Origin of the sequence: Vibrio sp. 10N.286.52.C3 (assembly GCF_041468865.1) — a bacterium.
In the GTDB taxonomy this organism is placed as follows: Bacteria; Pseudomonadota; Gammaproteobacteria; order Enterobacterales; family Vibrionaceae; genus Vibrio; species Vibrio crassostreae_C.
The window spans coordinates 1-115,343 of the sequence record NZ_JBFRJM010000008.1 but is presented as its reverse complement, the minus strand read 5'-3'; the positions used below and the strand labels follow the sequence as shown (position 1 = coordinate 115,343).

The window sequence follows — 115,343 nt, the reverse complement described above, 5'->3', positions numbered from 1 at the left end:
ATGTAGTGAAGAATAATGGGTTCAAAATAGTGGCTATCTGCATGTTACGCCAAATGTTCGAGTAACTGGTGGCGTTCGTTATACCAACCTTGAAGGTGATATAGAGAATAGCCCAATACTTGAAAGTGGTATCAACATGGCCGCGAACGTTGGTGTTGCTTACGTTTTCTAGTTGCTTTGGTTTTTCTCTTTGTGTGCGAACATTAAAAAAAGGGTTACTCATGATGAGTAACCCTTTTTTTTGAAACTTTTTAAAAGTTATCGCTGATCTATTAACGAATTAAGCGCTAAAGATTTGAGATAGCTCTGTCGCACATAGGTGGTACTGACGAGGGCAGTTGCGCCATGTTGTTAGCATGCGACGGTACTTCTCTAGCATTGGCATCTGGCTATTGAAGTGGTGATCGGCTTTGTCGAATTGAGGGTAAAGACCTTCAGAATCAACAAGGAAACGCACGTAGTGTACGATCTGCGCTTCAGAAGCGATATCAAAACCTAAGAACTGCAGGCGACGTTGGTCTACTTCAGCACGCTCTTGTTCTGCAAGCATTTTGTTCGACTCTTGCATTGCATGGTACATCTCCATGATGTCGATAATTTCGCGACATTCTGCTTCAGTCAAACAACCAAACTCTTTGTTAAGTTCACGCATTTGGAGTTCGTAACCACGTTCTACAATCGTTTGTAGACGCTGGTATTTCGCCGAGTTCTCAGGGTTCATTTGAGACATTAGGTAGTATTGATTTGATAGAATTAGACGCTGAGCATTGGTCATTTCCATGGGATGAGCCTCACTAAAAAACTAAATGTTATATTCTTTTGTTGCAGTAAGAGTAACAGCATTCCTACGCGTGGAAACATGATCTCAACACGGATTTAATATGATTTTTTTAATTGATAAACAAAAGTTGTAAAGAAAAGTGAAAGGATAGTTAGCGCTAGAAAAGAAAACGCCCCAATCGAAATTGAGGCGCTTGAAATCACTATGAACGTCAGTCTAGATTAGTATTTTACGTTTGAATGGTACTGGCTAAGAACAGCAACAATCTCGTCCATTTTCTCTTTGCTTGGCGGGTTTGTACCTTCAAGAGGGTAGTCAAAACCAAGTGCTTCCCACTTATGTGCACCAAGCTTATGGTATGGAAGCAGTTCTACTTTCTCGATGTTATCCATGTCTTTGATGAATTCGCCTAGCAGATGAGCATCTTCAGGTGTGTCCGTGTAGCCAGGGACAATCACATAACGAATCCACGTCTTCTTACCGATTTTGTGTAAGTAGCGTGCGAAATCCAGAGTACGTCTGTTTGATACACCAATGAAATCGTGGTGAATCTCATCTCGCATGTGCTTAAGATCCAACATAACTAGATCAGAGGCTTCTAGGACTTCATCAACCACTTCAGTGTGCTTACGAATGTAGCCATTAGTATCAAGACAAGTGTGGATGCCTTCAGCTTGAGCTGCGCGGAAAAAGTCACGAACAAACTCAGGTTGTAGCATCGCTTCACCACCAGAACAGGTGATACCACCGCCCGATGCTTTCATGAAATGACGGTATGATTTTGCTTCGTTGATGATCTCTTCGACCGTTACTTCCTTTCCGTCATGAAGATCCCATGTATCACGGTTATGACAGTACATACAACGCATTAAGCAGCCTTGAAGAAACACAATAAAGCGGATACCAGGGCCATCGACAGTACCACAAGATTCGAATGAGTGAATGCGACCAGTTGTAGACATGAGCTATTCTCGTAGAGGAATTTATACCGTTTATTTTATTACAAAAACGGTACATAAAATAGGGTCAAATGGTAACGAGACCTTTAAAAATAAAGGCAACCACCTGTGAAGATGATTGCCTTTATTAAACTTGAAAAGTAAAGGACGAAAGCCCTTACTGGTGGCTAGAAGAAAGCAAACATTGTGATACCGCCAGTGGTGTACACTGACTCTTTCGCTTCTTCGTAATCCGGTGTTTTTGCGGTTAGCGCTAAAGAGGCACCAACGTATCGGTTATACCAAGCGACACCCAATACAGCAGTTGCTTGAATGTTCTCTAAAGTCACATCGTAGATCGCTGGATCTTCGTTGTTTTTATTAGCGTACTCATCAACACCTGAGCGATCGCCTTCGATAGTCAGGTCGTTGAATCGGTAGCGACCTTCGAGGCCTGCATAGGTAAACCAACCAGCGTTTGATGCGCCGATCATGCCCGGTTTGAATGGGTTTTCTGTGGTGATGTTAGCTGCACCAAAGTTACCGCCTAAGTCTGTACCCCAACGAAACATGAAGCCCGTTGAAATGTCACTTCTAAAGTTACCGACGTTGATTTCAGAAACGTTAGAGATTTCGTAGTCAGTATTCGCAAGAGCTTGATTACGCATTAGGTTGAAATGGCTTAGGTAACCAACGCTTCCCGCCCATTCATCATCGACTTGGTATTCCCAACCCATCGGCTCATCCGACTTAGTGATTGAGTGAACCAGCTTTTGAGCATCTTCAGACAGTGCACGTTCGCCCGTAGTACCAAACGTGATATTAAAACGCTGGGCTTGCTGTGGGTTTAAGCTGATGTAATTGAATTCAGTGTGAAGGTAACCTGCGTATGGGCGATCATTAGGCGATGGCGTTTCTAACTCAATGTCAGAAGGCGTATACATCTTGTGGCCAATGGTGATTTCCCACTTGTCTAGAGAGCTTGCGCCCCAGTAGGAAAGACTCAATGGTTTTACCCAGTTATATGGCGTAATACTTGATGATGTGTAACCCAGAAATAAGCCGTTGGTATAGTCTTGGTCGACACCAAAAATACCATCATTATCTAAAGCAAAAGTTAACGTAGAACGCTCAGAGGCTAAAGATGAGAAAGAGAGAAGAATCAGGGGTAAACAACGCAGGTATTTCATGGAGCAGTTACTCTTAAATTATGAACCGCGATATTACCGTAATTTGACAGAATTTGTGGAAAAAAAGTGAATGGCAGGGTGCTTTTTTGCTCAACCTAACATTTCGCGGGATAGGTGAGTGTAGTGCGATTTATTTCAGATATAAAAAAGCCCCGCACATTGGCGAGGCTAATATTATTTACTGTCTATTGAGCGTGAGCTTATAGAGACTCAGTAAATGTACGTGCGATTACGTCAGCTTGTTGCTCTGCAGTTAGAGAGTTAAAGCGAACAGCGTAACCAGATACACGGATTGTTAGCTGAGGGTATTTCTCAGGGTGCTTAACTGCGTCTTCAAGAGTTTCGCGGTTAAGAACGTTAACGTTAAGGTGTTGACCACCTTCAATGCCAGCTTCGTGGTGGAAGTAACCATCCATTAGGCCTGCAAGGTTAGCACGTTGGCTGTCTTGTTCTTTACCTAGTGCGTTTGGCACGATAGAGAACGTGTAAGAGATACCATCTTGTGCGTCAGCAAACGGTAGTTTACCTACAGACGTTAGTGAAGCTACAGCGCCTTTCTCATCACGACCGTGCATTGGGTTTGCACCAGGAGCGAAAGGAGCGCCAGCACGACGACCGTCTGGAGTGTTACCTGTTTTCTTACCGTAAACCACGTTAGACGTGATAGTAAGAACTGACTGTGTAGGGATAGAGTTACGGTAAGTCTTAAGCTTACGGATCTTGTTCATGAACGTAGAAACTAGTTCACAAGCAATATCATCTACACGAGAGTCGTTATTACCGTATTTAGGGTAATCGCCTTCAATTTCGAAGTCAGTTGCAATGCCATCTTCGTCGCGGATTGGTTTAACAGTCGCGAACTTGATTGCAGACAGTGAGTCAGCTGCAACAGATAGACCAGCAATACCACAAGCCATTGTACGACGAACGTCACGGTCATGAAGAGCCATTAGAGACGCTTCGTAGCTGTACTTGTCGTGCATGTAGTGAATGCTGTTTAGTGCAGTCACGTATTGCTTAGCTAGCCAGTCCATGAAGTGATCTAGACGGTCCATTACTTTATCGTAATCAAGAACAGCGTCAGTCATTGGAGCTTCTTTAGGACCAACTTGCATCTTAAGTTTTTCGTCCACACCGCCGTTGATTGCGTAAAGCATTGTTTTCGCAAGGTTAGCACGAGCACCGAAGAACTGCATTTGCTTACCAACGATCATTGGAGATACACAACAAGCGATAGCGTAATCATCAGACTCAAGGTCAGGACGCATTAGGTCATCATTTTCGTACTGGATAGAAGAAGTATCGATAGATACCTTCGCACAGAAACGTTTGAAGCCGTCAGGTAGTTGCTCAGACCAAAGAACAGTGATGTTTGGCTCTGGAGAAGGACCCATAGTGTATAGAGAGTTTAGGAAACGGAAGTTCGAACGCGTTACTAGCGTACGACCGTCGATACCCATACCACCCATAGACTCTGTTGCCCAGATTGGGTCGCCAGAGAATAGCTCATCGTACTCAGGAGTACGTAGGAAACGAACCATACGCAGCTTCATTACGAAGTGGTCGATCATTTCTTGTGCTTGGTCTTCTGTGATTTTGCCAGCAGCGATATCACGCTCGATGTAGATGTCTAGGAAAGTCGAAGTACGACCTAGAGACATTGCAGCACCGTTTTGAGATTTAACAGCAGCTAGGTAGCCGAAGTAAGTCCACTGGATAGCTTCTTGAGCAGTTTGAGCTGGCTCAGAGATATCGAAACCGTATTTCTCAGCCATTTGCTTGATTTGACCTAGAGCACGATGTTGCTCAGAGATCTCTTCACGCAGTTGCATTGTTTCTGCTAGGTTTTCACCGTTTTCGAATTGCTCTTGAAGAGAAGCAAATTGAGCTTGCTTGTCTTTCATTAGGAAATCAATACCGTAAAGTGCAACACGACGGTAGTCACCAATGATACGACCACGGCCGTAAGCATCAGGAAGACCAGTCAGAACACCAGACTTACGACATTTTAGGATATCAGGAGTGTAGATATCGAAAACGCCAGCATTGTGTGTTTTGCGGTATTCTGAGTAGATTTTTGAAACCATTGGGTCAAGAGTTTCACCGTATGCTTTACAAGAACCTTCAACCATACGCACACCACCGTTAGGGATGATTGCACGTTTTAGTGGCTTCTCAGTTTGTAGACCAACGATAGTCTCAAGATCTTTCTCAATGTAACCTGCATCGTGAGCAGTAATGGTAGAGATAACAGAAGTATCGAAATCTACAGGTGCTTTAGTTGCGTTTTCCTGTTTGATACCTTCCATTACCGAAGACCAAAGCTTGTTAGTTGCTTCAGTACCCTCAGAAACTAGGAAAGACTCGTCGCCTTCATACGGCGTGTAGTTCTTTTGAATGAAATCACGAACGTTTACTTCGCTTTGCCACTCACCTGCAGCAAAATCTTCCCAAGCTTTAGCAAATTGCTCTGCCATGACATACCTACCTTTTTAGTAGAAAAAATACGTACATTAACACTGTTGAGCCAGCGCCCCTCGTAAGGGTAGTACACTCTTATTAATAACAATATATATGAGCATATAAGCATCATATGGTTATATATATTGTCACTACCTTTTATATGTTGTCTTTACTCTATGTATTCAAGACTACGCTAAAAAATTTCTGCAAACCTTAAACTAAATCAATAAATGCCAAAAAAAGTTGAAAAAATTTGAGTGGCAGGGGTTGCCACCCAAACTTTTTTTTAATCCTAATACTACTTTTGTGTAGTAAGGACTATTATAGCCAAGCTTTTAGACCATACTGACCTTCTAGCATACCAACTGCAAGCATTGCCACTAGACAGATAACTAAAACGCCAACAGGGATAACAATCTTATCTACAAATGATAGACGCTTTGCACGCTCTTTATCACCAATTAGACCATTATTATCAAGAAGCATAGTTAGTGCCCATGCTAATACTGGGTTAACAACCGCTGAACCAAAGATACAGATACCAGCCGCTTGAGAATCTTTTGAATCCTTAACCATTTGCATACCTGCTTCAAGTAGAGGTAGAGATACACCTACAAGTAGCGCAACACGCATCACTGGTGGCCATACTGCTACGTCCATCGGGAAACCAAGAATCGCAACAATAATACATAGAGAACCAAGCAAGATTGCGCCGCCAGGGATTGGACGTTTCGCGATTGCTGCTGGGATCATGTAAGTACCCCAAGAAGATGTGATGTTACCACCACCTACTGCAGTACCGACCATTTGACGAACAGAACACATCGTCATTGTGTCATCTACGTCCATCAGAACTTTTTCAGAACGTTTAGGGTAGTTCAGCTCTTGGAAGATACGGTGACCTAGGAAGTCTGGTGACCACATTGCTACTGCAAGAATAGCGAACGGTAGCGAAGCGATGAAGTGCTCAACATTTGGCAAGCCAAGCATCCAACCTTCAGAAGTCGAACCCCACCAGTAAACTGGGTTTAGGTTTGGAATGCCCATTTCAGTTTCGAACACGATATCGAAACCAGCGCCTAATGCTAATGCAATAGCAAGGCCTGTAAACGCACAAACTGGAATAGCTAACCAACGCTTGTTCACTTTTGCTAAGAAAGCGTAGATAGCAATAGTAATAGCAAGAACGATAAGACCCACGTAACCCATGCTACCCGCTTCAACAGTAGAAGATTGAAGACCAACCGCCCATGCTTGAATTGAGTTGATTTGGCTCATGGTACCGGTTAAGCCTAAGAATATGAGCAAGCCACCTGCTGTACCTTCAGAAGTTAGGTTAACAAGTTTAGATCCGCCTTTTAGGAAACTTAGGATGAGACCGAACACACCGATCAGGATGGCCAATGCAAGAGGGTGAGCACCAGCGAGAGCGATGGTACCGATAAGAGGGATCATTGGGCCGTGGTTGCCGGCAAGGTTTGCTTTAGGGTTAAAGAAACCAGAAGCAAGGATACAAAACAGTAGTGCAGGAATAAGCATTTCTACACGAGCGACTTCAATTGCGAAGTCTTTACCTAGGTTTACGTGATCCCAAGCTTGAGTTAGGCCATCAGCCCACGACATCATTACTGCAGAGTACATCGCAATGATACCAATAGTACCAGCAAGTGCAGGAACAAGATCTTCAAGTTCAAAGCGGAAGTCACGACCTGGAAGGTTTAAACCGAAGCGGCGAGGCTTCATGATTTGAAGTTCGTGATCTAGATAATCTGAGCGGCTCTCAAATTCAGAAGCAGGACGGTGTAGCTCTTTATAGCTTTTCTCTTCTACTTCAGAGTTCGCATTATTGACAACGTCTGACATAGATTCCTCATATTTTTTGTTAGTAATTCTAAAATTGAATTCTATAAGTTCGCGTAATTGCGTAATTGCGTTATTTCTTAGTTATAACTCATTAACATTATGTTGCACGGTTTTGCTGTGCTTTATGCAGCTAAGTTAAAAGAAATGTTTGGCATTTTTAATGCCTTATTCTTTGCTGAGGAGTCTAACAAGCTTACCCTTTAGGGTGATTGATCTTGATCACTTTATGAGTATATGTGAAAGAAAGCTACAAAACGCAGCGATTCATTAACTTCCCATTGATGAATCGTGTAATTAGTTTTCACAAATTGACGTTTACCTATCTTCTTCGAGCCTTTGTCGTCATGGCTCGAGTTCAATACTCAATTCTTACTGAGTTATTTCACTATTACTTGCTTCCCAACTGTTCCGAGTGAAATGCTTACAATGTAATAACCTTAAAATAATTGTGCCTTACGGTGTGTATGTAGTGTTGAGCGTGCAGATTATATTTTGCAGATCTCGGCGTATCTAAGTTCACAAAATTTGTTTTTCTTGTGAGACATCAAGCTACGTGAATCTCATTTTGATTAACTTTATTTAAACAATGTAAGGGGTGTAATTGCAGCTTATTGATAGAACTCATTCATTAAATTGAGGCGAAAACGCTACCTTTTGCATAATAAGTCAGAGTGAATCGCTATTTATTCCAATTTATCAGGTTAATAATTTGTTGCATGTTGTTTCGTGTGGTGCTAGTTTGTATCGCATGAAAAGGTCGGAGTACCTTGCATTTTCACAAACTTGGGAGAGAAAGCGCATGAAAGATGTACCAGCGCTGGACATAAAGGATCTACACAAAACGTTTGGTCAAAATGAAGTTTTAAAGGGAATTTCACTTTCTGCGCATAAAGGCGATGTTGTATCGATTATCGGATCTTCAGGGTCGGGTAAAAGTACTTTCCTTAGATGTATCAACCTTTTAGAGACACCAACTGCAGGCGAGATTTGGGTTAATGGCGAATTAATTCAAATGAAAAACAACCGCCAAGGCGTATCTGTTCCTGCCAACGAAAAACAAGTACAGCGTATCCGTTCACGCTTAGCGATGGTTTTTCAAGGCTTCAATCTTTGGTCTCACCTGACCGTTCTCGAAAATGTTATCGAAGCACCCGTTCACGTATTAGGTGTACCTAAAGCTCAAGCGATTGAAAATGCAGAACTACTACTTAAAAAAGTAGGCTTGTATGAGCGCAAAGATTACTACCCAGGTCATTTATCCGGTGGACAACAACAACGAGCGGCAATTGCTCGAGCGTTAGCGGTTGATCCGGAAGTGATGCTGTTTGATGAGCCAACATCAGCACTTGACCCTGAGTTAGTAGGGGAAGTACTCGGTGTAATGCGAGATCTAGCAGAAGAAGGAAGAACCATGCTTGTGGTAACACATGAAATGGCTTTTGCTCGTGACGTATCAAACCATGTGATGTTCCTGCACCAAGGTCTAGTGGAAGAACAGGGCGATCCAGCTAAACTGTTTACGGAACCTGAATCTGAACGTTTACAACAATTTATCTCATCGATTTACTAATCAGAATTGAAACGCCGTTGCCAACGGTAAACAGCGACGGTGTGAACAATAAAACACAACAAGTAAGTTAATAAGCAACAACAAACACAATATTAAAACTAGCAAAACATAAAAACCTAAATCACAGGAGTAGGGATATGAAAAAGTGGTTATTAGTCGCGGCACTTGCTGCAACTGCTGCAACGGGCGTAGCTCAAGCAAAAGAATGGAAAACAGTACGCTTTGGTATTGAAGGTGCTTACCCTCCATTTAGCTGGACAGAAGCTGACGGGTCACTGAAAGGCTTCGATGTCGATATGGCTAACGCACTTTGTACTGAAATGCAGGTGCAGTGTAAGATCGTTGCACAAGACTGGGATGGTATCATTCCTTCTCTACTTGCTCGTAAATATGATGCGATCATCGCGGCAATGTCTATCACGGAAGAGCGTAAGAAAAAAATCGACTTCACTGGTAAATACGCACTTATCCCAAACAAGTTCATCGCTAAGAAAGGTGCAGGCCTTAACTTTGATGATCTAAGCGGTCAAAAGATTGCAGTTCAACGTGCAACAACTCACGATAAATACCTAACAGACAACTACGGCGATACAGTAGAGATCGTTCGTTACGGTTCATTCGACGAAGCTTACCTTGATCTAGCAAACGGTCGTGTTGCTGCTGTACTAGGTGATGCATCTGCTCTAGAAGAAGGCGTGCTGAACAAAGCTGGTGGTGAAGACTACGAGTTTGTTGGCCCCTCTCTAACGGATCCTAAGTGGTTCGGTGAAGGTATGGGTATTGCTGTTCGTAAGCAAGACAAAGATCTGACTAAGCAATTAGATGCGGCAATCCTTTCACTACGTGAAAAAGGCATCTACCAAGATATCGCGGCTAAATACTTCAACTACGACGTATACGGTCAGTAATCTTTAGCGTCAATTCTTAAGGGAGAGGTTCTCCTCTCCCTGTCTTACCAACTTTTTCGCAGTTCTGTTGGAATCCATTATGTTTGATTTACAAGGATATGAAGCGTCGATCCTGAAAGGGGCGGTGCTCACAATCGAAGTTGCCTTGCTGTCGCTAATTTTAGCTATGGTTCTTGGTATGCTAGGTGCCTTAGCAAAACTCGCGCCTTATCGCTGGGCTCGTGCTATTGCAACCCTCTACACAACCGTCATTCGAGGCATTCCAGATCTCGTACTGATGATGCTGATTTTCTTTGGTGGACAAATCCTTTTAAACAACAGTTTGTATTCCATCAACGAGTGGCTCAACGAGTGGTTTGCATCCAGTGATCCTAACCACGAATGGACCGCTTACTTACCTGATTATATTGATGTCAGCCCATTTGTTGCTGGTGTCTTAACCATAGGCTTTATTTTCGGTGCCTATATGACAGAAACGTTCCGTGGTGCCATCATGGCTGTCGACAGCGGTGAAATGGAAGCGGCAAAAGCTTATGGTATGAGCCCTGTAAAGGCGTTTCACCGCATACTGCTACCGCAGATGATTCGTCACGCATTACCGGGTTTTGGGAATAACTGGCTGGTATTACTTAAAACCACTGCGCTGGTTTCGATTATTGGCCTAGAAGACATGGTACGTGTTAGTGCACTGGCGGCGGGTTCAACCAAAATGCCATTCACTTTCTACATGACTGTGGCGATTATCTTCTTATTCTTCACCAGTGTTTCAACGGGCTTACTTAAGCTGGTTGAACGTAAATTCAGTATCCACGCGAGGTAGTTATGGACTTTTCATTGATAATTGAAAGCCTGCCGATTTACCTTGGTGGTTTATGGACAACGGCTTGGATGGTTTGCGTTGCTTTGATCATTGGCTTATTCGTCGCCATACCACTAGCTATCGCTCGTAACAGTCCAAATATGCTGATTAATGCTCCGGCTTGGTCATTCATCTATTTCTTCCGTGGTACGCCATTACTGGTTCAGCTGTACCTGATTTACTACGGTATGGACCAATTCTTCCCAGTGAAAGACACATTATGGGAAAACGCGTGGTTCTGTGCTTTGGTGGCATTCATCCTTAACACGTCAGCTTATACTGCTGAGATCATTCGCGGTGCGATTAATGGCTTACCGAAAGGTGAAGTGGAAGCAGCAAAAGCTTACGGCATGAGCACACCTAAGACTTACCGTCGTATCATCTTACCAAGTGCTCTACGTCGTGCATTACCGGCTTACAGTAACGAAGTTATCTTCATGCTTCACGGCTCTGCGGTAGCTGGTATCGTAACCATTATGGATCTAACCGGTGCAGCTCGTTTGGTTAACTCTCGTTACTATGCCCCATTCGAGTCTTTCCTAACGGCAGGTCTGTTCTACATGGCACTAACGTTCATCATCATTGCGATTTTCAAATTCGCAGAGAAGCGTTTCCTTGCTTATCTAAGACCCCTTAGCTAATTGCACGGTATTCACACAGTTAACAAAACGGCGCTCATTGAGCGCCGTTCTTATTTAGGGTTTGTATAGGAATTAGTTGAGTAGCTCTTTGAAGCAAAAAGGACTTATTACACAAGCAATAAGTCCTTTAACTTTGTTTCTGATTTACTAGTTCAAAAAGCAATTAAACTTCATTAACGCCAATGAAATCACCATCAAAGGATGCATCAGTGTAGATGATGACTTCTTTGCCTCCTTTGGTGAAGCTATAAGCGGTAATCGTTTCAGTTCCATCGAGTCCAAGTTTATCTTGCATATCTTGGTCTAGCGTCACTGATGTTGCGGTTTGGTATTGGAATCCTTGAAGATGACTTGCGTCGATATCTTCAATTCCTAAAGCAAAGAATTCAGCAACTTGGTCGTCGTTCTTTGCTCTATTACCATCAAGGTCATGGTTTTGATTGAAGGTTTTACCTAGAGAAATAGTCAGTTTGTCATTAGCTGAGTCTCCCCCTATGACTGCTTCAAACCCATTGATGTTTGACCCCTTCGACATGTCGATATCGACACCACCAGGGTCATTGGCGACCAGTACATCGAACCCTTTACCACCATGAATTAGAGTATCCTCTGCATCAAAGGCTACTGTATCGTTGCCTTTACCAGCACGGATTTCGTCTGCACCACCACCACCAATGATGATGTCATCGCCTTTACCGCCTTTGATATGGTCGATTCCGTCTCCGCCATCAAGCCAATCATCGCCTTTACCACCAAACAATTGCTCTGGTTGGTCGTCGATTTCAACGGTGGTTACCACATCATCGAAGTCACCATCACCGCCAGGGTTGTCATTCCAGAACTGATTTCCGAGTTCTGTACCCGGATTGAAGTTGTTAATGCCGCTAACATCTAAGGTAAGGTTGCCGTTACTACCGACTAAATCTTGTACGCCCAGCAAGAAGGGGTGGTCACTATTGTTAGAGCTGGTCGCTTGTTGAGTGTTTAAGTCAATTGCGATACTTTCGCCTGAGACGAAACCGTCATTCCCGCCATCTGGGATAATGAAGAACCCGAGCGTATCAACGCAATCATCACAGTGCCCCAAATCGAGACTAAAGCTGTTGCCAGCTTCAGAGTTTGGAAGGTGATCTTTCACATTCCCCCAAATGACTTCAGCGTTTACATTGCCTTCACTGTCTTTTGTGAAGTAACCAAACGAATTTTCGAAGCCCGCTTCGGTGCCTTCCATAGTGACGTCAATAGTCCCTCTGAAGCTACTTACATCGTAGTAACCCGTCTCAGGATCGAGTTCAGGTATGCCACCTTTGGCGTTGTCACCACCAAGAATGACATCGTCCCCACGACCACCGCGCAATATATCGGTTCCGTCACCCGTTAGGCCATCGGTGGTAACAGAAGTGACGTAGTAGTCACTTGAATCGGCATTAGCGTCTCCGTTTTTGTCAAATGCAGGACCAACGGCAGTAAACTGAAGTTCATCAAAGGCTTTAAAGCCAGTGTCATCAGGACCGATGTTTAGATAACCGCTGTTGTTATTGCCATCCGCTAAATCGCTCGCAATGAAATCGCCCTCAGCGACCAGAATACCTTCCCGATATGCTGCCCAATGGCCTGCCTCATCTACGCCATTGTCGCCTTCATTTAAGTAGAGGTTGGAAATGCCGACTTTAGCAATCATTGTATGTTCGTCTAAGCTGACGGAAAACATCTCTGATGCACCTTCACCGGTAACGCCGTCGTAGCTGAAGCCAATTTGAGCAAGCACGCCAGCCTCTGCTGCGCCATCTACCCCATAACCTGTACCGCCAGAGCTTGCATTACCTGTATCAACGGTGCCGACAGAACCATCAGCGTTGTAGGCGGTTGAATTTGCTGATAGGTCGACGGATGTCGTTGGCTCCGCTAATTCAAACTCGCCGGTTCCTTCGTTAAACGACAGCGCTTCAAAGTTATCGCCGATAATTACGTCATTCCCTTTACCGCCTCGAATCAAGTCGTTCCCAGCGGCGCCTTCATTTGCAGCGTCTGGCCCGTTATCACCAATGAGCACATCGTTATGCAGTACCTGCTTCAATGACACATTATCAATCAGAGCCCCAAAGGTGTCTTCTGCGCCGTCGGCAATAAAATTGAGTGAGTAATTTCCTGAAGAGAGATCGACATCTTCGCTAAACAGATCCCAATCATCATCGACGCCGTCAATGTCTTGGAAAGACTTCTCGAATACAACGTCGGTGCCCGCCATTATTTGGACTGTGAAAGGAGCGGTGGTGCTATCGCCTCCTTTATTACGGAAAGCGTAGGAAAAATCGAGTTGATATATACCGTCGTCATCGACCGTAAATGTTTGGGAGACGGTTGAATTTGAATTCGCGCCATGCGAGTCTAATTCTAGGAAGTGACCACTGGCGATATCAGTCCCGTAACCATCAGCTGGGACACCGCCATGCAGTTGTTCTTGAATCTCGATACTGCCAACCTCGGCGTTCCATGCACCGGCGCTTGGCGCTGTTCCCCATGTATTGCCAAGGTCAAAAGCTTCAAAATCACCATCGCTGATTAGGTTTTCGCCAAATTCTGCACCAGCGCCTCTGTCACCATAAATAATGTCATTGTTCGCACCGCCTTCAACATAATCATCACCGGCACCTGCAACCACAATGTCGTCAACACACTCTTCTCCTAGCGCTTCTAAATCTTTATCGCGTGCCGCGCTTAAATCGCGGTTAACGCCGGCTTCATCACCAGCATTGAGCGAATGATTCCAAGCTTCAACCACATCGTTTCCGGCACCTGCTTTAATTGTGTCCGATCCACGTCCAGCAGCGATAAAGTCATCGCCGCTGCCGGCATGCACAATGTCGTCGCCTTTACCGGCTCGTACTTCGAGGTTATCGCCGCTGAGGTTAGAAAGGTCATTGTTGACATCTCTAGATTCTGGGGTGGGGAGGTTAGGACCATCTACTAGTATATTGGTATCATTGCTACCATTACTTTTCAGTCCTGCTGCTGTATTGGTTACTTCTGCCATCGTTTTTTCCTCACATATCATTCGATACATAGAGGCAGCCCAGCCATCTCGGCTTCATCCCTGAGATCTGGAGCTTTCCGTCCTCACCTCACGATGAGTTTGGCTTTATCTTCTTTGTGCGCTTGGTTAAATTTCTCTCATTGCCTTATAGGCGCTCACAGAGAGTGGGTTGAGTAGATACTCGAGCGGTGTTTGTTGCTCAAGTAATATCATCACTTCTGCGGGCATGCCCGGATACAATGAGATGTTTTCTAATGCTTCTAGCTCAGACTTATCTAACGATACTCTCGCTAAGTAAGCAGAAGATCCTGTAGCTTGATCGCTAATGCGGTCAGCCGAAATATGGACTAATTTTCCACGAATCGGTGGTGTTTTACGGAAACTGTATGCAGTCAGTCTTACTTGGGTATCCAAGCCAATTCGTAAGGCTTCGATGTCTTCTGGCTTCACTAACGCTTCTACAATCAACTCGTCATTTTGCGGAACCAATTCCATCAAGGTTTCACCGGGTGGAACGATGGCATTTTCGGAGACCACATTAAGTCCAACCACCACACCACTTTGAGGTGCTCTTATTTCAACCCGGGTAAGAATATCTTGAGCATTGACCATCGCCTCTCTGGTTTCATTCAGCTTTCTTTCTAAATCTTGTATCTCTTCGCCGAGCGTTTTGGCGTAAGTATAATCGGCGTTAATCAGCTCTAATTTCGCTTCGGCGATGGTGCGTTTGGCGTGGCCAATCCTAGCTTTGAGGTCAGCAACGTTACCTTGTAATTGAGAGCGTTCTCGCTGTAAATCCAATAACCGAGATTTGGATGTGTTACCGGAAACAAGCAAATCTTGGTGCATTTGTACCTGTTCTTCTAAATACTTCAGGCTTCGGTTTCCGGCTAAGAATCGTTGTTGGAAGCCTTGCAGATCAAGTTTTGATTGCTCGACTTTTTGCTGTAACACATCGGATTCACCGGATTTTAACGATTGTCTTTTGCTGAAAAGCTTACTCTGCGTATCAAGTAAGCTTGATACGTTTGGGTCGCTCATGAGGGAGAGTAATCTCATATCAAATTGAATTTCTTGATGACTCGCTAACTCTGATTGTAAGCGGTTCAGCCGCGCTAAATCACTTTGCCACTGAGCTCTTAGCCTTAGAAGCGATGCTTGAGCTTGTGTGTGACTTAACGTGATGAGCAGTTCGTCTTTTTGAACATGGTCGCCGTCAGAAACATGGACGATTTCTACAATCCCGCCTTCTAAGTGCTGAATGGGTTTTCGCTTTGATTCTACGATAATCACGCCTGGCGCAATGGCAGCAGAAGAAAGCGGGGCTAGGTATGCCCAAGCAGCAAAGCCACCAAGAGTAGTCACAAGAACTAACCAGATGAACACCTGTATTTTGAATGTAGAAAAGATCAGTTTTCTACCATCGTCGAAGTGAATACCTTTATCGTCATGATGAATACTAGCCATTCGACACCTCCGAGGAAGCGACATTGAAGAGCGACCGGACAACTTTACTCGCTTCGCCTGCTTGCGTTATCTGGCCGTTTTTCAATTCAACAACCCAATCGACATGTCTGAGTAAGCTTGGGTTATGCGTTACCATCACGACAGAAATGGATTTCTCTTTCGCCAATTGTAATAGCGAAACAAGAAACTCTTCGCCTTCTTTGTCGAGATGGGAATCAGGCTCATCAAGCACGAGTAGCTTAGGTGAGAAAACTAATGCTCTTGCGATGGCAAGTTTCTGGGCTTGTCCACCAGATAACTGATGACCAAAAGAACCGATAATCGTTTCATATCCATTCGGTAAGGCGACAACAGCATCATGCACACCGGCTTGAATAGCGGATCTGACGATTTGGCTATCCGTAACGTTGGAATCAAATCGGGCGATATTTTGTTTGACAGTGCCATGTAAAAAGTCGATGTGCTGAGGAACATAACCGACGGTGTGTTTGAACTGATTCAGATTCCACAACTCAACATTGAGTCCATCGATAGAAATGCCACCTTTTGAGGGCGATATGCCGTTAGTGATCATTTTGCAGATGGAAGACTTACCTGACCCGCTAGGGCCTATCAATGCGACTCGATTTCCTGATTCCAGTCTTAGCTTCAAACCATTAAGAGTCGGCTTGTTAAGTTTTTCAGACGCGAACCATGTGACGTTGTCGATGACCAGATCACCTTTAATTGTTTCCAACTCGGTTCGCTCGGTATGTTTAGTATGAGAAGCAAATTCCTTAGCTAAGCGTTTGTTTGCATCCAAACCAGTTTTCCATGCTTGAATACCACTAGAGAGCATCTCAATTGGCTGGAGTGCTCTCGCCATTAGGATTGAACCCGCAATCATTCCACCAGCAGACATGGCATTTTGAATGACTAGACTTGCTCCGACAGCCATGATGATGAGTTGAAGGACCATACGTATGTAACGAGAAAATGCACTCAGTGAACAGGCGGCTTGATCTAAATGGCTTCGAGACCAGCTCTTCTCCGCCAATATTTCTTGGTAGGTCTGACTTAAACCTTGTTGTTGATGTTGGCTAAAGATCGTGGCGTGTTTTTGAAAGCACTCGTCGTTTTTTCTTTGTGTTGCGAGCTGGCTTAAGTAAGTGGTTTTAAAGTGCTTAGATTTAACCCAATGAGAAAGCAATGTTGTCATGAGAATAAAAACAACGGCACCCACACCGACTATTCCTATATATGGATGAATCGCAAACATAATAATAAGAAAAAGGGGAGTGAATGGCAGATCAAACATGACAAAGTAGGCTGGAGAAGAGAGTAGGCTCTTTACCTCACTTATATCGTTGAACAGATGTTTTTCTTTTGATTTCGATGAGAAGGAGGTTTGTTCAAATAGCTGCTGAGACGCGATAAATTCAAATTTGATCGCTTTCTTTTGTGCATACTTGGCTCTAGACGCGTCAAGGAACGCTTGGGCTGTAAGTAGGAACACAGCAATGAAAGCCAAGAATAGAAGCGTATCTAAACTTTGACTTGAGAGGACTCGATCAAACACTTGAAGGCTGAATAAGGGAACGACTAACATCAATACGCTGATCGCTCCGCTGACCACCATCATCGGAAGTAAACTACGCAGATTAATTGGATTTATACCGGCCCAAGGCTTTGCGTCCATACAAAACTCTCTCCATTGGTTGTCCAAATAGTATAGATGGGCAGTGACGAGAATGTGAACTATCTCAAGCTTTTTGAGTGGATTTGAGCTAAGTAAAAAAAATGCACAAGCTAAACAAAAGCTTGTGCATTTTTGATTTGAAATTTAATTTGGATTTTATTTAAACGTCGACCAAATCGGAGCGTGATCTGACGGTTTTTCAATGCCGCGTAGCTCGTAATCGATGCCAGCTTCAGTACACTTATCGGCAAGCTTTTGAGTCGCTAGGACTACATCAATACGCAGGCCGCGGTTGTCTACGAAGCCTTTTGAGCGGTAATCAAACCACGAGTATTGATCATTCACTTCAGGGTGCAGCAAGCGGAAGCTGTCTACAAAGCCCCAGTCCATCAATGTTTTCAACCATTCTCGCTCTTCTGGTTGGAAAGAGCATTTACCTGTTTTTAACCAACGTTTCGCATTAGGTTCACCAATGCCGATGTCTGCGTCGATAGGGCTGATATTAATGTCGCCCATCACAATCACTTGCTCATCTTTGTTGTGATAATCGTTTAAGTAAGTCATTAAGTCTTTATAGAACTGGCGTTTGTACGGGTATTTTGTTTCATGCTTGATGTTATCCCCTTGAGGGAAGTAGCCATTTAGCACGGTAACCTTTTCACCATCTTCATCTTCAAACGTCGCCATGATCATGCGTTTTTGATGGTCTTCATTATCTGTTGGGAAACCCTTCTGCACAGAAATAGGCTCTTGCTTACACAACATTGCCACACCGTAGTGGGCTTTTTGACCGTGGAAGTAAACCTTATAGCCCATTGCTTCAACATCAGCAATTGGGAAGGCTTCATCGTGCACTTTTATCTCTTGCAGACCAATCACGTCGGGTTGGTGTTTGTCGATAATAGCTTGCAGTTGGTGAAGGCGGGCTCTAAGACCGTTGATGTTGAAGCTAATTACTTTCATTTGTTTTTATACCTCTCGTAAACCTTTGTCACTGCTTGTTTTTAAAGGTTTTTGATTTGGTGGATTTCATGGTTCATCGTATTTAACCATGCTTAATAATTTCTGTCGCCACTTTGTAGAGACAAAATGGCGACATTAAATGATGTGAATACTTACAGTTACGTAGAATCTATTGAGTCTTAAGTAAATCCAAAAAGAACGCGTATTCAAGTGCGTCTTCTTTTAATCGTTTAAATCGGCCAGAAGCGCCACCGTGACCGGCTTCCATATCGGTTTTGAACAGCAATACGTTGTTGTCTGTTTTCATTTCACGCAGCTTCGCAACCCATTTCATTGGCTCAAAGTACTGCACCTGTGAGTCATGCAGGCCTGTCGTTACCAACATGTTCGGGTAGTTTTGTACCTTAATGTTGTCGTACGGTGAGTACCCCAGCATGTAATCGTAGTAGGCTTTATCGTTCGGGTTACCCCATTCGTCATACTCATTGGTGGTTAGAGGGATCGATTCATCGAGCATGGTTGTCACAATGTCTACAAACGGAACATGTGCACCAATACCACGGTACAGTTCTGGTGCTTGGTTGATGATTGCTCCCATCAATAGACCGCCAGCAGACCCCCCAACGGCGAACACTTTATCTTTCGCGCCGTAGCCTTCTTCAACAAGCTCTTTGGTTACATCAATAAAGTCGTTGAACGTGTTTTGTTTGGTCAGTTTTTTGCCATCTTCATACCAAGGGCGACCAAGCATTTCTGAACCGCGGACATGTGCGATGGCATAAACAAAACCTCTATCCAGTAGGCTTAGGCGAGTTGAGCTGAAGGTAGGTTCAATCGTAGAGCCGTAAGACCCATAGCCGTATTGGTAGATTGGGTTAGTGCCGTCTTTCTTAAATAAGTCTTTACGATAAACCAAAGAGACAGGAACTTGCTTACCATCGCGAGCCGTAATCATGATTCGCTCTGATTGGTAGTTATCCGCTTCGAAATCACCTAATACGGGTGTTTGCTTCATGAGCTCGGATTCACCTGTACTTAGGTCGAAATCATAGTAAGTACCTGGCGTGGTTAAGCTGCTGTAATAGATACGAACTTTTGCGTTATCTAATTCATAGTTACTCGTTAGGTAAGCGGCAAATGCGGTGTCGTTAAATTCAAGTGGAAACTCGTGGCCTGTTGAGAGTTGGCGAACTTTCACTGTAGACAAGCCATCCGCGCGTTGCTCGTAGACAAGATGGTCATCAAACAACTCGAAATCTACAAGCTGAGTATTATCGTCTGCTGGGATGACATCGACCCATTTTGAGCGATCATGCATCTCTTCAGCTGTGACTTTCATTAAACGGAAATTGACCGCTTGGTAGTTGGTGTAGATGTAATACCAATCACCTAGCTTAGCGATGCTGTACTCTATGCCGGTCTCTTTTGGGTAGAAAGCCTCAGCTGTAGCCTTTGGGTTGTTGGCATCGATGACTGAGACACCGCTGGTTTCTGTGCTCGAATGCCAAATGTAGACCTGTTCACCATCTTTGCTTTTACTCAAAGAGGTGTAGTAAGCACTATCGGTCTCTTCGTAGATTAACTGATCGCTTGCTTGAGCGCTGCCTAAAACGTGGCGGTAAACTTGATAACCTAGCAATGTTTGTGGATCTTTTTTGATGTAGTAGAAGGCTTGGTTGTCGTTTTGCCACGCGATAGCACTTGAAGCGCCTTCAATTTCATCTTTTAGGTATTCACCTGTTGTGAGGTCTTTGATCTTGATGGTGTAAATTCGTCGGCTCAGCGTATCTTCGCCATAGGCCAACAAGTTTTCGTCTGGGCTGATCGTTAAGCCACCAATACTGAAGAATTCATGCTCTTTTGCTAGCTCGTTAACATCTAAGATGACTTGCTTGTCTGTGCCTAAAAAGTTTTTTTCACGCAGGTGAACTGGGTATTCGTTGTCGCCTGTGACCTTATTCGAGTAGTAGTAACTGCCTTTGCGAACCGGTACCGAATTGTCGTCTTTTGCGATTCGGCCTTTGATCTCTTGAAATAATTGTTTTTGTGCTGCTTCTGTATGTTTTAACACTGTATCTGCGTACTGATTCTCTTGCTCAAGCTGTTGCAAAATCTCTAGATCTTGGCGTGCATCATCGCGCATCCAGTAGTAATCATCGATTCGGGAGTCACCATGAATCGTCATTGCGTGAGGGACTTTCTTAGCAACGGGTGCTTGTGTCTGCTGAGCGACGAGTTGCGATGGAGAGTAGTGTTTCATGGTTGTTATTCCTTGATTGCTGCATCCGGCGACAAGCGCTATTGATACGGCTAATGTGGTTAAAGCGAAACGCATCTGTAGATCCTTAGTGTGCACCTTACTCGTTTTAATGCCAGCATCCTTTAGTTAGTGGTTAGTTTTCTTCCAGTGATGTTATTTATAATTGGATTCTGGATATGCACTTTCAACGTAAGTGTCTGTTATTGTTTTCAAAAAATCAAAGTAATGTTAAATGAAATTTAGGAAGGCGTGAGGTGAGGGAAAACGGGCAACAAAAAAGGGACACACTTATCAGTATGTCCCTTTTCTTCGTTTGGGCTGGATTCGAGCTTTACTTTAGATAGCCAATGGCATTTCGTTTGAGTGGTCAGGCTTGCGATTGACCCAACGTAAACCAAGCATCACGATAAATGACATAGCAATCATCAGGCAACCGAGCGGCAGTTGATCTTGAGCTGGGAAGAACGATGCCAATAGTGTTGCGATACCAGCACCTAGGTTCTGCATACCCCCTAAGATCGCGCCTCCTGTACCTGCGTGGTATGGGAATGGCGAAAGTGCTCCCGTTGTTGCTGCTGGGAATAAGATACCAGCGCCCAAGAAGTAAATGGTTGCACCGCCAATCAAAGTTAATGCTGTTGTTTGACCAAACAGACCCGGTATCAGCACCACGGCTGAACCGACTAAGATCGACACTAGGCCAACATTCAGTGCGCGACGCTCAGAGCGACGTTGTGCGATGTAACTCGATAGACCAGCACCCACTAAGTAACCCGGAATAGGCAAAACAAACAACAAGCTGACTGTGGTTGCAGGTAAACCCAGTACGCCACCAAGTAATACACCAGCCGCGGCTTCAAATACTGCGACCCCCGCGAATGTTGCTACTAGAACTAGTAGGAAACCTTGGAAGCGTTTGTCAGACAGAACGAATTTGTAGCTGTTTACAACAGACTCATTTTTGCGTCGTTCTTTTGGCAGAGTTTCCATCATGCTCGTCATCATGGTGATCACAACCGCGATACCAAACAGCGCGAGGAACAAGTAGCTAGAACGCCAACCGAAAGCTTCTGTTAAGTAACCGCCCAAAACAGGAGCCATCAATGGTGAGAAAATCACACACATGCTGATTAAGCTATTTGCACGGTGCAGTTCTGCGCCTTCAAAACAGTCACGAGTCAATGTTCGAGACATCGCACCGCCACAACCAATGCCTAAGCCTTGGATAAAGCTACCCGCTAGGAACCATTGATACTCATGAGCGAATAAGGCTACCAAAGTACCTATGATGTAGATGATCAAACCAATCACGATGATCGGTTTACGACCTAGGCGATCTGAAAGTGGGCCGTAAACAAATTGCGACAGACCATAAGGGATCAAGTAACACGCCATCACTGCCTGCAGCGAAGATGCCGAAACTAAGAACTCACCTGCCATATGACCGATAGAAGGCACGTACATCGTTTGAGTCATTTGACCTACGGCAGTCAGAATAGCGATTAAAAAGGTAAGTTTCGCTAATGGAAACGAGGCGGACATTTGCGTATCTCTCCAAAAATTAAGACGTAAAAAGCCTTAGCGCTCCATTAAAGGAGAGCCAAATGAATAAAGTGTTCAGGGAATCTAGGCGCGAGATATTAGATCTTGATTGCGGGCTTAGCAATCAAAAAGTGTGAAGTTGAGCAAGATAAAAATCTATAACTTGGATTATAAAAACTAATCCGAAGTTACTGCATTTTAAAGAGGGAGAGGGTGGAGTGGGCTTCCTTTAAATATCGATGTTCTGGCTATGTCCAAAGCGCTAAAACCTAAGCAACACAGCTAATGATTATATGAGTACATCATTTGAAATCACAGAAAAAAGGAAGAAAACACGCTCTATTAACATTTGTATAAACTTTCGTTTTATATGTAAGCAATTTGTGCTGTAATTATCCGCTAAGCTATTCGTCTAACTCATTTACATTGTGTACAGCAATTCGTTGTCGATGTGATAGTTATGGTTATGGAAGTCTTTTGGCTTAAATAAGGATATTAAATGCGCTCTCTATCGGTACAGTGGAAAATAACCCTCTTAGCAGGTTGTTGTTTAATCATTACGTCACTGTCTCTTATTGGTTTCTCGATCTACAACGCAACGAGCAATCAACAAGTCATCAAATCTCAAAGTTCAGAATCAGTTATCAATAAAACTCAGCAGCTGCTGGCGTCTGTTTCTCAGCTTAATGCTCAAGAAACTCAACGTTATGTAGACGAAGCTATTTACCGCGCAGAAATGCTTGCGGCCAGTGCTCAGTTTCTAAAAAACAATGCAGACGAAAACTTTACACCAAGTGAAGAGCTTCGTACCGCCTTGGATGAAATGGTTCGTCGCTCGGTTTTAAACTTCGACTCTATTCAAGGAGCGTATCTAGTTTTCAAGCCTGACTTGCTCGATAGTGAAGATACGAATTATGTCGATGCTGATTATGTTGGTTCTAACGAAAAAGGTCGTTTTGCTCCTTACTGGAAGGTGGCAGATAACGGTGAAAATGTTCTAGCGAACGTTCTTTCAGAATCTATCTTGAATGATGACAGCAATAGCGAACGTTTTTACTGTCCTTTGTCTTCAGGGCAAACGTGTATTAGTACGCCGAGAGTCGTGAACAGCGGTGGTGTAGCACTACTTACGTCCTCTATTTCAGTCCCTATTTTGGTTGACGACGTTGCTATTGGTTTTCTTGGTATTGATCTAAGACTTGATGGTTTAACGAGTGTGATTACTCAATCTGACCAGAGCTTGTTTAACGGTGCGGGTAAAGCTTACGTGGTTAGTCTAGATGGTTCGGTCATCGCTTCTGATGATTCAAGCATTGCAGTCGGTTCAACTTTCCAAAGTGGCAATACAAACAGTGATTTAATGACCGACTTTATCTTTGGTGGTGAAGTGACAACGCAATGGAGCGAGAACGGTGAGTGGTTACTTGCCTTTGCACCTGTTGTTGCAGCTAACCAAACTTGGGGGGTGTTGTTCGAGATTCCAAGAGAGAGCGTCGTCGCTGATGCCAACAAATTGGATTCCATCATTAGTACTAAGCTAAGTGAAGGCATCAAGACGGAAGTCATTGCCGGTACTGTGTTCATTTTGTTCGGTTTAGCCATTATCGCATTTGCTTCCCTTTCAATTGTGAAGCCTATTCGACAAGTGGTCGAGCGACTTAATGACATCGCTTCTGGTGAAGGTGACTTGACCCAACGTTTGGAAGTGAAGTCTCAAGATGAAATCGGTCAGTTGTCAAAAGGATTTAACCTGTTCCTAGATAAGCTGCAACACACAATCAAAGAAGTCATTCACACCACAGAACAAGTGGTGAGTACGACAAGCCAGGCTAAAGCATCGGCATCAAGCACCAGAGAAAGCAGTGAATCTCAATTTAAAGAAGTCGATCTTGTGGCGACAGCGGCCGAAGAGATGACTCAAACTGCGGGCTTAGTGGTACAAAATGCAGAAGTGGCCGTTGATGCAGCGTGCGAAGCGAATCGTTCTGCTCAACAAGGGCAACAAGTCATCGAACTTTCAGCCGGTGAAATGAGAAAGCTGGTGGAGCGTATGTCGAGTGCTGTTCCTATTGTTGAAGAATTGGCAAAAAATAACGGAAACATCACAGAGATCTTAAGTGTGATTGAAGGGATCTCTGAGCAAACTAACTTACTGGCATTGAATGCGGCGATTGAAGCGGCTCGTGCTGGCGAACAAGGTCGTGGCTTTGCGGTTGTTGCGGATGAGGTAAGAAACCTCGCAAGTCGCACCCAGTCATCGGTTGGTGAGATCAGAGCGGTGATCGACAAGGTTCATGCTGGAACTCAAGATGTCGTTGAAGCAATACAAGAAGGCAATATCCTAGCTAACGATACAGCACTACACGTTCAGAAAGCAGTTGAAGATCTGGGGTCGATCTTTACTTCTATTGAGGCGATCAGTGATATGAACAGTCAGATCGTTCGAGCAGCCGAAGAGCAACAATCGGTTTCCGGTGAAGTAAATCAAAGCGTGGTTAATATTCGCGATTTGAGTGCGAAGATCTTGGAGCAAGCCGCGGCTTCTGAGCAAGTCGGCAATGAAATTGACCAACTGTCTCAACAACAACAGAAGTTGGTCAATCAGTTCAAGGTATAAGCATTAAGCCTTAACCAGTTCTTGAATAGAAAAAGGGACAAATGAAGATTTCATTTGTCCCTTTTTTAATTGTTTATTTAGAGGCTAGGCAATAACCAGCGGTTGACGCTGCTTACTCTTCGATAAACCAGTAGCCTTTGTTGACCAATTCAGTCACGACAGTTACGCCCGAAGGAGATAGGGCAGTAGCCGAGGTAATCATCGTCTCATCGCAAAGTATGTTGAGTAACGAAGAATCCGCTTCATCAACCTTAACCACTTCGCCATTGATGTAAGCAGTGTTGCTTTCATTTTCGTGGTAGAGCGCCTTTAAGCCTGATACTCGGTGAATCTCACCTTCAGACTCTAAGTGTTGAGCGATCTCTTCTTGAGTCCATAGTGGCTCTGGAGCAACGATATCAAGCTGGTGGCGTGATTGGCTTAGCAGACAACCCATGAATTCACTGATGGTTTCAGGTTGCTCTAGTGCAGATTTCAACATGTCTGTGAGATTGCTTAAATCCGATGAACGAATTTTTCCGTAGCCTTCTTGCATTTTGAATTCTGGATCGTGCAGGTGTACGTCACCCATATCATGAGCAAGCACAAAATCGGCAAAGTTGCTGATCAGTTCTTGTTCTTTAGGCGAGCGGTAGCCAATAGAGTAGCTCATTGACGGCTCTAACGTGCTCCCTTCATGTGGGAAACCTGGTGGGATATAAAGGATATCGCCCGGCTCTAAAGTTTCATCAATGATTGGGTCAAAACCTTCAATTTGACGAAGTGCAGACGCTTGAACAGTCTCTTTGTATTGGCCAACATCTTTAGCGCCAACCTTCCATTGACGTTTGCCTTGACCTTGAATGATGAAGACATCGTATTGATCAATATGTGGGCCTACGCCGCCTTCAGGTGCTGAGTAGCAGATCATGAGATCGTCGAATAACCAGTTTGGTAACGCTTGGAACGCCTCAGTCAGCTGATTTGCGCCTTGGTGCCAGTGGTTCGCTGCTTGAACGATCAGTTGCCAATGAGTTTCGGTTAATTCGCCAAACTTTTCTTCAGAGAATGGGCCGTGTTCTGCAGTCCACTGATTGTCGAGGTTAGAGACAAAGCGAGAATCCACTTCTTCTTCCATCGATAAACCAGCAAGTTCTTCCGGCGAAATTGGGTCGACGAAGTTTTGGAAGCCACCCTTTAAGATGGTTGGTTTTTTATGCCAGTAGTTTTCAAGAAACTCGGGCATAGAAAAGCTGAGTTGGTACATGTGAATCCTGTATATTTTTATGCTAGATGCTAGATGCTAGATGCTAGATGCTAGTTTGGCTTGTAAATCTTGCTGGACAATTTTGATTGCTTCTAACGCGACTTTTGGATCGATTTCGTTGCTTTCGAGCAGATAGATCAGGTCGACAGCTAACTTAACTTCTTCTGGTGCGTTATCCAGTGGTGATGGTGTGTTATCAGTGTTCATTTCGCTTAGGGTTCTCTAAGTTAATCAGTCTCTCAATATTTTTCATTGAGTCTTCACAGCGTTCTAATCGCTCTTTTGCTAACTGCCAAGCCTCTTCCGCTTTTTTCTTACTGTGGCGAGGCGCAGAATCAAACGTTAACTTTCGTACTCGTACTAAATCGACCAATCGCTTTTGCCAGTCTTGGTGCTGGGCGAGTTCGTTGTATAGGTCGTTCAGGGTTTTCCCTGACTTGCTTTTTCGGTCCAAGCGTAAATCGTGGTTGGCTAACTCTCTTTGGATTGCTGCAATCTGATTGGTCAGCTTTTCTGTCAGGTAGTTGGCTCTGGACGCGGTCAGTTGATTTGAGGTTTGTTCACGTACAATGGTGCGGTACGTTGCCTGAGTTTCAAGTGCATAGGGAAGCAAAACAGAGGCGCCGCATTTAAATAAGGCTCGGTCAAACAAGGCTTGATGATAAGCCCCTCGAGATTTGTCAACCTGCGAGCAATGGCCAATCAAGGTATCAATAACACTTTTTAGCTTTGAAAATTGATTCATTTCACTTCCCGTTGGCTACTGCCTATAAGTTCACAAACCAAGCTTCGTATGCCAGTTTAATTGCAAGTACGCTTACAACTGTAACAAACACAGGTCTTATAAATGTAGCACCGAACCGAATAGCAGAGTGAGCGCCAACAAATGCACCGGCCATCAAACAAAGGCCCATGGTTAAACCTAGAACCCAATCAATATGACCAAGAATCGCGAAGGTCACCAAAGAGGTAAAGTTACTGGTAAAGTTCATGGCTTTGGATAGACCAGAGGCAAGTAAGATGTTTAAGCGATAAAGCGCCATAGAGCTTACCGTCCAAAACGCGCCAGTTCCTGGGCCAGCAACCCCATCATAAAAGCCAAGAATGAATCCTTGGTACTTTTGTTTTCTCTTAAGCACAGGGCATGGCTTAGGAGACACATTATGGCTCACATCTGGAGTCTTATGAAAAATGGTATAGACCGCTGCGGCAAGAATGACTAACGGCAATACCTTCTCTAACCACTCGGTGCTAATGGCATCAACAGTGAGTGTGCCGATGGTCGCACCTATTAAAGTAGATATGAATGCATTGACCCAACACTCAGGCTTGAACAGCTTTTTACGGTAGTAAGTGAATGCAGCTGTAGATGAAGCGAAGGTTGCTGCAAGCTTGTTAGTACCCAATGCGATGTGTGGCGGTAAACCAAGTGACAGTAAAGCTGGAACGGTTAACATCCCTCCGCCACCTGCGACAGCATCAATAAAGCCTGCTGCAAATGCAACCAGAGCAAGTATGACCAACATGGTTGGCTCAATCATTTCCATAAATAGCTAGTGTTCTCGTTATCGGCTGATAGGGCAGCCACATGAAAAATCTATGGATTAGTCATGTTGGGTTGTGAATGCAAGGGCCTAGCGATGAAGGCCCATAACTACCTCAAGGGCAGGGGATATTAGTATTTTATTGTTCTTTTAAAAGGCGGTAGTGAATCGAGTAGGGACTTTCCGTATCGCTTCGTTACTATGCGTCTATCAAGGATCGTGACTTTACCAGAATCTCTTTCCTTACGCAGTAGTCTACCCACAGATTGAATAAGCTTTTTACTCGCATCTGGAACAGTAATCTGCATAAAAGGGTTACCACCGCGTGATTCAATATATTCTGAATGTGCTTGCTCTACGGGAGAGGTAGGAACACCAAAAGGAATCTTGGTAATAACGAGGTTTTCAAGAAGCTCACCCGGTAGATCAAGACCTTCAGAAAAGCTGCCAGTTCCAAAAAGAACGCTGGTTTTACCTTGGTCTATTAGCTTTTTATGTTTTTTTAGAATTTCAGTTCGTGAAGTATCGCCTTGAACCTGCAATGCCCACGACTTTTTAACGAAATCTGTTGTTAAAGCCTCTGCAACTTTGTTCATTTGCCAGTAAGAAGAGAATAGAACGAGATTGGCTTTTTTGTCTTCTATTACCTTAGGCAAAATTTCAATAAGATATTCGGTAAACTGAGGTGCTTGTGGTTCGTACTTCATTGCCGGAACGATCAGCTCAGCTTGATTCTGGTAATCAAACGGTGATGCCAAAGCCAAAAACTGTACGCCATCTTCTGCTTTTTGGCTGATACCGGCTTGATGACAGAAAAAGCTGAAAGAGTTGAGCGCCCTCATGGTCGCAGATACTAATACGGCACCCACACAGCGGCTCCAGATTTGTTGATCCAGTTGCCAACCTACCTCTAGTGGCGAAACATTCACAACGAAATCGCCTTCGCTTTCTTTGTTAAGTTCGAGCCAACGAGCCAAAGGAGCGCCTTTTTTTCTCTTCGGTTCAGCCATTAAGCGCCAAACTTGAGCAAGGTTCTCTGTTCTTTGTATATAGAAGCCAATTTCTGCCAGTGCCGGCTCTGCAAGCTTTGCTGAAAGCTCGCCGTCTTTAACTCGTTCCGCAATCAGGTCTGCAATCTTCGCAACTGCTTGGCTCGCCTTTTGTGTGAGTTGCTTGAGGTCTTTTGATTCATTCTCAAGCCACTCAGGTAAGTCGCCATGTTCGAAGCGATACAAGCCGTCTTCAAAGTGGTTAGCGTCAAACTGTTTACTCATTTGAGTCAGGGTAGGGATCAGCTGTTGCACTGAGTCTTGCAGTTCATTTCGAAACCGGTGGACACGTTTCTCGTCAGCGAGGCCTGAAAGCTTAGTGATGGATTGGTTCAAACGCTCCAACCATGACGCCGCGCCTTTTAAGCTCGCAGCCGCAGAAGAGTGATCTCTGGCTACATGCGGTAAATGGTGAGCTTCATCGAATATATAGATGCTATTTTCTGGCTCAGGCAGTATCACACCGCCTCCTAGGTCTGCATCCGCCATCACCAAGCTGTGATTGGCAATTATCACGTCTGCTTTATCTAGCTCTGAGCGCGCTTTTTGGAAAGGGCAGTCTCTATGAGTAGGCATACTGTTATTACAGCTGTGCTTATCGCTGACAATCATCTGCCAAATCATGTTGTCGATGGGTTTTGGCCACGAATCACGGTCACCATCCCATTTACCTTGGGTTAGGCTACGATACATGGTTTGAAGTTGGTCGATATCCTTCTTCTTTGGCTTAGATTCGAACATGGCCATTTGTCCGCCATCAACCCCGCAGGCAGCGGCTAGCTTTTCGGAACAACAATAACGCTGTCTGCCCTTCGCTAATATGAAAGAAAACTCTCGATCAGTCAGTCTTCTATATAGAGGGAGATCTTTATTGACGAGCTGTTCTTGTAGCGCAACCGTCGCCGTTGATATGACTATTTTTCGGTTATTGAGCACAGCGACAGGAATAGTTGCCATTAAATAAGCCAGTGATTTCCCGATCCCGGTTCCCGCTTCTGCAACAATCATGCGATTACTTTTGTGGTATTGACCACAAAGTGTCTTCGCTATTTCTGCAACAAGGTAATTTTGAGCACGTCGAGGTACAAAGTTGTCCAACTGATCTTGGAGGTTTTGATAACTGGTGCGAATAGATTTTTGAATTTTAGTAGTTAGCATACTGTGACCTACGTAACGGAGCGAGGATAGTAGCACATATCACTAGTCGGTACATTTACGGTGAAATAGCTTGCTTTTGAATCAAAGGTAGATCTTGTTCACAAAAAAAAACTGAACCATCAGGAACTTAACTATTTTATTTATGTTGCGAAATATAAATATTAAAAAAGACTTGCTTGTAGGTGTTAAATCCTGAGATGTGGCGTTTTTACAAGTTGTTTGTGGTGTTAAATGCTGTTTTGTTCTTTTTTTGGATTATTATATTTCCTGATAAAACTAAGGATAAGCTGCTCGTAAAACAATGAAAAAAAATGTAAGTGGTTGATTTTGATTGCTTTGTGTTTTTTTTAGGTTTGTTTTTAGTTTATTTGACACGCAGGATAATCTTTTGCAATCTAGACCTCGAAATTTAGTGACGGTGATTAACCAACAAAGAGTGGTAATGACCAGTCATAAAAATAAAAGGGAACCGGGCAAGGATCTCCCATTCTTAGAAAAGGCAGTGGATTTATTATGAAAAAGACTCTATTAGCACTAAGTGTTATGTTTGCAGCAACATCGGCACAAGCAATCGAAATTTACAACCAGGAAGACTTATCTGTTAACCTAAGTGGCGACATCGAAGTTGTTTACGTTAAAGGTTTTGCAAAAGATTCAGAATTCCAGCAAGAAATTCAAGATGCTGACTTTGGATTTGATGTTCGTTATGCGCTTAATGACGAGCTAACTTTTGGCGGTTATTGGGAGTTTGATGGAGCATCTGGTGAAGTAACTGGCGGTTCTTCTACATCTGCAGATGTTGGTGATGTCTATGTGGCTTTATATACTCAAAACTACGGTTCTGTGAAGGTTGGTCGTACGTGTGGCGCGCTAGACGATGCTGGTGTTGGTTCTGATTACCAGTTTGGTGTGAGCTCTTTCTTCGAAAATGGTAGTGAGTTCTGTCAAGATGAAATGATTCGTTATGATATCGATACAGGGACATTCTATGCTACAGCATCTCTTGCTCAAGATGAGAATGACAGCACAGATGCTCTTGGCAAAGATGGAGCGTATTACGATCTTAAACTTGGTGGTCGTGTAGCTGATTTTGATTTCACTGCATACTATGGCTACGCAGAATTGGAAAAGATGGCGCCTGGCGCGGACGACGCTATTTGGGCATTAGAAGCTCGTTTCTCCGGCGTTGAAAGCTTGAATCTTGAGTTGGGCTATTACGCGACAACAATGGATACAGGAGTTGTAAAAGTAGATGCAGATACTATCGCTTTTGCTGCTGATTACACTATTGATGCAGTAACTATCGGTGCTGGCTACAGCACTTCTGATAGTGACAACAATGACAATGACGCCGACAACTGGTTTGTAAATGCTGGTTACGGCTTTGCTCCGAACACTACGGCTTACATTGAAGTTGGTGGTACAGACCAGAAAAACACGGACACTGGTGTTGCTGTAGGTGTTAAAGCTAGCTTCTAATTGAGTTTAGTTAAAAACTTTCTTATAAAGCCACCTCAGGGTGGCTTTATTTATTTTTACAGTTTAATATTTCATATAATAATTACTTAATTATTTTTGGCAACGTGCCTGATGAAAGGAGTCAATCTCTGTGATGTTTAAAAAGCAATTATTCTTTGTTTTAACTATGCTTGCATTTTCTGCACATGCTATAACTCTGGTTCCTAGCAAAGGTGTCTCTGTTCTTTACATTAATGGTGTAGAGGCTGATTCTAAATTGGGGACGAATATAATAAGAAATGGTACGACTCAAGTTGTTGTCCGAATGGACAAAGAAGTTGGTCGTGGTAGTGGTAATAGCGTATTTACTTCTAAGCCATATTTATTAACGTTTGAAGCAGGTGGGAATGAAATTAAATTGGATCACCCGGTTGCTCGAAGTAAAAGCGAAGCGGAAAAAGCTTTCAGAAAGCAAAACCCCGATTGGCGTTTAACTCAAGACGGTAACGAACTTGTCTATCAACAAGAGTTACTTCAAGGCAAGAAAGGTCTACTTCCATTTATGGGAATGGACAAGCTTGTAAAAGAACATAACGATCAACGAGGAATCACGTTTGTCGATGGTGCGTTAGTCACTGCCACGACTACTGCGATAGTTCCCTCTCCAGTTACAACTCAATCGGATACTCCGAAACTAGATCTTAAAACTGCCCCAAGCGTTGTGGGAAGTGTTACTCAAAATGTCGAGCAATTGAAAGCTTGGTATCTAAAAGCTTCTAAAAAAGAGCGCAAAGAATTCCGTAAGTGGATGATTGACCAAGAGTAATCAATCTTCATGTGTAAAAAAGCGAGATATAATAAATATCTTGCTTTTTTATATTGCTATGAGTTAAATCTCTTTCCACTCACCAGGCTGTAGCTGCCCCACATTCATGTTGCCCATTGAATAGCGGATAAGACGTAGGGTCGGGAAGCCGATATTGGCTGTCATGCGTCTTACTTGGCGGTTACGTCCTTCAATGATTGTAATAGCCAACCATGTTGTCGGTATCGCGGCTCTGAAGCGGACTGGAGGATTTCTATCCCACACTTCAGGTTCTTGCATCACTTCTACTTTAGCCGGTAGTGTCATGCCGTCTTTTAGTTCGACACCTTTTCTCAATTTATCTAAATCTTCCTCAGAAGTTGCGCCTTCAACCTGTACCCAGTATGTCTTTGGGGATTTTGAGTTTGGTTGAGTTAGCTTAGCTTGAAAAATACCATCGTTGGTCAAGACCATTAACCCTTCGCTGTCGCGGTCAAGGCGACCTGCAGCATAAACGTCTTTCACTGGAATAAAGTCCGCTAGCGTTTTTCTCCCTTCGCCATCTGTAAATTGGCTTAGAGTATCGAAAGGCTTGTTGAACAGAATTACTTTGCGATCCTCGAGTGCTACCTTAGGTTTTGTGTTGGTAGGCTTGCCTTTATATCGGTGCTTGCTTGAGTGAGATTTGTTGTGCGAATTGCCAGTGTTATTCTTATCACTGCTTCGGCTTTGTCTATTACCGCTTTGTTTTAATGTTGCACCAGAACGAGCCGGTTTGTCTGAACGAGATGCGCTGCGTGAGCGAGTAGACATGTTAACTACCTTGCAAAAATGTAAACGAAGTGTGCTGAAAAGTTTTCACTGAAACGGAATTGAGCTATCATTTGCGCGCCTAAAAGACACAAAATAGAACAAGTTGATGGACTCTTAAGCCTGATTTGTTTAATTATACCTTCGTGTTTTATTATAACAACGCACTCACGGATTTGGTTCATGCTGTCATCAAGATTGTATGAAAAATAAGATAGAGTAAGACTATCGAGTAAGCAGTTTTCACTCTTAGAGTGGCTTACTGGTCAATTTATAACACGCTCACTACTTTAAATGAGCTTGTAAGAACTATAGGGAAATTTCATGCCTACTGAAAAACCAACGATCATCTATACCATTACAGACGAAGCTCCGGCGCTAGCAACATACTCTCTGCTGCCTATCATTCAATCTTTTACAGCTTCTTCTGGTATTAACGTTGATACTCGCGACATTTCACTTGCAGGGCGTATTATTGCCAACTTCCCTGACTATTTGAACGAAGAGCAACGTATTGGTGATGCATTAGCAGAACTAGGTGAATTGGCTAAGACACCAGAAGCAAACATTATCAAGCTTCCAAACATCTCTGCATCTGTACCTCAGCTTCAAGCAACAATCAAAGAGCTACAGTCAAAAGGTTACGCACTTCCTAATTACCCAGAAGAAGCAAACACTGACGAAGAGAAAGCAGTAAAAGCGACTTACGACAAAATCAAAGGCAGTGCAGTAAATCCAGTATTGCGTGAAGGTAACTCGGATCGCCGCGCTCCACTTTCTGTTAAAAACTACGCGAAGAAGAACCCACACTCAATGGGTGCTTGGTCTGCAGATTCTAAGTCGCACGTTTCAAGTATGGACGACAAAGACTTCTTCGGTAGCGAAAAGTCAGTAACCATTGAAGGTGCTACAGAAGTTAGCATTGAATTCGTTGGCAAAGATGGTGCGAAGAAAACATTGAAGCCAGCTTTTGCACTGCAAGATAAAGAGATCATTGATGCGTCAGTGATGAATAAGGCCGCTTTGGTTGCATTCTTCGAAAAAGAAATCGCATCGGCTAAAGAGCAAGGTGTACTGCTTTCTCTTCACTTGAAAGCGACGATGATGAAAGTATCTGACCCAGTGATCTTTGGTCACGCGGTTAAGGTTTACTACAAAGACGTATTTGCTAAACACGGTCAGCTGTTTGAAGAGCTAGGCGTTGATGTAAATAACGGCATCGGTGATGTCTACGCGAAGATTGATGCGCTTCCTCAAGAGCAGAAAGAAGCAATCGAAGCTGACCTGCAAGCGGTATACGAGACTCAGCCACCACTAGCGATGGTTGATTCGGACCGTGGCATTACTAACCTACACGTACCAAGCGATATCATTGTGGATGCATCTATGCCTGCAATGCTGCGTTCTTCTGGTCAAATGTGGGATCCAGAAGGTAAGCAAAAAGATACCAAAGCAATGATCCCAGATCGTAGCTACGCGAGCATTTACCAAGCGGTTATTGATTTCTGTAAAGAGAACGGCGCGTTCGATCCAACAACGATGGGTAGCGTACCAAACGTTGGCTTGATGGCTCAAAAAGCGGAAGAGTACGGTTCTCATGATAAGACTTTCATCCTTGAAGCTGCTGGTCAGGTTCAAGTTGTTGACGCTTCAGGCGCTGTGCTTCTTGAGCAAGACGTAGAGGAAGGCGATATCTTCCGTATGTGTCAGGTTAAAGATGCACCAATCCAAGACTGGGTTAAGCTTGCGGTAACGCGTGCTCGTGCATCGGGTGTTCCAGCGGTATTTTGGCTAGATGCGTCACGCGCACATGATGCTCAGCTTATCAAGAAAGTTGAAGCATACCTTCCTGAATACGATACCGATGGTCTTGAAATTAAGATCCTTGCTCCACTTGAAGCGACTCAATACTCACTGGTTCGTATCAAAGAAGGCCTAGATACTATTTCGGTTACTGGTAACGTATTACGTGATTACCTAACTGACTTGTTCCCGATTTTAGAGCTTGGTACATCAGCTAAGATGCTATCGATTGTTCCACTAATGAACGGTGGTGGTCTGTTTGAAACAGGTGCTGGCGGCTCTGCTCCTAAACATGTTCAACAAGTAGAGAAAGAAAACCACCTGCGTTGGGATTCTCTAGGTGAATTCTTGGCACTAGCGGCATCTCTAGAGCACCTGAGCGTAGTAACAGGTAACGCTAAAGCACAAGTTCTAGCTGATGCGCTTGATAAAGCGACGGGTGAGTTCCTTGATAACAACAAGTCTCCTTCACGTCGAGTAGGTGAGCTTGATAACCGTGGTAGCCACTACTATCTAGCGGCATACTGGGCTAAGGCGCTTGCTGAGCAAACGGCTGACGCTGATCTTGCTGCTGAGTTTGCAGGTGTGGCAAGTCAACTGGCTGAAAGTGAAGAAGCGATCGTTGCAGAGCTGAACAACGCTCAAGGTGTGGCTGGCGACTTAGGTGGTTACTACCTACTTGACGATGCATTGGTTTCAACACTAATGCGCCCAAGCTCAACGCTAAACGCGTTTATTGATGCATAGTGATTGGACTCATCGTTAGTCAGTCATGAACGTGATTTGCTAACGAGTTGCTTAGGCTGATAGCTAAGTTATAGATAAAGTCAAAACGAAAGACGCTTTAACGATAATGTTAAAGCGTCTTTTTTCTGTCTAATACTTCTTAAGACCTAGCTTAAGGGGAGTAGCTCTTCGAGCTCATTGTCCAGTGAGCAACTTTAGAGCCCCCAAAACGAAAAAAACCGCTCACGTAATCCTGTGTTACAGGTATTAAATGAGCGGTTTCAATATTCTGTTTACCTGTCAGCCGTTAATGACGACTGATGGAGGTTAACATGAGTTTGCATTCGCCTATTTTGCGGCGCTGCCTTCTACAGGAACAACGGAGCTAGCATGCGAGCCTTTAGGTCCACTTTCTACTTCATAGTCGACCTGCTGACCAGCCTTTAAGGTTCGATAACCTTCCATTTGTATTGTGGAGTAGTGCGCGAAAATATCGCCGTCTTCACCTTCTGGACAAATAAAGCCAAACCCTTTGGCATTGTTAAACCATTTTACTGTACCTGTAGCCATGCTATACATCCCTCATGCATTTTGTTACTAACGTTGTTATATCAATTGTTGTAAGTGCGATTGATATCATTCCTACCAGCTAAAGAATTTCAGCTAATATCTTGAACCTCGTACATTGCTAACGGAAATTAACGCTACCCTGCGTAATTATTCCTTGTTGTTAATTTTTGAAGCGTGTTACTGATTTTAAATCATGTTGCAAAAATGTATTAAAAAACCTTTTAGCTCCAATGTAGCTAATGATTGAGCACAGTCAATAGCAAATTGGTATAAAAGTGATCAATTTTAATAACAAATCACATTCGAGATTAACTGCAAACTATTAACTAAATAGTAACTTAGCGGTGATCTTATCGTTAGTATCAATAGTTATGGCGTCTTTTTAATCAATCACATATGTTAATCCTGTTAATCGAGATCTTTTATTTGCAGCGATGGAAATGGTGGATTAGGCTCAGTATAGAGGAATATTTTTTGGTACTGTTTTTCGGTGCAGTTTCTTAGTACACCGTAAAGCGTGAATGTGGTAAATTTGAGTTAGGTAAACACTCACGACTTCCGAAAAATAACCCTTAGCAAAGCGATATGAGCAGAAACTTTGAATGGGCATCTCCAGGCTCAGATTTACTGGAGAAAGAAGCAACAAAAGTAAAGCCACCGGCGATGTATAACGTTGTGTTGAATAACGATGACTACACGCCCATGGACTTTGTAATCGAGATCCTAGAGCGATTCTTCTCACTAGATATCGAAAAAGCAACGGAAGTGATGCTCAAGGTTCATTATGAAGGTAAAGCTATATGCGGCACATACAGTGCTGAAATAGCGGAAACAAAGGTAGCGCAGGTCACGATGTACTCAAAGGAAAATGAGCATCCGCTACTATGTACAATGGAGCAAGTATAAATTGCTCGAACAACACTGTTGTTCCCTTAGGAGGTACTTATGCTAAATAAAGAATTAGAGACGAGTTTAAATGGCGCATTTGCTCGTGCGCGAGACAAGCGACATGAATTCATGACTGTTGAACACCTCCTACTAGCATTATTAGAAAATGATGCGGCCAAGGAAGCGCTCCAAGCTTGTCAGGCTGATCTCGATGCTCTTCGCAATGAGCTCGATATTTTTATCGATCAAACGACCCCACTTATCCCTGAAAGCGACGAAACTCGCGAAACTCAGCCAACGTTGAGCTTCCAACGAGTACTTCAACGCGCTGTTTTCCATGTTCAATCTTCAGGTCGCAGCGAAGTAACAGGTGCTAACGTACTTGTGGCTATTTTTAGTGAGCAAGAATCTCACGCGGCATATCTTCTTAAGAAAAACGACATTAGTCGCTTAGATATTGTTAACTTCATCTCACACGGTATTACCAAAGCCAGCAACGAAGGCGACAGTCCTTCATCATCCGATTCATTTGGTGGTGCAGAAAATGCTGAAGAAGCTAATTCCGAAGACCGTTTAGAAAATTTTGCTACCAACCTTAACGAAGTAGCGAAGCAGGGCAATATTGACCCACTAATCGGTCGTGACAAAGAGCTAGAACGCACTATCCAAGTTCTGTGTCGTCGTCGTAAGAACAACCCTCTGTTAGTGGGTGAAGCGGGTGTAGGTAAAACGGCCATCGCGGAAGGTCTTGCATGGCGCATCGTTGAAGGACAAGTGCCTGAAATCATTCAGAGCAGCGTAATTTATTCTCTAGATATCGGTTCACTATTAGCCGGAACTAAATATCGTGGTGACTTTGAGAAGCGTTTTAAAGCAATTCTTAAGCAACTGGAGAAAGAAGAAGACGCGATTCTGTTCATCGATGAGATCCACACCATTATCGGTGCCGGGGCTGCATCGGGTGGTCAGGTTGATGCGGCAAACTTAATTAAACCACTACTAAGCAGTGGCAAATTACGTTGCATCGGTTCAACAACGTACCAAGAGTACAGCAGTATTTTTGAGAAGGAGCGTGCTTTAGCTCGTCGCTTCCAGAAAATAGATATTATTGAACCATCGCTAGACGATACGACCAAGATCCTGATTGGCTTGAAGCCAAAATACGAAGCTCATCACGAAGTGCGCTACACCAACAAAGCGTTGCGTGCCGCTGTGGAACTGTCAGCTAAATACATTAATGAACGCCACCTTCCTGATAAGGCCATTGACGTAATCGATGAAGCGGGCGCTCGTAGTCGTTTGGCACCTGCAAGCCGTCGTAAGAAAACGGTAAGCGTGGCTGATATTGAGTCAATGGTTGCGAAAATGGCGCGTATTCCTGAAAAGTCAGTATCGTCTTCAGACAAAGATACACTCCAGAAACTGGATGAGCGCATGAAAATGTTGGTATTCGGACAAGACCCTGCAATCGATGTATTGAGTGAAGCGATTAAGCTAACCCGTGCTGGATTGGGTGCAGACAATAAACCTGTTGGTTCATTCTTGTTTGCTGGCCCTACTGGTGTCGGTAAAACAGAGGTCACTGTTCAGTTGTCTAAGTTGATGGGTATTGAGCTTCTGCGCTTTGATATGTCTGAGTACGGTGAGCGTCACTCTGTGAGCCGCTTGATCGGTGCGCCTCCTGGTTATGTTGGTTACGATCAAGGTGGTCTGCTAACTGATGCCGTAATCAAGAATCCGCACTCTGTTGTGTTACTGGATGAAATCGAGAAAGCTCACCCAGATATCTTTAACTTGCTACTGCAGGTAATGGATAACGGCACGCTAACTGATAATAATGGTCGCAAAGCGGACTTCCGCAATGTGATTCTAGTGATGACGACCAACGCAGGTGTGGCTGAAACCGAGAAGAAATCGATCGGCCTGATCCAACAAGATCATGCGCCAGATGCGATGGGCGAAATCAAGAAGGTGTTTACTCCTGAGTTCCGTAACCGTCTTGATAATATCATTTGGTTCAACAGCCTTGACCCAAGTGTGATTAGCCAAGTAGTTGATAAGTTCATTGTCGAGCTTCAGGTTCAACTGGACGCTCGTGGCGTGTCTTTAGAGGTTTCTGAGGATGCTCGTCACTGGTTAGCTGATAAAGGCTATGACAAGACCATGGGTGCTCGTCCAATGGGACGTGTTATTCAAGAGAAGCTTAAGAAACCACTTGCTAACGAGTTACTGTTCGGTAGCTTGGTTGATGGCGGTACGGTTAAAGTATCCCTGAAAAAAGACGAATTGGATTTCATCTATGTTGGTGCTAAAGAAGAGGTCATGCACTAACGAAGTGATTGATAAATCAAAGGCTTAAATATAAAACGCATGACTTAGGTTGTGCGTTTTTTTATGCTTGCGAGATGCGAGATGCGAGATGCGAGATGCGAGATGCGAGATTGATGTGCTTGTGTAGTAAAATGCTCAGGCAATAAAAAACGGAGCATTAAGCTCCGCTTCTTATTGTATTCGCTAATTAAAAATTAACGAGCACGGAAGACGATGCGGCCTTTAGAAAGGTCGTATGGAGTCATCTCAACAGTTACTTTATCTCCAGTAAGAATACGGATGTAGTTCTTACGCATTTTACCAGAGATGTGTGCTGTCACTACGTGACCGTTTTCAAGCTCAACACGGAACATTGTGTTTGGTAGAGTATCAAGGACAGTGCCTTGCATCTCGATTACGTCTTCTTTAGCCATCTAATCCTCTTTCGAAATTTGGCGGTTTTTAACGGCTTGATTGTGCCGTTAAAATCAAAATATGTAAAGTTGTCGCGTATTCTACCCTTGCCACCGCTGATTTACTAGCCTTTGATGACGTTGAAATCGTACTTTATAGTTCATCGCAGGGCATTCATCGATTTGATAACCCAAATATAACCATTGTTTTTGCTCTTTCTGGGCATGTTGGATCTGAAATAAAACGCCAAGTGTTCCCATCGAAATGTCTATATCAGGATCGAAGAAGGTATAAAACGCGCTCGTACAGTGAGCCATGATGTCGGTTACGGCGATACCAACCAACTTGTTCTCTTCATAGATGTGCATGAACTTTGTAGTAAGCCACTCATTTTTAGAGAATTGTAGAAACTCTTTTTTCTTGGGTGGGTACATGGTTCCCGAACGGTGACGAGCGGTGATATAGCGACTGTATAAGTCAAACCAGTTGTCATCCATCTCATCTTTCAGCTCCCAACGCAGTGATTTCCCTTTGTTAAGGATCCGTCGTTGGCTTTTGGAAAGCTTAATCTCAGGAATTGAAAGCCGAATCGCTTGGCATGCTGAGCAATTATCGCAATGTGGTTTGTAAATGGTCGTTCCACTGCGGCGAAATCCATTCGCAAGCAGAACTTCATAGTTATCTGAGGTGTGCATGTGTTCATCAAGCGTGACCGCCACTCTCTCTTCGAGGTGAGGTAAGTAGCTGCAAGCGTGATTGTCTGTTAATCCAATTCTGATTTGTTGTAAATCTGGATTCATTAAGGCATTTCCTTTAGCCATTGGGTTTGAAAGCATGCATCGTCAACGGAAAATTCTTTGAGTAATTGCAGAGAACTTAGGAATTCATCCCTATCAACCTCGATAGCGCCTAAGGATTCCAAGTGAGGGTTCATGACTTGGCAATCAACTAGTTGTCCGCCGAATTGTGTAAAGTGTTTACAAAAGTACCACAGCGCAATTTTAGAGGCATTGGTCTTTAGGCTGAACATCGATTCACCGCAAAAGACTTGGCCTCTTTGTAAGCCGTAAAGTCCACCGATCAGTTCATCATCTTGCCAAACCTCAACCGAGTGGCAGAAACCTAATGAAGCGAGTTTGCGGTAGGCTGACTGCATGTCGCTGTTTAGCCAGGTTTCTTCTTCGGGTCTTAGTGAAGAGCAATAACCAATTACTCTGTCCGTCGCTTGGTTGATGCTGACTCGGTAATTGTGCTTTCTTTGAAACTTTTTAAGACTTTTTGACGGTTCGAATGTCTTAGGATTAAATACCGCTCGCGGTGCAGGGCTCCACCAAAGTATAGGCTCACCTGGGCCATACCATGGAAATATACCTTGGCTATAAGCGTTTAAAATTCGCATTGGTGATAAATCACCACCGAAGGCGAGCAGACCGTTGGGGTCATCAAGCGCGTCGAAAGGCGAAGGAAACTCTATACTAGTAGTATCAAGTTCGGTTAGGTATATAGTCATAAGTACCGCATTACAGATTAATCACTGACCAAGAGGTCTTTAGGAGTTTTACCATGAAGAAGTTGCTTTGGATTTTACTTGTTTTGCCCATGTTGGCAAATGCAGCTTACAACAGAAACCAAGCTCGACCAGTAAACGAGGTGGTTTATGGTGAGATTGATACGGTCAGATACATCACTCAGCAAGAGATCGTTGAGTCGAAAGCGAATGGTTGGGAAACCTTGTTAGGTGCGGCGATTGGTGGCTTGATTGGTAACCAGTTTGGCGGCGGCACTGGTAAAGAAGTGGCGACAGCTGTAGGTGCAGTAGCAGGTGCGGGTATTGCTCGTAACCGAGGTAACACACAATATAAAGTAGAGTACAAACTGGTCGAGTTATTGGTCAAAACCAAAGACGACAAGTTGGTCAACATTATCCAAGATGTCGATAACTCGATGCTGTTCAACCGAGGCGATGATGTACGAATTCTCTATTTTTCAGATGGTGTTCGAGTTGATCTCGTGTACTAGTATATAAATACGATTGATTGGCTAATTAATCACCGGTTTGGGCCGGATTAGCTCTGGAGTTCGTTGGAAAAGTTCGTTAGTCTGCAAGTACGAAGAATTATTCATCACCCGAAAATAAATACGCACCAGTGACTTCGGGTGGTACAAGGACTATAAGATTTAATGGAAAGCCTTACGTTACAACCAATTCAAAAAGTGAACGGGGAAGTTAACCTACCTGGTTCAAAAAGCGTTTCCAACCGTGCACTTCTTTTGGCTGCACTTTCTACGGGAACCACTCGCCTAACAAACTTGCTAGACAGTGATGATATTCGTCATATGTTGAATGCATTGACTCAGTTAGGTGTTGATTATCAGTTGTCTGCAGACAAAACCGTTTGTGAAGTGACAGGTGTTGGTGGTGCATTCTCAAGTGACAAAGCCCTAGAGCTTTTCTTAGGTAACGCGGGTACGGCGATGCGTCCGTTGGCGGCTGCACTATGTTTAGGTCGCGGTGAATACGTTCTTACTGGTGAGCCTCGCATGAAAGAGCGCCCAATTGGCCACTTAGTAACAGCACTACGAGAAGCCGGTGCCGACGTTGAATATTTAGAGAACGAAAACTACCCGCCATTGAAGATCACAGGTACCGGTTTGAAGAGCGGTACGGTTTCTATCGACGGTTCGATCTCTAGTCAATTTTTGACGGCATTTTTGATGGCTGCGCCTTTAGCTGAAGGTGAAGTGACCATTAAAATTGACGGTGAATTGGTTTCTAAACCTTACATCGATATTACGCTGCACATCATGAAGCAATTTGGTGTGGACGTGATCAATAATGATTACCAAGAGTTTGTGATTCCTACCGGGCAATCTTACTCGGCACCGGGTGATTTCTTGGTTGAAGGTGATGCATCATCTGCGTCATATTTCCTTGCAGCCGCTGCTATCAAAGGTGGTGAGATTAAGGTCACTGGTATTGGTAAAAACAGTATCCAAGGTGATATCCAATTCGCTGATGCGCTTGAGAAAATGGGTGCGGAAATCGAATGGGGTGACGACTACGTTATTTCTCGTTGTGGCGAGCTGAAAGGCATTGATATGGACTATAACCATATCCCAGATGCTGCGATGACTATCGCGACAACCGCATTGTTTGCGAAAGGCACAACGGCAATCCGTAATGTCTACAACTGGCGTGTGAAAGAGACAGACCGCTTGGCTGCAATGGCAACAGAGCTACGCAAAGTCGGCGCTGAAGTGGAAGAGGGTGAAGATTACATTATTGTTAACCCTGTGGCTGAACTGACTCATGCGGCGATTGATACTTACGATGATCACCGTATGGCGATGTGTTTCTCGCTGGTTGCTTTGAGCGATACGCCTGTGACGATTAATGATCCAGGTTGTACGTCAAAGACATTCCCTGATTATTTCGACAAGCTGAAAATGCTAAGTCTATAAAAATGCTTAGTATGTAAAGGTTTAGGAACAAAAAAGCTTGCCTAAGTGGCAAGCTTTTTAATTATTGCTGAATTGTAAATTCTTTCGAAAGGTGGTGCGCTAAGTATTTAAACATGTTAAATACCGCGGTTGTATTCTCTGTCGGCATTCCATTGCTGTCTAAGAAGTATTCACCTTTGAAGACGAGTACATCGTCTTTTTCTACTACGCTGTTTGCGCGCATGCCTTCAATGTAGTCATCATGTGATTGGATAATTTGGTTTGCGATAAGCAGTAAATCAAATTCTGCTATTACTTTCTTTGTCATGAGTTTATCTCTGATAACTGAATATAACGTTGAGTTTATGGTGTCGAACTAGAAATTCAATGATTTCACAACCGATTAAGAGAGTCTTTTCAAACATCCACAATTTATTTTGTGATTTACGGCAAAAATAATTGAATGGGGCTCGCGTTAGATTCGCGGACAAGCTTAGTATGAGCCCGTTTAGACGTAATGCCTGATGAATAGGCTCTTGCAAGTATTCTTAGTGAGTACTTTATAGCTTCTTTATATTGTGACCCTTTTATCTATGAGTCGTCGAATTGTCGAGCGATCAGATCCAATTTTGAAAAAAGCGGTTGATCTTCTAGTAATCTCGCACAATAGTAAAAAAAGAAGCAATGAATTTAGAATATCATGCGTAAAAGCCCACAAGCTAAATTGTTGGTGCTGAAGCATCGTGATTAAGGACGTTAGAGTCAATATGGGTAAATCGCTCGTTATAGTGGAGTCGCCAGCCAAGGCTAAAACTATCAATAAATATCTTGGCAAAGACTTTGTCGTTAAGTCGAGTGTAGGTCACGTACGTGATTTACCAACGGCAGGTCAAAGTACTGGTCAAAAGGCTGCTGCAGTTTCAACCAAGGGTATGAGCCCAGAAGACAAAGCTCGTATCAAAAAAGAAAAAGATCGCAAAGCTCTTATCAAAAAGATGGGTATCAACCCATATAAAGAGTGGGAAGCGAACTATCAAATCCTACCTGGTAAAGAGAAAGTCGTCGCTGAATTGCAAAAACTGGCTGAGAACGCAGACCATGTTTATCTCGCAACCGATTTGGACCGCGAAGGAGAAGCTATCGCATGGCACCTTCGTGAGATCATCGGTGGCGATGAAACGCGATACAAGCGAGTGGTTTTTAACGAAATCACCAAGAATGCTATTCAACAAGCTTTCGAAACTCCAGGTGAGCTAAATATTGATGGCGTAAACGCACAACAAGCACGACGTTTTATGGACCGTGTTGTTGGCTTTATGGTGTCACCTCTGCTTTGGAAAAAAGTAGCACGAGGCCTGTCCGCTGGCCGTGTTCAATCAGTAGCGGTAAAACTACTGGTAGAGCGTGAGCGCGAGATCAACGCCTTTATCCCTGAAGAGTTCTGGGATGTGCATGCTGATACTAAAACAGCAGAGAAAACCGACTTTAGACTGCAAGTTGCACAGAAAGACGGTGTTGCGTTTAAACCTGAAAATGAAGCGCAAACACAAGCTGCTGTTAGCGTTTTAGAAAAAGCGCAATACGAAGTATGTAAACGTGAAGACCGCCCAACAAAGAGTAAGCCGTCTGCACCTTACATCACGTCGACGCTGCAACAAGCGGCGAGTACGCGTCTTGGTTATGGCGTAAAGAAAACCATGATGCTGGCTCAACGCCTGTATGAAGCGGGTTACATCACTTATATGCGTACTGATTCAACCAACTTGAGTTCAGAAGCTGTAGAAGCCGCTCGTGAATACATTGGTTCTGAGTACGGCGCGCAATACCTTCCACCTAAAGCTCTTGCATACGGCAGCAAAGAGGGCGCTCAAGAGGCCCACGAAGCGATTCGTCCTTCAAGTGTAGATGTTAAGTCGGAAGATCTAAACGGCGTAGACGCAGACGCACACAAGCTTTACTCGCTAATTTGGAATCAATTCGTAGCGTGTCAAATGACGCCAGCTCAATACGATTCAACGACAGTAAGCGTTAAAGCAGATGAGTACACGTTGAAAGCGAAAGGTCGTATCCTTAAATTTGATGGTTGGACTCGTGTTCAGCGTCCAATGGGCAAGAACGAAGATACGATCCTTCCAGCAGTACAGATCGGCGATAAGCTTGATCTGATTGCGCTAGACCCTAAACAGCACTTCACTAAGCCACCGGCTCGTTTCACTGAAGCGGCGCTAGTTAAAGAGCTTGAGAAGCGTGGTATTGGTCGTCCTTCAACATACGCATCAATCATCTCAACGATTCAAGATCGCGGTTATGTAAAAGTTGAACAGCGTCGTTTCTATGCTGAGAAGATGGGTGAAATTGTTACTGACCGTCTAGATGGCAGTTTCAATGACCTAATGAACTACGACTTCACTGCTCGTATGGAGCAGAAGTTGGACCAAATCGCAGAAGGCGAAGCAAGCTGGAAAGGCGTGCTAGATAACTTCTTCGAAGACTTTACTGGCGATTTGGAAAAAGCAGACTTAGACGAAGACGCTGGTGGCATGAAGCCAAATCATATCGTGGAAACCGATATTGAGTGTCCGACTTGTAGCCGTAAAATGGGTATTCGTACTGCTTCGACAGGCGTATTCCTTGGTTGTTCTGGCTATGCACTTCCACCAAAAGAGCGTTGTAAGACAACAATCAACCTTGGTGATGAAGAAGGCATTATCAACGTGCTTGAAGAAGACGTTGAAACAGCAGCACTTCGAGCTAAAAAGCGTTGTCCTATTTGTGAAACGGCAATGGATGCCTATCTAATCGATGATAAGCGTAAGATGCACGTATGTGGTAACAACCCGAACTGTGAAGGTTATGTGGTTGAGCACGGCGAATTTAAAGTGAAAGGCTACGATGGTCCACTTGTTGAGTGTGACAAGTGTGGTTCTGACATGGTTCTGAAGAACGGTCGTTTTGGTAAATACATGGACTGTACGAGTGAAGATTGTAAGAACACTCGTAAGATTCTGAAAAATGGCGAAGTTGCGCCACCAAAAGAAGACCCGGTGCATTTCCCTGAACTTCCGTGTGAAAATTCAGACGCGTACTTTGTTCTTCGTGATGGTGCTTCTGGTCTATTTATGGCTGCGAGCAACTTCCCTAAATCACGTGAAACACGTGCACCATTAGTGGAAGAGCTGGTTCGTTTTAAAGACCGTATCTCACCTAAGTTCCAATACCTAGCATCAGCGCCAGTTGCTGACCCTGATGGTAAGCCGACAGTGGTTCGTTTTAGTCGTAAGACCAAAGAAAACTACGTGCGTACTGAAGTAGATGGAAAACCGTCCGGTTGGACTGCGTTGTACATCGACGGTAAGTGGGAAGTTACGGATAAGCGTAAAAAGCCTAAAGAGAAATAACTGAACGTTATTGATGAAAAAGCAGCCTAATGGCTGCTTTTTTTTGATCTCAATATGACTAAATATGCAACTTGTTGACCTGGTGTTTCGTCTGCGAGAATTTATTAAATTCACATCGCAAAATAAATAATGCCAATTAATCAGATTTTCTTATGCAACTTTAACGAGAATGTAACTTAATTAAAATATTGTAACTCACAGATCAGCGTTTAGTTGTATACCTGATGTGTGTCGGGTGTTAATGTAATGTTTCGTCTGGACGGTGTAGTGTGAGCTGCTTTAAGTCTTAGGAAAGCAATCAGCTTACGTACCACAGAATGGCGTATTAAAAATTGAATTCGGCCGAAAAGTCGATAACGTATATAAAACCAAGTGCAAAGAATAGTGCACACATAACAACGTTTGGCTTAGGATATTGTCACTGTATGTGAATGGATATTCGCTAAATACCGAAATAAGTGTTGGTGCTCATCCCCCAGAGGAAGATACCTCTACGAGTACTAACATCGACAAGCTATAGATATATGGAGAATAAAATGGCTGGTGTATTGGGAATGATTCTTGCTGGTGGTGAAGGCTCTCGCTTAAGACCTTTAACTGAATCTCGCAGCAAACCCTCGGTTCCTTTCGGTGGTAGTTACCGCTTAATTGATTTCGCTTTGAACAACTTCGTTAATGCTGATCTAATGAAGATCTACGTATTAACACAATTTAAGTCACAGTCACTGTTCCACCATATGAAAAAAGGCTGGAATATCAGTGGCATAACAGACCGTTTTATCGACCCAATTCCTGCGCAAATGCGCAAAGGAAAGCGTTGGTATGAAGGCACAGCAGATGCTATCTACCAAAACATGGGCTTTATGGAGTTGGAAGAACCTGATCAAGTATGTATTTTTGGTTCAGACCATATCTATAAGATGGACATCAAACAGATGCTTGATTTCCATAAAGAGAAGAAAGCGGCTCTAACAGTATCAGCATTGCGCATGCCGCTTGCTGAAGCATCAGAATTCGGTGTTATTGAGGTTGATGCTGACGGCCGTATGATTGGCTTTGAAGAGAAACCTGCAAATCCGAAGTCGATCCCGGGCGATCCAGAATCAGCGCTCGTTTCAATGGGCAACTACGTGTTCGAAGCGAAAGAGCTTTTTGCCGAACTAACGGAAGATGCTGATAGAGAAGGTTCGACACACGATTTCGGCAAAGACATTATTCCAAACATGTTCCCACGTGGTGATGTGTTTGTTTATGATTTCAGCACCAACCGTATTACTGGTGAGAAAGAAGAAGTTTACTGGCGCGATGTAGGTACGATTGACGCGTACTGGCAAGCGCACATGGACCTTCTTAAGAAAGATGCGCCATTCTCGCTATACAACCGTAAATGGCCTCTACACACTTATTACCCGCCACTACCACCAGCTACGTTTACTGATTCGGCAAATGGTCGAATTCAGATCATTGATAGCCTTGTGTGTAGCGGTAGTTATGTACGTGGTTCGCGTATTGAAAAGAGTGTACTGGGCTTCCGCAGCAATATCGCATCAGCGTGTGATATTAGCGAAAGCATCTTACTCGGTGATGTAAAAGTGGGTGAGGGTTGTATCTTGCGCCGCGTTATCATTGATAAAGACGCAGATATCGCACCGGGTACACAGATTGGTGTAAATCTGACAGAAGACAAAAAGCATTACCACGTATCTGACGATGGTGTCGTAGTGATTTCTAAAGGAGCACGAGTTGGTTACTAAGACTCTCTCGGTACTTTTTGTAGCGTCTGAAGTTGAAGGCTTGATTAAAAGTGGTGGCTTGGCTGATGTAGCCAAGGCACTGCCGAAAGCGTTGCAAACACTCGAACAGGACGTTCGAGTGACTATCCCCGCATATAGAAACATTCCAAACATTGATTCAGCAGAAGTTATTTTATCGACTGAACTCGATCATTGGCCTCATACGGCTTATCAAGTTAAAAAACTGAGCGTAGAAGGCGTTCCAGTTTTTGGTATTGAATGTGCCAAGTATTTCGACCGCCCGGAAATGTACGCAGAAAACAATCAAGCTTATGCTGATAACGGAGAGCGCTTCTCGTTCTTTAGTGCAGCCTGTCTTGATATGCTTCCTAAGCTTGGTTTCCAACCGGATATCATTCATGCAAATGACTGGCATACTGGTTTCGTTCCTTTCTTGCTTAAATCGCGTTATCAACAACACGATTTCTTTGAAAATACGCGCAGTGTTATTTCGATTCACAATGCGGTTTTCAAAGGTGTGTTCGCCTACGATGAACTTCAATTCCTGCCAGAGATGCACCGTTACCATGCGCCTGAAGCTTCAGTGAGTGACACTCATGTCACTATGCTAAGAGCTGGAGTGATGTGTGCGGATAAAGTGAACGCAGTAAGTCCTACCTATGCAGAAGAGTTGAAAACGGAATTAGGTAGCCACGGTATGGCTGCAGAATTCCAACACAGATCTGCTGATCTGTTCGGCATTTTGAATGGGTGTGATTATGGGGCTTGGAATCCGGAAACTGATGCTTTCCTTCCTCGTAAATACAAAGCGACCAAGCACAGCATGGCTCGCGGAAAATCAGCTTGTAAGCAAAAACTGCAACAAGATGTAGGTTTACCCGTTGCCGATTGCGCGGTTTATGGCATGGTTTGTCGCTTGACGAATCAAAAAGGTGTTCATTACTTACTGCCTATCATCGAACAGTTTTTGAAAAATGATCTTCAGATCGTGATTGTCGGTACTGGCGATCCGGTTTTGGCGAGTCAATTGAAAGAGCTATCAGCGCTTCACTCAGATAAGTTCTCGTTCGTAGAAGCGTACAATAATGAACTTGCGCACTTGGTTGAAGCAGGCTCTGATTTCTTCTTGATGCCTTCGGAATTTGAACCGTGTGGCTTAAACCAAATCTACAGCATGGCTTACGGTACTTTGCCGATTGTTCGTTCTGTGGGAGGTTTAAAAGACAGCGTGAATGATTACGATGAAGATCCTGAAGTCGCGACTGGGTTTGCTTTTGAAGAGCCAACACCGCAGGCGTTATTGGCTGTGTTACATCGTTCATTACTGCTTTATGCACAAAACCCATCTGAAATTAAGCGTGCTCAGCTTTATGCGATGCAGCAAGATTTTAGTTGGGAAGATGCGGCTAAAGAATACCTAGCTATGTATCATTCAGCATTTTAACTTGTTGACTTAGCTTTAAAATTAGCGGGCGGGCAACAACAGCTCGTAATAAATGAAGGCGCTCTAATTGTTGAGTGCCTTTTTGTTTCCTGGTCAGAGCACATCACGTTTACGAAGACAAAGCTTGCAAACTCATTTTTGTCAGGTAGAAAAGGTGAGGTAGGTATTCACATGACTAATGATAGGTTTGACACTATTATCACTTAAAGTTCTTAATAGCGTGGTATCCTTAGTCATCGCCTCGTGATGAGGCATAGCTCCATTCCAATAATTAAAGCGATAGGTATGTCTGAGAGTTTACTATTTCATAAAACATTTACTCACCCTACGAGCGATGAGTGGGTTGTATTTGTGCATGGCGCAGGAGGCAGTTCCTCCATCTGGTTCAAGCAGATCAAAGCGTATAAACAGCATTTCAACTTACTTCTCATTGATCTGAGAGGGCACGGTAAATCAGACAATATACTTAAAGGGCTGATTTCGAATCGTTATACGTTCAAATCGGTGACGCTTGATATTCTTAAAGTGTTAGACCATCTTAAGATCCGTTCTGCACATTTCGTTGGCATGTCTTTGGGCACGATTATTGTGCGTAACGTTGCCGAACTGGCGGCTGGCCGTGTACGTTCAATGGTACTGGGTGGCGCTGTCACCAAGCTAAACACTCGCTCTCAAGTGTTAATCAAGTTGGGTAACCTCAGCAAGCACATCATTCCTTACATGTGGTTATACAGCCTTTTTGCTTATGTTGTGATGCCACAAAAAAGCCAAAAAGAGTCTCGTCACCTTTTTATCCGCGAAGCCAAAAAACTGTGCCAGAAAGAATTTAAACGCTGGTTTATCTTAACGGCTGATGTAAACCCCTTGATGAAATATTTTAAAGATAGAGAGCTACCAATACCGACTCTTTATTTGATGGGTGAACGTGACTACATGTTTATTAAGCCTGTAAAAGAAATGGTTGCAGCGCATGAATCGAGTGAGCTAGTAGAAATCCCGAATTGTGGACACGTGTGTAACGTGGAAAACCCTGAAGAGTTTAATCAGCGTTCGATTGCGTTTATTCAAAAACAAATTCAGTGATTTTCTAGGCGTGAAATCAAAGATGATGAGTTAATCGAATTGAAATAAAAACGGGAAGCTAACTTTAGCTTCCCGTTTTTAATTGGAGGAGGTATCTGACCGAATCGTTCTATCAGGTCACTGAAACCCTGCTATTCAGGTGAGGCAGCACCGCACTGCCAGCAAGAGCCGAATTGCGCTTCGTTGACTTCATGACACTCACCACAACGCCGCTCTTCATAGATGATCGAATCTTGCTGATTTTGGTAGTCATTGACGAGCATGCGAGCTTTACTGGCCAATTCTGGCTCATATAACCATACGTAAGGGTCAGTTTCTTCAGTGAATGGGATTTCCCCCTTTAATCCGAACAACCCCTCACCACGGACTTCACAGGCAATATTCTCGCTTTCTAATAATCCACAGATGATATGAGCTTCTGTCGGATTCGATGCACTGAAGATTTTCATTGAAATAGAACCTTATTCGGCTATCTGTGTTGTTTAGATATTATAAACTATTCTGCTATATACATTATTCAGCTACGGGTGCTGAGCGAAACTTACCCATCAACCATTTAGCCACTATTGGGAATATCCCCAATAATGCAAATGACAATAGTACTGAAGGGGAGACGATGCCCGAAAGTGAATCAATTTCTGCGAGCTGAGTACCAGCATTCAAGAAAACCGCCGTCCCCGGTAACATCCCGATTTGACTCGTAATGTAGTAACGACTCACTGACATCGGTGTTAGACCCATCAATAGGTTGATAAGGAAAAATGGGAATACAGGAATCAGACGCAGAGAAAACAGGTAAAATGCGCCGTCTTTTTCAACCCCCTTGTTAATCGTCGCCAATTTGTCACCAAACTTGGTTTGAATCCAGTCACGCAACAGGTAACGGCTACTTAAGAAAGCTAAGGTCGCACCGATCGCACTTGCGAAAGATACCAGTAGCAAGCTGTTCCAGAAGCCAAATAGCGCGGCCCCTAATAAGGTTACAACAGCGGCACCAGGAATGGAGAAAGCCGTAATCATGACATACGCGACAAAATAGATAGCGGCAGCCGCAATAAAGTTGCTGTCAATGTAGTCATTTAACACAGCTTGTTGGGCCTTAGCATTTTCAAGCGTTAAGTATTGGCCGAAATTGATGCCTAACAAGACGATGGTTACGACCAACACAATACCCAATATCATTTTCTTACTCATTGATACTTCCTCTAAATTTTCAATGCATACCGATAGTATAGATAGACAGGCAAAGCATAGATTAACTTTCACCAGATATAAAAAAAGCCGCAGTAAATGCGGCTTAGTTATGTATATAGATTGCACTGACAATGTTAATTGACGCGATTGATAAGCTCTTCGCGACGCTGCTGCGGTATAACAGACCAATGTGTACCATTAATCGCGCCTTCTAGCGCCCAAAGTAGTTCAATACTGACAGAAGACGCATGCGATTCTTTGATGGCGTTAAATGCGTTTACAGAGCCAGATTCATATAAACGTTCTACAGAATCGATCCCTGCCTTTTTCAACATACGCTCGGTAGCGAGTCGAAGATTAGGCAGATCTTTGAGTCGGGTCGGCTTAGCAGAAGACTGCTCAGCTTTTTCTTCTTTAGCAAAACCTAGAGACGTGGTTGCAAGCTGCAAGATTTTCTCTTGGTCTTGCCAGAGGCCTTCAGGTAAAGCGAAATATTTAGTAACGACAGGGAAACCACGCTTTTTGTAGACGTACGGTTGAAACCCTTGTTGTTCGAATTGTTTAGTTGTGCCTTTGTCTGCGCGTATGTGCAACTGGTCATTTACAACCAGAGCAAACATAGTGTCATCAGCAAAAAGACCGAAGCCACCAAACATTGAGCGTGATTTTATTTTTCCTAGGGACTCAAATAACTTCATCGAGTCCTTTAGTATCGGTTTATCCATGTTATTTATCTCGGTGTATTTGAACTACGCCACCAAATAAGCAGGTCCGAGAGATTAGCAAAATGTTGCAATTAAATTGTCAATAAGCCGTAAATTACTAAATTATTAGTAGTTACTGCATTTTGCCATCGGTAACCCCGCTACCATACCAACGAGTGGTTTAGGCCGGAAGCTTTGCGTCTCACTCTTTCGAGTGGTTTGCCCTGTGCGTGACTGATTGAATAGAATAAAGTTTTTGTTGAATGAAGCTCACACTTGATATTTCAAAATGTGATACTGCTTCAATTAATGATCTTTCATTTATGCATAAGGGTTCATTATAGTTGCTGATAAAAAAAGCGCACCTAAAGGTGCGCTTGATGAAATTAAACTCGAATTATCAATTAATTTAACGTCTTAACTGTACTTCGTTCAACAATTTCAGGGTGCATTTCGAAGACGCGTTTTTCGTGGTCTTTGTCTTTGATGCGCTCCAATAGAATTTCGAATGCATTCTTACCAACACGACGTTTTGGTTGGTGAACTGTCGTTAACGGCGGAGAGAAGTATTCAGCGAGTTCGATGTTGTCGTAACCGATCACTGAGATATCTTCAGGAATGCGGATGCCTTTTTCTTGCAGTCGGCTCATTAAGCCGAGTGCCATTGTGTCGTTAAAGCAGAATACCGCCGTTGGACGATCTTCCATCTCAACGATTTGTTCTGCAGCAAGAACAGCCGTATCACACTCGAAGTTGCCTTCGATGATCATATTGTCATCGGCAGAAATTTTAGCTTCGTTAAGTGCGCGCTTGTAACCGGCAATACGTTCAACACATGCTGCTTTGTCTAAGTGGCCACTTAAACATGCAATCTTAGAGTGACCGCGTTCAATAAGGTATTTGGTCGCTAGGTAGCCACCTTCTTCAGAGTTATCGATGATCTTATCAGCTTGAGAACTCTCTGGGCCCCAGTCCATAATAACTTTAGGGATGTCAGCGTGACGGTCTAACATCTCTCTTAGTTCTTCAGTTAGGTCAGAACACATAACTAAGATGCCATCTACACGTTTCTCTGCAAGCATTCGAATGTAGTCACGTTGCTTCTCATAGATACCGCCCGTATTACACAGGATCAAAGTGTAACCTTGACGGTAGCAGTAGCTCTCAACACCATCGATAACTTCAGAGAAGAATAGATTAGTTGATTGAGTCACTAGCATGCCGATGGTGCGTGTTGTATTACACTTCAAGCTACGAGCAACAGCACTTGGTGCATAGTTCAGTTCATCTACGGCTTTGTTTACTTTTTCTTGCGTTGCTTCTGCAACAAAGCGAGTTTTATTGATTACGTGAGAAACGGTTGTTGTTGATACGCCGGCTAAGCGAGCGACATCTTTTATAGTGGCCATGGTTTTATCCTATTAGAAGCTACTTTCCCAAAGTACGGAATAAAGTAGCCGTTAAGCTACCTAACTAAGAGCTTAAATTTGTAGGGCTCTTTGGGTACTAAAAGTGCTAAAAAACAAAAAACCGCTATTGAGCGGCTTGTCTTAACACCGAAATGCTCAAAACTATAATAAGCATAGCATTTCGTGAATGTTTCATATTTTATCGTTTGCGGTCACAATTTTAGACTGACTAGAAATTACTCGCAATAAAATTCACCCGGAAATCCGGGTGAATTGTCACATTCTTCTGAATTTATTTAACGAGTCATCCAATAAGCTATTCACCAGCTAAATATTGAGTGTCTAATTGACAGAATGCGAGTAGCAACGATGAGACGGAGGCGTAGAAACCGAATTCATCAACGTCATGACATTTCACGTTGAACTTTGGTAACCAAGTCAGCAGTTGTTGTTCGATAAACTGCTGTTGAGCGGCAAATGAGTTCTCTAGTTCTTCTTCAATATTCGTTTCGTTTGAACGAATGATCAAGTTACCAAGGAAATCGAGTTCGATAGCAATGTGGTCTGCTGGCTCTTTTAGATCTTGGTTCACAACTAAGTTGTGCTTAGCCATGATCTCTTCCATATCTTTTGCTGGCTTATCATTCAAAAGGCCAGTTTCGCCGATATACATTGAAGCGTAAGGAAGAGCGCCGTGCTTATCTGTCTTTAAGAAAAGATCGCAAAAGTCTGCAGACAGTTCTAGCTGAGCATCTTCACGAGTTTGTAGGCGGTTCAGCGCATCCACTAACTTATCAATCGCTGGCTTTAGTGTCTCATTTTCGCCTAAACCAGTTAGGAAAGAACGAATTTCAACAGAGTGGTAGTGATCGAGTTCTTCTTGAGTGAGCTCTTTGGCAAATAAGCTTGATAGCCACCAGTATATTTCTGCTCTTTGCTCGTTGAACGCTTTCGTATCTTTCATTTGTTAGATCCTGACTTAGTCTTGTGATGTTGCTTATATGCATCTTGAAGTCACTTGGGCATAAGCACACCAAGGCTGAATAACAAGGTTATTTGCGAAACGCAAAGTTACTCGTTAGTAGTAATGCCTATATTGAATTGCGATGGACGATAAATAGCAAGGTTTAAGATTGTCTTGTATCAAAAAAAATCCATGTTTCTGGCTTTTATCTTCTGTACCACTAGAATTGTTACTAGTTATGAATAGAATAGTCACTGAAACTATTAAATAAGAAAAGTGGTGTAGATGAGCTATCACGTATTAGTCGTAGAAGATGATGTGGTAACCCGCAGTAAACTGGTTGGATACTTCCAGAACGAGGGTTACACAGTGAGCGAAGCAGAAAGCGGCGCTCAAATGAGAAACGTGTTAGAAGAAAACAACGTTGACCTCATTATGCTGGACATCAACTTACCAGGCGAAGATGGATTGATGCTAACTCGCGAATTACGCAGTCAATCAGACATTGGAATTATTTTAGTTACTGGACGCACGGATAGCATCGACAAGATCGTAGGCCTTGAAATGGGCGCTGACGATTACGTTACTAAACCCTTCGAACTTCGCGAGTTATTAGTTCGAGTTAAAAACCTACTTTGGCGTATCTCTGCTGCTCGTAAAACAGCAGCGGGCGCTGTAGAAGAAACATCAGATGAGTCTGTGGTTCGTTTTGGTGAGTGGACATTTGATATCCCTCGTCGTGCGTTAAGCAAGAACGGCGAACCAGTGAAACTGACCAAAGCAGAATACGAACTGCTAGTGGCATTGTCTTCTTACCCTAACCAAGTATTAAGCCGCGAACGTATTTTGAATATGATTAGCCACCGAGTGGACGCGCCTAATGACCGTACTATCGACGTGCTGATTCGTCGTATGCGTGCAAAAATGGAGTTCGATCCTAAGAACCCACAAATCTTTGTGACGGTTCACGGTGAAGGTTACATGTTCGCTGGTGATTGATTTCCTTCGGGAGTGATTAATTAACAACGACATTTAAACGTAAAAAGCCGAGACATCATTGATGTCTCGGCTTTTTTATTACTCAGCTTTTACTGTTAACGACCAGAGAATCTACAAATACTTGGCGACTCTGTATGCTTAAGATGAGTTTAAAGATTCAATGGGCTTATTGAGGCTGAGCCGCGGAAACTTCACCGTCATCTTCAATTAAGCTGGAAGCTTCTGGAATAACAGGCTCTTCAACAATGTCATTGCTTGTATCTAGCCAATCACGCAGGCTTTGCCAAACCAATCCCATGGTTTCGTGCCAGTAACGCTCAGTCTGCTCAAGGTATAGCGCTTTCGGCATGTACTTTTCCCACGGCTCAACTATACCTTCTTGTGCAAGGTAGTTAGTTGGTGCCGGCAGTGGTTTCATTCCAGCAGCATTGAATTCGTTCAGTGCGCGAGTCATATGGCTCGCTGAAGTCACCAACACCATTCTTTTATTCTTAACGAACGCAGCGGCTTGGCGGGCTTCTTCCCAAGTGTCTTTTGCGGTTTCAAGCAGAATGATGTCGGGCTTTGCTACGCCAAGTGCTAAAGCCACTTTAGCCATCATTCTTGCGTTACTTACTTCAGTGCCTGCGCCATAGCCAGACAAAATGAGTTTTGCACCAGGGTAGAGGCGTAGAATACGAATCCCTTCACTTAAACGCATCAGGCCGGTGCGGCTAAGTTCTGATGTCGGTGGAATTTGGTCGTCTACGACGTGACCACTTCCAAGAACCATCACGTAATCGACGGTTTCATCGACAGGTAAAAATGCGGTGTGTTGCCTTTCCATTGGCATTAAAAGTTGACTAGAAACTGGCTGGAAAGCGATTAGGAAAATACCACATAGGGCTGAGAGGGTGATTAGGCAACCAGTCTTCCTTTTGGTAGTAAACATCACTAGGGCTAAACCCAGAAAAGCGAGAATTAACATTGCTGGCAGTGGCATCAATAGCGAAGACACTACTTTTTTCAGCTCAAACATATCCGAATAGTCCGAAAAAACATCACTTAGTAGTAAAAAGAGACATCGCCTCTTTATTCCTGAAATTCCTGTGACAGAATAGCAGGCACGATAGGACATAATAACTCAAGTAGCCGTGACTGAAGACCGTAATTTCGACGATATTGCCCACAAATTTGCAAAAAATATTTACGGCTCTGACAAAGGAGAGATCCGTCAGATCATCGTATGGGAAGATTTAGAACAAGCTTTGAGCAAGTTTGAGCAATCAGCTTCGCCGCTGCATGTGCTTGATGCTGGAGGCGGCCTTGCGCAGATGTCGCAAAAAATTGCGTCGCTTGGGCATAACGTTTCTCTGTGTGATCTCTCTTCTGAAATGCTGAAGCTCGCCGAAGAAAGTATCAGCGAAGCGGGTTTGCTAGAGCAATATCGATTTATTCATTCACCGGTACAAAAAGTCGCAGAACATCTCGATGAGAAAGTCGATTTTGTGATGTTTCATGCCGTAATGGAATGGTTAGCCGATCCTAAAGAGGCGCTTGATTTATTGCTTGAACAAGTTAAGCCAGGTGGTGTTGCCTCGATAATGTTTTACAACCACCACGGATTAGTCCTGAAAAATGTGATTTGTGGCAACATTCCTCATGTATTGAATGGGATGCCACATCGAAAACGGTTTAAGCTGCAACCACAAAAAGGCTTGAAGCCGGAAGAGGTTTATCAATGGATAGAAGACGCTGGTCTAGAAATCTGTGGTAAATCAGGCATTCGCTCTTTCAGTGACTACATAGGTAATATGGAGTACATGGGCGATTACCAATTTGAAGATGTATTGGAACTGGAAAAACAGCTATGTCGCCAAGAGCCATATCTGTCACTAGGCCGTTATATTCACGTTTGGGCTCAAAAACCTGCGCAATAACAGCGGTGAATGTGGTAAAAGAAGCCACAACATGCGCTATGCAATCGTAAGAAGCCCGCGTCATAAAGAAATAGGCGTCATATCTAATACATTCGATATGACGAAGAACAGTAACAGGAACCACAATGAGTGAAATGACTCAAACTGCCGAAGAGCAGCCAATTGATGAGTTGGTGGGCTGGGTCAAGCAGCATGATTTTTCATTAAACTTGCCACCAGAGCGCTTAGCATTTTTGATTGCTATCGCAGTACTAAGCAATGAAAGGTTCGATGAAGAGTTGGGCGAGGGTGAACTGCACGATGCATTTACCATCGTCACTCGACTGTTTGAAGATACTGGCGAAGCGTCCGCGTTTCGTGCCAACAATGCCATCAACGAGTTAGTTAAACAGAAGTTGATTAGCCGCTTTACCAGCGAAATCACCGATGGTGCGAGTATTTATCGCTTATCACCATTGGCGATTGGTATTTCAGATTATTACTTACGCCACCGTCAGTTCTCTAAGTTAAAACTGTCTATCCAGCTTTCTATGGTTGCGGACGAGATGGCAAAAGCCATTGAAGCAGCACAAAAAGGCGGAACTCCAGGACATTGGAGAAAGAATGTTTACGGCGTGCTCAAGTATTCTGTTGGTGAAATTTTCGATCAGATTGATCTTAACCAACGTGTTATGGATGAGCAGCAGCAAACCGTTAAACAGCAAATTGCCGACCTTTTAAACAAGGATTGGCGAGAGGCGATTAACAACTGTGAAACCTTGCTTTCAGAAACCTCGTCCACACTAAAAGAATTGCAAGACACCTTGCAAGCGGCGGGGGATGAACTGCAAACACAGATCCTCGATATTCAAGAAATTGTTTACGGTGACGATGAACTCGAGTTCGTTGGCGAAACCCTGTTCGGCTTGCAGATGAAGCTAGACCGAATCACCAGTTGGGGCCAACAAGCCATCGATTTATGGATCGGCTACGACCGCCATGTTCACAAGTTCATCCGTACCGCGATTGATATGGATAAAAACCGCGCCTTTAGCCAGCGCTTGCGTCAGTCAGTCACTGACTACTTTGATGCGCCTTGGTTATTGACCTACGCCGATGCTGAGAAGCTGACGGATCTTCGTGATGAAGCGCTCGTGCTTCGTGATGACGAAGTGATGGGACAAGCACCAATCGACGTAGAGTACGAAGAATTTGAGCAAGTAAATGACCTGCTTTCAGATCGAATTGCAGAGATGTTAAAAGCTCACAAACAGCAAGGCGCGCCAATTGATCTTGGCCTTGTGTTACGCGATTACCTCGCTGCACACCCTCGCACACACCATTTTGATTTAGCCAGAATTGTTGTCGACCAAGCCGTGCGCTTAGGTTACTCAGAGTCTGACTATCAGGCTATTCAGCCAGATTGGCAGGCAATCAACGATTTCGGTGCAAAGGTACAAGCAAATGTCATTAACAAGTACTGATGATTACATGCCAGAGAAACTGGTAAAAGCGATAGCGAACCCACTGTTCCCTGCGCTAGATAGCATGCTGCGTTCAGGCAAGCATGTTTCAACAGAAGATCTAGATAACCACGCGTTGCTGTCTGATTTTGAAGTTGAGCTTCAGCATTTCTATCAACGCTACAATACGGAACTGGTAAAAGCGCCGGAAGGTTTCTTTTACTTGCGTCCGCGTTCTACGTCTCTGATTGGTCGTAGTGTGTTGTCTGAGCTCGACATGTTGGTTGGCAAGGTGTTGTGTTTCTTATACCTAAGCCCAGAACGTCTGGCTCATGAAGGTATCTTCACCAATCAAGAACTGTTTGATGAATTGATGTCGTTAGCGGATGAGAAAAAACTCATGAAGCTAGCAACCAACCGTGCATCTGGTTCTGACTTAGATAAAGAAAAGCTCTTCGAAAAAGTTCGTACTTCTCTGCGTCGTTTACGCCGTATCGGCATGCTGATTGCGATTGGTGAAACGGGCAAGTTCCGTATCAGCGAAGCGGTATTCCGCTTTGGCGCTGACGTTCGTGTTGGTGACGATATGAAAGAAGCGCAATTACGTCTTATCCGTGATGGTGAAGCTGTGGTGCATACCCAAGAGCCTAACCAAGGTAGCTTGTTGAATGAAGAACAAGCGGAAGCTGTATCAGAAGTAGTTGCAGACGTAAACGAAAACGGTCAACAAGACATTTTTAACGATCAAGCTGACTTTGACCTTGAGTCAAACGATGGCGAACAAACAAAAGTAGAAGGTGAAGCATGATTGAAAGAGGTAAGTATCAATCATTAACCATGGTCAACTGGAACGGCTTCTTTGCGCGTACTTTTGATATTGATGGATTGGTTACAACGCTTTCTGGCGGTAACGGTGCGGGTAAGTCGACCACAATGGCGGCATTCATCACAGCACTGATCCCTGACCAAAGCCTTCTGCATTTCCGTAACACAACGGAAGCGGGTAGCTCACAGTCATCTCGTGATAAAGGCCTTTACGGTAAGCTTCAGCCAGGCGCATGTTATGCCGCACTAGATGTTGTGAACTCTCGTAATCAGCGTCTATTGTTTGCAGTAAAACTGCAGCAAGTCGCGGGTCGTGATAAGAAAGTCGACATTAAACCGTTCGTTATCCAAGGCCTTCCAAGCCATGTGAAACCAACGGATGTGTTGATTCAGAACGTTTCAGACAGCCACGCTCGCGTATGTCAGTTGAACGACGTGAAAGCGGCGGTTGCACAATACGAAGGCACGCATTTTAAGGCCTTCTCTTCGATTGTTGATTACCACTCGCAAATGTTTGAATACGGTGTGGTACCGAAGAAACTACGTAACAGCAGCGACCGTTCTAAGTTCTACCGCCTAATTGAAGCATCACTTTACGGTGGTATCTCAAGTGCGATTACGCGTTCTCTGCGTGATTACCTGTTACCGCAAAATGGTGGTGTGAAGAAAGCGTTCCAAGACATGGAATCAGCACTACGCGAAAACCGTATGACGCTAGAAGCGATCAAAACGACTCAGTCGGATCGTGATTTGTTTAAGCACTTGATCACTGAATCTACGAACTACGTGGCAGCAGATTACATGCGCCATGCTAACGATCGTCGCAACAAGCTTGATCAAACCATGAAGTTCCGTGGTGAGCTGTTTGGTTCTCGTGAAACCTTGCTTGATCAAAACAACTTGTTGAACCGCGTTCAAGAAGAACTAGAGTTACTTGTCGATCAAGAATCAGCACTAGAGCAAGATTACCAAGCGGCTTCGGATCATCTGCAATTAGTTCAAACTGCACTTCGTCAGCAAGAGAAAATTGCCCGCTACAGCGAAGATCTAGAAGAGCTTAACGAGCGTCTAGAAGAGCAAATGATGGTGGTTGAAGAAGCTCAAGAGCGAGTACTTCTTGCTGAAGAGCAGGCAACCATCACTGAAGAAGAAGTGGATAGCCTGAAAACTCAGCTTGCTGACTACCAACAAGCATTGGATGTTCAGCAGACTCGTGCACTTCAATACCAGCAAGCGGTTCAAGCATTAGAGAAAACTAAGCAGCTACTTGGTGATGAGTCTATTACGGCAGAAAGCGCACTAACTCTGGTTTCTGAGCTAAAAGCACAAGAAGAATCAAGCACTCAAACGCTGCTGTCTACTAAACATAAACTAGACATGTCTTCTGCTGCTTCTGCGCAGTTCGACAAAGCGCTCGCTCTTGTTAAAAGTATTGTGGGTGACGTTGAGCGTAAAGAAGCGTCTCAAAGCGCTAAGCAAGCTTTAGAAAAAGGCCGTAACGCAAAACACGTTGTTGAAAATGAACAGCAGTGGCGTGCTCAGCACCGCGATATGGCTCGTGATGTGGCTCAGCAGCGTCAAGCAAAAGAGCTAGCGACTGAATACCAAAAGCAACACAACATCTCACTGACTGACGAAGCGGTTTTCGATGAAGAACGTGAACGTCATGCTATGCAGATCGAGTCTCTTGAGTACGCTCAAGAAGAGCTGCGTGAAGCGAAGAGTGAGCAACGTCGTGTACAACAAAACCACGATCAAGAGATTCAAAAACTTGAGTCTATTGCTCCAGCATGGATCACGGCAAACGATGCGCTTGAAGCATTAAGAGATCAAACCGACGCTGAGCTAGAAGATAGCCAAGCGGTGATGACTCAAATGCAACAAGTGCTTGAAGATGAGAAATCTCAAGCGGTAGCAAAAGATCAGTTGGCTACGCGCCGAGCTGAACTTGAGCACGAAATTGAGCGTTTAGCGTCTCCAGGTGGTTCTAACGATCCTCGCCTCAAAGGCCTAGCGGATACGCTTGGTGGCGTGCTGCTTTCTGAGATCTACGATGATATCACTATTGGTGATGCGCCGTACTTCAGTGCGATGTACGGCCCGGCTCGTCACGCAATTGTGGTTTCTGATCTTGATGGTATTAAAGAGAAGCTGGTGGATCTTGATGATTGTCCAGAAGACCTTTACATCCTAGAAGGCGATGTCGACGCGTTTGATGACAGTTCATTCAATGCCGATGAGCTTGAAGGCGCAGTGTGTGTTCAGCTGAACGATCGCCAAATGCGTTACTCTCGTTTCCCTGAGATCCCACTGTTTGGCCGTGCGGCTCGTGAACAACGTCTAGAGAAATTGCGCGAAGAGCGTGACGTTGTGGTTGAAAACCACGCGAAGGCAGCGTTTGACTCTCAAAAACTGAATCGCCTATACCAAGCATTCAACAGCTTTGTTGCGAAGCACCTGCACGTTGCGTTTAACGCAGACCCAGAGCAAGCACTTGCTGCGATTCGTGATAAGCGTAATCAAATTGTTCGTTCTCTGGCTGAGCTTAACTCTAAAGAGCAGCAGCAACGCAGTCAGCTTCTACAAAGCAAGCAGGCACTTGGTGCGCTAGATAAATTAGCACCAATGGTTCGTATTTTAGAAGACGAAACATTGGCTGAGCGTTTAGCTGAATTAGAAGCGCAACTAGAGCGTTTAAGTGAAGCGAAATCTTACTTGAATACGCACGGCAAGGCGCTTACTTCTCTAGAACAGTTCGTATCTGCACTAGACGCTGACCCAGAGCAATTCGAAGCTTTGGAAGCAGAGTACCGTCAAGCAGACAACGCGCTACAAACGCTAAAAGGCAAAGTGTTCGCACTGTCTGATCTGATTGAGCGTCGTCATTACTTTGCTTACGCGGATTCTGTTGATTTGCTTAATAAGAGCAGTGAACTGAGCGAGCAACTGAAAGCGAAGTTGGTTCAAGCTGAACAAGCAAGAACCAAAGGCCGCGATGGCTTGAAGCAAGCTCGCGAACAGATGAACCAATACAACCAAGTATTGGCGGCACTGAAGAGCTCACATCAAGCGAAGCAAGAAACGGTTCAAGAGTTCAAACAAGAGCTACAAGAGTTCGGCGTAAACGCTGACGAAGGCGCTGAAGAGCGTGCTGTACGTCGTCGTGACGAGCTTCAAGAGCGTCTGCACACATCTCGCAGCCGTAAGAGTGAATACGAGCGTACGATTACGTCAACTGAACTTGAGATGAAAGCACTGGCTAAGCGTCTTAAGAAAGTTCAAAAAGAGTACACCGAGCTTCGTACTTTCGTTGTTGCAGCGAAAGCGGGTTGGTGTTCAGTACTTCGTTTAGCGCGTGAGAATGATGTTGAACGTCGTCTGCATAAACGTGAACTGGCTTATCTAACGGCAGGCGAGCTTCGCTCTATGTCGGATAAATCACTGGGTGCGCTACGTCTGGCGGTAGCCGACAATGACGACCTGCGTGATTCGCTGCGTTTATCTGAAGACAACGCGCATCCAGAGCGTAAAGTTCTGTTCTACATTGCGGTTTATCAACACCTTCGTGAGCGTATTCGCCAAGATATTATTCACACGGATGATCCGGTTGAAGCAATCGAAGAGATGGAAGTGGAGCTAGCTCGACTAACAGAAGAGTTGACGCAGCGTGAAAATCGCCTGGCAATCAGCTCTGAGTCCGTAGCAAGCATCATCAAGAAAACGATTCAGCGCGAGCAGAACCGTATTCGAATGCTGAACCAAGGTTTGTCTAACATTTACTTTGGTCAGGTTAAAGGCGTACGTCTGAACGTTAAGATCCGTGAAAGCCACGAGATCTTGCTATCAGGGCTAGCAACTCAACAAGAGCAACACAAAGACTTGTTTGAATCAACGCGCTTTACCTTCTCAGAAGCGATGGCGAAGTTGTTCCAACGAGTGAACCCGCATATCGATATGGGTCAACGTTCTCCACAGGTTCTTGGTGAAGAGCTACTGGATTACCGTAACTACCTAGAGCTGAGTGTTGAAGTTAACCGTGGTTCAGATGGTTGGTTACAAGCTGAATCGGGCGCATTGTCTACGGGTGAGGCGATCGGTACGGGTCAGTCAATCCTATTGATGGTTATTCAGAGCTGGGAAGAGGAATCTCGTCGACTTCGCAGTAAAGACATCGTTCCATGTCGTTTGTTGTTCCTTGATGAAGCAGCACGTTTGGATTCTAAGTCGATCTCTACGCTGTTTGAACTGTGTGACCGTTTGGGTATGCAACTTCTGATTGCAGCACCTGAAAACATTAGCCCAGAGAAAGGTACAACCTACAAACTGGTTCGTAAGGTCTTCAAAGACCACGAACACGTACATGTTGTTGGCCTGCGCGGTTTTGCTCAAAACAAACCAGCATCTCCGGTGCAAGAGCTTATCGAAGAAACTGAGCAATAACTTTGATAGCCGAATTATAATCTTGATAGCCGAGCAATAACCTTGATAGCTTAGCTATAAGCTCGAAAGCGACTCAATGATATTTGTTCAAAGCCCCTAATCATTAGGGGCTTTTTTGTACCTTGAATCTAATTTCTTACTTCTTACTTCTTACTTCTTACTTCTTACTTCTTACTTCTTACTTCTTACTTCTACAGCAGAACCCCTCCCGCTTAATCCTTTCGTCGACACTGATAAGACCACTCATACATTATGGTTATTATCAATGGAACTTGTTTGAGGTCACACGCACAAAACCACAAATAATGTATGGTAATGACATAGATTTAATAATATTAATAATATTGTATTACTTAAATTTTAATTGTTGATAACTCGCGTGTGCGAAAGGTAAAGGTAGGACTTAGGTATGATTCAAATCGTTATTGATGGGAAATATCGAATCGTCGAGCAAGGACAAACCGTTCTTGAAGCGGCAAAAACATGTGGTTTGGAAATCCCATCTTTATGTGGTTTGAACAAAACAGCGGATAAAGTGCCGTGTGATTTGTGTGTCGTTGAAGTTGATGGCGTTGGTGTTACTCGCTCTTGTGAGCTTGAAGTGTCTAATGGGTTGAATATTACCACTCAGTCAAAACAGTTAACGAATCATCGACAAGAAGCGTTGAATCGCATTATGACCGATCACTACGCTGACTGTGAGGCGCCATGCCAAACAGCCTGTCCTGCTGGGGTCGACATCCAATCTTACCTGCACCATATTGCTCAAAATGATCACATCAAAGCGATTGAAGTGATCAAAAAGACATTACCAATGCCGCTTTCAATTGGTCGTGTGTGTCCTGCTTTCTGTGAAACCGAATGTCGTCGTAACTTGGTTGATGAATCCATTGCGATTCGCCAACTCAAACGACACGCTGCCGACGCGGATTTAGCGACTCAAGAGAGCTACATGCCAGCTAAGAAACCGAATAAAGGCAAGAGTATTGCGATTGTCGGTAGTGGCCCCGGTGGGCTTACGGCGGGTTATTACCTATCTAACGAAGGCTATGATGTCAGTGTCTATGAGTCGATGCCGCAAGCGGGTGGTTGGCTGCGTTACGGTATCCCTGAATATCGCTTACCTAAGTCGATTCTAGATAAAGAAATCGAGTTGATGTGTCGCAACGGAATGGTGGTTGAGTGCGGTAAAAAACTCGGTGTTGATTTTACACTGTCTGATTTAAGTAACGATTTTGATGCGGTTTGTTTAGCCGTTGGTGCATCGCAAGCGGTCGAGATGAATTACCCGGGTAGCGAACTCGGAGGTTGTTATTTGGGTGTCGATTATCTGAAAGATTACGTGACCGACCAGCAGTACGTCACTGGTAAAAAGGTTGCCGTGATCGGTGGCGGTAATACAGCGATTGACTGTGCTCGAACCGCAGTTCGTGATGGCGCGGATACTACGCTGATTTATCGTCGTACTCGAGATGAGATGCCAGCAGAAGATTACGAAATCGAAGAAGCTGAACATGAGGGTGTGAAGTTCCACTTCTTAACCAACCCTGCAGAAAACATAGCCGATGAAAATGGTCATGTATCAGAAATACGATTAGAACGAATGGCTTTGGGTCCTGCTGATGCTTCAGGCCGCCGCAGCCCTAAACCAACTGGCGAGTTCTTTGTTGAAGCGTTTGATACGGTTATTGCTGCCGTGTCGCAAAAGCCTGATCTGAGCTTTATGGACAATGAAGCGATTGATATTCCTCTTACTCGTTGGAATACCGCAGATGCTGATCCACAAACCATGCATACCGGAACCGGAAATATTTTCAGTATTGGTGATTTCCGACGCGGCCCTGCAACCGCAGTCGAAGCGGTGGGGGATGGGCGTATTGCTGCACAAGCGATCGATCGCTTCTTCCATGGTGATATGGACAATATTCCAGCCAAACCGTTTAACTCAAGAAAGCACAAACAGCTCAAAGCGGTGGATCCTGAGCAATACCAGTCGATACAACGCATGGCTCGTAAGATCATGCCAGAACTAACGCCCGAGCAGCGTGAACAAAGCTTTGATGAAGTAGAAACAGGGTTTGAGAATGCTGATGCAATAGCGGAAGCTGCAAGATGTCTAGAGTGTGGCTGCCAAGCCAATACCGATTGCGACCTACGAGACTACTCGACCGAATACAAAGCAACGCAAACGCATCCAGAGTACAAAATCGATGTGGCTTCGAATGAGAGTTGGCAGGCGATTCGTGCTGAAGAAGCGAAGGTCGGGTTAACAAGGCAAAAATTTTCGGTCGATGACAGTTCTGAGTTCATTATCTTTGACGCCAACCGCTGTATTAGTTGTGGCCAGTGTATTCAAGCATGTCGAGAACAGAATGTTCATGGCGTTCTAAGCTTCATGAATCAATCGGATGGCAAACCTGCATCAAGACCTGAATGTCGCCCTAACTTTGGGGCAGATAAGACCTTAATGGGCGACTCAAACTGCGTTCAATGTGGATCGTGTATTCAGGTGTGTCCAACCGGTGCAATGGTGGATGCTCGCGACAGAAAGCAGGGAGACACAGACGTACTCAAGAAAGTCGATACCATCTGCACCTATTGCGGTGTCGGCTGCAAGCTAACCATGCATATCGATGAGCAGAAAAACAAAATCCGCTATATCGAGGGCGGTGATTCTCCGGTCAACGAGGGCATGCTGTGTGTTAAGGGACGTTTCGGTTTCGACTTCGTCGGCAGTGATGCCCGCCTTACAACACCGTTAATTCGTAAAGATGGCTGGTTACAACCTGCAAGTTGGGATGAGGCAGTTAAGCTTATTGCCGAGAAGTTTACTGCGATTAAGCAAGGCTTTGGCAGTAACGCTTTAGCGGGGTTCTCGTCGGCGAAAACCACCAATGAAGATAACTATGCCTTCCAAAAATTCATACGTCGTGAACTCGGTACCAATAACGTCGATCACTGTGCGCGCCTTTGTCACGCATCTACTGTTACTGGTTTAGAGGCTTCGCTAGGTAGCGGGGCGATGACCAATGATATTCCAAGCATCAAGCACTCAGATGTGATCTTTATTATTGGCTCCGACACCACGTCAGCACACCCAATTATTGGCTCGCATATCAAGCAAGCTGTGAGACATGGTGGAGCGAGATTGATCGTTGCCGATCCAAAACGAATCGATATTGCTGACCATGCTGAACTTTATTTAGCGCACCGACCGGGTACTGATGTAATGTTGATCAATGGTGTGATGCAGCAAATCATCAAACACGGTTGGTACGACCAAGAGTATATCGAAGACCGTGTGGATGGTTTTGATACCTTGCTTCAAGAGGTAATGTCACCAAGTTATTCACTAGACAAAGTGGAGCTGGTAACTGGCGTTAAAGCGGAAGACATCTTCGCAATGGCGCGATTGATTGGTACTGCAGAGCGTACAGCGGTGTACTACTCGATGGGCATTACGCAACATACCACTGGTCACGATAACGTTCGATCAATCGCTAACCTACAGCTCTTGTGTGGCAATATCGGAATTGAAGGCGGCGGTATCAACCCATTACGTGGTCAATCCAATGTTCAGGGTGCGTGTGACATGGGCGCATTGCCAAATAACCTTCCGGGTTATCAGAAAGTGTACAACCCAATGGTTCGTCAAAAATTCGCGATGGAGTGGGGTGTTTCTGACCTACCGGCTGAAACAGGCTTAACGTTGACCGAAATTATTGATGGAGCGTGTCATCGAGATGTTCGTGGTCTGTACGTAATGGGCGAGAACCCAGTGCTGAGTGACCCGAACCAAGCGCATGTGATTGAAGGTCTTGAAGCGTTAGATTTCCTCGTGGTTCAAGATATTTTCTTAACCGAAACCGCTCAATATGCCGATGTGGTGCTACCGTCTTGCTCGTTTGCTGAGAAGTCTGGTCATTTTACTAATACCGAGCGTCGTGTTCAGCGTATTAACCCGGCGGTATTGCCTCCAGGTGAAGCGAAAGAAGATTGGGTGATTATCCAAATGTTGGCTAATGCGATGGGCGGCAATTGGGAATATGACTCGGTTGCTGATATCACCAATGAGATAGCGCGTGTCACGCCACAGTATGGTGGTTTACGTTGGGAGAACATTACGGTGAACGGAGTGCAATGGCCAAGTAATAAGAACAACCCTGATGGCACACGTATCATGCACCAGACCCAATTTACGCGTGGGCGTGGTCAAATGGAGGCGATTCCGTTTAGATACGCTGCTGAGCTACCGGATGCGGAATACCCGTTAGTATTAACGACAGGCCGTATTCTAGAACAGTTCCACACCGGAACCATGACACGTAAAACAAAAGGGTTGGATAACTTAGCAGGACCGCGTGCCATGGTGAGTGTTCATGATGCTGAAGCGCTAGGTATCTCGAATGGTCAGATGCTTAAGGTCTCAACACGTCGTGGTGAAATCGAGATCGCGGCCTTTGTGACTAAACGAATGCAAAAGGGTGTGGTATTTATTCCATTCCATTTTGTTGAATCACCAGTTAACCGTTTGACTACCACAGCGACTGATCCACACGCGAAGATCCCTGAATTTAAGGTGGCGGCTGTGCGTATTGATCCTATTCGTGAGCCTGAGAGTGAAGTAACAGAGGCTTAATCATATTAGCTCGGTGAAGACGGCTGGCATTAAAAAGCCGCGTAACTCTCAGAGTTATGCGGCCTTTTTATCGAGCTAGATTCAGTATCAATAACTGAGTCGTTTCGCTTTAATTTAGATGAGCTTAGTTTGGAACAATTTCGCTACCGTGAACACCAAATTGCTTAGCAGCGTAGGCAACGCGCTCTGCTGGTTTTGGGTATTCAGCCGGTGTGCCCAGGTTTTCAATATGATGCAAGCGAGGTAATAAACCTGCGCCGTTTGCAATCTGTATTGCTAATCCAGGGCGAGCGTTTAGCTCCAGTACCATCGGGCCTTCTTCTTGGTCTAAAACCATGTCCGTACCCATGTAACCAAGGCCTGTCATTTCCCAAGCACTTGATGCAAGTGTCAGCAGCTTTTCCCAATGGGGTACTTGTAGTAGCGCCAACTCTTTACCCGTATCTGGGTGGTGAGTCACTGGGTGGTCAAATTGAACCGCACGAACGGCTTTACCCGTAGCGATACAAATACCTACGCCCACAGCACCTTGGTGCAAGTTAGCTTTACCATCAGAAGCCGAAGTCGATAGACGCATCATCGCCATTACAGGGTAGCCCTTGAATACAATGATTCGTACATCTGGTACACCCTCGTAACTGAAGCCGTCAAAACACTCGTCAAACTTGATGAGGTTTTCAACTACAGCAACATCGTTCTTACCACCGAGTGAGAAAAGACCCGCGAGAGCGTTACTGATGTGGCGCTCTACGTCTTCTTCATTGATAGTCGAACCCGATGGCTTGGTGTAAACGCCGTCCTTGTGAGAAGTCACAACAAGGATACCTTTACCACCACTGCCTTGAGCTGGCTTGATTACGAAACCCGGCCACTCTTTTACCATCTTGTGGATTGTTTTTACTTCAGCTTGATGACCAATCACGCCAATCAGTTTTGGTACAGTAGCACCAGCCTGTTCAGCAATGATCTTCGTCTTAAGCTTGTCATCAACGAGTGGATACTTGGAACGATCATTGTAGCGACCAATATAACTATGGTTACGCTTGTTCATTCCCATTATGCCTTTGTCTTTCAACCTAAACGGTGAAGTAAACTGATCAAACATAACTTAGTCCTCCGCTAGCGGTTTAAAGCGACGAAGCTCGGTTAGACGGTATCCTGTGTAGTTACCTAGTAGCAAGATGGTCGCTAGAATAACAAGTTGTAAACCAATAAAGTTAAACGTTAAGTGCTGAATGAACGGGTTAGTCATGCCTAAGTAAACAAGAACCGCAGTGAATAGAGAACCACCACCTTGCAGCATTACTTCTTTCGCGCCTTCTTCTTCCCATAGGATAGACATACGTTCGATAGTCCAAGATAGGATAATCATTGGGAAGAACGTAATGGATAGACCTTCAGTCAGACCCACTTTAAACGCGACCACAGTGAATACAGAAATAATCATGATTACCGTGATGATTACGGCGGATATCCTGGCGACCAGTAGTAAGTTGAGCTTGGATAAGTAACTTCGAATAATAAGACCTGTACCAACGATAAGTAGGAAGCCGACAATACCCGTTACCAGTTGTGTTTGTACAAAGGCTACCGCAATCAGTACAGGCATGAACGTACCAGACGTTTTCAGACCGATGATGACACGTAGGAACACAACAATCAGAGCACCGATAGGAATCAGCATGATGGTTTTAAACATCGCTTGCTCTTCTAGCGGCAGACTATGAATGGAAAGGTTTAACAGTTGATCCGCAGAGACTTTACTGTTGGTTGCTTCAGTGGGAGTCACCTCCTGAGCAATCATCGAGAAGTGAACTTTACTGTTCTGACCGCCAACCACGTCTAATAGAGATACATTTGATTCATCCCAGATGAGTAGGTTTGGCTGAACTTGCTGTTCGCTTGATTCAGGAGAGAATAAAACCCATTGGTCGTTATCCCAGATCTGGTTCATTTGCTGGATAGATTGACGACGACGTCCATCTTCTAGCTCGATAACACCAACCACTTTATTGTGAATGTTTGCTGCTGAAAGTAGCTTGTGTGTCGCTTCCACTTTAGTCATGTTATTCAGAATAAGCGCTGAGTTTTGGCTGTCTGGATCGTTAAGTGTTTTGATGAGCTCACGGGTAAAAGTGAGGTTGTCTGCAGAACGCTTTGTCGCTCTATCAATCAATGCAAAAGAAGCGGCTTCTTCAGGGCCGTCGAAGCTTGGCTGTGCGACTTCGCCTTCTGGCGGTATAGCATCAACTTTTGCTTGGTTGTCGACTAGGAATTGTGTTTTGTAGTAGATAGTTTGAGGGCCATCTGCGTATCGAATAGACCACTCTGCGCGGCGACCTGATTCGGTATTCAAGTAAGAGATACCATAACCTGGCGATGAAGCCGATTCGCCGATAAGTGTGTAGTTAGACTGAGTATGAGGAGCCGCTAAGGAAACTTTTGCTTCTTTGCCTACTGCGTTGAACTCGATGCGAGCTTCAACGTCCCAAACCTGTCTGGTTTCCCCTGGAGTCCAAGGTACACCGTAGGTCGTATGTCTGAACATACTCAGTGTTATACCTGCCACAATAAGCAGGAATATAGAGATATAAAATGGAATTCTTGACGTCATAGCTTACCCTACTATTGTTATTTAACTTCCGTTTGTACGTACTTTTTACTTACATCTACTAGCGCTATGTCTTTGATAAATTCGCGCCCTAGTAACACAGGGTGACTCATTTGAGAGCGATCCGCCAATGTAAATTGCGCTTTTTCATGGATTTTTCCAACTTTCACCCATAATTCGATCACAGCTCGACGTTCTGCTTGATCATTGGTTGATTGACGGATTTTTACATAACGTACAACAGGCGCTTCAATCCATTTCTGGTCTTCTTTAGCTTGGGCTTTGTCGTCTAGGTGAAATTTAACCCAGTTCTTGCCGTTACGTTCGAATTCTTTGATATCGACAGCGTTTAAAGAAGAGGTGGTTGCACCTGTATCAACACGAGCATCAAAGCTTTGCTTGATAGAGTCGATAAACACTTTTTCGATGCCGCCAAGGATAGTCGGTTGTGATATAGGAGCGATAGGAGCAACGGCAATAGCGACCGGTTCCTCTTCCTCTAGCTCTTCAATAACCTTGTGTTCCATGCTCGTTAGATGGGTATCTAATTGACTAGAAAGGGTAGTAATTTCGTCTTCTAAGCTTTCAATATAGTCACTTTGATTGCTTAGTTGCAGTTCAAGATTTTGAACCTTATTTGCGATGTTTGTCTCTGAGCGGGCAATAGCATCGAGAGTTTCTTGGTGGTAGGCAGCACCGTTAGTAAGGGTACAACCAGAGAGCAAACCAACCGCCACAATAGGCGATAATCGCTTAAACATAAAAAAACCTTTGGAAATTAGAGAATAGTTCAGACTATTTAGAAGTTTAGCCCACAAAAAAGGATGCGTGAAGCATCCTATTGTAAGAGTCTGGTCATATTGAATCGCAATGTGAGCGCTACGCCAATTATTGTAATTTTAAATAGCTCACTTATTAAGCATAAGTCAATTTTTGTTCAATTTGCGCGCATTTTTGTGAAAGCTCACAGCGAAGCAAAAGGTGGCGCTGTAGCCACCAAAAAGCCATTACTCTGTTATCGGCTAAATAATGGCTTTCGGGCATCACATTTATGGCTTGGTCGCCACAAGAATGGCACGTCTTGGTGCTGGGTGACCTTCAACCGTTTTACTTGGATCATTCGGGTCTAAGTAATCTGGTAGAGAGTTGTGTGTCATCCATTCTGTCGTGCGTTGCTCGCCGATTGTCGTGACATTCTCATCCACGATGCGCACGTCTTCAAAGCCGACCTGTTCAAGCCAGCGTTTCAGAGCTCGAGCAGAGGGGAAGAAGTACACGTTTCTCATCTGCGCGTAACGGTCAACAGGAACCAGAACTGCATTTTCATCGCCTTCAATCACTAAGGTTTCAAGCACTAATTCACCGCCAGACACCAATTGGTCTTTCAGTTGAATCAAGTGATCAAGCGGAGAGCGACGGTGGTATAGCACGCCCATGCTGAATACAGTGTCGTACGCTTCCAGTTTTGGTAGTTGTTCAATACCTAGAGGTAAAAGGTGCGCACGTTGGTCATCGCCCATCAACTTACGGATCGCTTCAAACTGAACCAAGAAAAGGTGAGAAGGGTCGATACCTACTGTAAGACGAGCGCCTTCGCCAAGCATGCGCCACATGTGGTAACCATTGCCACAACCTACATCGAGCACAGAACGGTTTTTAAGTGGTGAGATATGTGGAAGCACACGATCCCATTTCCAGTCACTGCGCCATTCTGTATCGATATGAATGTCGTGAACCGTGTAAGGACCTTTTCTCCAAGGGTGGAAAGTCTTTAGCAAGCTTTCTAACTTTTTAAGTTCACCCGTGTGGAACGGTGTAGAGCTGCCAATGGTCACTGAGTTTTTCAGATCAACTTGGTCAGGCACACCTTGTGGAATCTTGTTCAATGCACGTAACCAGCGGTCGAAGTCACCGTGCTCTGCATTTTGCCAATCCGTCAGCTGTTGAGGAAGAACATTTAGCCACGGCTGAAGGCGAGTATCTTGGGCAATAAGTTGATAAAAATTGGCAAAATTAAACATAGGTTTTCACTGAGTTGGTGGTGTAGAAATTAAATTTGTCACTCCATTAAGAGTGTGGACAAACATGCTAGGGAATCTCGTTTATCGTGTTTGATAAGAGATCCCCAATTCGTTTGTTCCTCGCTCTTGAGGATGACATTTTAGTACGTGCTAACGGTGTCGCGACGGTTACGTAATCTAAAATGTTTACTTTATCGCGAACATTGAACCAAAGTTGAAACATTGGAACCAGACTTCGCTGCTTGAGAAGCCAATCTTATCAAATCGCTCTCTGTGAACAGGGATCGAATCCGGGCGCATCACGTTTTCAATTGCGCTACGTTTCTGACTTACTTCTAGCTCGCTGTACCCGTTAGCACGTTTGAAATCATGGTGCAGGTCGATAAGCAGTTCATTTGAGCTTTCATCTTCGAATACGTATTTTTCTGACAGGATTAAGATCCCGCCTGGGCGCAAGCCAGCATGAATTTTCTCAAGCAGAGCGTATCGATCGTCTGGAGAAAGAAATTGCAGCGTAAAGTTAAGCACCACAACAGAAGCGTCTTTGATTTCCACTTCACGGATGTCGGCTTCAATCACTTCTACCGGTGTGTCACTGCGGTAAGCATTAACGTGCAATTTGCAGCGCTCAACCATGGCTTCTGAATTATCGATCGCGAAAATCGTGCAGCCTTCTTGCTGAATGTGACGACGCATAGAAAGTGTCGCAGCACCAAGCGAGCAGCCAAGGTCGTAAATATTTGAGTGTGGCTTTACAAAGCGCTCAGCCAGCATGCCGATTGCAGAGATGATATTGCTATAGCCAGGCACCGAACGTTGAATCATATCCGGAAATACTTCAGCAACCCTTGCATCAAAGGTGAAGTCTCCAATTTTATCAATAGGAGCGGAAAAGATATTGTCTGTGTTGCTCATAGCATTTTCTCTCGACAGTCAGCGTAATTGGCACAAAATTCGTACCAAATAAAAGGGGGCGTATTTTACGTAAAAAAAACGCCACTGTCACGAAAACTGAGATTTAGCTCAAGGTTCGAAGCTACTTACAAGTGAGAGGTTAAAACATCGAGATTTGGTGATTGCCTTTTTGAGCTGGAAACTGAGCCAGTTCGGGCAGTAATAATGATGTATTTTCAGAGACTTGCTTTTGTAGCCTCTTATAAATAGCAATCGCAAGTTCAGGTGCGTGGTTATTGTCTGGGGTGTGGATCATTAAATAGGGCTGCTTGCCTTCATTAAGCCAGTTTGGGATTTTGGCAAACCAAGGCTTAAAAAACTCAATATTAGGTTCTTGGTCTGGGTGACCAATAAATCGAATCATCGGGTTATTGGCGGTAGCAATTGCATGAACAGGAACACGCGGTTTTTTCTGATGCGCATCGATCACCGCTTCTGTGGTGGGTGGCGCAGAGAAAACGGGGCGGCTGTCCATAATGATGCGATTGATGCCTTCCTCAACCAGCCATTGGTTGAAGCGTTTTTCCGCATCGCCCTTATCAAAGAAACCTAAGTGTCGAACTTCGACGCCAAGCTGCATATCTTTTGGGAATAAGGTGCAAAACTTTTGTAGGGCAGGCAGCATGCTGGGCTCAAAACTGTGCGGCAGCTGAATCGTCCATTGACCAATACGGTCATGCAGTGGCGACATCGTCATCAAGAACTCTTTGAGTTCGGCTTGGCAGTGTCTCAGTTGTTGCTGGTGGGTGATGAATTTGGGCAATTTGAAGGTGAACTTGAAATCATCGTGACTGGCGGCTTTCCAATTGTGAACGGTAGACATACTTGGCGTAGCGTAAAAGGTGGTGTTGCCCTCAACGGTATGGAAAACTTGGGTGTATTTTTCCAAGCGTTCGGCAGGCTTGGTGCCTTTACCGTAGAACTGACTTTGCCACTCAGAATGAGACCACATAGTTAATCCAAGTCTTAGAGGTAAAGTTTCTGTTGTTATTACACGATTATCCATCTATTACACCGTTATCCATCACGCCATCAGTCATTACAAAAAGTTTTTGGGTTGAAACGAAAATCTACTTTACGAGAGTTTTGCTGATTAAGGTACTTTCGAGATATAATTATCGCAATTTTTTCGGTTTTGATGAATCTTTGCGCACTTGATGGGCTAAAAAGCAGCAAAGCCAGATAAAACACAATAAATTCGAATGTGGAAGGTCGATTTTAAGCGAGTTTCCGCGTATAAATGTTCCTTTGCTCTGTTGTGTGGAATGACCACTGACAGCTTGGAAATTAGTAAATAATTAAGAGATTGGGAAATTCATTATGCGTACCCATTACTGTGGTAACCTGAACAAGTCCCTGGCGGGACAAACTGTAGAATTGTGCGGCTGGGTAAACCGTCGCCGTGATTTAGGCGGTCTTATCTTTATTGATATGCGTGATCGTGAAGGCATCGTTCAGGTTGTTGTCGATCCAGATATGAAAGATATCTTCCCGATCGCTAACCAACTGCGTAATGAATTCTGTATCAAGTTTACTGGTGAAGTACGAGTTCGTCCGGACAGCCAAGTAAATAAAGACATGGCTACTGGTGAAGTAGAACTTTACGCGACGGGTCTAGAGATCATTAACCGTTCAGAAGCGCTTCCACTAGACTTCAACCAAACGAACTCTGAAGAGCAGCGTCTTAAGTACCGTTACATCGATCTTCGTCGTCCAGAAATGAGCGACCGTATTAAGCTTCGTGCACGTGCTTCTAGCTTCGTTCGTCGTTTCCTAGATGAGAACTTATTCCTAGACATCGAAACGCCAGTACTAACGAAAGCGACACCAGAAGGTGCTCGTGACTACCTAGTACCAAGCCGTGTTCACAAAGGTAGCTTCTACGCACTTCCTCAATCTCCTCAGCTTTTCAAGCAACTGCTGATGATGTCTGGTTTTGACCGTTACTACCAAATCGTTAAATGTTTCCGTGATGAAGATTTACGTGCTGACCGTCAGCCTGAATTTACTCAAATCGATATCGAAACATCTTTCATGACTTCTCAAGAAGTACGTAACGTGACTGAGAAGCTTGTTCACGATATGTGGAAAGAACTTCTAGATGTTGAACTAGGTCAATTCCCAGTAATGCCTTTCTCTGAAGCGATTCGTCGTTTCGGTTCTGATAAGCCAGATCTACGTAACCCACTAGAGCTAGTGGACGTTGCTGACTTGGTTAAAGATGTTGAATTCAAGGTATTCTCTGGCCCAGCTAACGACGAAAAAGGTCGCGTAGCAGTTATCCGTGTTCCAGGTGGTGCTAAGCTAACTCGTAAGCAAATCGACGGCTACGCTGAACACGTAAACATCTACGGCGCGAAAGGCCTAGCTTGGATGAAGGTTAACGACCGTGCTGCAGGCATGGAAGGTATTCAATCTCCAGTTGCTAAATTCCTAAGCGAAGACGTAATCAACGGTATTCTAGATCGTACTCAAGCTGAATCTGGCGATATCATTCTGTTCGGCGCAGACAAAGCGGGCATCGTTGCTGAAGCAATGGGCGCACTTCGTCTTAAACTAGGTACGGATCTAGAGCTAACAGACACATCTGCATGGGCTCCACTGTGGGTTGTTGACTTCCCAATGTTCGAAGAAGACGGCGAAGGTAACCTACACGCAATGCACCACCCATTCACATCACCACTAGGTGTGAACGCGGAAGAGCTAAAAGCGAACCCAGCAGCAGCAAATTCTGATGCATACGACATGGTAATCAACGGCTACGAAGTAGGCGGCGGTTCTGTACGTATCCACAACGCAGAAATGCAAACAGCGGTATTTGGTATCCTAGGTATCGAAGCACAAGAGCAACAAGAGAAGTTCGGCTTCCTACTTGAAGCGCTTAAGTACGGCACGCCACCGCACGCTGGTCTAGCATTCGGTCTTGACCGTCTAGCAATGCTGCTTTGTGGTACTGAGAACATCCGTGACGTTATCGCATTTCCGAAAACAACAGCTGCAGCATGTCTACTGACAGACGCGCCAAGCCTAGCGAACCCAGCATCACTGGAAGAGCTAGCAATCGCAGTTAAATTGGCAGAGAAAAAAGAGCAAGCGTAAGCCTGTTATCTTTTCTTGTTGATGAAGAGATCCTAGTTGATAGAGAGCTCTCAATTAATTAGCCAAGACTTGCCAGTAAATTAGAGAATGCCCGTTAATTTGACGGGCATTTTTTTTTGCGTTCGATATACTAAGCTCATAAAGCATGTATAAATAATCAGTATTGAAGTTATGTCTATTATCTTAGGAATTGACCCTGGCTCGCGTATTACCGGCTATGGCGTGATTCGTCAAAATGGTCGCCATCTATATTACTTAGGTAGCGGTTGTATTCGCACCTCTGAAAAAGAACTGCCGGGCCGACTCAAACAAATCTACGCCGGTGTGAGCGAAATCATCACTCAGTTTCAACCGGATGTGTTTGCGATAGAACAGGTCTTCATGGCGAAGAATGCGGATTCTGCACTTAAGCTGGGACAAGCGCGTGGCAGTGCGATAGTGGCAGCGGTAAATGCTGATCTCCCCGTTCATGAATATGCGGCTCGTTTGATTAAACAAGCGGTGACGGGTAACGGTGGTGCTGACAAGTCTATGGTTCAGAATATGGTGATGAGCATGCTTAAGTTACCAGCCAAGCCACAGGCTGATGCTGCTGATGCTTTAGGTGTAGCGATCACTCACGCTAACACCAATAAAACTTTGATAGCGCTTGCGGGTAAAGCAACAGGTGCAAGAAAAGGGCGTTACCGATAACCTAGGCTATGGCGTTTCTGAAGCCAGAATCATTCGGTTTCTCAAGCTAAGCAAGCTTAAATAAATCATCCCAATAAACACAAAGAACTGGATAAGCATCCAGTTCTTTTATATTCTGTCCCTCAAATTATATTCCATCAAGAGAGTGAATTGTGATCGGACGTCTACGCGGTACATTAATAGAAAAACAGCCACCAGAATTACTAATCGAAGTGAGTGGCGTTGGCTATGAAGTTCAAATGCCAATGAGCTGTTTTTACGAATTACCAAACGTGGGCGAAGAGGCAATCATCTACACGCACTTTGTTGTACGTGAAGATGCGCAGCTACTTTATGGTTTTAACACGGTTAAAGAGCGTGCGCTGTTCCGTGAAGTGATCAAAGCGAACGGTGTGGGCCCTAAGCTAGGCCTTGGCATTCTTTCAGGCATGACGGCTAGCCAGTTTGTTCAAAGTGTTGAACGTGAAGACATCTCGACGCTGGTTAAACTTCCGGGTGTGGGTAAGAAAACCGCTGAACGTCTGGTTGTTGAAATGAAAGACCGCCTGAAAGGGTGGGGCGCGGGTGACTTGTTTACTCCAGCGACAGATGCAGCTCCGATTGATTCTATTCCAACCGTTCACGACGCGGAAGAAGAAGCGGTAAGTGCGCTACTTGCATTAGGCTACAAGCCGACTCAAGCTTCCAAGGTGGTTTCTCAAGTGGCTAAAGATGGCATGACCAGCGAACAGTTGATTCGCGAAGCTCTGAAATCGATGGTTTAATACCCAATATACTTGTTCGACAAAATAGACTCATTCACTTTGCCTTTACACAGAGTCAAGAAGCGCAGAGTCAACAAGAGCATAGTTAGGAATAGCAGAATTTATGATTGAAGCCGATCGCCTTATTGCACCGGATAACCCAGTATTCAAAGATGAAGATGTCATTGATCGTGCAATACGCCCTAAAGCACTGGCTGACTATCAAGGTCAGGATCACGTTCGTGGCCAGATGGAGATTTTCATCAAAGCGGCACAACTGCGTAACGAGGCGCTCGACCATCTGTTGATATTTGGCCCTCCAGGCTTGGGTAAAACCACGTTGGCGAACATTGTTGCCAATGAGATGGATGTCAACATTCGTACGACTTCAGGCCCTGTTCTAGAAAAAGCAGGCGACCTAGCGGCGTTACTGACCAATCTCGAAGAAAATGATGTCCTGTTCATTGATGAGATTCACCGTTTAAGCCCTGTGGTTGAAGAGGTGTTGTACCCTGCAATGGAAGACTACCAATTAGATATCATGATTGGTGAAGGCCCAGCGGCACGCTCTATCAAGATTGACCTTCCTCCTTTTACTTTGATTGGCGCAACCACTCGTGCTGGCTCACTGACATCGCCGTTACGTGACCGTTTTGGTATTACTCAGCGTCTTGAGTACTACAAGGTTGAAGATCTACAAAACATCGTTCAGCGCAGTGCAGATTGCCTTGGTCTTTCTATGGAGTCCGAAGGGGCGCTAGAAGTTGCTCGCCGAGCTCGTGGTACGCCACGTATTGCTAACCGTCTACTGCGCCGTGTTCGTGATTATGCGGAAGTAAAAGGCGACGGGCATATTTGTCCGGAGGTTGCTGACAAAGCGCTAAACATGTTGGATGTCGATGCTAAAGGTTTCGACTACATGGATAGAAAGCTTCTGCTGGCGATTATGGAGAAGTTTGGTGGTGGTCCGGTAGGTATCGACAACATGGCTGCCGCGATTGGTGAAGAGAGAGACACCATTGAAGATGTGTTGGAGCCTTACTTGATTCAACAAGGTTACCTACAAAGGACGCCAAGAGGTCGAATCGCGACCGACAGAGCGTATTTACACTTTGGAATAGATAAACCCTCCAATCGTTAAATTATTCATTTTTAAAGATCCCAGTTGCATAAGCGCTGGGTTTTTTTGCTTTTTACTGAATAACAACTCTTTGAGCGAGTCGATAAAAAGATCGAAAAGGGAGCTTCAAAAATGGAAACTTTGATTTCAGGTTTGATTTAGATAACAGGAAATGAAATAAGTTGTCATATTTTTTGTTAATACTTTATAGGTAGTTGTAATTCGGATGTTGAGGCGGTGCTGAGCATTTGTCACAGATATCATGCGCTGTTATTAAGACAAGCATAATTGGTGTGATTTTAATCATAATTGTACAAAAATAACTCTAATTTGCTCGAATAAATTTGATACAAATCAACGCAGGGTTCTCCCATAAACCTTTTGAAACATACTGATTTTACCAGTAATATTAGCGCCAGCTATATTAGCTCATGCTTAACAATAATCTAACTATAACGGTACGTTTTTGCTACAAATTTCAACTTGTAATAACAATTACATAAATTGTTTTAACATGGATTTTTGCGGTGAATAATCACACAAGTGTCATTCAGCCGACACAAAGGAGTTACCATGATTGATGTTGTTGATCTGTCGCGATTGCAGTTTGCATTTACAGCGATGTATCACTTCCTATTTGTTCCACTGACTTTAGGTATGGCATTTCTACTTGCCATTATGGAGTCAGTTTATGTAATGACTGGCAAGCAAATTTACAAGGACATGACCAAGTTCTGGGGTAAATTGTTTGGTATTAACTTTGCTCTTGGTGTAGCGACAGGCTTAACCATGGAGTTCCAGTTTGGTACTAACTGGTCTTACTATTCTCACTATGTTGGCGACATTTTTGGTGCTCCGCTAGCTATCGAAGCGCTTGTTGCATTCTTCCTAGAGTCTACTTTTGTTGGCCTATTCTTCTTCGGTTGGGACAGACTGTCAAAGCGTCAGCACTTAGCGGTAACTTGGTTAGTAGCACTTGGCTCTAACTTCTCTGCGCTTTGGATCTTGGTAGCAAACGGCTGGATGCAAAACCCAGTGGGTGCGGAATTTAACTTTGAAACTATGCGTATGGAAATGGTGAGCTTCGCTGAAGTTGTACTAAACCCAGTAGCACAAGTTAAATTCGTACACACAGTAGCGTCTGGTTACACAACGGGTGCAATGTTCATCCTTGGTATCAGCTCATACTACATTCTTAAAGGTCGTGACCTTGCCTTTGCTCGTCGTTCTTTCGCGATTGCAGCGTCTTTCGGTATGGCGGCGATCTTGTCAGTAATCGTACTAGGTGATGAATCTGGTTACGAGCTTGGTGAAGTTCAAAAAGTGAAGCTCGCTGCTGTAGAAGCGGAATGGCACACTGAAGAAGCACCAGCAGCATTTACTGTTTTTGGTATTCCGAACCAAGAGACAATGAATACTGACTACGCAATTAAAATTCCTTACGTAATGGGTATCATCGCAACGCGTTCGCTTGATACTGAAGTAACGGGCCTACGTGACCTACGTGATGACCACGTTGATCGTATCCGTACTGGTATGTACGCGTACGAGCTGCTTGAAAAGCTACGTGCAGGCGATAAGTCTGAAGAAAACATGGCTGCGTTCGACGAAGTGAAAGGTGACCTAGGTTACGGCTTGCTTCTTAAGCGCTACACAGACGACGTTGTTGATGCAACTGAAGACCAAATCCAAATGGCTGCGGATGATTCTATCCCAACAGTTTGGCCTCTATTCTGGTCATTCCGTCTGATGGTTGCTTGTGGCTTCATCATGCTGTTTGTATTCGGTGCTGCGTTTGTTCAAACGTGTCGTCAGAAAATCGAACAGAAACCATGGGTACTTAAAGCTGCGCTATTCTCAATCCCACTTCCTTGGATTGCGATTGAAGCAGGTTGGTTCGTTGCTGAGTTTGGTCGTCAACCATGGGCGGTTGGTGAAATCCTACCGGTTAACGTTGCTGCATCAGCACTGACTATTGAACAGCTTTGGACTTCTCTATTCGCTATCCTGGCACTTTACACAGTGTTCTTGATTGCTGAAGTTTACCTAATGCTGAAATTCGCACGTAAAGGTCCAAGTAGCTTGAAGACAGGCCGTTACCACTTCGAACAAAACGATAACTCTGTTGAAGACAAAGTTAGCCGTTCAGTTGAAGTATAAGTGAGGGAATATTATGTTTGATTACGAAAGCTTACGACTTATTTGGTGGGTATTGATCGGTGTTCTACTGGTTGGTTTCGCCGTAACTGATGGCTTTGATATGGGTGTTGCCGCTCTGTCACCTGTTATCGGTAAGAGCGACACTGAACGTCGTATTATGCTAAACACGATTGCCCCTCACTGGGATGGTAACCAAGTTTGGCTTATCACTGCGGGTGGTGCATTGTTTGCTGCATGGCCACTGGTTTACGCGACGTCTTTCTCTGGTTTTTACTTCGCAATGTACGTAACGCTAGCTGCACTTTGGTTACGTCCACTTGCTCTTGACTACCGTTCAAAGATCGAAGATCCAAAATGGCGCAAAACTTGGGACTACGCACTTTGCTTTAGTGGCGCAGTACCACCAATCATTTTCGGTGTGGCATTTGGTAACCTACTACAAGGTGTTCCATTTGAACTGAACGAATTTATGATGTCTAAGTACCATGGTACGTTCTTCGCTCTGCTTAACCCATTTGCATTGCTTTGTGGTGTGTTGGCTCTGATGTTGTTCGTGATGCAAGGTGCAACATGGCTTCAAATGAAGACAACAGAAGCGCTGCACGCTCGTGCTCGTAACGTTGCTCAGATCACTGGCCTAATTGCTATTGCTCTATTCGTTATTGGTGGTTTCTGGGTTCAATCTATCGAAGGCTATGTAATTACGAGCACTATCGATACGTTTGCTGACTCAAACCCACTAAACAAAGAAGTATCACTTCAAGTGGGTGCTTGGATGACAAACTTCGAAACTTATCCAGCAATGTGGGCTGCGCCGATCCTTGGTGTAGCAATGCCACTGCTTGCTGTGATTGCATCTCGCTTTGAGCGTGGTGGTTTCGCATTCTTGTTCTCAAGCCTATCGAACGCTGGTGTTATTCTAACGGCTGGTTTTGCAATGTTCCCATTCGTAATGCCATCAAGCCTGAACCCTAACCAAAGCTTGACTATGTGGGATTCAACAGCGAGTGAGCTAACGCTTGGTCTTATGACTGTCGTTGCGGCGGTAATGGTTCCTGTGATTCTTGGCTACACAACTTGGACATACTACAAAATGTTCGGTCGTCTAGATAAGAAACACATCGAAGATAACGACGTTTCAGCTTACTAAGCTAGAAGTGAAATAACTTAGGAGAAATTTTATGTGGTACTTCGCATGGATTTTGGGTGTACTTCTAGCATGTGCATTCGGCATCATCAATGCTCTATGGCTAGAGCATTCAGAAATGATGGACAAAGACAGTGAGTAATCTCGCAGAGCAAATCGCTAAGCTGCATCAACCAATGGATAAGACTCTGCTTAGAGCCTTATCCCTAGTATTGGGTTTCATGCATGTGGGTTTAGTGATGTGGGATCCTGAAGCGTATGCGACAAGCATCGGTGGCTTTAACGCGATCATCGGGCCAATGTTCATTTGGGCAGTATGCTCAAGCATGGTTTACGGTATCGGATTTAAGCCAAGAGCTTGGATGTGGCAGCTACTGTTTAGCCCATATGTTTCACTCACAATTTTGCTCTACCTAACGACGCTGCGCCTTCTATAAAAGGCAAAGGATTTAGGTTCATAACAACGTGAACCTTTATACTTGTTGGGTTTTTAGCCAAAAAGAGGTCATCTTATACAGATGGCCTTTTTTTTCGTCTCTCAAATCAAAAAATTCACAGCGATATACTATTAATGATAAGGAGTTAGGTTATAGTGAGATCTTTATCGTTTTGGATTGTGGTATCAAATTGCAGGGATTATCTAAGCTATTTACGTGGCCAGTGACAGTGTATTACGAAGACACCGATGCGGGTGGCGTTGTATACCATTCAAACTATCTTAAGTTTTTCGAACGCGCTCGAACTGAGATGTTGCGCTCAATTGGCGTTTCTCAGCAAGTATTGTTAGAACAAAACATCGGTTTTGTAGTCCGACATATGGACATTGATTTTATTCAAGGCGCGCGTCTTGATGATTCTTTACAAGTCATTACAAATATTTACGAGTTGAAGCGAGCTACCTTGGTCTTCTGTCAAGAGATCGTAAATCCTGATGGCAAGGCATTGTGTAAAGCAATGGTTAAGGTAGCATGTATCGATAATCAAAAAATGAAACCCAAAGCAATGCCAACATTTATTCTCACGGAGCTAACGAATAGTGACTGCTGAAATCTCAATCTTAGGCCTAATTTTAGAAGCTAGTTTACTAGTTAAGATGGTCATGCTGACTCTTATGGGCATGTCTGTTGTTTCTTGGGCGATGATCATAAAAAGAAGTAAAGTGTTATCTCAAGCTTCTAAACAAACAGAAGTGTTTGAAGACAAATTTTGGTCAGGCGTTGATCTTGCAAAACTGTACCAAGAGAGCAACAAACGCAAAGACGAGCTTTCTGGTACTGAAGAAATTTTCTACGCAGGCTTTACTGAGTTCGCTCGCCTTCGTAAATCGAATGCAACATCACCTGACTTCATTATGGAAGGCACTGGCCGTGCGATGCGCGTTGCCGTTGCTCGTGAGGTTGATGAACTAGAAACTAACTTACCTTTCTTGGCGACCGTTGGCTCTATCAGCCCATACATCGGCCTATTTGGTACGGTTTGGGGCATCATGCACTCATTCATCGCATTAGGTGAAGTGAAGCAAGCGACGCTCGCAATGGTTGCTCCTGGTATTGCAGAAGCACTGATCGCAACAGCAATGGGTCTATTCGCTGCGATTCCAGCGGTAATGGCGTACAACCGCTTCAGCAGCCGAGTAGGCAAGCTAGAACACAACTACGCGACTTTCTCTGAAGAGTTTCACAGTATTCTTCACCGTCAAGCGATGGCTGGCAGGGAATAATAGATGGCTGGATACCAACCTAAAAAACGCAAAATGACAGCAGAGATTAACGTTGTACCTTACATCGACGTTATGCTTGTTTTGCTGATCATTTTTATGGTGACTTCGCCGTTTGTTACTCAAGGCGTTGACGTTGAATTGCCTCAGGCTTCAACGGCTAAATCGGCACAAGACCTACTGGGTGACGACAATGCAAGTTTCATCATCGTTGAAGTGAACAAAGACGGTGAACTTGGCTTGAGCGTTAATGACGAAGAAGTACAGCGTGGCTTATCAATGGAAGATATTATCGTCCGTGTGAAAGCCGAGTTGTCTCTGAAGCCAAACTCTCCAGTGGCGGTTGGTGGTGATGCCGCAACGCCATACGCTGAAGTGGTTTTATTACTTGATGAATTAAGCCGTGCAGGTGTGCCAAAGGTTGGCCTTTTAACGGATATAAGGGAATAGCTCCGTAGCATTCATGAAAGCGAATAATAAAAAATCCAATAATTTCAGATCACCGCTTCTTATTTCTCTTGGGCTGCACGTCATTTTATTCGTTGCGCTCATTTGGGGGGCGGATTTCACGATGTCAGAGCCAAAGCCTACAGGGCAGATGGTTCAAGCAGTGGTGATTGATCCTCAGTTGGTTCGCCAGCAAGCTCAACAGATTCGTCAACAAAGAGAAGCGGCAAGCAAGAAAGAGCAAGAGCGTCTTGACAAACTAAGACGTGAAAGCGAACGACTTGAAAAGAATCGTAAAGCTGAAGAAGAAAATATTCGCAAGCTAAAAGAACAGCAAGCGAAAGAAGCTAAAGCAACTCGTGAAGCTGAAAAGCGTCGAGTTGAGAAAGAGAAACAACGCAAAGCTGAAGAAGCGCGTTTACAGCAAGAGCAAAAGAAAGCCGCTAAAGCCGAAGCTGACCGTAAGCTAAAAGAAGCTGCGTTAGTGAAAGCCGAGAACGAGCGTAAAGCCAAAGAAGCGGCAATCGCAAAAGCTGAACAAGAACGCGTGGCAAAAGAAAAAGCAGCGAAAGAGGCAGCAGACAAAGCTCGTAAAGAGAAAGAAGCCGCTGAACTCGCGGAAAAGCAACGCATAGCGAAAGAGAAAGAAGCGGCAGCCGCAGCAGAGAAAGCCCGTAAGGCAAAAGAAGCTGCAGCAAAAGCAGAAAAAGAGCGTAAACAACAAGAAGCCGCATTGAACGATATCTTTGCTGGGCTTGAAACGGAAGCGACTCAAAACTCTTCAGCAAGACAACAATTTATCACTGATGAAGCGCAACGTTACGGGGCTATCTATACCCAACTGATTCAACAGAACCTGTTGTTAGAAGACAGCTATCGAGGACGCTCATGTCGAGTGAACCTTAAGCTGATTCCAACGGGCTCTAACGCGATATTGGGTAGTTTGAGTATCTTAGATGGCGATAGCCGTTTATGTGCAGCAACCAAGCGTGCGGTGGCACAAGTACAATCTTACCCGTTGCCTAAAGACCCAGACATTGTGAACTCACTGAAAGACATTAACTTAACTGTATCACCAGAGTAAAAGGACGAACTTGTGTTAAAGAAACTATTACTGAGTTTTGTTTTCTTAATAGCTACAAGCAGCCAGTTTGCACATGCAGCGCTGGAGCTGGTTATTACAGACGGTATTAACTCTGCAAGACCTATCGCTATTGTACCTTTCCGTTGGGAAGGCTCAGAGCCATTGCCACACGATGTATCAGCGGTTATCGCTTCTGACTTACAGCGCAGTGGTAAATTCAGCCCAGTTGCGACAAGCAAAATGCCTCAAACGCCTTATAGCGAAACTGAGGTTAACTTTGATGCTTGGACTAACCTAGGTGTTGACTCATTGCTTACCGGTAGTATCACTAAAAATGCCGAAGGGCAGTATGTGGTGAATTACCAATTGATCGACATTGTTCGTGGTCAACTGACCAAAGGACAAAGTCGTGCGCTGAGTGATGAAGGCCAATTAGTGCTTTCTAAAGATCACGTTCTATTCAATAAGAAGGCTACGGTTCCTGGTAATCGCTTGAGAGAGTACGCACACCGTATCTCAGACCTAGTGTATGAAGAGCTAACTGGTGAGAAAGGCGCGTTCTTAACTCGTATCTCTTACGTGGTAGTGAACGATAAAGACAAGTACCCGTATCAACTTCGTGTTGCTGACTACGATGGCTTTAACGAGCGTTTAGTACTTCGTTCTAAGCAGCCTCTCATGTCTCCAGCATGGTCACCAGACGGCAAAAAGCTAGCTTATGTGAGCTTCCAGAATGGCCAAGCTGAAATATTCATCATGAATATTTACACGGGTGAACGTGAGAAAGTGACGTCATACCCTCGTCACAATGGTGCGCCAAGATTCTCGCCAGATGGTAAAACATTGGCATTGGTATTGTCGAAAACGGGCAGCCTTCAGGTGTACACACTTGACCTTGCTAGCCGTAAGCTGACTCAAATTACCCGCGGCCGTTCGAATAATACTGAACCATTCTGGCACCCAGATGGCAAGTCTCTTATTTTCACATCGGATCGTGGTGGTAAACCACAGATTTATAATGTAAATTTGTCCAATAATTCGACTTCTCGTATTACTTGGCAAGGTAGCCAAAACTTAGGTGGCCAGATCACTCCTGATGGTCGATTCATGATCATGGTGAATCGCAGCAACTCAGGTTTTAACTTGGCTAAGCAAGATTTGGAAACCGGTGCGGTTCAGGTACTAACAAAAACATTGTTAGATGAGTCTCCAAGTATTGCACCGAATGGAGGTATGGTTATCTATAGCTCTATTTACAACAAAACAAATGTACTATCGATGGTTTCTATCGATGGACGTTTTAAAGCTAGATTACCGGCAACTAACGGACGCGTAAGAGCGCCGGCATGGTCACCGTTCCTCTAGGGAAAATTACATATTCTTTTAGCTATTGATAGTGTTAACTATTGTGGCATTTAACTATCTATAGCACTCTTAGTCGCTGTAGAAACTAAGTTTGATAACGTAAGGAAAAAAAGATGCAACTTAACAAAGTTCTTAAAGGCTTGATGATTGCACTACCAGTGATGGCAGTAACGGCATGTAGCTCAACTGATGAAGCAACATCTGCAACATCTGGTACTGAAAGCAACCAAACAACTTCAGGTTCAGAAGGCAATGTAGACACAACTGTTGTAACGCCAATTGACGCTAACGGTCAACTGTCTGAGCAAGAGCTTAAAGAGCAAGCGCTACGTGAAACTCAAACAATCTACTTCGCATTCGATAACTCTACTATCGCTGGCGATTACGAAGAAATGCTAGCAGCTCACGCAGCATACCTAGTTAAGAACGTTGACATGAACGTTACTATCGAAGGTCACGCTGATGAGCGCGGTACTCCTGAGTACAACATCGCACTTGGCGAGCGTCGTGCACAAGCTGTAGCGAAATACCTACAAGCTCTAGGTGTTCAAGCTGACCAAATCTCTATCGTAAGCTACGGTGAAGAGAAGCCACTTCTTCTAGGTCAATCTGAAGATGTGTACGCTAAAAACCGTCGCGCAGTACTAGTTTACTAATTTTAGTCGACTATATAATTGAGGAATTGCCTCATGTTCAGTAACACAAAGCGAGTCATTTTGCTTTCGTTACTGGCAAGTGCAGCGAACACCGCGTTCGCTGCACCAGCTCCAGTATCCGATCTCAATAGCACCGCAACCAATTCATCATCTTCCTCTCGATCAGCATCTAACGAATCAGATATTGAGCGTTTAGAGCGCCTGCTTCAAAATCGCAATCTCGTTCAGCTTCAAATGCAACAGCAAATCGACGACATGGCACTGGAGATCAGTGAACTTCGTGGTGATCTGGAACGAAACAGCTACGATATGAAGCAAATGCTAGAGCGTCAGCGTGAACTGTTCATTGAACTGGATCGCGTAAGAGGCGAGGTGAAAGCAGCAGGAACAGCAACGGTAGCAGTGGCGGCGAGCGAAGGCTCTAAAGACGCTTCTGGTACGTTCAGTACTGATGTGGATGAGCAAACTGCTTATCAAAATGCTGTAGATTTGATTCTAAAGCAACGAGACTACACGGGTGCTATCGCTGCATTCCAAAAGTTTCAAAAAGACTTCCCAGATTCTACCTTCACACCTAACTCACATTACTGGTTAGGTCAGCTTTATTTCGCTAAGAAGCAAGATAAAGAAGCCGTGAAGAGCTTCGCTGCTGTTGTGTCGTACAAAGACTCAAACAAGCGAGCAGATGCACTGGTTAAGCTTGGTGACATAGCAGCGCGCAACAACAACGCGACGCAAGCTAAGAAATATTACCAACAAGTCGTAACCGAGCACCCAAACAGTGCTTCGGCTAAAGTGGCCAAAACCCACTTATAACCAAAATAGGGGTGCTTAGGCGCCTCTTTTTTATACCTGTTCACTTCCGTTTAGTGTTTACTTCTCTTGCTAGTGATGACAATACATCGCCTTGTTTATGCGTTTTAAGCATTAGCTAGTCACCGCTTGCAACCAATCCTTTTTGATCCCAATCGCTGTCCTGTGTAGAATACTCGGATTCTCGGAAGAAGTTGCGTAGAGCAAGAGCAATGAGTCATATACTAGATAAAATCGATACAGTTTACCCGTTTCCGCCTAAGCCAGTTCCATTGAGCGACGCTCAGAAACAGGCCCACATCGCAAACATCAAAAAACTACTTCAAGAAAAAGATGCAGTTCTAATTGCACACTACTACACCGATCCTGAAATTCAGGCTCTGGCAGAAGAAACTGGTGGTTTCGTTGGCGATTCATTAGAGATGGCTAAGTTCGGTAACCGTCACTCAGCAAGCACTTTGATCATCGCTGGTGTTCGTTTCATGGGTGAGTCTGCAAAGATTCTTACTCCTGAAAAACGCATTTTAATGCCAACACTTGAAGCTGAATGTTCGCTTGATCTTGGCTGCCCAGCTGACAAATTTACAGAATTTTGTGATGCTCACCCTGACCACACTGTGGTTGTATACGCGAACACCTCTGCAGCTGTTAAAGCTCGTGCAGACTGGGTAGTTACGTCGAGCATCGCTTTAGAAATCGTTGAAAGCCTAGACGCTGAAGGCAAACCCATTATTTGGGGGCCAGACCGTCACCTAGGTTCTTACATCGCAAATCAAACTGGCGCTGACATGTTGCTTTGGCAAGGTGAGTGTATCGTTCATGATGAGTTCTCAGCTGATGCTTTGAAGAAAATGAAATCGGTATACCCAGAAGCGGCTATCTTGGTTCACCCAGAATCACCAGCAAGCGTGGTTGAACTGGCTGACGCTGTAGGCTCAACAAGCCAACTGATCAAGAAAGCAAAAGAGCTGCCTCATCCACAGATGATTGTTGCGACAGACAAAGGCATCTTCTTCAAGATGCAGCAATTGGTTCCTGAAAAAGAGCTGATTGAAGCGCCGACAGCGGGTGTTGGTGCAACGTGTCGTAGCTGCGCACACTGTCCTTGGATGGCAATGAACGGCCTTGAAGCGATTGAAAACGCGCTTGAGAATGGTGGTGAGCAACACGAAATCTTCGTTTCTGACGAATTACGCGTGAAGTCTCTTATTCCATTGAACCGCATGCTAGATTTTGCAGAGCAGTTAAATGTGCAGGTAAAAGGTAACGCGTAAGTCGTTCTTTTATCTAACCAATAAAAAAACCAGCCAATAGTGCTGGTTTTTTTGTATCTGCGTATAGGCCGCCAATATCAATCTTGTGGTCATGTATCTTTTTCTGATGATACATCTTGTTGATATCGCGTATTTTTTCTAGCATGTAAGTAAGAGGAAAAGATTAGAGGCTCGAATGATAATCTGGTTACAACTCAAACGCTGGATCAAAGCAAACATCTTTGTTTTGAATGGCAAAAACTTACTGTTCACTTTTCTTGGCTACATCGCTTTATCGTGGTCGATGCTGTATTTGGCGGGTGAAACAGATTTAACCAGTTCGGTTACCGTATTCGCTTACTACTTGGTGGTGACGGCTTCTACGGTTGGTTATGGTGATTTATCACCGACCACGGTAGCGGGGCAGTGGATCGTTATTCTATTTGTGATTCCAGGCGGGTTGAGCCTTTTTGCCGCGTTGCTCGGTAAAGTGGCGACAGAAGGTGTTGAATATTGGCGAGCGGGCTTGCTAGGAAAAAGGAGAGTTAGAGTGGACAACCACATTTTGATGTTGGGGTGGAATGAGCAAAGAACTATTCATCTCATCCGCATGCTACAACACGAAGAAACGGGTAAACGACCAATCGTGCTATGTACGCGTTCAGATATCGAGAACCCGTTACCCGGTGAAATCAATTTCGTCAAAGTAAACAGCTACACCGATGGCAAAGAGATGGAGAAAACGGGCATTGAGTCTGCAAGTTGCATCCTGATTGATAACCCAGAAGACGACATTACGTTATCTGCGGCGCTTTACTGTGCCAACCGAAACCCTAAAGCGCACCTTCTTGTTTACTTTAAAGATGAAGCGCTGAGCGATTTGTTACACAAGCATTGCCCTAACTCAGAATGTATTCCAGCGGTGGGTGCTGAGATGCTAGCAAAGGCTGCGGTAGACCCAGGTTCCAGTGCGCTTCACCAAGAATTATTGAGCTCAACAAGAGGCATGACACAGTATTCAACGTATTTCCCTGAAGACGCTGAGTCTGTCACCGTCGCGCCTATTTTCTCAGTGTTTAAAGAGAAGTATCAAGCAACTCTGATCGCCATTGATACGGGGAGCGGTATTGAACTCAACCCAGAGTTAGATCAAGTGGTCAGCAGTGGCACTAAGCTGTTTTATATTGCTGATGAGCGAATTGATGACTTCGATTGGAAAGGCTTCTAAAGCGACTATTTTATTTCGTCTGAAAACTAAAAAAGGCCTCATAATGAGGCCTTTTGGCTTGTATAAAGCTAACTGTTATTGAGCTTCAGCCAGTGCAATGCCACGCTGCGTTAGTCCGCAAAGCATCACAGGAACAGCGTTAAAGATCTCTTCGAACTGCTCTAGGCCTTCGATGCCTTGCTCTGCAAGCGTAGCAATTGACGTTTCTGGATCGTAAAGCATGCTCAGTGACAGCAGGACACCGCCAACGAGTGCGTTATCTTCGCTCTCTTCAGGCATTAGTGTTTCCCAATCGTCGCGAGCAATCTGCCAGCCTTGAAGCAAGCCTTCACAAAAATCACGAGCGGCAGTGTTCACCACTTCTTCGTCGTCTAATTGACAAGCTTCAGGCCAAACCCAAGTCCCTTCAATCAGTTCTGGGCGGGTTTTATTCCAAAGCTCGATGATAACTTCAATGTAGCTTTCTAGCTGTTCACCATCCGTAAAAGGTGCGACTTCTTCGCCACCCCATAAGAACGGTAGCCACTCATGCGGGGTTAACACATTCGGTGCCGCTGCCATTGCAGTGACAAAGCCCATTGTTTTGTGTTCTGTGATTAGCTTTCCTTCCAACTCTGGAAGCGCAAGAATATCTTGTAAAGTCAAAGTGAGGTACCGTAAAAGGGAACATATTTGCGCTTATAGTACCAATGAACTTGTGCCAATCAAGCTTCAATCTAAAAAGGCTTGATGTCATGGATGATAAACACTAGGTTTAACAGAAAAGAAAACAATAAAAGAATTATGCAGATACGGTCGTCTTTAAAGAAAAAAAGCATGGTAGCGCTTGGATTATACCTTGCGATGTTTATTGCCATTGTCGGTAGTGTGACGTATTACGTCGTAGAATCCCCTGTGCGCGCCAAATTACAACAAAACCTCGACTTGCGTACGCAACTGTTATCCGCATTGATTACAGAGCCACTCAGTAGTTCTCGAGGCTTCGTAGACAGTCTCGTTGGGTTTGCTCAAGCGCATCGTAACGGTGATGATGTTATTCCGCTCTTTAAGTCCATGTTGGCGGCGAGCGACGATACGATTGTCAGTGCCGGTATTTGGCCCGAACCTTATGCGCTTGATTCTAAAAAGCTTCTCAACAGTTACTTTTTTAATAAAGCCGACGATGGAATAATCGACCAGATATATTCTTACAACAACCCCCAAAATGCCCCTTATCAAGAAGAGTATTGGTACACCTCTGTCGTCAACCAAAAACAAGGCACGATCTCTTGGAGCGATGTGTATATCGATCCATACACACACGTTCGAATGATTACGGCGTCTTCCCCTTATTATTACGACGGTACTTTTGCCGGTGTTGCCACGGTGGATCTCTCGCTCGAAGAGCTGCTTGGTTTTATCAAGAACCACGCCGAAGAATACAACCTTGGCATTACGCTCAGAGATAAGCTTAACCAAGTGTTGGTTTCGCATAACTTTAATCTCGTTGAAGGCATTTACATCAGTAGCAATCAATTTGGTGATTTCGGCTGGCAAGTGGATGTGGTGAACTCCAAATCACGAGTAGAAGACGAAGTGTTTCGTCAGGTGATGAGCATTGAAGGCGGTATTGTTCCGCTATTGCTACTTTGTGTCATGGCGGGGTATTACTTATTGAACCGTTATTTGATTAGTCCAATCACAAGGATTGCAGCACAGGTTGATAGTTCGAAAGCCGGCGAAATCATTGATGTGGATTACTCGAGTGATGACGAAATCGGCCATTTGATTAAAACCTTCAACGAAAAGACCATTTATCTCGAAGCGGAAAAGGTTAAAGCTCAGGCATCCACCAATGCAAAAACCGCTTTCCTTGCGACCTTGTCACATGAAATTCGCACTCCGATGAATGGGGTATTGGGTACCGCTCAAATCCTATTAAAAACGCCTCTAAATTCTGAACAAGAGAAGCATCTTAAGAGCTTGTATGAGTCCGGCGATCATATGATGACTCTACTCAACGAGATCTTAGACTTCTCGAAGATCGAGCAGGGCAGGTTGGATCTTGATGAAACGCGTTTCCCGCTTGATTCGATCATCGGCAGTATTAACAGTGTTTACTACACATTGTCTTCCGAGAAAGGGCTTCAATTCAAAGTATACTCTGAGGTGACTTCGGGTCGTTGGTACTTCTCAGATAAAGCTCGCCTTCGCCAAATTTTGTTTAATCTATTGAACAACGCGGTGAAGTTCACCTCCAGAGGCTTTGTTGAGGTGTACCTGAAAGAAGTTGTAGAGGGGAGTGACACCTATCTGAGCATTCGAGTTCGTGATACCGGAATTGGTATTTCTAAAGAAGCTCAGAAGCGTATTTTTAAACCGTTTGAACAAGCGGAGTCTTCGACCACAAGGTGTTTTGGCGGTACTGGCCTTGGCCTCGCGATTGTGAAGAAAATTGCCCAGTTGATGGATGGCAGTATTACCGTCACCAGTGAAGAAGGGATAGGCACGAGTTTTGATGTTCGCTTGAAGATTCAGCCATGTCAGCCAGGAGAAATCGAGAGTTTGCCACATAAGAAGTTGGACTACTCTGGCTTAAAGGTACTGATCGTCGAGGACAACCGAACTAACACGGTGATCATTGAAGCCTTCATGAGCAGTAAAGGCTTTACCTGTAAGAGCGTCGAAAACGGTGAACTTGCGATACAAGCCGTGGTTGCTGAGCGCTTTGATTTGGTGCTCATGGATAACCATATGCCTGTGATGGATGGCGTTGAATCAACCACTGCTATTCGTGCTTTGATAGGCGATGTGTCATCGGTATTGGTGTTTGGTTGTACGGCTGATGTCTTTAAAGAGACTCGTGAGCGTATGTTGGGGGCAGGTGTGGATTATATTATTGCTAAGCCGATTGACGAGCGTGAACTGGATGATGCCTTGTTCCGCTATTCAAATAAGCTTTATCAATACCATGAAGTAAAAGCGGATGAGCTCGAAAGCCAAGACGTAAAACCACACGATTCGAAAAGTAAAAGCGAGTCACTGCCTAAACCTGATCTTCGCAACAAAGATAACACTGAAGAGCTGTTAGTGACGTTGTATGTGGCGCTAGAAGACAACAACCTAGAACTGATTCAATTTGCACTAGAGAGCCTACGTGTCCACGTTGAAGCTATGAACAACGCGGAACTTACTGAACAAGTCGATAAAGCGTTAGAGCAGGTTGCTTTAGGATCACCACCTACACAAGATGTCATTAATATCATTACTGTAAATCTACCTATGGCTTAAATGTTGTTTAATTACGGTAAGTAAATGACGAACTGTCCAATATTTGACCTTGGTTGGATTTTTTGGTGAAAGTGACTGCTTTTAAAGTGGTTTTTGGTTGTTAATTTACAACTTGATTTTTAATTTGGAGTGTATGACTACTAATCTTGTGATTTAATAGCGACATTATCTGGTGAGGTGCAAATGTGCCTTGTTTATATGTTACTAAATCACTAATTAAGCAGTGATATATTTTAGGTTTGTCGTCAATGAAGTCTCGTGGTCCATTTTGTATTCGAAACGCAGCTGCGGATACATTTGCTATGGTCGTTTTCTGTTTTATTTCTGGCATGATCGTAGAAGTGTTTATTTCTGGTATGACGTTTGAGCAATCTCTTGCTTCTCGAACGTTATCTATTCCTGTAAACATTGCTATCGCTTGGCCTTATGGCGTTTTTCGTGATTGGTTCTTACGCAATGGTGCAAAACTTTCAGAAAGCTCATCGATGAAAAACTTGTCTGATTTGATGGCATACGTGTTATTCCAGTCTCCAGTGTATGCGGGTATTTTGTTGGCAGTGGGTGCTTCAGGCGACCAAATCGTTACGGCTGTAACCAGTAATGCAGTTATCTCGTGCGGTATGGGCGTACTTTACGGCTACTTCCTCGATATGTGTCGTAAATGGTTTCGAGTTCCTGGCTACTATCAACAAGCTTAAGAAAAGCAACAAGCGTAAGTGCAGCGAAAGAATGAAATTTGGTTTGTTTTTGATCTAATGAGTTAATTTGTAATCGAACAAACCGAAAAAGGCACTTTTTTTGAGAATGCCCCTTGACCAAAGCAAGCAGAATCAATAAAGTAGCGCCTCGTTGAGTGACATGCTCAACACACAATTTGTGGAAGGATGGCTGAGTGGCTTAAGGCGCTCGCCTGGAAAGCGAGTATACGTTTATAGCGTATCTGGGGTTCAAATCCCCATCCTTCCACCACTATTCAAAACCCTAGCAGAAATGCTGGGGTTTTCTCGTTTTAGAGCCTCTATATCCCACCTCATCTGTATACCTCCCTAATATCCGTTCCTTTAATCATTGCTTTATAGTTATAATCTCTATTAATACCGTCGCAGAATTAACCATATTAGGTGTTTTTATCATAGATAATCGCTTGATTTTTTGGCGTGAACCTAGATTATCAATAGTACGCAATATTATGAATAATCTAACTATTAGGAATCCATAACCTCATGACAGAAACCCTAGTTTCTCCAATGCTCTCTTTTACGATCGCGATTTCATTACTGTTTATCGGTAAAGGTTTGATCGAGCGATCTGAAGTATTAAGAAAGTATTCACTGCCAGAGCCTGTGATTGGTGGCTTTGTCTGCGCAGCGACCGTAGCGGCGCTTTACTATATTTTTGAAATCCAAATCACTTTTAGCCTAGATGTCAGAGACTTTTTGCTTCTCTACTTTTTTGCTGGCATCGGGCTCCAAGCGGATATTAAAACACTGATTAAAGGTGGGCGACCGTTGTTCATCCTACTGTGTCTTGCTGCCATTTTTATCGTGTTGCAAAACGTAGTCGGAATGGCAGTCGCTTCTGGCTTTGGAATGGATCCTAAAGCAGGCTTGCTATCTGGGTCTGTTAGCTTGATAGGCGGCGTAGGCACAACGTTAGCGTGGGCGCCAATGTTTGTGGAAGAGTTTGGTATTGCTAACGCGCTCGAACTTGGTGTCGCTTCAAACACGGTTGGTTTAATTGCAGCGTGTGTGATTGGTGGCCCGATTGCCAACTACCTGCTCAATAAACACAAAGTAAGCCCTTCTAATGAAGAAGAGGTTACGGTTGGTGCATTCCAAGAGAGTGAAACAAAAACGGAGCTTAGTCACTACGGCGTTCTATGGGCGTGGTTGATTCTTAACTTAACACTAATGCTGGGTTACAGCTTGAGTGAAGTTATCGACTCTATGGGCCTAAAACTGCCGTTATTCGTTAGCTGTTTAATCGCTGGTATCTTAATCGGAAACGTCGGTCGTGCATTGTTTAAGAAGCGTCGTACACAAGAGAAAATCGCTCAAGGCCGCAAAGGCTTAGCGATGATCTCTGATATTTGTTTAGGCATGTTCTTGACCATGGCATTGATGGGGTTGCGTATCTGGGATCTCGATGGACTGTTTGGCTATATCTCTGTTGTCATGAGTATCCAGATCTTGCTTTCCCTGTTGTTTACTGTGTTTGTCGTTTATTACTTGATGGGAAGAAACTACGATTCTGTGGTGATATGTTCAGGCTTCGGTGGTATCACTCTAGGCTCGACCGCAACAGCAATTGTGAACATGACGGCAGTAACTCATCGATATGGCGCAAGCCCACAAGCATTCATTGTGGTGCCATTAGTGTGTGGTTTCTTTGTTGATTTGATTAATGCGCTAGTGATCAGTTTCTTTGTTGGTCTGTAGTGAAGTGACCGGTTATTGACTGCTTGAGGTTTACATCGGGATAATGACCACAAAGGCGATGACGAAAGTTGTCGCCTTTGTGTTATCTACAGCAAAAAATACACGTATATCAACCTTTGATGTAATGCCTTGAAGTGACTCGGTGCACAAGTTAGTAAGCGCAATTCCGATCTCGATAAATTGGGATACGTGTTCGCAGCAAAATTGTGAGACGCTTGATTAGTATCAGTCGAATCACAAGGAAGTTGAATGCACCACTTTAATATCCGCGCGCTGGAATACCTTAATGCTTTATCGAAATACGGGTCGTTACGTAAGGCATCTAAGATGATGAACGTTGACCCTGCCGCGATGAGTCGAATGCTGACGCAGTTAGAAGCGCAAGCGGAAATGAAAGTATGGGAGCGCAACAACCGCCAATCTCTGCTGACTGAGGCGGGGAACGAACTGTTGAACTACTATCGCTCCATTGTTCGTGGAGAGGCGGCAGTGCTTGCTCGACTAACCAAGCTTAAAAACCTCAAGGGCGGTAATGTTAGCATCGCGATTGGAGAAGGATTTATTACTAACTTGGTCTCTAAACCGATGCAAACCTTCATGACTCGTTATCCTGATATCAATCTTTCTATTGAGATCGCAGGGGCATTGGATGCAGTCAAGATGTTGGAAGATCAACAGATAGACTTTGCGATAACCTATGCGTCTGCACCACATCCTAAACTGCACTCTCACGTTGAACGCAGCCATCCGCTCGAATTGATTGCTCCGAAGGGGCACTTCCTTACGATGAAAGATGCACCAGTGGTAATGCAAGATATTCAAGACGCTTCTCTCGCCTTGATCGATAACTCGACCGGTATGGGGAGGCTGGTAAAGCAGGCTGAACAAATTTCCCATCTTACCTTGCAGCCAAAACTTCAAACTAACTCAGTCACGGCACTGACTAACTTCGTTTCAGCAGGGTTGGGCGTCACCTTTATGCCTAAACTCACTGTGATCGATGAGATAAAGTCAGGGCAGATAGAAGTGGTTGCGACCGAGTTGGAGATGCTATCGAAGGCGACGGTTAAGGTTCAATCTTTGAAAGGCCGTGCACTAACGCTACAAGCGGAAACCTTGTTAGATTTCTTACTCGAGAACGCCACTTTCTTGAGTCATGACGCTTACAATATCTAGGCTTAATCAGTTTACTTAGCGACTCCTACCTAAGCTTTCAAATACCGCCAATATCACACTTCCAAACTGCTGGATTTGTTTTCGAGTCGAATTGATGTTTTGTCAATGCCACCTCTATTGTTAAGTCAACACATGCGGAATAAGTTACAAATTATTAACGAAACGAGTTTTAGACTGACAGCTGTGTTCGACAGATTTGGCTTTCTCAGGCATTAGGGGAAGAGAATGGAAGTTATTGTAATTGGCAGTGGTGTTATTGGATTGACCAGCGCATGGTACTTGGCAAAAGAAGGTCACTCGGTCACGGTTATTGATCGTCAAGATAGCAGTGGCAAAGAAACCAGTTTTGCGAATGCTGGGCAAATCTCTTACGGTTATTCTTCACCATGGGCGGCGCCTGGTATTCCATTGAAAGCGATGAAATGGTTAACCCAAGAGCATGCCCCTTTAAAAGTTAAGCCTTCACTTTCTCCTGAATTGGTTTCTTGGGCGACTAAGATGCTCGCCAACTGCAATGAAGCCAAATACGCACAAAACAAATCGCGCATGTTGCGAGTCGCTAACTACAGCCGAGAGTGTCTCACTCATCTAAGAACCAGTGAACAACTGGCTTATGAGGGCCGGCAGAAAGGCACCTTGCAAGTATTCAGAAGCGAAAAACAATTGGACGCTATTCAGCAGGATATGAAGCTATTAACAGAGAGTGGAATCGAACACTCGCTGTTTGATGTTGAACAGTGTCTGTCAGTGGAGTCTGGTTTAGCAGACGTTAAAGACAAGCTGGTGGGCGGCCTGTATTTACCACACGATGAAACCGGTGATTGTCATCAGTTCTGTTTAACCTTGACCGAAAAAGCCAAGCAACTCGGCGTTCAGTTCGTGTTTAATACCGAAGTGGTTAGGCTCAATCATCAGAATCAAACCATTGAGAGTATTACAACGACTCAAGGCGAGTTCAAAGCGGATGCTTACGTGGTCGCTTCAGGAAGCTATTCTCGAGAACTGTTGAAGCAAGTTGATTTGTCGATCCCGGTTTATCCAGTGAAAGGCTATTCGCTAACACTGCCGATCGTGAATGCAGATAAGTCACCAACCTCGACTGTGATGGATGAAACTTACAAGGTAGCGATGACGCGATTTGATGATCGTATTCGCATTGCAGGGACGGCAGAACTTGCGGGGTTTAATTACCTTATCCCTGAAAAACGCAAAGCCACGATTGATATGGTGATTAAAGATCTTTTCCCACAAGCGGGTGACTTTTCTAAGGCTGAATACTGGACTGGGTTAAGACCAATGACGCCGGATGGTACGCCTATTATCGGTAAGACGCCTATCAAGAACCTATTTACAAATACTGGACATGGGACATTAGGTTGGACAATGGCATGTGGCTCAGGAAAGATCTTGGCAAGCGTGGTCAGTGGCTCAGCTAGTGATATTAAAACTGATGACTTAAGTATCCATCGTTACATGTAGTTCATCCAAATCCTTGGTCATACGAATTAGCCCATGTTTATTAAGCATGGGCTAATTTGGTTTGAGTGTCGCGGCTTATCGGGTGGTGGTTTCTAACACATGAGTGAATCGTTCCCACGATTTTTGGTCAGCTTCATGTTGATAGTTATTCGATCCGAATACTGTGAAGGCGTGTGGCGCACCACTATAAGTGATCATCTCATGCGGAACTTTGGTTGATTCAAGTTGAGCGGCGAGGCTTCCAAAGTCGTGCATTGAAATCATGGCATCAGCCGTGCCGTGGAACACGACTACGGGAGCTTTAGTCTGCGAGTAGTCTTGGCCTTTTGGTGTTGATAAACCGCCATGGAAGGTTACGTAAGCCTTCGAAGGAATTCCCGCACGAGCGGCTTCCAATACAGCAGCTCCACCAAAGCAGTATCCCATTATTACGTTGTTATCTAAGTTGCCGCCAAGTCTTTTCGCTTCCATGGCTCCTGCGTTGAGTAGCGCACGCATTTTCTCTCTGTCTTTGTACAGTTCACCTGTGTGTTGTTTTTTGTCTTTCACTTCGGTTGGGCGAATGCCTTTACCAAACAGGTCGATAGCGAACACGTTGTAACCGAGTTCGTTGAGCATCTCAGAACGTTTCTTTTCGTAATCGGTTAAGCCATCCCAATCGTGTATTAGCAGTACTAAAGGTGCTTGGTCACTGGCCTCACTCCAATAACCTTCGTAATCCATACCATCGACTTGGTAAGTGATGTTTTCTCCTGAAATCGCAGAGAAGGGCAGTAAAACTGAAAACAAGCCTAGCGTGGTGAGTGTTCGCATGCGTTATTCCTTTCGATGACAATTGACGTTCCAATCGAAAGTATAGATAACGCGATGATTCTCGCCATATTTCTGTCTCTAACTTGAAATGTATGGCAGGGATAGCCGGTGGCTATTGCTGATGAATAGCCATCGAGAGGGAGTGCGATGGCTGTTTTGTGATGTTTTCAGCTTACCAAAACTTGAATAGCTAAGCTGGGGAATAAAGGAAAACAACTACCAAGATGCGTTGGTTTTGCTAATGCTCATCTCTGGATACTTACGCTGATAGCGTGGCAACATCGATTCATTGCCTAAGATGCCACCTTGATGGATATAGATGACGGTTTTGGTTGGGTTGTCTTGTTGCCATTGTTCCAAGCATTGCCACATCAAAGGGTCATAGAGCAGGTCAAATTCAATGTCGGTTTGCTCTTGTAGATCCAACCAGGTTTGATAATCCTGCTGATACAGCTTACCGAAATGGTGCTTGGTTTTGAGCGGTAAGATCTGTGGGTGATCGGATTCGCCAAGTTCATTGAATTGTTGCGTTAAATAGTCATTACCGCCAACACACGCACAGGTTAACACCGGGATGTTGTGCACTTTTAAATGCTTATGCAGATACAGAGCCGTACTGCCGGTGCCTGCTGGTAGTGCAACCAAGAAATCGTGTTGGTTTTCGAAACGCGTCCAGCTGAGTATCTCCATCGCCAGTTGCTTCACGCCATATTCAGAAAGCTGAGAGCGTCCACCTTCAGGCAATACAATGCACTGAGAATCTGGCTGTCTTATTTGCTCAATATACTCCTGAGGGTGAAGCTCAGAGCCCGTCTCTTTGACTGAAATCACCTTAGCGCCTAAGTCTACAGCGCCACGGTAATTGCCGATTGGACGTTCTTTTAGCCATTGAGGAAGGTGATCAACGTAAAACTCAAGCGTCCAGCCTTTAATTTTTGCAAGTGCAGCGAGCGAGAATAGAGAGTTAGCTTGCGCAGAACCGTAGCTTATTAGAGTGGTGATGTTTGGGTGATCGTCTTCCAGTAGCTTCATGAACTTTCGCGCTTTATTGCCACTAAAGTGAGAGTGGAGCTGATCGTCACGCTTCAAGAAAAAGGTGTGGTCGTTGTATTGATGTTGAGTTATAGGGCTATTATTTAGTTTCATCGCACTTAGACAAAACGCTGACTAAGAAGCCAGCATTTTTAGTTCAAATAGGACTAACAAGTATCTAGTAGCCTGCAAGTGCTGTAAACCAACTAAATCAAGTTTTCGTTCGATATTGAGCCTCGAACTATGAATTCATTTGCTCTGAGATTGATGCGGATATATCGGTTTGAAAGGTGATTTTAGCGGTACATCCACCACAGCTGCGATTGACCAATTCAAAGCCCCACTGGAAGCGTTGACACAAGTCCTCGACAATCAATAAACCTAATCCATGACCATTCGGATTGTATTGTTCCTGAAGGCCTTCACCTTGGTCTTCAATCACAATACTCTGTTCGGACAGGGTAACCGTGACAGTGCCACTATTGGTCGCTGCAATGGCATTCCTCAATAAATTGCCGACCAACATATTCATGATCGCGCTGGTGGCTTGAATGGTCGGCTCTGATTGAATGTGTAAGGATATCTCGACTTGCTTCTCATCCGCCTGTAATGAATTCTTGGAAACGATAGCTTCTAACTCTTGCTGACTAAACAAGCGCAGCGGTGCATCGTCACTGTTTCTTTCATAACGAACTAAACCAAGCAGTGCATCGACCATTTCAGACATTTGAACAATGGCTTCATCAATACGTTCAACCTGACGAGATTGAAATTCGGTTGTTTCGCTTCTCAGTAACAGTTTGTTGGCACCACGAGCAACAGTCAACGGAGTTCTTAGTTCATGACTTGAGTAGCGTGCGAAAGCTTGCTCGCGTTTTACTAGAGAATTGATTTCTCTTCTGTATTGATTGAGTTGATCCGTCAACTGACGAAACTCCACCGCCGCATCGTCATTCACTCCAAATTCTTCGTTTAGATTGAGCTTATTGGATTCAAGCTGTTCAGACAGGGAGTTGAAGGGCTCAATCAGCCGTTTAGACAACCGATAGAGCAGAGCTCCGAAGCTGAATATTAGAATAGAGAGAAGGGCTAATACAAATGTGGTGGCATAAACGAGCTCAAAGACACTAAGCTCGACACGGTCTATTTCAGAAAGCAGAACAATAGGGTGAGTTCTACCTTCATGAGTATACTCGCCTACATAGACCATGCGAGATTCTGGATCTTCACCGACCTCACCAATGAAATTTTCTTTGCCTTCAATATACTTTAAATACTTTTTCGGTAGATAGGAAAGATCGTTGTAAGCGATAGTCAGGTCATCAATACGAAGCTCTCCACTTTCACCTGACTGGAATAACCCGACTGCATAGTTGCGGTCAATTAGGATGCGTCTTTCACCCACGCGGTCTTCCGACAAGTACAGGGCTGTGATAAATACCACATAGACAAATGCCGACACAATTACGGCCATTAACCCAAAGAAAACCGCTAAGCGGCCCGTTAGGGTTTTTGTGCTTGTAAGAACATTTGAAATCAATTCGATGGCTCCAATCGGAAGCCAACTTTAGGCACCGTAATTAACATCTGAGTGTCGAAAGGCTTGTCGAGTTGATTACGTAACTGATAAATGTGACTGCGCAACACATCATTGTTGGGCTCGTTTTCTTCCCATAACTTGTAGGAAATAGCTTCACGAGTGACTACTTCAGGTGCGCTTTGGCACAGCATCTCAAGTATGGTGTAAGTGGTTGGGTTGAGTGCGAGCAGCTTATCTTGACGGTAGGCTTTACGCGTTTTTTGGTCGATGGTGAGTTCATCAAACTGCAATTTAGAAGACGCCACCTTTCCTCGGTAACGACGAACCAGTGCGTTCATTCTCGCTTCTAAAATATCCAAATCGAAAGGCTTGGTTAGGTAATCATCGGCACCGTGTTCAAAGCCTTTCAGCATATCTTCTCGGCTATCTAAGGCGGTCAGCATCAAAATAGGTGTCGCGTTACCTTGGTCTCGCAGTTTATTACAAACCGTTAGGCCGTCCATTCTCGGTAACATTAGATCCAATATGATGATATCAAATGAGTTTTCCAACGCGAGTTGTAGGCCAAGTTCACCGTTGTCTGCGTAATCGAGTTCCATGCCAATACACTCAAAATAATCAAACAATACACCTGCAATTTCACGGTTATCTTCGACTAATAGAACTCGTTTCATTTTGATTCTCATACAGAAATAGACAGTAACATTATCCTGAGTGAGCGTGAAAAATATGTCAATAACATAACTTTCACTTATGGGAGGGTAGATTGGCTGCAGATTAAAAAATAGAAGAACGTATTATGTCTGAACTTCATATTAGCCGCCCTAAGATATCTACATCGCAGATCAATCCTGCGGTCTCTTTGTCTATCATTGTGCCTTTTTACGATGAACAAGAGGTATTGGAAGAGTTCCACTCTCGCCTTACCAAGGTGCTTGATAGCTTACCGATCACGAGTGAGATTGTTTATGTCGACGATGGCAGCAAAGACAACAGCTTGGACTTGGTGAGTTCATTCACTTCAATCAACAGCTCAATCTCGGTGATTGGTTTAAGCCGTAACTTTGGTAAAGAGTCAGCCATGAGTGCTGGCCTTGAGCATTGCCGAGGACAAGCGGTGATCTTGTTAGACGCAGACCTGCAAGATCCGCCGGAGCTGATCCCACAAATGGTTGCCAAGTGGCGCGAAGGCTATGACGTTGTGAATATGCAGCGCAGCCAGCGTGATGGTGAAACGTGGTTTAAGAAGTTTTCAGCGGCGAGCTTTTACAAAGTCATGAATGTGGCTGCGAAAATCGATGTTCCTGAAAATGTCGGTGATTTCAGACTGTTGAGCCGTGAAGTCGTCGACCATATCAATCAACTTCCTGAACGTAATCGCTACATGAAAGGTATTTTCTCATGGCCGGGTTTTAGGCAAGCAACGATTCAGTTTAAGCGCGACGCGCGCTTTTGTGGCGAGACCAAGTGGAACTACTTGAAGCTGGTTGGCTTGGCGATGGATGGCATCACTTCATTCTCTATCCGCCCACTGCGTATTGCGACGGCCGTTGGTGGCTTAGTGGCACTTACTGCTTTCGTGTATGGCGTCTTCATCGTGTTCAAAACCATGATGTTTGGTGAGCCCATCACGGGCTATCCGTCAATGATGGTCGTACAGCTTGCCCTTGGCGGTATCCAACTGTTGTGTATTGGTTTAATGGGAGAGTACATAGGTCGTATTTTCATTGAAACCAAGAATCGCCCTTTGTATCTGATTCAATCGGTGGTCGATACCCCAGCATTAAAAACACATTTTAAATTAGAGGAGTCAGCATGAGCCTGAACCGAACGCACCTATGGTATTTGTTGGCTTTTGCATTGGTTCTAAGGCTCTTATCTCTGGCGACATACCCTTTAATGGATACTACGGAAGCGCGCTATGGAGAAATGGCTCGCTTGATGGTAGAAACCGGCAATTGGTTAACCCCTCAATTTGATTACGGCATCCCTTTCTGGGGTAAACCACCGTTGTTCACATGGATGAGTGCGGCTGGGATTGAGCTGTTTGGTTTGAGTGAGTTTGCTGTGCGTGCGCCACACTGGTTAGCAGGTTTTGCGACGATTTTGTTGGTTGCGTGCATGGCTAAGCGCACCGGACAAAGTGCCTTGGTGGCGGCCGTGGTATTGGCGACATGTGGGATTTTCTCTATCGCGGCGGGTGCTGTTATGACTGACATGGCATTAACGTTAGCGATGACCATAGCCATGTTAGGTTTCTACCTATGTTGGTTAGGAGGAGAGGGTTCGAAGGGAGAAGGGAGCGCGAAGACTAATCGGTCTTGGGGCTATGTCGGTTTCATTGGCTTAGCACTAGGCTTGCTGGCAAAAGGGCCGGTAGCGATTGTGATTATGGGTATCGCCGTTTTCCCTTGGTTAGTATTGCAACATGGATTTTTTGGCGCTTTTAAAGTGTTATGGCAACGCTTTCCACTGTTGTCAGGCTTAGGCGTGATGCTAGCGATTGCTTTGCCGTGGTACATCATGGCTGAAATGGCAACACCGGGTTTTATTGATTACTTTATTGTTGGCGAGCACTTTAAGCGTTTTGTTGTGAGTGGTTGGGAGGGCGATTTATACGGTTCTGCCCATGACCAAGCAAGAGGCATGATTTGGATTTTCTGGATTCAAGCGGCTGCGCCGTGGTCGATTGTGTTGCCTATTTTGACTTTCGCCCGTCGTAAGAAAATCGCAGAAGTTAACGCTGAACATAGTGGGTTGTTTTTATTCCTTGTGTGTTGGTTGGTCTCTCCTCTAATTCTTTTCACTATGGCGGGTAATATTCTTCCAGCTTACGTCCTACCGGGTATTCCAGCCCTTGGCTTGCTGGTGGCAACGCTTGTAGTAGAAAAAGATAAGAAGTGGTTCTCGAGTGTGGCTTTAGTGCTACCTGTGTTGCTAATGATTGCAATGGTCTACCTCAACTTAGGCAAAGCGAACGAGAAAAGTGACCGTATTATCTTCGAGCAGATCACGGATGAAGCGCCGAGCTTTTACATCGGTAAACGACCGTTCTCTGGGCAATTTTACAGTCATGGACAAGCGAAAAAGCTACTTGATGTTAAGCAGTTAGATGGTATCGACAAGTTCTATCTGATTGGTAAAAGAGCGGAAGTGGAAACCAAGATTAAAGACAATGCGTTGACCTGTATTTTAGAGCCGACGGTGAAGATCAAGCGCGCTCTATTTAGTTGTCATAGCCAAAACATCAAACCAAATCTATCGTTGAGCCATATTCGAAGTGATGGCGATGTTCAATTTTAACTCGTCATCGAGACTGTTTAGCCACAAGTTCGACGTGCTAAACCAAAAACTACAACCTCATCATAAGATGATTAAATTCGCTACGGTGGGGGCGAGTGGCTTTGTTGTCGATTGTGCCGTGTTTGCGTTGCTGCATTACGTTATTGGGCTGCCGTTAATGAGTGCTCGAATTGGCTCTTTCATCGTTGCAGCAACGACAACCTGGTTTGGAAATCGAGTGTTGACCTTTGAATTCAAAGGGCAGGGGAATTGGTCCGAAAAGCTGATTCAATGGCAAAAGTTCATGTTCTCTGCATCAATATCGGCGATACCTAATTTGCTGTGCTTTAAGTTGATGACTGAATTGCTGCCTGCATTTACTGGGGCAGTGTTTATCGCAATGGCGGTTGGCATCTTGGTGGGCATGGTCAGTAACTATTTGCTTAGTCAGTATTGGGTGTTTGCTCGTTAGGCTATCTTGTAACAGACACAAAAAAGCGCAGCTAAATAGCTGCGCTTTGTGTTTTTACGATAGCGAAGTCAATCGGTTCGCGATATTAGCGTTGTGCTGCGCGCTGGCGGTTCTTGCCGTTACTTGCAGGTTTGCCACCTTGACCATTGCCCGCTTTGTTACGGTTTGGTTTGCCATTTCCGCCGCCATTACCTTGTGATTGCTGACCACCAGGACCTTTCTTAATGAAGCCAGTCGCTGGTTTACGAGCATTGCCATTACCGCCACCTTGGTTAGCATTACCTTGGCTACCGTTGCCGTTACCATTCGGCTTCTTGCCACCCGGTTTCTTACCAGAGTGGTTACGTGGGCTTTCGCCACCAAGACCTGGCTGAGACTTGCTGTGCTTAGTAGCAAAGCGCTGTGAACCGTGACGACCAGACTTACGACGTTGTGCTGGTGTTTGTGCATCAAAGTCTTCTGCTGGTACTAGGCAGTTTGCTTTATCACCAATTAGGTGCTGTTTACCCATGCTGATCAGTGCTTCACGGATGATTTTCCAGTTTTCAGGATCGTGGTAACGAAGCAGTGCTTTATGCAGACGACGTTGACGATCACCTTTCGGCACAGGAACATCTTCACGCTTCTTATATTTCACGCGTTTCAGAGGGTTAGTCTCTGAGTAGTACATCGACGTTGCATTACACATTGGCGATGGGTAGAAGTTCTGTACTTGGTCACACTCGTAGTTGTGCTTTTTCAGCCACATTGCTAGGTTAAGCATGTCTTCATCTTCTGTGCCCGGGTGAGCAGAGATAAAGTAAGGAATTAAGTACTGTTTCTTACCGGCTTCAGCGCTGTACTTCTCGAACATCTCTTTGAAACGATCGTAAGTGCCCATGCCCGGCTTCATCATCAGATCCAGTGGGCCTTTTTCAGTATGCTCTGGAGCAATCTTCAAGTAACCACCAACGTGGTGAGTCACAAGCTCACGAACGTATTCTGGAGATTCAATCGCTAAGTCGTAACGTACACCAGAAGCGATCATGATCTTCTTAACACCCGGTACTTTTCTCGCAGAGCGGTACAGGTCGATAGTGTGTTGATGGTCTGTGTTTAGCTTTTCACAGATTTTCGGGAACACACATGATGGACGACGACAGTTAATTTCAGCTTTTGGATCTGAACAACCTAAACGGTACATGTTCGCCGTTGGGCCGCCCAAGTCAGAAATAGTACCTGTGAAGCCCGGTACTTTATCTTTAATGTCTTCGATCTCATCCAAGATAGATTCTTTCGAACGGTTCTGAATGATGCGACCTTCGTGCTCTGTGATTGAACAGAAAGAACAACCACCAAAACAACCACGCATGATGTTAACCGAGGTTTTGATCATGTCGTATGCTGGGATTTTCGCTTTGCCGTACATCGGGTGCGGAACACGCTTGTACGCAAGGCCAAACACGTAGTCCATCTCTTCTGTGGTCAATGGAATAGGCGCTTGGTTAATCCAAAGCTCGCGATCACCGTGACGTTGAATCAGAGCACGACCTGAGTACGGGTTTGTCTCAAGGTGCAGAATACGACTAGCGTGAGCGTAAAGAATACGGTCATTGTTTAGCTTTTCGTAACCTGGGATACGAACCGCTGTAGTTTTTGCATCGTGACGAGAAGGGCGAATAGTAATAGGTTGCGCTTTTACTTCTTCTTTTTCGTCTTTCTTGGTATCACACTGAGTTTCAACTTCGTACGGGTTAACCGGAACATACGCTTTGTTCGGCTTTTCGATACGAGAAGAGTCAATGATCTTGAAGCCTTCAGGGGCCGCAGGAAGATTGATAGCAGTACCGCGGATATTGGTCAGCGTAGACATGTCTTCACCATCGGCAATGCGGTGTGCTACTTCAACCAGTGCACGTTCAGCGTTACCAAAAAGAAGAATGTCAGCTTTTGCATCAAACAATACAGAGCGGCGAACTTTATCTGACCAGTAGTCGTAGTGAGCTACACGACGTAAGCTCGCTTCAATACCACCAAGCACGATTGGCGTGCCTTTGTAAGCTTCACGACAACGTTGAGAATAAACCAGAGTTGCACGATCAGGACGCTTGCCACCTTCATTGTTCGGAGTATAAGCATCATCGTGACGTAATTTGCGATCAGAGGTGTAGCGGTTGATCATGGAGTCCATGTTACCCGCTGTGATGCCGAAGAATAGGTTAGGTTTACCTAGCTTCATGAAGGCATCTTTATTGTCCCACTTTGGTTGAGCAATAATGCCCACGCGGAAACCTTGAGCTTCAAGCAGACGGCCGATGATAGCCATACCAAAGCTCGGGTGATCGACATAAGCGTCACCAGTTACAATAATAATGTCACAGCTATCCCATCCAAGAGCATCCATCTCCTTTCTACTGGTAGGCAAAAAGGGTGCAGTTCCGTAGCACTCGGCCCAGTATTTTTTGTGTTCGTGAATAGGAGTGATATCGCTGTACATATTTCAACCTCTGATTTTTGAGGCGGGAATTATAGCGGCATGAGCCTAGACTAGCCAGTAGAACATGCCCCTGTTAGTTCTGGTGTCTTTCGTCTTTTTACGGTAAATGGCGACAAAAGAACCATACAACAGCATAGTTGAAGCCTTGAATAACGTCGCTAATTTGTGATTTTGATTAGTGTTCGCAGCAGTTTTTGATATTATTCGCGAAAATAAGTCTGAAGAAGTAGATCCACAATGGTCGAAACGTTATTAGTACAATTTGCTCCGATGCTTTTAGGAGCCCAACTGATCTTAACCCTCATCTTGGTGAAAGGGGATATTTGTCCGGGGCAGCGTGGTCGTATCCACAAGATGTTACCTGCGATTGGCGTGCTGTGGCTTGCCGTTGCCTCAGTAAAAATTGAAGCCTTTCTGGTCGTGTTTGCGATCTTTTATTTCTATTCTCAAGTTCAAACTAAGAAGACACGCGATTCTGGCCCTATTTGGGTGATGTACTTAGCTTGTGGTTTGGCATTGTCTTACGTTGCTATCCAAGCGACGGAACAAGCAACTACCGTTGGTATCATCACTACTGTATTGCTAGTGGCACTGTTAGGCTCAGCGTTTGGCCATTTACTGCTGACGATTGCAAGAACACGCTTACGGGCATTTCACCGTGTTCTGCCTGTTGTTGGTGTTTTGACGGGCATGTTGGTGGTTTTGGCAACAGTCGTGAGTGTCTATTCTTTGTCTGAAGCTCAACTAGAACCAGTGATTTCAACGCTACTGTTCAGCTTTGCGTTGCTAATCTCAGCTATCGTGGTGTGGTGTTGGCATCTACTGTTCGTTAAAACCCCGGAAAAACTTCAACTGACGGTTTCGTTACTGATGTTATTGGCTGCGGCTGTGGGTTTAACGCCAGTGTGGGCACTTTAATCGCGCACTTTCATTAATTACGTGCGCTCATTAATCACGCATTCTCTTTAAGAAGTGTGATCAGTTTTTTAGCATGGCCTTGGTAAGCGTTCTAAACTTAATTTTAGTCGGTGTGTTCGTAAGGAGTACGAGATGGATTTAAGCAACGTCAAAGGTTTCGATAGCATTATCTTGCTGGGAATCGTGAATGAGAAACTTCGCCTAGAGTGCGATAGCTTTGAAGAGCTGATCAGTATGTATGAAATGGATATAGAAAGTGTCGTGGGCAAGCTCGATATGCTTGGCTATCAATACGACCCATTGACTAACCAGTTTAAGTCTTATCCAAGATAGTCTATTTTCGCGAATCAACAGATATCGAAAATCATCGATACTGAAACTAAAAAGTCACAGATTATCTGTGACTTTTTTTTGTTTCTGGCGTTTGCCTTTCCGATTTAATACAGGCTTAAGCTAGCTCAATAATGAACCTCTTAAACGACCTCAATACCATCTAAGTGACTCTTACTCTGCTGTCTTGCTGTGCTAAAGAAAGCCTGCAGGTAACGTTTGTCTTTTTCTGAGTTTCTTACCGCTGCAAACAGTCTTCTTGAAAGCCCTTTGCCCAACGGCTTGCTGGCTATCAAGCCTTGTCTTGAGAACTCACTGATTGCCCAATTTGGTAATGCCGCGACACCTAATCCTGCCGATACCATTTGCACCAACATCAAGGTATTGTCTGCTTGCTTCCACTTCTTAGGTTCTACACCTGCAGGTTGTAAAAAGTGCTTCACCACATCCAAACGCTGTTTTTGAACTGGATAGGAGAGCATCGTGAGATCGCTAAGATCTTGCGGGTCAATGCTCGCTTGATCTGCCAAAGGCGAGTTGATCGCAGTGATGAGACGCATCTCAAAATCAAAGAGTGGTTCGTAGTGAACCTCAGAGCGAGGCTGTATATCAGAGGTGATCACCAAATCTAGCTCGCCTGCCATTAGCGCGGGTAGCGGCTCAAACCCAAAGCCTGACGAGAAATCTAGCGTTACGCTTGGCCAAGCCACTTGATATTCCTTCAAAGCAGGCATTAACCATTGGAAGCATGAGTGACATTCAATCGCCATGTGCAAACGACCATTCACATCCTCTTTCAGGCTCGCGAGTTCGTTCTCCGCTTTAGCTATTCTTGGCTGTATCTCATCGGCAAGCCTAAGCAAAATCTCACCTTCAGAGGTGAACTTAACTGGTCTAGTTTTACGTAGGAAAAGCTGACCACCGATACGCGCCTCAAGGTCTTTCAGTTGGTGAGAAAGCGCCGACTGCGTCAAATGAAGAGAGGTTGCAGTGGCAGTTAGTGAGCCGTTGTCTCTTAAGGTGGTCAATGTTCGAAGGTGTTTAAGCTCTATCATGAGTATTCCTCATATTCCCTAAGCCAATTCAATATTTCTTAATAATCACCCTACGGGGTTTTTTATCATTTGTAAACGTCTAGATGTCTAGATGGTTTTGAGTTCCTCATCTTTGGTTTATTCAAGATGAATATTTTTAATAAACAAGATGAATATTTGGACGTTGTTCATTATTCAGATTGGGTGGATAGTTTAGCCATCCAGACGCCTTTTTGATAAAGCGTAATCTTCAATAGGTGGTCTGAAAAGATACTAACAATTATTGAATAAGGAACAGGCTCATGACTACGACAACGCATATTCTTGGCTACCCACGCATTGGTGAAAAACGCGAACTGAAATTCACACTAGAGAAGTACTGGCGCGGTGAGATTAACCAATCAGATTTAAAGCAACTCGGTAGCGAACTAAGAAATCGTAACTGGAATGTACAAGCTAAGGCGAATCTAAGCTTTGCAACTGCGGGTGACTTCGCATGGTACGACCATGTTCTAACAACGACGTTACTTCTAGGTCATGTACCTGAGCGTCACGCTGGTGGATCAGAAGGTGAAAAAGCCTTCCCAGATTTAGATACCTTGTTCCGCGTTGGTCGCGGTCAATCTCAAACTCAAATACAATCTCAAAGGCAGCCAACTTGTTGTGGCGCTAAGCACGGCTCTGAAAGCGCTAAAGATGGTGCAGCAGCATCAGATATGACGAAGTGGTTCAACACTAACTATCACTACATTGTTCCTGAGTTCAGTAAAGACGACACCTTTGAAGTGAGTTGGCCACAACTGTTTGACGAAGTGAGTGAAGCGATTAAAGCGGGGCATAAGGTGAAGCCAGTTCTTCTAGGCCCATTATCTTATTTATATCTCGGCAAGGAAGTAGAAGAGGGCTTTGACCGTTTAACTTTGCTTCCACGCTTGCTTACCGCTTACCAAGCGATTCTGGCAAAACTGGCCAAGTTGGGCGTTGAGTGGGTACAAATCGATGAACCTATCCTTTCTCTGGAACTTGAGACTAAGTGGGCAGATTCATTCAAATTGGCTTATCAGGTGATTCAAGGTGATGTGAAGCTACTCCTTACCACGTACTTTGATTCTGTGACTGACACGTTAGATAAAATCATGGAACTGCCCGTCAACGGCTTACACATCGATTTGGCTGCCGCACCCCAGCAACTCGATGAAGTGGTGAACAAGCTACCTGAAGATTGGGTGCTGTCTGCAGGTGTCATCAACGGGCGCAATGTTTGGCGAGCAGACTTGGCTACTCAGCTAGCGAAACTGCAACCAGTGAAAGAGAAGTTAGACGATAAGCTTTGGGTCGCAAGTTCATGTTCGCTGCTGCACAGCCCAGTTGACTTAGAGTTAGAAGATTCACTTAGCGATGAAGTGAAAAGCTGGTTTGCTTTCGCGAAACAGAAAGTCACGGAAGTTAGCTTATTGGGTGCTGCGCTTGACGGCGATCAAAATGCCATATTAGCGTGTGAGACGTATAGCCAACCTATTGTTGCACGTAAGAGCTCGACTCATGTGAACAAGCCTCAAGTACAGGCTCGTCTTAGCACGATTACCAAAGCATTAGCAGAGCGTAGTGCTCCTTATGCAGAACGTGCCGCGCACCAGTCTGAGGTGTTAGGCTTACCGCTGTTACCAACCACAACCATTGGTTCATTCCCACAGACAGGCGAGATCCGTGTTCAACGTAGCGCTTACCGCACTGGCAAGCTGAGTGAAGCGGAATATAACACAGCATTGAAAGGCCATATTGCGGATGCCGTTAAACGTCAAGAAGCACTGGATTTGGATGTGCTTGTTCATGGCGAAGCTGAACGTAACGACATGGTGGAGTACTTTGCAGAAAACCTAGCAGGCTTTCAAACCACTAAGTTTGGTTGGGTACAAAGCTATGGCTCACGCTGCGTGAAGCCGGCGATTGTGGTCGCGGATATAGAGCGTGAGAAGCCGATGACCGTAGAATGGTCGACCTATGCCCAATCTCTGACCTCGAAGCAGATGAAAGGGATGCTGACAGGCCCAGTCACTATCTTATGTTGGACATTCCCACGTGAAGACATTTCACGCAAAGAGATCACTAATCAATTGGCATTTACGCTGCGAGATGAAGTGTCTGATTTGCAAGACGCGGGCATCAACATTATCCAAATCGATGAACCAGCGATTCGTGAAGGTCTGCCATTGAAAAAGCGCGACCACGCAGAATACCTAGAGTGGGCGGTCGATGCCTTTAAGATCTCAGCGGCAAGTGCTAAACCAGAAACTCAGATTCATACCCACATGTGTTACAGCGAGTTCAACGAGATCATTGATTCAGTAGCCGCGCTAGATGCCGATGTGATTACCATTGAGACTTCTCGCTCGAACATGGAACTGCTGAAAGCATTTGAAGAGTTCAACTACCCGAATGCGATTGGACCTGGCGTTTATGACATTCACTCACCAAACATCCCTTCAGAAGAGTGGATTGTGGATTTACTTAAGAAAGCAGCAGAAAAAATCCCAGCAGAACGTTTGTGGGCGAACCCAGATTGTGGATTAAAGACTCGTAACTGGGCAGAGACAGAAGCCGCACTAACTAACTTAGTTTCGGCGACTAAGACACTGCGTAAAGAGTGGGAATCAGCTGAGGCATAATTCAGTCTAAGATTTTGATTGATCCGTTAATCCACGATGAACCACAACAAAGGCCTCGCATTTGCGAGGCCTTCTGTTTTGTGCGCCGAGCATGGC

The 115,343-nt window shown here is 44.4% G+C and carries 91 protein-coding genes, 1 tRNA gene, 1 pseudogene and 2 riboswitches; of the genes and pseudogenes, 52 read left to right on the top strand and 41 right to left on the bottom strand.

The features are described from left to right. Positions 1–31: 31 nt before the first annotated feature. Positions 32–172: pseudogene (locus AB4138_RS03970) on the top strand (MipA/OmpV family protein); the annotation flags it as partial. A gap of 108 nt (positions 173–280) precedes the next feature. On the opposite strand, the gene AB4138_RS03965 reads toward AB4138_RS03970, so the two are convergent. From AB4138_RS03965 to AB4138_RS03945, 5 genes are all read right to left on the bottom strand, one after another. Then, positions 281–781, bottom strand: coding sequence for a YfbU family protein (locus AB4138_RS03965; protein WP_017070032.1), 501 nt, complete (start codon positions 779–781; stop codon positions 281–283). Positions 782–1,002: 221 nt separating this feature from the next. After that, positions 1,003–1,743 carry a pyruvate formate lyase 1-activating protein gene (gene pflA, locus AB4138_RS03960; protein WP_010437353.1) on the bottom strand — a complete coding sequence of 247 codons (741 nt, stop codon included), beginning with the start codon at positions 1,741–1,743 and terminating at the stop codon, positions 1,003–1,005. A 164-nt stretch (positions 1,744–1,907) separates the two neighbouring features. Then, the gene (locus AB4138_RS03955; protein ID WP_017063491.1) at positions 1,908–2,909 is read right to left on the bottom strand and encodes a lipid A deacylase LpxR family protein; all 1,002 of its coding nucleotides are present in this window, start codon (positions 2,907–2,909) and stop codon (positions 1,908–1,910) included. Between the two features lie 200 nt (positions 2,910–3,109). Next, positions 3,110–5,386 carry a formate C-acetyltransferase gene (gene pflB, locus AB4138_RS03950; protein WP_017062127.1) on the bottom strand — a complete coding sequence of 759 codons (2,277 nt, stop codon included), beginning with the start codon at positions 5,384–5,386 and terminating at the stop codon, positions 3,110–3,112. Between the two features lie 307 nt (positions 5,387–5,693). Continuing rightward, positions 5,694–7,235, bottom strand: a complete 1,542-nt coding sequence (locus tag AB4138_RS03945; RefSeq protein WP_017062126.1) for a DUF3360 family protein — start codon at positions 7,233–7,235, stop codon at positions 5,694–5,696. A 799-nt stretch (positions 7,236–8,034) separates the two neighbouring features. Between AB4138_RS03945 and AB4138_RS03940 the strand changes: the two genes are divergently transcribed. The 4 genes from AB4138_RS03940 (at position 8,035) to AB4138_RS03925 (ending at position 11,213) form a co-directional block, all read left to right on the top strand. Continuing rightward, positions 8,035–8,805, top strand: coding sequence for an ABC transporter ATP-binding protein (locus AB4138_RS03940; protein WP_004736532.1), 771 nt, complete (start codon positions 8,035–8,037; stop codon positions 8,803–8,805). A 137-nt stretch (positions 8,806–8,942) separates the two neighbouring features. Next, entirely contained in the window at positions 8,943–9,713 is a 771-nt protein-coding gene (locus AB4138_RS03935) for an ABC transporter substrate-binding protein (protein ID WP_017062125.1), read from the top strand. A gap of 79 nt (positions 9,714–9,792) precedes the next feature. After that, positions 9,793–10,533, top strand: a complete 741-nt coding sequence (locus AB4138_RS03930; protein ID WP_372305046.1) for an ABC transporter permease — start codon at positions 9,793–9,795, stop codon at positions 10,531–10,533. A gap of 2 nt (positions 10,534–10,535) precedes the next feature. After that, complete coding sequence (locus tag AB4138_RS03925) at positions 10,536–11,213, top strand: ABC transporter permease (protein WP_017062123.1); 678 nt, start codon at positions 10,536–10,538, stop codon at positions 11,211–11,213. Positions 11,214–11,376: 163 nt separating this feature from the next. Here AB4138_RS03925 and AB4138_RS03920 read toward each other — a convergent pair whose 3' ends face one another. From AB4138_RS03920 to emrD, 6 genes are all read right to left on the bottom strand, one after another. Continuing rightward, entirely contained in the window at positions 11,377–14,247 is a 2,871-nt protein-coding gene (locus AB4138_RS03920; RefSeq protein WP_372084110.1) for a hypothetical protein, read from the bottom strand. Between the two features lie 30 nt (positions 14,248–14,277). Beyond that, positions 14,278–14,361: riboswitch (cyclic di-GMP riboswitch) on the bottom strand. Positions 14,362–14,373: 12 nt separating this feature from the next. Beyond that, a complete protein-coding gene (locus tag AB4138_RS03915; protein ID WP_017070029.1) occupies positions 14,374–15,714 on the bottom strand; it encodes an HlyD family type I secretion periplasmic adaptor subunit in 1,341 nt (446 codons plus the stop codon). Continuing rightward, positions 15,707–17,392: a type I secretion system permease/ATPase gene (locus tag AB4138_RS03910; protein WP_372305043.1), complete on the bottom strand. Its 1,686-nt coding sequence runs from the start codon at positions 17,390–17,392 to the stop codon at positions 15,707–15,709. Before AB4138_RS03910 ends, AB4138_RS03915 begins: the two co-directional genes overlap by 8 nt. A gap of 156 nt (positions 17,393–17,548) precedes the next feature. Further along, positions 17,549–18,355 (bottom strand): exodeoxyribonuclease III, encoded by an 807-nt coding sequence (gene xthA, locus AB4138_RS03905; RefSeq protein WP_017070028.1) that lies wholly within the window; start codon positions 18,353–18,355, stop codon positions 17,549–17,551. Between the two features lie 169 nt (positions 18,356–18,524). Then, positions 18,525–20,615, bottom strand: a complete 2,091-nt coding sequence (locus AB4138_RS03900) for a S9 family peptidase (RefSeq protein ID WP_372305073.1) — start codon at positions 20,613–20,615, stop codon at positions 18,525–18,527. Positions 20,616–20,951: 336 nt separating this feature from the next. Beyond that, entirely contained in the window at positions 20,952–22,157 is a 1,206-nt protein-coding gene (gene emrD / locus AB4138_RS03895; RefSeq protein WP_372305040.1) for a multidrug efflux MFS transporter EmrD, read from the bottom strand. Positions 22,158–22,656: 499 nt separating this feature from the next. On the opposite strand from emrD, the gene AB4138_RS03890 reads away from it, so the two are divergent. Beyond that, positions 22,657–24,774, top strand: a complete 2,118-nt coding sequence (locus AB4138_RS03890) for a methyl-accepting chemotaxis protein (protein WP_372305037.1) — start codon at positions 22,657–22,659, stop codon at positions 24,772–24,774. Between the two features lie 112 nt (positions 24,775–24,886). Here the strand turns inward: AB4138_RS03890 and AB4138_RS03885 are convergent, their stop codons facing one another. From AB4138_RS03885 to dinG, 5 genes are all read right to left on the bottom strand, one after another. Further along, a complete protein-coding gene (locus AB4138_RS03885) occupies positions 24,887–26,020 on the bottom strand; it encodes a JmjC domain-containing protein (protein ID WP_372305034.1) in 1,134 nt (377 codons plus the stop codon). Between the two features lie 36 nt (positions 26,021–26,056). Further along, positions 26,057–26,227, bottom strand: coding sequence for a pleiotropic regulatory protein RsmS (gene rsmS / locus AB4138_RS03880; protein WP_017055021.1), 171 nt, complete (start codon positions 26,225–26,227; stop codon positions 26,057–26,059). Beyond that, positions 26,217–26,765 carry a primosomal replication protein gene (locus AB4138_RS03875; protein WP_017062115.1) on the bottom strand — a complete coding sequence of 183 codons (549 nt, stop codon included), beginning with the start codon at positions 26,763–26,765 and terminating at the stop codon, positions 26,217–26,219. Before AB4138_RS03875 ends, rsmS begins: the two co-directional genes overlap by 11 nt. A gap of 22 nt (positions 26,766–26,787) precedes the next feature. Beyond that, a complete protein-coding gene (locus AB4138_RS03870; protein WP_017062114.1) occupies positions 26,788–27,567 on the bottom strand; it encodes a TSUP family transporter in 780 nt (259 codons plus the stop codon). A gap of 128 nt (positions 27,568–27,695) precedes the next feature. Continuing rightward, on the bottom strand, positions 27,696–29,771 hold the full coding sequence (gene dinG, locus AB4138_RS03865; protein WP_372305031.1) for an ATP-dependent DNA helicase DinG: 2,076 nt from the start codon (positions 29,769–29,771) through the stop codon (positions 27,696–27,698). A 513-nt stretch (positions 29,772–30,284) separates the two neighbouring features. On the opposite strand from dinG, the gene AB4138_RS03860 reads away from it, so the two are divergent. Next, positions 30,285–31,250, top strand: a complete 966-nt coding sequence (locus AB4138_RS03860; protein ID WP_372082689.1) for a porin — start codon at positions 30,285–30,287, stop codon at positions 31,248–31,250. Between the two features lie 133 nt (positions 31,251–31,383). Then, the gene (locus AB4138_RS03855) at positions 31,384–32,055 is read left to right on the top strand and encodes a DUF2057 family protein (protein ID WP_372116047.1); all 672 of its coding nucleotides are present in this window, start codon (positions 31,384–31,386) and stop codon (positions 32,053–32,055) included. Between the two features lie 63 nt (positions 32,056–32,118). On the opposite strand, the gene AB4138_RS03850 is transcribed toward AB4138_RS03855, so the two are convergent. Next, on the bottom strand, positions 32,119–32,847 hold the full coding sequence (locus AB4138_RS03850) for a pseudouridine synthase (protein WP_372305028.1): 729 nt from the start codon (positions 32,845–32,847) through the stop codon (positions 32,119–32,121). A gap of 321 nt (positions 32,848–33,168) precedes the next feature. On the opposite strand from AB4138_RS03850, the gene AB4138_RS03845 reads away from it, so the two are divergent. Then, positions 33,169–35,394 (top strand): NADP-dependent isocitrate dehydrogenase, encoded by a 2,226-nt coding sequence (locus tag AB4138_RS03845; RefSeq protein ID WP_017067848.1) that lies wholly within the window; start codon positions 33,169–33,171, stop codon positions 35,392–35,394. Between the two features lie 327 nt (positions 35,395–35,721). Here the strand turns inward: AB4138_RS03845 and cspD are convergent, their stop codons facing one another. Continuing rightward, on the bottom strand, positions 35,722–35,943 hold the full coding sequence (gene cspD / locus AB4138_RS03840) for a cold shock domain-containing protein CspD (RefSeq protein WP_004736548.1): 222 nt from the start codon (positions 35,941–35,943) through the stop codon (positions 35,722–35,724). Positions 35,944–36,528: 585 nt separating this feature from the next. On the opposite strand from cspD, the gene clpS reads away from it, so the two are divergent. Both clpS and clpA read left to right on the top strand, forming a co-directional pair. Next, entirely contained in the window at positions 36,529–36,849 is a 321-nt protein-coding gene (gene clpS, locus AB4138_RS03835; RefSeq protein WP_004737430.1) for an ATP-dependent Clp protease adapter ClpS, read from the top strand. Between the two features lie 39 nt (positions 36,850–36,888). Then, positions 36,889–39,162, top strand: a complete 2,274-nt coding sequence (gene clpA, locus AB4138_RS03830) for an ATP-dependent Clp protease ATP-binding subunit ClpA (RefSeq protein WP_017062108.1) — start codon at positions 36,889–36,891, stop codon at positions 39,160–39,162. Positions 39,163–39,356: 194 nt separating this feature from the next. On the opposite strand, the gene infA is transcribed toward clpA, so the two are convergent. The 3 genes from infA to aat form a co-directional block, all read right to left on the bottom strand. After that, positions 39,357–39,575, bottom strand: a complete 219-nt coding sequence (gene infA, locus AB4138_RS03825) for a translation initiation factor IF-1 (RefSeq protein ID WP_001040192.1) — start codon at positions 39,573–39,575, stop codon at positions 39,357–39,359. 81 nt (positions 39,576–39,656) lie between these two features. Then, entirely contained in the window at positions 39,657–40,355 is a 699-nt protein-coding gene (locus AB4138_RS03820; protein ID WP_372305026.1) for an arginyltransferase, read from the bottom strand. Next, complete coding sequence (gene aat / locus AB4138_RS03815; protein ID WP_372305024.1) at positions 40,355–41,065, bottom strand: leucyl/phenylalanyl-tRNA--protein transferase; 711 nt, start codon at positions 41,063–41,065, stop codon at positions 40,355–40,357. The genes AB4138_RS03820 and aat overlap by 1 nt, the downstream gene beginning before the upstream one ends. A 53-nt stretch (positions 41,066–41,118) precedes the next feature. Between aat and AB4138_RS03810 the strand changes: the two genes are divergently transcribed. Continuing rightward, complete coding sequence (locus tag AB4138_RS03810) at positions 41,119–41,574, top strand: glycine zipper 2TM domain-containing protein (RefSeq protein ID WP_004736438.1); 456 nt, start codon at positions 41,119–41,121, stop codon at positions 41,572–41,574. A 162-nt stretch (positions 41,575–41,736) separates the two neighbouring features. Next, a complete protein-coding gene (aroA, locus tag AB4138_RS03805; RefSeq protein WP_017062105.1) occupies positions 41,737–43,017 on the top strand; it encodes a 3-phosphoshikimate 1-carboxyvinyltransferase in 1,281 nt (426 codons plus the stop codon). A 61-nt stretch (positions 43,018–43,078) separates the two neighbouring features. Here aroA and AB4138_RS03800 read toward each other — a convergent pair whose 3' ends face one another. Beyond that, positions 43,079–43,324 carry a YciN family protein gene (locus AB4138_RS03800; RefSeq protein WP_017062104.1) on the bottom strand — a complete coding sequence of 82 codons (246 nt, stop codon included), beginning with the start codon at positions 43,322–43,324 and terminating at the stop codon, positions 43,079–43,081. A gap of 439 nt (positions 43,325–43,763) precedes the next feature. Between AB4138_RS03800 and topA the strand changes: the two genes are divergently transcribed. From topA to AB4138_RS03780, 4 genes are all read left to right on the top strand, one after another. Next, positions 43,764–46,394 carry a type I DNA topoisomerase gene (gene topA, locus AB4138_RS03795; RefSeq protein ID WP_017067846.1) on the top strand — a complete coding sequence of 877 codons (2,631 nt, stop codon included), beginning with the start codon at positions 43,764–43,766 and terminating at the stop codon, positions 46,392–46,394. Positions 46,395–46,918: 524 nt separating this feature from the next. Next, positions 46,919–48,148, top strand: a complete 1,230-nt coding sequence (glgC, locus tag AB4138_RS03790; RefSeq protein ID WP_080582251.1) for a glucose-1-phosphate adenylyltransferase — start codon at positions 46,919–46,921, stop codon at positions 48,146–48,148. Next, positions 48,138–49,592, top strand: coding sequence for a glycogen synthase GlgA (glgA, locus tag AB4138_RS03785; RefSeq protein WP_371720703.1), 1,455 nt, complete (start codon positions 48,138–48,140; stop codon positions 49,590–49,592). Before glgC ends, glgA begins: the two co-directional genes overlap by 11 nt. 285 nt (positions 49,593–49,877) lie before the next feature. Further along, complete coding sequence (locus tag AB4138_RS03780; RefSeq protein ID WP_017062100.1) at positions 49,878–50,675, top strand: alpha/beta fold hydrolase; 798 nt, start codon at positions 49,878–49,880, stop codon at positions 50,673–50,675. A gap of 131 nt (positions 50,676–50,806) precedes the next feature. Here the strand turns inward: AB4138_RS03780 and AB4138_RS03775 are convergent, their stop codons facing one another. The 5 genes from AB4138_RS03775 to torD all read right to left on the bottom strand — a co-directional run bounded on the left by AB4138_RS03775 (position 50,807) and on the right by torD (position 54,946). Further along, positions 50,807–51,124 (bottom strand): DUF2007 domain-containing protein, encoded by a 318-nt coding sequence (locus tag AB4138_RS03775; protein ID WP_372305021.1) that lies wholly within the window; start codon positions 51,122–51,124, stop codon positions 50,807–50,809. 64 nt (positions 51,125–51,188) lie between these two features. Continuing rightward, on the bottom strand, positions 51,189–51,869 hold the full coding sequence (locus AB4138_RS03770; protein ID WP_017072239.1) for a TVP38/TMEM64 family protein: 681 nt from the start codon (positions 51,867–51,869) through the stop codon (positions 51,189–51,191). Positions 51,870–52,003: 134 nt separating this feature from the next. Then, complete coding sequence (locus tag AB4138_RS03765; protein ID WP_019820997.1) at positions 52,004–52,594, bottom strand: TfoX/Sxy family DNA transformation protein; 591 nt, start codon at positions 52,592–52,594, stop codon at positions 52,004–52,006. Positions 52,595–52,721: 127 nt separating this feature from the next. Then, positions 52,722–52,807: riboswitch (cyclic di-GMP riboswitch) on the bottom strand. A 170-nt stretch (positions 52,808–52,977) separates the two neighbouring features. After that, on the bottom strand, positions 52,978–53,982 hold the full coding sequence (purR, locus tag AB4138_RS03760) for an HTH-type transcriptional repressor PurR (RefSeq protein ID WP_017063507.1): 1,005 nt from the start codon (positions 53,980–53,982) through the stop codon (positions 52,978–52,980). A gap of 316 nt (positions 53,983–54,298) precedes the next feature. After that, positions 54,299–54,946: a molecular chaperone TorD gene (gene torD / locus AB4138_RS03755; RefSeq protein ID WP_017062095.1), complete on the bottom strand. Its 648-nt coding sequence runs from the start codon at positions 54,944–54,946 to the stop codon at positions 54,299–54,301. Between the two features lie 285 nt (positions 54,947–55,231). Here torD and torR point away from each other — a divergent pair, with 285 nt between their 5' ends. Beyond that, on the top strand, positions 55,232–55,945 hold the full coding sequence (gene torR / locus AB4138_RS03750) for a two-component system response regulator TorR (RefSeq protein WP_017067841.1): 714 nt from the start codon (positions 55,232–55,234) through the stop codon (positions 55,943–55,945). A 166-nt stretch (positions 55,946–56,111) separates the two neighbouring features. Here the strand turns inward: torR and elyC are convergent, their stop codons facing one another. Beyond that, a complete protein-coding gene (elyC, locus tag AB4138_RS03745; protein ID WP_102332487.1) occupies positions 56,112–56,963 on the bottom strand; it encodes an envelope biogenesis factor ElyC in 852 nt (283 codons plus the stop codon). A 115-nt stretch (positions 56,964–57,078) separates the two neighbouring features. On the opposite strand from elyC, the gene cmoM reads away from it, so the two are divergent. The 5 genes from cmoM (at position 57,079) to fdhF (ending at position 69,210) form a co-directional block, all read left to right on the top strand. Further along, positions 57,079–57,864, top strand: a complete 786-nt coding sequence (cmoM, locus tag AB4138_RS03740; protein WP_017063509.1) for a tRNA uridine 5-oxyacetic acid(34) methyltransferase CmoM — start codon at positions 57,079–57,081, stop codon at positions 57,862–57,864. A 125-nt stretch (positions 57,865–57,989) separates the two neighbouring features. Next, positions 57,990–59,327 (top strand): chromosome partition protein MukF, encoded by a 1,338-nt coding sequence (gene mukF / locus AB4138_RS03735; RefSeq protein WP_017055049.1) that lies wholly within the window; start codon positions 57,990–57,992, stop codon positions 59,325–59,327. Next, the gene (gene mukE / locus AB4138_RS03730) at positions 59,308–60,114 is read left to right on the top strand and encodes a chromosome partition protein MukE (protein WP_017062090.1); all 807 of its coding nucleotides are present in this window, start codon (positions 59,308–59,310) and stop codon (positions 60,112–60,114) included. The genes mukF and mukE overlap by 20 nt, the downstream gene beginning before the upstream one ends. Further along, on the top strand, positions 60,111–64,571 hold the full coding sequence (mukB, locus tag AB4138_RS03725; RefSeq protein ID WP_372169403.1) for a chromosome partition protein MukB: 4,461 nt from the start codon (positions 60,111–60,113) through the stop codon (positions 64,569–64,571). Before mukE ends, mukB begins: the two co-directional genes overlap by 4 nt. Positions 64,572–64,980: 409 nt before the next feature. Continuing rightward, positions 64,981–69,210 carry a formate dehydrogenase subunit alpha gene (fdhF, locus tag AB4138_RS03720; protein WP_372305017.1) on the top strand — a complete coding sequence of 1,410 codons (4,230 nt, stop codon included), beginning with the start codon at positions 64,981–64,983 and terminating at the stop codon, positions 69,208–69,210. 124 nt (positions 69,211–69,334) lie between these two features. Here the strand turns inward: fdhF and AB4138_RS03715 are convergent, their stop codons facing one another. The 6 genes from AB4138_RS03715 to AB4138_RS03690 all read right to left on the bottom strand — a co-directional run bounded on the left by AB4138_RS03715 (position 69,335) and on the right by AB4138_RS03690 (position 75,802). After that, positions 69,335–70,315, bottom strand: a complete 981-nt coding sequence (locus AB4138_RS03715; protein ID WP_029235462.1) for an alpha-L-glutamate ligase-like protein — start codon at positions 70,313–70,315, stop codon at positions 69,335–69,337. Positions 70,316–70,318: 3 nt separating this feature from the next. Then, a complete protein-coding gene (locus AB4138_RS03710) occupies positions 70,319–71,824 on the bottom strand; it encodes an inactive transglutaminase family protein (protein WP_029235671.1) in 1,506 nt (501 codons plus the stop codon). Positions 71,825–71,841: 17 nt separating this feature from the next. Continuing rightward, a complete protein-coding gene (locus AB4138_RS03705) occupies positions 71,842–72,582 on the bottom strand; it encodes an ATP-dependent zinc protease (RefSeq protein WP_372126136.1) in 741 nt (246 codons plus the stop codon). Between the two features lie 288 nt (positions 72,583–72,870). After that, on the bottom strand, positions 72,871–73,842 hold the full coding sequence (gene cmoB, locus AB4138_RS03700; protein WP_009846365.1) for a tRNA 5-methoxyuridine(34)/uridine 5-oxyacetic acid(34) synthase CmoB: 972 nt from the start codon (positions 73,840–73,842) through the stop codon (positions 72,871–72,873). 186 nt (positions 73,843–74,028) lie between these two features. Then, positions 74,029–74,757 (bottom strand): carboxy-S-adenosyl-L-methionine synthase CmoA, encoded by a 729-nt coding sequence (gene cmoA, locus AB4138_RS03695; protein ID WP_017062083.1) that lies wholly within the window; start codon positions 74,755–74,757, stop codon positions 74,029–74,031. Positions 74,758–74,896: 139 nt separating this feature from the next. Continuing rightward, positions 74,897–75,802 (bottom strand): DUF72 domain-containing protein, encoded by a 906-nt coding sequence (locus AB4138_RS03690; RefSeq protein ID WP_029235140.1) that lies wholly within the window; start codon positions 75,800–75,802, stop codon positions 74,897–74,899. Between the two features lie 314 nt (positions 75,803–76,116). On the opposite strand from AB4138_RS03690, the gene aspS reads away from it, so the two are divergent. The 17 genes from aspS (at position 76,117) to AB4138_RS03605 (ending at position 92,321) form a co-directional block, all read left to right on the top strand. Continuing rightward, positions 76,117–77,895: an aspartate--tRNA ligase gene (gene aspS, locus AB4138_RS03685; RefSeq protein WP_017062081.1), complete on the top strand. Its 1,779-nt coding sequence runs from the start codon at positions 76,117–76,119 to the stop codon at positions 77,893–77,895. Between the two features lie 171 nt (positions 77,896–78,066). Beyond that, complete coding sequence (gene ruvC / locus AB4138_RS03680) at positions 78,067–78,588, top strand: crossover junction endodeoxyribonuclease RuvC (protein WP_008219936.1); 522 nt, start codon at positions 78,067–78,069, stop codon at positions 78,586–78,588. A 152-nt stretch (positions 78,589–78,740) separates the two neighbouring features. Continuing rightward, positions 78,741–79,352: a Holliday junction branch migration protein RuvA gene (gene ruvA / locus AB4138_RS03675; protein ID WP_017072254.1), complete on the top strand. Its 612-nt coding sequence runs from the start codon at positions 78,741–78,743 to the stop codon at positions 79,350–79,352. Between the two features lie 103 nt (positions 79,353–79,455). After that, on the top strand, positions 79,456–80,472 hold the full coding sequence (gene ruvB / locus AB4138_RS03670; RefSeq protein ID WP_017062078.1) for a Holliday junction branch migration DNA helicase RuvB: 1,017 nt from the start codon (positions 79,456–79,458) through the stop codon (positions 80,470–80,472). A gap of 552 nt (positions 80,473–81,024) precedes the next feature. Further along, positions 81,025–82,611 carry a cytochrome ubiquinol oxidase subunit I gene (gene cydA, locus AB4138_RS03665; protein ID WP_017062077.1) on the top strand — a complete coding sequence of 529 codons (1,587 nt, stop codon included), beginning with the start codon at positions 81,025–81,027 and terminating at the stop codon, positions 82,609–82,611. Between the two features lie 13 nt (positions 82,612–82,624). Continuing rightward, on the top strand, positions 82,625–83,761 hold the full coding sequence (gene cydB, locus AB4138_RS03660; protein ID WP_017062076.1) for a cytochrome d ubiquinol oxidase subunit II: 1,137 nt from the start codon (positions 82,625–82,627) through the stop codon (positions 83,759–83,761). Positions 83,762–83,792: 31 nt separating this feature from the next. Further along, the gene (gene cydX / locus AB4138_RS03655; protein ID WP_000270284.1) at positions 83,793–83,900 is read left to right on the top strand and encodes a cytochrome bd-I oxidase subunit CydX; all 108 of its coding nucleotides are present in this window, start codon (positions 83,793–83,795) and stop codon (positions 83,898–83,900) included. Then, complete coding sequence (gene ybgE / locus AB4138_RS03650) at positions 83,893–84,195, top strand: cyd operon protein YbgE (RefSeq protein WP_017067532.1); 303 nt, start codon at positions 83,893–83,895, stop codon at positions 84,193–84,195. Before cydX ends, ybgE begins: the two co-directional genes overlap by 8 nt. A gap of 172 nt (positions 84,196–84,367) precedes the next feature. After that, entirely contained in the window at positions 84,368–84,805 is a 438-nt protein-coding gene (gene ybgC / locus AB4138_RS03645) for a tol-pal system-associated acyl-CoA thioesterase (RefSeq protein ID WP_136982387.1), read from the top strand. Further along, positions 84,795–85,478 (top strand): protein TolQ, encoded by a 684-nt coding sequence (tolQ, locus tag AB4138_RS03640; protein WP_017062073.1) that lies wholly within the window; start codon positions 84,795–84,797, stop codon positions 85,476–85,478. The genes ybgC and tolQ overlap by 11 nt, the downstream gene beginning before the upstream one ends. Before the next feature lie 3 nt (positions 85,479–85,481). After that, positions 85,482–85,925, top strand: coding sequence for a protein TolR (gene tolR / locus AB4138_RS03635; RefSeq protein ID WP_017062072.1), 444 nt, complete (start codon positions 85,482–85,484; stop codon positions 85,923–85,925). 13 nt (positions 85,926–85,938) lie between these two features. After that, a complete protein-coding gene (gene tolA / locus AB4138_RS03630; protein WP_017062071.1) occupies positions 85,939–87,006 on the top strand; it encodes a cell envelope integrity protein TolA in 1,068 nt (355 codons plus the stop codon). A 12-nt stretch (positions 87,007–87,018) separates the two neighbouring features. Then, on the top strand, positions 87,019–88,371 hold the full coding sequence (gene tolB, locus AB4138_RS03625; RefSeq protein WP_017062070.1) for a Tol-Pal system beta propeller repeat protein TolB: 1,353 nt from the start codon (positions 87,019–87,021) through the stop codon (positions 88,369–88,371). Between the two features lie 113 nt (positions 88,372–88,484). After that, positions 88,485–89,027, top strand: coding sequence for a peptidoglycan-associated lipoprotein Pal (gene pal, locus AB4138_RS03620; protein WP_017062069.1), 543 nt, complete (start codon positions 88,485–88,487; stop codon positions 89,025–89,027). A gap of 33 nt (positions 89,028–89,060) precedes the next feature. Further along, on the top strand, positions 89,061–89,843 hold the full coding sequence (ybgF, locus tag AB4138_RS03615; RefSeq protein WP_372305013.1) for a tol-pal system protein YbgF: 783 nt from the start codon (positions 89,061–89,063) through the stop codon (positions 89,841–89,843). 209 nt (positions 89,844–90,052) lie between these two features. Continuing rightward, positions 90,053–91,114 carry a quinolinate synthase NadA gene (gene nadA, locus AB4138_RS03610; RefSeq protein WP_136973580.1) on the top strand — a complete coding sequence of 354 codons (1,062 nt, stop codon included), beginning with the start codon at positions 90,053–90,055 and terminating at the stop codon, positions 91,112–91,114. A gap of 175 nt (positions 91,115–91,289) precedes the next feature. Further along, positions 91,290–92,321 (top strand): potassium channel family protein, encoded by a 1,032-nt coding sequence (locus AB4138_RS03605; protein ID WP_017063519.1) that lies wholly within the window; start codon positions 91,290–91,292, stop codon positions 92,319–92,321. Between the two features lie 75 nt (positions 92,322–92,396). Here the strand turns inward: AB4138_RS03605 and AB4138_RS03600 are convergent, their stop codons facing one another. Then, positions 92,397–92,966, bottom strand: a complete 570-nt coding sequence (locus tag AB4138_RS03600) for a UPF0149 family protein (protein WP_017062064.1) — start codon at positions 92,964–92,966, stop codon at positions 92,397–92,399. 171 nt (positions 92,967–93,137) lie between these two features. On the opposite strand from AB4138_RS03600, the gene AB4138_RS03595 reads away from it, so the two are divergent. From AB4138_RS03595 to AB4138_RS03570, 6 genes are all read left to right on the top strand, one after another. Then, a complete protein-coding gene (locus AB4138_RS03595; RefSeq protein ID WP_372305010.1) occupies positions 93,138–95,591 on the top strand; it encodes an ATP-binding protein in 2,454 nt (817 codons plus the stop codon). A 248-nt stretch (positions 95,592–95,839) separates the two neighbouring features. Then, positions 95,840–96,289 (top strand): L-alanine exporter AlaE, encoded by a 450-nt coding sequence (locus AB4138_RS03590; RefSeq protein WP_372305007.1) that lies wholly within the window; start codon positions 95,840–95,842, stop codon positions 96,287–96,289. Positions 96,290–96,469: 180 nt separating this feature from the next. After that, a tRNA-Ser gene (locus AB4138_RS03585) sits at positions 96,470–96,560 on the top strand. A 254-nt stretch (positions 96,561–96,814) separates the two neighbouring features. Then, positions 96,815–98,029 carry a sodium/glutamate symporter gene (gene gltS, locus AB4138_RS03580; RefSeq protein ID WP_017072261.1) on the top strand — a complete coding sequence of 405 codons (1,215 nt, stop codon included), beginning with the start codon at positions 96,815–96,817 and terminating at the stop codon, positions 98,027–98,029. A 249-nt stretch (positions 98,030–98,278) separates the two neighbouring features. Next, positions 98,279–99,205, top strand: a complete 927-nt coding sequence (locus tag AB4138_RS03575) for a LysR family transcriptional regulator (RefSeq protein ID WP_102441664.1) — start codon at positions 98,279–98,281, stop codon at positions 99,203–99,205. Between the two features lie 225 nt (positions 99,206–99,430). Beyond that, the gene (locus AB4138_RS03570) at positions 99,431–100,684 is read left to right on the top strand and encodes a D-amino acid dehydrogenase (RefSeq protein WP_017071750.1); all 1,254 of its coding nucleotides are present in this window, start codon (positions 99,431–99,433) and stop codon (positions 100,682–100,684) included. 75 nt (positions 100,685–100,759) lie between these two features. On the opposite strand, the gene AB4138_RS03565 is transcribed toward AB4138_RS03570, so the two are convergent. The 4 genes from AB4138_RS03565 to AB4138_RS03550 all read right to left on the bottom strand — a co-directional run bounded on the left by AB4138_RS03565 (position 100,760) and on the right by AB4138_RS03550 (position 104,743). Next, positions 100,760–101,497: a dienelactone hydrolase family protein gene (locus AB4138_RS03565; protein WP_372305004.1), complete on the bottom strand. Its 738-nt coding sequence runs from the start codon at positions 101,495–101,497 to the stop codon at positions 100,760–100,762. 216 nt (positions 101,498–101,713) lie between these two features. Further along, positions 101,714–102,643, bottom strand: a complete 930-nt coding sequence (locus AB4138_RS03560) for a 1-aminocyclopropane-1-carboxylate deaminase/D-cysteine desulfhydrase (protein ID WP_372057358.1) — start codon at positions 102,641–102,643, stop codon at positions 101,714–101,716. Between the two features lie 127 nt (positions 102,644–102,770). Continuing rightward, positions 102,771–104,069 carry a sensor histidine kinase gene (locus AB4138_RS03555; protein ID WP_372147908.1) on the bottom strand — a complete coding sequence of 433 codons (1,299 nt, stop codon included), beginning with the start codon at positions 104,067–104,069 and terminating at the stop codon, positions 102,771–102,773. Beyond that, entirely contained in the window at positions 104,066–104,743 is a 678-nt protein-coding gene (locus AB4138_RS03550; RefSeq protein ID WP_017062034.1) for a response regulator transcription factor, read from the bottom strand. The genes AB4138_RS03555 and AB4138_RS03550 overlap by 4 nt, the downstream gene beginning before the upstream one ends. Before the next feature lie 125 nt (positions 104,744–104,868). On the opposite strand from AB4138_RS03550, the gene AB4138_RS03545 reads away from it, so the two are divergent. Genes AB4138_RS03545 through AB4138_RS03535 form a run of 3 tightly spaced genes read left to right on the top strand, consistent with a single transcriptional unit; the run spans position 104,869 to position 107,823 of the window. Beyond that, on the top strand, positions 104,869–105,888 hold the full coding sequence (locus tag AB4138_RS03545) for a glycosyltransferase family 2 protein (protein ID WP_048659621.1): 1,020 nt from the start codon (positions 104,869–104,871) through the stop codon (positions 105,886–105,888). Next, entirely contained in the window at positions 105,885–107,372 is a 1,488-nt protein-coding gene (locus AB4138_RS03540; RefSeq protein WP_372305000.1) for an ArnT family glycosyltransferase, read from the top strand. Before AB4138_RS03545 ends, AB4138_RS03540 begins: the two co-directional genes overlap by 4 nt. Next, positions 107,359–107,823: a GtrA family protein gene (locus tag AB4138_RS03535; RefSeq protein WP_372304998.1), complete on the top strand. Its 465-nt coding sequence runs from the start codon at positions 107,359–107,361 to the stop codon at positions 107,821–107,823. Before AB4138_RS03540 ends, AB4138_RS03535 begins: the two co-directional genes overlap by 14 nt. Before the next feature lie 85 nt (positions 107,824–107,908). On the opposite strand, the gene AB4138_RS03530 is transcribed toward AB4138_RS03535, so the two are convergent. After that, on the bottom strand, positions 107,909–110,206 hold the full coding sequence (locus AB4138_RS03530) for a YgiQ family radical SAM protein (protein WP_017067347.1): 2,298 nt from the start codon (positions 110,204–110,206) through the stop codon (positions 107,909–107,911). A gap of 330 nt (positions 110,207–110,536) precedes the next feature. Between AB4138_RS03530 and AB4138_RS03525 the strand changes: the two genes are divergently transcribed. After that, positions 110,537–111,217 carry a hypothetical protein gene (locus AB4138_RS03525; protein ID WP_372304996.1) on the top strand — a complete coding sequence of 227 codons (681 nt, stop codon included), beginning with the start codon at positions 110,537–110,539 and terminating at the stop codon, positions 111,215–111,217. Positions 111,218–111,349: 132 nt separating this feature from the next. Beyond that, positions 111,350–111,550 (top strand): DUF4250 domain-containing protein, encoded by a 201-nt coding sequence (locus tag AB4138_RS03520; RefSeq protein WP_004736508.1) that lies wholly within the window; start codon positions 111,350–111,352, stop codon positions 111,548–111,550. Positions 111,551–111,690: 140 nt separating this feature from the next. On the opposite strand, the gene AB4138_RS03515 is transcribed toward AB4138_RS03520, so the two are convergent. Next, positions 111,691–112,602, bottom strand: a complete 912-nt coding sequence (locus AB4138_RS03515) for a LysR substrate-binding domain-containing protein (RefSeq protein WP_372304993.1) — start codon at positions 112,600–112,602, stop codon at positions 111,691–111,693. Between the two features lie 281 nt (positions 112,603–112,883). Here AB4138_RS03515 and metE point away from each other — a divergent pair, with 281 nt between their 5' ends. Then, positions 112,884–115,247: a 5-methyltetrahydropteroyltriglutamate--homocysteine S-methyltransferase gene (gene metE, locus AB4138_RS03510; protein ID WP_372304991.1), complete on the top strand. Its 2,364-nt coding sequence runs from the start codon at positions 112,884–112,886 to the stop codon at positions 115,245–115,247. Positions 115,248–115,343: the final 96 nt, after the last annotated feature.

Excerpts from the sequence above, each read along its gene's own strand:
- AB4138_RS03690 (WP_029235140.1), bottom strand. The coding sequence starts at position 75,802 with ATGGATAATCGTGTAATAACAACAGAAACTTTACCTCTAAGACTTGGA.
- AB4138_RS03855 (WP_372116047.1), top strand. The coding sequence starts at position 31,384 with ATGTTTAAAAAGCAATTATTCTTTGTTTTAACTATGCTTGCATTTTCT.
- AB4138_RS03520 (WP_004736508.1), top strand. The coding sequence starts at position 111,350 with ATGGATTTAAGCAACGTCAAAGGTTTCGATAGCATTATCTTGCTGGGA.
- elyC (WP_102332487.1), bottom strand. The coding sequence starts at position 56,963 with ATGTTTGAGCTGAAAAAAGTAGTGTCTTCGCTATTGATGCCACTGCCA.
- AB4138_RS03885 (WP_372305034.1), bottom strand. The coding sequence starts at position 26,020 with ATGTACCAACTCAGCTTTTCTATGCCCGAGTTTCTTGAAAACTACTGG.
- AB4138_RS03860 (WP_372082689.1), top strand. The coding sequence starts at position 30,285 with ATGAAAAAGACTCTATTAGCACTAAGTGTTATGTTTGCAGCAACATCG.
- AB4138_RS03780 (WP_017062100.1), top strand. The coding sequence starts at position 49,878 with ATGTCTGAGAGTTTACTATTTCATAAAACATTTACTCACCCTACGAGC.
- fdhF (WP_372305017.1), top strand. The coding sequence starts at position 64,981 with ATGATTCAAATCGTTATTGATGGGAAATATCGAATCGTCGAGCAAGGA.
- AB4138_RS03605 (WP_017063519.1), top strand. The coding sequence starts at position 91,290 with ATGATAATCTGGTTACAACTCAAACGCTGGATCAAAGCAAACATCTTT.
- AB4138_RS03595 (WP_372305010.1), top strand. The coding sequence starts at position 93,138 with ATGGTAGCGCTTGGATTATACCTTGCGATGTTTATTGCCATTGTCGGT.
- mukF (WP_017055049.1), top strand. The coding sequence starts at position 57,990 with ATGAGTGAAATGACTCAAACTGCCGAAGAGCAGCCAATTGATGAGTTG.
- AB4138_RS03920 (WP_372084110.1), bottom strand. The coding sequence starts at position 14,247 with ATGGCAGAAGTAACCAATACAGCAGCAGGACTGAAAAGTAATGGTAGC.
- AB4138_RS03705 (WP_372126136.1), bottom strand. The coding sequence starts at position 72,582 with ATGTTTAAGCGATTATCGCCTATTGTGGCGGTTGGTTTGCTCTCTGGT.
- gltS (WP_017072261.1), top strand. The coding sequence starts at position 96,815 with ATGACAGAAACCCTAGTTTCTCCAATGCTCTCTTTTACGATCGCGATT.
- topA (WP_017067846.1), top strand. The coding sequence starts at position 43,764 with ATGGGTAAATCGCTCGTTATAGTGGAGTCGCCAGCCAAGGCTAAAACT.
- AB4138_RS03845 (WP_017067848.1), top strand. The coding sequence starts at position 33,169 with ATGCCTACTGAAAAACCAACGATCATCTATACCATTACAGACGAAGCT.
- tolA (WP_017062071.1), top strand. The coding sequence starts at position 85,939 with ATGAAAGCGAATAATAAAAAATCCAATAATTTCAGATCACCGCTTCTT.
- purR (WP_017063507.1), bottom strand. The coding sequence starts at position 53,982 with ATGGCCACTATAAAAGATGTCGCTCGCTTAGCCGGCGTATCAACAACA.
- AB4138_RS03570 (WP_017071750.1), top strand. The coding sequence starts at position 99,431 with ATGGAAGTTATTGTAATTGGCAGTGGTGTTATTGGATTGACCAGCGCA.
- AB4138_RS03710 (WP_029235671.1), bottom strand. The coding sequence starts at position 71,824 with ATGACGTCAAGAATTCCATTTTATATCTCTATATTCCTGCTTATTGTG.
- AB4138_RS03915 (WP_017070029.1), bottom strand. The coding sequence starts at position 15,714 with ATGGCTAGTATTCATCATGACGATAAAGGTATTCACTTCGACGATGGT.
- pflA (WP_010437353.1), bottom strand. The coding sequence starts at position 1,743 with ATGTCTACAACTGGTCGCATTCACTCATTCGAATCTTGTGGTACTGTC.
- AB4138_RS03940 (WP_004736532.1), top strand. The coding sequence starts at position 8,035 with ATGAAAGATGTACCAGCGCTGGACATAAAGGATCTACACAAAACGTTT.
- AB4138_RS03935 (WP_017062125.1), top strand. The coding sequence starts at position 8,943 with ATGAAAAAGTGGTTATTAGTCGCGGCACTTGCTGCAACTGCTGCAACG.
- pal (WP_017062069.1), top strand. The coding sequence starts at position 88,485 with ATGCAACTTAACAAAGTTCTTAAAGGCTTGATGATTGCACTACCAGTG.
- AB4138_RS03875 (WP_017062115.1), bottom strand. The coding sequence starts at position 26,765 with ATGAATCAATTTTCAAAGCTAAAAAGTGTTATTGATACCTTGATTGGC.
- AB4138_RS03515 (WP_372304993.1), bottom strand. The coding sequence starts at position 112,602 with ATGATAGAGCTTAAACACCTTCGAACATTGACCACCTTAAGAGACAAC.
- AB4138_RS03810 (WP_004736438.1), top strand. The coding sequence starts at position 41,119 with ATGAAGAAGTTGCTTTGGATTTTACTTGTTTTGCCCATGTTGGCAAAT.
- cydA (WP_017062077.1), top strand. The coding sequence starts at position 81,025 with ATGATTGATGTTGTTGATCTGTCGCGATTGCAGTTTGCATTTACAGCG.
- tolR (WP_017062072.1), top strand. The coding sequence starts at position 85,482 with ATGGCTGGATACCAACCTAAAAAACGCAAAATGACAGCAGAGATTAAC.
- cmoB (WP_009846365.1), bottom strand. The coding sequence starts at position 73,842 with ATGTTTAATTTTGCCAATTTTTATCAACTTATTGCCCAAGATACTCGC.
- dinG (WP_372305031.1), bottom strand. The coding sequence starts at position 29,771 with ATGCTAACTACTAAAATTCAAAAATCTATTCGCACCAGTTATCAAAAC.
- infA (WP_001040192.1), bottom strand. The coding sequence starts at position 39,575 with ATGGCTAAAGAAGACGTAATCGAGATGCAAGGCACTGTCCTTGATACT.
- AB4138_RS03545 (WP_048659621.1), top strand. The coding sequence starts at position 104,869 with ATGTCTGAACTTCATATTAGCCGCCCTAAGATATCTACATCGCAGATC.
- nadA (WP_136973580.1), top strand. The coding sequence starts at position 90,053 with ATGAGTCATATACTAGATAAAATCGATACAGTTTACCCGTTTCCGCCT.
- AB4138_RS03955 (WP_017063491.1), bottom strand. The coding sequence starts at position 2,909 with ATGAAATACCTGCGTTGTTTACCCCTGATTCTTCTCTCTTTCTCATCT.
- AB4138_RS03900 (WP_372305073.1), bottom strand. The coding sequence starts at position 20,615 with ATGAAACACTACTCTCCATCGCAACTCGTCGCTCAGCAGACACAAGCA.
- AB4138_RS03965 (WP_017070032.1), bottom strand. The coding sequence starts at position 781 with ATGGAAATGACCAATGCTCAGCGTCTAATTCTATCAAATCAATACTAC.
- xthA (WP_017070028.1), bottom strand. The coding sequence starts at position 18,355 with ATGAAAGTAATTAGCTTCAACATCAACGGTCTTAGAGCCCGCCTTCAC.
- clpS (WP_004737430.1), top strand. The coding sequence starts at position 36,529 with ATGAGCAGAAACTTTGAATGGGCATCTCCAGGCTCAGATTTACTGGAG.
- AB4138_RS03535 (WP_372304998.1), top strand. The coding sequence starts at position 107,359 with ATGTTCAATTTTAACTCGTCATCGAGACTGTTTAGCCACAAGTTCGAC.
- mukE (WP_017062090.1), top strand. The coding sequence starts at position 59,308 with ATGTCATTAACAAGTACTGATGATTACATGCCAGAGAAACTGGTAAAA.
- cmoA (WP_017062083.1), bottom strand. The coding sequence starts at position 74,757 with ATGAGCAACACAGACAATATCTTTTCCGCTCCTATTGATAAAATTGGA.
- rsmS (WP_017055021.1), bottom strand. The coding sequence starts at position 26,227 with ATGAACACTGATAACACACCATCACCACTGGATAACGCACCAGAAGAA.
- AB4138_RS03715 (WP_029235462.1), bottom strand. The coding sequence starts at position 70,315 with ATGTTTGATCAGTTTACTTCACCGTTTAGGTTGAAAGACAAAGGCATA.
- AB4138_RS03560 (WP_372057358.1), bottom strand. The coding sequence starts at position 102,643 with ATGAAACTAAATAATAGCCCTATAACTCAACATCAATACAACGACCAC.
- pflB (WP_017062127.1), bottom strand. The coding sequence starts at position 5,386 with ATGGCAGAGCAATTTGCTAAAGCTTGGGAAGATTTTGCTGCAGGTGAG.
- aat (WP_372305024.1), bottom strand. The coding sequence starts at position 41,065 with ATGACTATATACCTAACCGAACTTGATACTACTAGTATAGAGTTTCCT.
- AB4138_RS03850 (WP_372305028.1), bottom strand. The coding sequence starts at position 32,847 with ATGTCTACTCGCTCACGCAGCGCATCTCGTTCAGACAAACCGGCTCGT.
- AB4138_RS03890 (WP_372305037.1), top strand. The coding sequence starts at position 22,657 with ATGCGCTCTCTATCGGTACAGTGGAAAATAACCCTCTTAGCAGGTTGT.
- cydX (WP_000270284.1), top strand. The coding sequence starts at position 83,793 with ATGTGGTACTTCGCATGGATTTTGGGTGTACTTCTAGCATGTGCATTC.
- ybgF (WP_372305013.1), top strand. The coding sequence starts at position 89,061 with ATGTTCAGTAACACAAAGCGAGTCATTTTGCTTTCGTTACTGGCAAGT.
- cydB (WP_017062076.1), top strand. The coding sequence starts at position 82,625 with ATGTTTGATTACGAAAGCTTACGACTTATTTGGTGGGTATTGATCGGT.
- AB4138_RS03775 (WP_372305021.1), bottom strand. The coding sequence starts at position 51,124 with ATGAAAATCTTCAGTGCATCGAATCCGACAGAAGCTCATATCATCTGT.
- AB4138_RS03945 (WP_017062126.1), bottom strand. The coding sequence starts at position 7,235 with ATGTCAGACGTTGTCAATAATGCGAACTCTGAAGTAGAAGAGAAAAGC.
- AB4138_RS03550 (WP_017062034.1), bottom strand. The coding sequence starts at position 104,743 with ATGAAACGAGTTCTATTAGTCGAAGATAACCGTGAAATTGCAGGTGTA.
- AB4138_RS03870 (WP_017062114.1), bottom strand. The coding sequence starts at position 27,567 with ATGGAAATGATTGAGCCAACCATGTTGGTCATACTTGCTCTGGTTGCA.
- ruvB (WP_017062078.1), top strand. The coding sequence starts at position 79,456 with ATGATTGAAGCCGATCGCCTTATTGCACCGGATAACCCAGTATTCAAA.
- AB4138_RS03820 (WP_372305026.1), bottom strand. The coding sequence starts at position 40,355 with ATGAATCCAGATTTACAACAAATCAGAATTGGATTAACAGACAATCAC.
- clpA (WP_017062108.1), top strand. The coding sequence starts at position 36,889 with ATGCTAAATAAAGAATTAGAGACGAGTTTAAATGGCGCATTTGCTCGT.
- AB4138_RS03565 (WP_372305004.1), bottom strand. The coding sequence starts at position 101,497 with ATGCGAACACTCACCACGCTAGGCTTGTTTTCAGTTTTACTGCCCTTC.
- AB4138_RS03590 (WP_372305007.1), top strand. The coding sequence starts at position 95,840 with ATGAAGTCTCGTGGTCCATTTTGTATTCGAAACGCAGCTGCGGATACA.
- torD (WP_017062095.1), bottom strand. The coding sequence starts at position 54,946 with ATGAAAGATACGAAAGCGTTCAACGAGCAAAGAGCAGAAATATACTGG.
- AB4138_RS03575 (WP_102441664.1), top strand. The coding sequence starts at position 98,279 with ATGCACCACTTTAATATCCGCGCGCTGGAATACCTTAATGCTTTATCG.
- AB4138_RS03765 (WP_019820997.1), bottom strand. The coding sequence starts at position 52,594 with ATGGATAAACCGATACTAAAGGACTCGATGAAGTTATTTGAGTCCCTA.
- metE (WP_372304991.1), top strand. The coding sequence starts at position 112,884 with ATGACTACGACAACGCATATTCTTGGCTACCCACGCATTGGTGAAAAA.
- AB4138_RS03800 (WP_017062104.1), bottom strand. The coding sequence starts at position 43,324 with ATGACAAAGAAAGTAATAGCAGAATTTGATTTACTGCTTATCGCAAAC.
- AB4138_RS03540 (WP_372305000.1), top strand. The coding sequence starts at position 105,885 with ATGAGCCTGAACCGAACGCACCTATGGTATTTGTTGGCTTTTGCATTG.
- cspD (WP_004736548.1), bottom strand. The coding sequence starts at position 35,943 with ATGGCTACAGGTACAGTAAAATGGTTTAACAATGCCAAAGGGTTTGGC.
- ruvC (WP_008219936.1), top strand. The coding sequence starts at position 78,067 with ATGTCTATTATCTTAGGAATTGACCCTGGCTCGCGTATTACCGGCTAT.
- mukB (WP_372169403.1), top strand. The coding sequence starts at position 60,111 with ATGATTGAAAGAGGTAAGTATCAATCATTAACCATGGTCAACTGGAAC.
- AB4138_RS03530 (WP_017067347.1), bottom strand. The coding sequence starts at position 110,206 with ATGGATGCTCTTGGATGGGATAGCTGTGACATTATTATTGTAACTGGT.
- AB4138_RS03925 (WP_017062123.1), top strand. The coding sequence starts at position 10,536 with ATGGACTTTTCATTGATAATTGAAAGCCTGCCGATTTACCTTGGTGGT.
- AB4138_RS03770 (WP_017072239.1), bottom strand. The coding sequence starts at position 51,869 with ATGAGTAAGAAAATGATATTGGGTATTGTGTTGGTCGTAACCATCGTC.
- torR (WP_017067841.1), top strand. The coding sequence starts at position 55,232 with ATGAGCTATCACGTATTAGTCGTAGAAGATGATGTGGTAACCCGCAGT.
- emrD (WP_372305040.1), bottom strand. The coding sequence starts at position 22,157 with ATGTCCGCCTCGTTTCCATTAGCGAAACTTACCTTTTTAATCGCTATT.
- aspS (WP_017062081.1), top strand. The coding sequence starts at position 76,117 with ATGCGTACCCATTACTGTGGTAACCTGAACAAGTCCCTGGCGGGACAA.
- aroA (WP_017062105.1), top strand. The coding sequence starts at position 41,737 with ATGGAAAGCCTTACGTTACAACCAATTCAAAAAGTGAACGGGGAAGTT.
- glgC (WP_080582251.1), top strand. The coding sequence starts at position 46,919 with ATGGAGAATAAAATGGCTGGTGTATTGGGAATGATTCTTGCTGGTGGT.
- AB4138_RS03525 (WP_372304996.1), top strand. The coding sequence starts at position 110,537 with ATGGTCGAAACGTTATTAGTACAATTTGCTCCGATGCTTTTAGGAGCC.
- AB4138_RS03930 (WP_372305046.1), top strand. The coding sequence starts at position 9,793 with ATGTTTGATTTACAAGGATATGAAGCGTCGATCCTGAAAGGGGCGGTG.
- AB4138_RS03910 (WP_372305043.1), bottom strand. The coding sequence starts at position 17,392 with ATGGACGCAAAGCCTTGGGCCGGTATAAATCCAATTAATCTGCGTAGT.